The sequence below is a fragment of the Streptomyces sp. NBC_01716 genome, from assembly GCF_036248275.1.
Lineage (GTDB): Bacteria > Actinomycetota > Actinomycetes > Streptomycetales > Streptomycetaceae > Streptomyces.
Map to the genome: position 1 here is coordinate 6,018,326 of NZ_CP109181.1, position 115,343 is coordinate 6,133,668.

A 115,343-nucleotide genomic window follows, 5' to 3' on the forward strand; every position below is an offset into this window, starting at 1 on the left:
CGACCGTCTCGTGATCACGCAACTGATCATCGGGGCGGTCGCGCTGGTCGTCGTCGCCTGGCTGGCGGCGTGCGCGGAGGCGGGGCTCGCCCGTGTCTCCAGCTTCCGGGCCGCCGAGGCGGAGCGCTCCGGGCGGCGCGGCGCCGACCGGCTGGCGCAGATCGCGGCCGACCCGACGCGGTATCTGAACGTGGCGCTGCTGGTGCGCGTCGCGTGCGAGATGGCGGCCGGGGTGCTGGTCACGTACGTCAGCCTGGAGGAGTTCGAGGAGACCTGGGCCGCGCTGCTCGTGGCGATCGGCGTGATGGTCCTCGTGTCGTACGTCGCGGTGGGCGTCTCGCCGCGCACCATCGGCCGCCAGCACCCGCTGAACACCGCGACGGTCGCCGCGTACGTACTGCTGCCGCTGGCCAGGGTCATGGGGCCGATCCCGCAGCTGCTGATCCTCCTCGGCAACGCGCTCACGCCCGGCAAAGGCTTCCGCAAGGGACCGTTCGCGAGCGAGGCGGAGCTGCGCGCGATGGTGGACCTCGCCGAGCAGGAGTCGCTGATCGAGGACGAGGAGCGCCGGATGGTGCACTCGGTCTTCGAGCTGGGGGACACGCTGGTGCGGGAGGTGATGGTGCCGCGTACGGACCTGGTCTGCATCGAGCGCTACAAGACGATCCGCCAGGCGCTGACGCTGGCGCTGCGCTCCGGCTTCTCCCGGATCCCGGTCACGGGGGAGAACGAGGACGACATCGTCGGCATCGTCTATCTCAAGGACCTCGTCAGGAAGACGCACATCAACCGCGACTCCGAGGCCGATCTCGTCTCCACGGCGATGCGCGCGGCGGCGTTCGTGCCGGACACGAAGAACGCGGGCGATCTGCTGCGCGAGATGCAGCAGGAGCGCAACCATGTCGCCGTCGTCATCGACGAGTACGGCGGCACGGCCGGCATCGTGACGATCGAGGACATCCTGGAGGAGATCGTCGGCGAGATCACGGACGAGTACGACCGTGAGCTGCCGCCGGTCGAGGAGACCGGCACCGACTCCTACCGCGTCACGGCCCGGCTGGACATCGGCGATCTCGGGGAGCTGTACGGGCTCGACGAGTTCGACGACGAGGACGTGGAGACGGTCGGCGGTCTGCTCGCGAAGGCGCTCGGCCGGGTGCCGATCGCCGGTGCCAGCGCGCTGGTCGAGCTGCCGGACGGCCGTACGCTGCGGCTGACGGCGGAGTCCCCGGCGGGCCGGCGGAACAAGATCGTGACGGTGCTCGCGGAGCCGGCGGACAAGGCGGCGTCGCGATGAGCTCCTCCGGGGGCGGCTCGCTGTCGCGGGACGGACTCCGGGACGAACTGAGGTCGTTCTGCCTGGAGTTCAACGCGGTGACGGAGGAGTTCCCCTTCAACCCGGAGACATCGGTCTTCAAGGTGGTGGGGAAGGTGTTCGCGCTCACGGCCCTGGACGCCGAGCCGTTGAAGGTCTCGCTCAAGTGCGATCCGGACGAGGCGATCCGGCTGCGGGCGGCCCATCCGGAGATCGTCCCCGGATGGCACCTCAACAAGCGGCACTGGAACACGGTCACGGTCCCCGGGCTGCCCGCGCGGATGGTGCGCGAGCTGATCGAGGACAGTTACGACCTGGTGGTGGCCGGTCTGCCGAAGGCGGAGCGTCTTCGGCTGGACCGGCCGTAACAGGCGTGACGGCGTAACGGGCGTCGCGCGCGGGTCAGTTGCCCGGCCGCAGCCGGCGGCGTACCTGACGCCGGACGGCCGGACCGATCCGCAGCGGCGAGCCGTTCTCCAGATCGGCGAGCCGCCGCTCCATGGCGCCGAGCTTCTTCTGGAGCTCGTTGTTCTTCTTGGTGAGCACCTCGATACGGCGGTCGGTGACGTTGTGGCGCTCGTGCAGCCGGCTGAAGCGGTAGCGCAGCGCCCCGTCGTCGCTGCCGTCCCAGACGCCGAGTGAGGGCGGCAGGTCGAGCGCGCCGAGCCGCAGATCGAAGGCGGCGCCGCCGTCGCCGTGCGTGAACGTGTTCTCCAGACCGTTCTTGTCGAGGAAGGTGACGAAGCGGTCGAAGCGTTCCTTGTGGCCGTTCAGCATCTCGCTGTAGTCGGCCTGTTCGTACAGGTCCCGCGGGTGGACGTCGGCGGGGGTGGCGCTGAGCATCCGGTGCGGGATGCCGAAGTAGCGGCAGAGTTCCAGGGTCCGGGAGTCGTGCACGAGGACGACGCTGGGGGTGCCGGCGAGCAGCGGGGCGATGTTGCCGTGGATACGGGTGCCGTAGACGAAGTCGTACGTCGCCAGTTCATCCATCCATGTGCGGGGATCCAGCGGGACCCTGACCCGGTCCTCCTCGAAGAGGGGGTGGGTCAGCCGCCGGGGGAAGCGGGTCTTGGGGCCGGTGACGGCGGAGGTGTCGCCCCAGAAGAGGATCTCGGCGTCGGCGAGGTTCTGCGCGTAGTACCTCAGATGCGGGAAGCGGCTCAGCGCGTGGCGGGCCATGCCCTCCAGGTCGCCGACGGTTGTCGCGCCGGGGGATATGTTGATCGCTATCCGGGAGTGGGCGTCGATCACGCCCGGGTCCCGCGGAGTCGGGAAGGTGTCGCCGTGCAGGAACATCGACGGGCACCCGATGACCTCGACGTGCTGCTTGAAGCCGAGCCGGTCCAGGTAGGAGGCGGTCAGCTCACCGCGCACCCCGATGGAGGCGGATCTCTCCAGGACGGCCTTGACGAACCTCTTCACCGAGGACTCGATGGGCGTGAGCCGGGTGGTGTCGTAGTCCTCGGACGCCTGGGCGCCGACGCCCACGACGACGACGGGGATGATCAACTGCTCGATGAGGGCGGTGAGTTTGTCCAGCGCGCCCTTGAAGGAGGGCCTGAAGGCGTTGGCGAGCGGCACGACGAAGACGTCGTACTGCTCATTGATCTGCCGCGCCCGCTCCGGCGTCGGGACGGTGCTGAGCCCGTTGGACGTGATCTCGGTCCGCTCGGTGAGCAGGATCTTGTGCGCGGCGTCGCTGAAGAGCAGATTCCCGGAGTTCGTCCCGATCAGGTCCTTCTGGAGGAACTCCTGCTGACTGGCTACGTGGAACGGGCTCTTACCGGAGCGTATGAGTATGCGCTTCATGACCTTCTTCCTCTGCTCGGACTACCTGCTCGGGAGCCCGGCAAAGCGCGCGCTCTCCCCCCGGCGGCACCGCTACTGGTCAACTGAACTGGCCGCATGTAACGGGACGATACCCGAGATCAAAAGCTAGAAGACATGCCTAATTCATGCTTTGTTGGGACGCCGTTCATGTGATCTACAGCTCCCACATCATGCCCCGAACGCGCCGGTTCACGCTCCGTCAGGCGTGCGCTGCGCTCTGTGTGCCGAGCGGTGCTCCACATGGCGATCCGGAGGGGGATCCCTTCTGCCCGCCCGGCCGGACCCGCTCTCTATGCTCGGCGTATGACGACGCAGAGCACCGGCATCGATCCCGAGGATCGCAAGATCATTACGTTGGCCCGCAGCGCCCGCGCGCGGAACGGGGTGCCCGAAGGGGCCGCCGTACGGGACGAGACCGGGCGGACCTATGTCGCAGGGAGCGTCGATCTGGACTCCCTCAAGCTCAGCGCGCTGCGCACCGCCGTCGCCATGGCCGTCGCGAGCGGGGCCACCTCTCTGGAGGCCGCCGCGGTCGTCACGGAGGCTTCAGGGATCGGGGACGAGGACCGGGCCGCCGTACGTGATCTCGGCGGGCCCGGTACGCCGGTGCTCCTCGCCGCTCCCGACGGGACCGTCCGGCTGACCGTCGACGCCGGCTGAGGTGTCCGGAGGACCCGCCTCCGGGCCGACTGGTCGGCGGGGGCGGGGCGATCGGGGAGAATGGGCGCCATGAGCGCTCGTATCCCTTCGTCTCCCGAGACGTCCGCCGAACCGTCCGAAGCCCCCCACCGGGCCGGTTTCGCCTGTTTCGTCGGTCGCCCCAACGCGGGCAAGTCCACCCTCACGAACGCTCTGGTCGGCCAGAAGGTGGCGATCACCTCCAGCCGGCCGCAGACCACGCGCCACACGGTGCGCGGCATCGTGCACCGGCCCGACGCGCAGCTGATCCTGGTCGACACCCCGGGTCTCCACAAGCCGCGCACGCTGCTCGGCGAGCGGCTGAACGATGTCGTACGGACCACCTGGGCGGAGGTCGACGTCATCGGTTTCTGTGTGCCCGCCGACCAGAAGCTCGGGCCCGGCGACCGCTTCATCGCCAAGGAGCTCGCCGGGATCAGGAAGACGCCGAAGGTCGCGCTCGTCACCAAGACCGACCTGGTCGACTCCCGCGTCCTGGCCGAGCAGCTGATCGCGATCGACCAGCTCGGCAAGGAGCTCGGCTTCGAGTGGGCGGAGATCATCCCCGTCTCGGCCGTCGGCGGTGACCAGGTGGAGCTCGTCGCCGACCTGCTGGTCCCGCTGCTGCCGCAGAGCCCGCCGCTCTACCCGGAGGGCGACCTCACCGACGAGCCCGAGATGGTCATGGTGGCCGAGCTGATCCGCGAGGCCGCGCTCGAAGGCGTACGGGACGAGCTGCCGCACTCGATCGCGGTCGTCGTCGAGGAGATGCTGCCGCGCGAGGACCGGCCGGCCGACAAGCCGCTGCTGGACATCCACGCGAACGTCTACATCGAGCGGCCGAGCCAGAAGGGGATCATCATCGGCCCCAAGGGCAAGCGCCTCAAGGAGGTCGGGACCAAGTCCCGCAAGCACATCGAGGCGCTGCTGGGCACGCCGGTCTTCCTCGACCTGCACGTCAAGGTCGCCAAGGACTGGCAGCGCGACCCGAAGCAGCTGCGCAAGCTGGGCTTCTAGGTCCTGTCCACCGGACAGGACCTGGCCGCCGCAGAGGGCGTAGAGGCCCCGCGAGCCTCCGGAATGGGGCTTTCGGGCGATTTTGGACCGGACCCCCGGTGATCCCGCATACTGATACGGGCCCGCGCGGACCACCCGGCTCAGCTACGCTGCGGAGCATCATGCGTTTCGGGCTGCTTCTCCTTAGCTGCCGCGGCGAGGGTCTGTAGTCGTAGGCCGACCCCCTCCCCGCGGAGTCTGGTGATGCGGTTTTCCCGCCCCGTCGGCCGTCCCAGCGGACACACGAGGAGCCCTACGCAATGTCTGAGCGCACTTCCGAGCGCGGGACCGGTCCCGCCGCCGGATCGGCCGTCGGCCGTCCCACCCCCCTCACCAACGCCACGCACACCCAGCGCCCGTCCGGGATGCCGATCCACAAGTACGGCCGCTACGAGGCCGTGGACATCCCCGACCGCACCTGGCCCGACAACCGCGTCACCCAGGCGCCCCGCTGGCTCTCCACCGACCTGCGCGACGGCAACCAGGCCCTGATCGACCCCATGTCGCCCGCGCGCAAGCGCGAGATGTTCGACCTGCTGGTACGCATGGGCTACAAGGAGATCGAGGTCGGCTTCCCGTCCTCCGGCGAGACCGACTTCGCCTTCGTACGGTCGATCATCGAAGAGGGCGCCGTCCCCGAGGACGTGACCATCTCCGTCCTGACGCAGGCCAGGGAAGAGCTGATCGAGCGCACGGTGCAGTCGCTGGTCGGCGCCCACCGCGCCACCGTCCACCTCTACAACGCCACCGCCCCCACCTTCCGCCGCGTCGTCTTCCGGGGCACCCGCGAGCAGGTCAGGCAGATCGCCGTCGACGGTACGCGGCTGGTCTCCGAGTACGCCGAGAAGATCCTGGGCCCGGAGACCGTATTCGGCTACCAGTACAGCCCGGAGATCTTCACCGACACCGAGCTGGACTTCGCCCTGGAGGTCTGCGAGGGCGTCATGGACATCTGGCAGCCCGAGGAGGGCCGCGAGATCATTCTCAATCTGCCGGCCACCGTCGAGCGGTCCACGCCCTCCACGCACGCCGACCGCTTCGAGTGGATGTCGCGGAACCTGTCCCGCCGCGAGTACGTGTGCCTCTCCGTCCACCCGCACAACGACCGAGGCACGGCCGTCGCCGCCGCCGAGCTGGCGCTCATGGCCGGGGCGGACCGGATCGAGGGCTGTCTGTTCGGCCAGGGTGAGCGCACCGGCAACGTCGACCTGGTGACCCTGGGCATGAACCTGTTCTCCCAGGGCATCGACCCGCAGATCGACTTCTCGCAGATCGACGAGATCCGCCGCACCAGCGAGTACTGCAACCAGATGGAGATCCACCCGCGCCACCCCTACGCGGGCGACCTCGTCTACACCGCCTTCTCCGGCTCCCACCAGGACGCCATCAAGAAGGGCTTCGACGCCATGGAGGCCGACGCCGCCGCCCAGGGAAAGACGGTCGACGACATCGAATGGGCCGTGCCGTATCTGCCGATCGACCCCAAGGACGTGGGCCGCTCGTACGAGGCGGTCATCCGGGTCAACTCGCAGTCCGGCAAGGGCGGCATCGCGTACGTCCTGAAGAACGACCACAAGCTGGACCTGCCGCGCCGGATGCAGATCGAGTTCTCGCGGATCATCCAGGCGAAGACCGACAGCGAGGGCGGCGAGGTCACCCCTGGCGCGATCTGGTCGATCTTCCAGGACGAGTACCTGCCCAACGCGGAGGAGCCCGGGGCCCGTTGGGGCCGGATCCAGCTGCGTTCCGGCCAGACCACGACCGAGAAGGACGGCACGGACACCCTCACCGTCGAGGCGGTCGTGGACGGCGTGGAGACCGCGCTGACCGGCACCGGCAACGGACCGATTTCGGCCTTCTTCTCCGCGCTGGCCGCCGTCGGGGTCGACGCCCGGCTGCTGGACTACTCGGAGCACACCATGAGCGAGGGCGCGAGCGCGCAGGCCGCCTCGTACATCGAGTGTGCCATCGACGGAAAGGTGCTGTGGGGTATCGGCATTGACGCCAACACCACGCGCGCCTCGCTGAAGGCAGTCGTCTCCGCGGTCAATCGCGCACCGCGCTGACCTGAGCGTTCACGGGCCCCGTCCACCGATCGCGGTGGGCGGGGTTCGGCCATGTCGTGGCGACCTGACGCCGAGGTAATGACGCCGCATCGTTGCTGTGGTTAACATCACGTCAATGCGGCAAAGTTGCCGAAGCGTTACGGAGGTGCGCGACGTGCTGCCAGGCCAGGGACCGAACGGCAGGAGACTGCGCGTCTGCGGCGTCACGACCGCCTGGAACACCATCGGGGACGGGGAGTTCTTCTGCCCCGACTGCGGGGGCGACCGCAACTACCGCCGACGCACCGGCCGTCGCCGCTTCGCCGTCCTCGGTGTGCCGCTGGTGCCGCGCGGCTCCGCCGGCCCGGTGATCGAATGCGCCGCCTGCCACGGCCACTTCGGCACCGACATCCTCGACCACCCCACCACCGTCCGTTTCTCGGCGATGCTCCGCGACGCGGTGCACACGGTGGCGCTCGCCGTCCTCGCCGCGGGCGGCACCTCCTCCCGTACGGTCCGGGAGACCGCCGTCGGCACGGTCAGGGCCGCCGGGATCGAGGACTGCACCGAGGAGCAGCTCACGGACCTGGTGGACGCGCTGGCCGCCGACACCGGGCGCTTCCTGCTCGACCCGGGCCCCTGCGGTGCGGCGCTCGCCATCGAGCTGCACGAGGCGCTGGAGCCGCTGGCCCCGCACCTCGCCGCCGCCGGCCGGGAGTCGATCCTGCTCCAGGCCGCCCGGATCGCCCTCGCGGACGGGCCGTACAGCGCGGCGGAGCGCGACGTGCTCTCCACCGTCGGCGGGGCGCTCCAGCTGTGCGCGGACGACACGGCCCGGCTGCTCGAATCGGCCCGTACGCCCTCCCCCTGAGGCCGCCTGCTTCCCGGGCGGTACTCCCCGGGGAGTAGCGGCGGGCACCCGTCACCCCCGGCAGTAACCCCCATCTCGCCCTCACGCGCGACGAATCCGCCCCTTCCCGGCCCGAGGCTGAGACCAGACTCTGACCGGCTGTGCAGAAGGGGGCCCGCGATGGGGGCCGAGAACAAACGCAGACGTCTGCTGCCCTGGGCGGTGGTCGGGCTGTGGGTGATCGTGATCGCGGTGGCCGCCATGTTCGCCGGGAAACTTTCCGGCGTGCAGCGCGACGAGGCCGTCGACTACCTCCCGGCGAGCGCCGACTCCACCCATGTGGAGAAGGTCCGGCAGGAGCTGCCCGGCGGGGAGACGACCGATCTGATCGTCGTCTACCACCGCGACGGCGGGCTCACCGCCGCCGACCGGGCGGTCGCCGACGAGCAGTTGGCCCGGGTCGCCTCCGGACACGAGCTCACCGCACCGCCCAAGGGCATCCCGTCCGAGGACGGCACGACGCTGATGTACCCGATCGCGAGCGCCGCTCCGGCGCAGCCGGGCGCGGACAAGGAGGAGGCGCGGAAGGCCTTCGTCGATGAGGTACGGGCCGTCGCCACGACCGGCACCGGCGGGAGCGGCGCGGGCGGCGGCGGCAGCGGAAGCGACGGACTCGACATCGAGGTCGGCGGAGCCGGTGCGCTCCAGATCGACATGGAGTCCGTCTTCGAGTCCATCGACGGCACCCTGATGATCGCGACCGTGCTGGTGGTCGCGTTCCTGCTGATCCTCACCTACCGCAGCCCGTTCCTGTGGATCGTGCCCCTGCTCGTCGTGGGCGTCGCCGCGATCAGCTCGCGGGCCGTCGTCTACGGCCTGGTGCAGGGCTTCGACATCACCGTCACCAGCCAGAGCGCGGCGATCATGACCGTGCTCGTGTTCGGCGCGGGCACCGACTACGCGCTGCTGCTCGTCTCCCGCTACCGCGAGGAACTGCGCCGCGTACCCCACCCGTACGACGCGATGCGCATCGCGCTGCGCAACTGCGGCCCCGCCGTCGTCGCCTCGTCCGGCACCGTGGCGGCCGGTCTCCTCTGTCTCCTGGTCGCCGACCTCAACAGCAGCAGCGGCATGGGACCGATCGCCGCCATCGGCGTCGTGTGCGCGCTCGTCGCGATGCTCACGCTGCTGCCCGCCGTCCTGGTGCTGCTCGGCCGCCGCGTCTTCTGGCCGCTGATCCCCGTTTACGGCAGCGAGGTCAAACAGCGCCGCTCCTTCTTCGCGGCCATGGGCACGTCGGCGTCCCGCAGGCCGGTCGCCGTGCTGGGCAGCGGACTCGTGCTGCTCGGCGCCCTCGCCGTCGGCATCCTGAACCTGCCCGGCACCCTGAAGCAGGACGACAGCTTCATCGACCGGCCCGAGTCCGTCACCGCCATGCAGCGTCTGACCGAGGCGTACCCGGAGCAGAGCGCCCAGCCCATCAGCGTCATGGCGCCGGCCGGCCGGGCCGACGCGGCGCTGGAGAGAGCCCGTACGGTGCCGGGCGTCGCCGACGCCGAACGGGGCCGCAGCGGCGGAGGCTGGACCGAGATCGCCGTCTTCGCGAAGGACGCGCCCGAGTCGGCCGGCGAGACCGCCACCATCGAACGGCTGCGGTCCACCCTCGACGACGGGACCTACGTCGGCGGCCCCAGCGCGCAGCAGCTCGACCTCGCCGACACCAGCGCGAGCGACCGGCTGTATGTCATCCCGCTCGTCATCGTCGCCGTCCTGCTGATCCTCGTCGCCCTGCTGCGCAGCCTCGTGGCCCCTCTGATGCTGGTGGTCGCCGTCGTGGTCGTCTGGGGCGCGGCCATGGGCATCGGCGGGCTGGTCTTCGAGCCGCTGCTGGGCTTCGGCGGGACCGATCCGGGGCTTCCGCTGCTCTCGTTCGTCTTCCTCGTCGCCCTCGGCGTCGACTACGGCATCTTCCTGATGCACCGGATGCGCGAGGAGGCGCTGAAGGGGGCCGAGCCCGAGCAGGCCGCGCTGAGCGCGCTGCGCAGCACGGGCGGTGTGATCGCCTCGGCAGGCGTCGTGCTCGCCGCGACGTTCGCGGTCCTGGCCTCCCTGCCACTGGTGCAACTCGCGGAGATGGGCATCCTCGTCGCCGTGGGCGTCCTGCTGGACACCTTCCTGGTGCGCACGTATCTGGTGACGAGCGCGAGCGTGCTGCTCGGTCGCAAGGTCTGGTGGCCGGGGGCGCTCTCCAAACCGCCGGCCGCGCCGCCGTCCGACGGGGAACGGGCGGACCGCGAGCGGGAGCCGGTCGGCACCGGCGCCTGAGCGGCGGCGGCCGTGAAGTGACCGGTGCGGTACGGCTCCTGGGGGGCCGTACCGCACCGGAGCGCGACGAGAGAGGATGAACCCCGTGTCAGACACCCCCGCCAGAGGACGGCGCACCGAACGCGTCTTCGCCGTGCTCAACCGCGACTCGCTCGACGCACCGCACCGGATGCGCACCGACGTGGTGGTCAGCGCGGTCGTCGGTGCGCTGGGCGCCGTGCTCGCCTCCGTCGTGCCCGACGACGGCCTGGCCCTTGACGCCCTCGGCTGGGCGATCCTCGCCTTCGTCTCCGCTGCCCTGGCATGGCGACGGCGCCACCCGGTGGCCGTCCTGCTGGTGATGGTGGCCGTCGTCGCCCCGTACCACGCGATGGACTACTCGCACGCGGCCACCACACCGGCCATGCTGGTCGCCCTCTACACCGTCTCCGTCACCACCCCGCCGCTGCGTGCCGCGCTGATCGGTGTCGGCATGGTCTGTCTCACGCTCACCGTGATGTTCGCCGTCGATGTCGACCTGGGCCTGAAGATGCTCCGGACGTCGGGCTGGATCATCGCGGTCGTCGTCATCGGCATGGACGTACGCGTCTACCGCAAGTACATCGCGGCGGTCGTGGAACGCGCCGAACGCGCTGAGCGGACCCGGGAGGAGGAGGCCGCCCGCCGTGTCGCCGAGGAGCGCCTGCGGATCGCCAGGGACCTGCACGATCTGCTGGCCCACAGCATCACGCTCATCGGTGTCCAGACGTCGGTGGCCTCGCACGTCCTGTCCGTCGACCCCGGCCGGCTGGACCGGGCCGCCATCGCCCAGGCGCTCGACGGCATCTCCGACACCTGCCGTGACGCGCGCTCCGAACTGCGCACGACGCTGGAGGTGCTGCGCGCGGGCGGCAAGGGCGAGGAGGAGGGCACCTGGGGAGGCGCCCTGCCCGATCTGGCGGCGCTGTCCGGCCTCGTGGAGTCCGCGCGGACCGCGGGTGCGGAGACGGAGCTCACGGTGCGGGTGGACGGCGTACGGGTGCCACCGGTGGCCGGGGCGGCGGCCTACCGGATCGTGCAGGAATCGCTCACCAACGCGGTACGGCACGCGGGCCCCGCCCCACGGGTACGCGTCCGGGTCGAGACGTGCGACGGGGCCCTGCACGTCACCGTGACCGACAACGGGGGCACTCCCGGCGGCAAGGGGGCGCCCGCCGACCCCGGCTACGGCATCGTCGGCATGCGCGAGCGGGCCCGCAGCGTCGGGGGCACGCTCGAAGCGGGGTCGTACGACGGCGGGTTCCGGGTCTCCGCGCTGCTGCCGCTGCGGGGCCGGGGCGAGGACGCCGCAGAGGACGCCGCGGAGAACGCCCCGGCCGAGGGCACGGGCGGTCCGGCGCACTCGGACCTGCCCGCCGGGCGACGGGAGTCGCTCGCGTGAGCATGATCCGTGTACTGCTCGCCGACGACCAGCGCCTCGTGCGGGCCTCCTTCGCGATGCTCGTCGAGTCCGCGCCGGACATGGCGGTCGTGGGCCAGGCCGGCACCGGCAGGGAAGCCGTCGAACTGGCCCGCTCCGCGCGCGCCGACCTCGTCGTCATGGACATCCGGATGCCCGACACCGACGGCATCGAGGCGACCCGGCTGATCGCGTCCGACGACGACCTCGCCGGTGTCAAGGTGCTGGTCCTCACCACGTACGACACCGACGAGCACGTCGTGGAGGCGCTGCGGGCGGGCGCGTCCGGCTTCCTCGTGAAGGACATCAGACCGGCCGAACTCCTCGCCGCCATCAGGACGGTGGCGGCCGGCGACTCCCTGCTCTCCCCGGGCCCGACGGCGCGCCTGATCGCCCGCGTGCTCAGCGCCCGCAGCCGGGTGCCGGAGATGCTGAGCGCCGGCGGCCCCGACTGTCTGTCGGCCCGTGAGCGGCAGGTGCTCGCGCTCGTCGCACGCGGCCTCACCAACACGGAGATCGCGGAGTCGCTCGGCCTCAGCCCGCTGACCGCCAAGACGCATGTGAGCCGCATCATGGGCAAGCTCCGGGCCCGGGACCGGGCGCAACTGGTGATCATCGCCTACGAGTCGGGCCTGGTGACGCCCCGGGACGACCGGACACCCACCGCCGACGGCTGACGGCATCCCGACGGCGCCCAGGCCGCGCCCGCGCGGGGAGAACCGGGGGCGGCCCGAGCCGAACGACAGGCCCTGGACCGGCCCGCCCTCCCCGTGCGGGAGAATGGCGCCATGAGCCTGTTCCGCGACGACGGCATCGTGCTGCGCACCCAGAAGCTGGGTGAGGCGGACCGCATCATCACGTTCCTCACCCGGGGCCACGGCCGCGTCCGGGCCGTCGCGCGCGGAGTCCGCCGTACGAAGTCCAAGTTCGGCGCCAGACTCGAACCCTTCTCCCATGTCGACGTGCAGTTCTTCGCACGCGGCAGCGAACTCGTCGGACGCGGCCTGCCGCTCTGTACGCAGAGCGAGACCATCGCCCCGTACGGCGGCGCCATCGTCACCGACTACCCCCGCTACACGGCCGGTACGGCCATGCTGGAGACCGCCGAGCGGTTCACCGACCACGAGGGCGAACCGGCGGTCCAGCAGTATCTGCTCCTCGTCGGCGGGCTGCGCACGCTCTCGCGAGGGGAGCACGCCCCGCATCTGATCCTTGACGCCTTCCTGCTGCGCTCCCTCGCGGTCAACGGTTACGCGCCGAGCTTCGAGGACTGCGCGAAGTGCGGTCTCGACGGGCCGAACCGGTTCTTCTCGGTCGCGGCCGGCGGCGTCATATGCGCCGAGTGCCGGGTGCCCGGCAGCGTCGTACCCTCGCCGGAGGCGGTCGGTCTGCTCAGCGCGCTGCTGACCGGCGACTGGGGGACGGCGGACGCGTGCGAGGCTCGTCATGTCCGGGAGGGCAGCGGGCTGGTGTCCGCGTATCTGCACTGGCATCTGGAGCGCGGTCTGCGCTCACTCAGATATGTAGAGAAGAATTAGGAGACACGAGCGCATGGCACGACGCGGAATCCTGGGCCGGCCCCGCCGCGAGTACAAGGTCCCCGAGCCGCACCCCTCCGGTGCGGTCCCGCCGAAGATCCCCGGCGAGCTGGTCCCCAAGCATGTCGCGTGCGTGATGGACGGCAACGGCCGCTGGGCCAAGGAGCGCGGTCTGCCGCGCACCGAGGGCCACAAGGTCGGCGAGGGCGTCGTGCTGGACGTGCTCAAGGGCTGTCTGGAGATGGGCGTCAAGAACCTGTCCCTGTACGCCTTCTCCACCGAGAACTGGAAGCGCACGCCCGACGAGGTGCGCTTCCTCATGAACTTCAACCGCGATGTCATCCGGCGCCGCCGCGACGAGATGAACGAACTCGGCATCCGGATCCGCTGGGTCGGCCGGATGCCCAAGATGTGGAAGTCGGTCGTCCAGGAGCTCCAGGTGGCGCAGGAGCAGACCGTCGACAACGACGCCATGACGCTCTACTTCTGTGTCAACTACGGGGGCCGCGCGGAGATCGCGGACGCGGCGCGGGCGCTCGCGGCAGACGTGGCGGCGGGCAAGCTCGACCCGTCCAAGGTCAACGAGAAGACCTTCGCGAAATATCTGTACTACCCGGACATGCCGGACGTGGATCTCTTCCTGCGGCCGAGCGGTGAGCAGCGTACGTCCAACTACCTGATCTGGCAGAGCAGTTACGCCGAGATGGTCTTCCAGGACGTGCTGTGGCCGGACTTCGACCGGCGGGACCTGTGGCGGGCCTGTCTGGAATTCGCCCACCGGGACCGCCGATTCGGCGGGGCGCTGCCCAACGAACAGGACAAGTCCGGCGAGTTGAGCGAGAAGAACCACCCGGGCGAAGGGGCGTAAGAGCCGTACGGGGCGGGGCGGGGCGGGCGGGGCGGCCGGCCCCGCACCGGTCACCCGCCGGAGGCGTCCTGGCGGGGCGCGTCCCGGCCGGGCGCCGCCGCCCCGGGACCGTTCCCCGAGGCGCACTCCGCGCAGGTGCCGAAGACCTCCACCGTGTGGGCCACGGCCACGAAGCCGTGCTCGGCCGCGATCGTCTCGGCCCACTGCTCGACGGCCGGTCCCTCGACCTCGACGGCCTTTCCGCACACCCGGCACACCAGATGATGGTGGTGATCACCGGTCGAGCAGCGCCGGTAGACGGACTCCCCGTCGTTCGTGCGCAACACGTCGACGTCGCCCGCGTCGGCGAGCGACTGGAGCGTGCGGTAGACCGTCGTCAGACCGACCGAGTCACCGCGGTGCTTCAACATGTCGTGAAGCTCCTGCGCGCTGCGGAACTCGTCCACCTCGTCCAGCGCCGCGGCCACCGCGGCACGCTGCCGGGTCGATCGGCCGCGTACGGGGGCAGTGCTCGCCCCACCGCCAGGCGCAGTCGTCACGGATGCCTCCCATACCTCTGCCCGGAATCGCTCCATGGGCCCATTCTGCCAGCTCGTGTCAGGCCGTGGCCTCGTCCGAGGGACCACGCATGGCGGGAACCGGCGGACTCTCCGGCTCCGGCGCCCCCACCTGCCCTCGCGCCCGCCGTCTCGCCAGGGGCGTCGCGAGCACGGTCAGGACGAGGAAGACGCCGATCGCCAGCAGCACGATCGTCGCGCCGGGCGGTACGTCCTGGTAGTACGAGGTGACCGTGCCGGCCAGCGTCACCGCCGTACCGATCACCACCGCGAGCACGAAGGTGACGGCGAACGACCGGGTGATCTGCTGCGCGGCGGCCACCGGCACCACCATGAGCGCGCTGACCAGCAGCAGGCCCACGACCCGCATCGCTACGGTGACGGTCACCGCCGCCGTGACGGCCACGAGCAGGTTCAGGGCCCGCACCGGCAGTCCCGTGACCCGCGCGAACTCCTCGTCCTGGCTGACGGCGAACAACTGCCGCCGCAGCCCCACCGTGACCAGCACCACCAGCGCCGCGAGGACCCAGATCGCGTCCAGATCCGCCTCGGAGACGGTGGAGAGCGAGCCGAAGAGATACGAGCTGAGGTTGGCGTTGGAGCCGGTCGGCGAAAGATTGATCAGCAGGACGCCGCCCGCCATACCGCCGTAGAAGAGCATCGCCAGCGCGATGTCGCCGCGCGTGCGCCCGTACGCCCGGATCAGCTCCATCGCGATGGAACCGACGATCGCCACGGCTGTCGCCATCCACACCGGGCTGGTGGAGAGCAGGAAGCCCAGACCGACGCCGGTCATGGCGACATGGCCGATGCCGTCGCCCATCAGGGCCTGGCGCCGCTGGACGAGATAGATGCCGACGGCGGGCGCGATGACGCCGACCAGTACGGCCGCGATCAGGGCCCGCTGCATGAGGGCGGTCTCAAGGATTTCCATGATCAGGTCAGCAGTCCTGTACGGAGGGGCTCGCCGGCCGCGTGTGGATGACAGCCTTGATTGGTCGGGAGCCCGGGGTCGTCACCGGGCGCCGTGTGCTGCCCCACCGCCTTCGGCGGCGGCCCGTCGTGCGTCACACGGCCGTCGCGCAGCACCACCGCGCGGTCGATCAGCGGCTCCAGCGGGCCCAGTTCGTGCAGGACGAGCAGGACGGTCGTCCCGGCCGCCACCTGCTCACGCAGCGTTGCCGCCAGGATCTCCTGGCTGGCCAGGTCGACGCCCGCCATCGGCTCGTCCATGATCAGCAGTTCGGGTTCGGCGGCGAGGGCGCGCGCGATGAGCACCCGCTGGTGCTGGCCGCCGGAGAGCGCTCCGACCGCGTCCTTCGCCCGGTCGGCGAGACCGACCAGCTCGATGACGCGCTGGACGGCCGCCCGGTCGGCCTTGGTGGGCCAACGGAGCAGCCCGGTACGGGAGAGCCGCCCCGAGGCCACGACCTCGCGGACGGTGGCGGGAACGCCGCTCGCGGCCGTGGTGCGCTGCGGTACGTAGCCGATGCGCGACCAGTCGCCGAAGCGCCGCAGCGGGGTGCCGAAGAGCGTCACCTCGCCGCCGGTGAGCGGGACTTGGCCGATCACGGAGCGTACGGCGGTGGACTTGCCCGAGCCGTTCGCGCCGAGCAGTGCGACGACTTCGCCGCGTCGCAGGGAGAGGTCGATGCCGCGCAGGACCGGGCGGGAGCCGAGGGTGGCGGTCGCGCCGCGCAGCGACAGGACGGTGGGCGCGGGGGCGGGCCCGGCCGCCGGGGCGGTCTTCGGTACGTCCTCCGCCTCCCCTTCGGCGGCGTCCGCCTGCCCGGTCTGCGTCGTTGCCACGTCCCGTACCTCCGTTGCTCCGGTCAGCTGTTTCACTTCGCGCCGAGAGCCTTCTCCAGCGCGGCGAGGTTGGACTTCATGACCTCGACGTAGTCAGCGCCCTTGGACTTCTCCGTGATTCCCTCGATGGGATCCAGGACGTCCGTCCTCAGGCCGCTGTCGGCGGCGACGGTCTTGGCCGTCTTGTCGCTGACCAGCGTTTCGAAGAAGACCGTACCGACCTTGTCCTCGGCCGCGATCGACCGCAGTTCCTTTATCCGCGCCGGGCTGGGCTCGGACTCGGGGGAGAGGCCGGAGATGGACTCCTGTGTGAGGCCGTAGCGCTCGGCGAGATAGCCGAAGGCCGAGTGGGTGGTGATGAAGGTCTTGGTGGAGGTGTCGGCGAGACCCTCCTTGAAGGCGGTGTCGAGGGTGGTGAGCCGCTCGACGAGGGCGGTGGTGTTCTTCCGGTACGCCGCCGCGTTGTCCGGGTCGGCCTTCTCCAGCGAGGCGCCGACCCCCTTGGCGACCTCCGCGTACTTAACCGGGTCGAGCCAGATGTGCGGGTCGGTGCCGGCCTCGCCCTCGTGTTCCTCCCCGGCGTGCTCCTCGCCCGCGTGCTCGTCGCCGTGCTCGTCCCCGTGGTCGTGGCCGACCTCCGAGCCGTGCTTCTCCAGCGTGGTGAGGGAGGCGGCGTCGACGGTGTTCGGCACCCCGGCGGCGGTGATGGCCTCGTCGACGGCGGGCTGGATGCCCTTGAGGAAGAGGATGTAGTCGGCCTCGCCGAGCTGTGCGGCCTGCCGGGTCCCCAGCTCCAGTTCGTGCGGCTCGACGCCGGGCTTGGTGAGCGTGGAGACATCGACGTGGTCCCCGCCTATCTCCTCGGCGAGATACTGCATCGGGTAGAACGACGCGACCACCGCGAGCTTGCCGCCGCTCTTCCCGGCGGCTCCACCGGCGCCGTCGGCCGCGTCGGAGGGGGAGCACGCGGACAGCGCGACCAGGCCGAAGGAGAGCGACCCGGCGAGCGTGGCGGTGGGTATCAGGCGTCGTATGTTCATGACAGTCATTTTCAACAAAAGTGGAAACGATTGTCAACAAGAGGTGGTGAAGGCCACCGCGGGACACCGATTTGATACAGGGGGTGCGCCCGCCGCTAATCTGGGGCATTCGCCGTTCGCCGTCGTAATGAAGAGAGCACCGTGGCCGCCGACAAGATCGACAGCATCGTCAACCTGAGCAAGCGCCGTGGCTTCGTCTACCCGTGCAGCGAGATCTACGGCGGTCAGCGTGCCGCCTGGGACTACGGGCCGCTCGGGGTCGAGCTGAAGGAGAACATCAAACGCCAGTGGTGGCGTTACATGGTCACTTCGCGCGAGGACGTTGTCGGTCTCGACTCCTCGGTGATCCTTGCTCCCGAGGTCTGGGTGGCCTCGGGCCATGTCGCCACGTTCACCGACCCGCTCACCGAGTGCACCTCCTGCCACAAGCGTTACCGCGCGGACCATCTGGAGGAGGCGTACGAGGAGAAGCACGGCAAGCCGCCGGCCAACGGCCTGAACGACATCAACTGCCCCAACTGCGGCAACAAGGGCACCTTCACCGAGCCCAAGTCGTTCTCCGGTCTGCTCTCCACCCACCTCGGCCCCACGCAGGACTCCGGCTCGGTCGCCTATCTGCGCCCCGAGACCGCGCAGGGCATCTTCACCAACTTCGCCCAGGTGCAGCAGACTTCGCGCAAGAAGCCGCCGTTCGGCATCGCGCAGATGGGCAAGTCCTTCCGTAACGAGATCACGCCCGGCAACTTCATCTTCCGCACACGTGAGTTCGAGCAGATGGAGATGGAATTCTTCGTCAAGCCCGGCGAGGACGAGACGTGGCAGGACTACTGGATGGAGCAGCGCTGGAACTGGTACCGGGACCTCGGCCTGCGCGAGGAGAACATGCGCTGGTTCGAGCACCCGAAGGAGAAGCTCTCCCACTACTCCAAGCGCACCGCCGACATCGAGTACCGCTTCAGCTTCGGCGGCTCGGAGTGGGGCGAGCTCGAAGGCGTCGCGAACCGCACGGACTACGACCTCAACGCGCACTCCAAGGCCTCGGGCCACGACCTGTCGTACTTCGACCAGGAGGCCGGTGAGCGCTGGACGCCGTACGTCATCGAGCCCGCCGCCGGTGTCGGCCGCGCGATGCTGGCCTTCCTCCTCGACGCGTACAACGAGGACGAGGCGCCCAACGCGAAGGGTGTGCTGGAGAAGCGCACGGTGATGCGGCTCGACCCGCGTCTGGCGCCGGTGAAGGTCGCGGTGCTGCCGCTGTCGCGCAACCCGCAGCTGTCGCCCAAGGCGAAGGGGCTCTCGGCGGACCTGCGGAAGAACTGGAACATCGAGTTCGACGACGCGGGCGCGATCGGCCGGCGCTACCGCAGGCAGGACGAGATCGGTACGCCGTTCTGCGTCACCGTCGACTTCGACACCCTCGACGACGACGCGGTGACGGTGCGCGAGCGCGACACCATGAAGCAGGAGCGCGTCTCGCTGAGCCAGATCCAGGGTTACCTGGGTGAGCGGCTGCTCGGCTGCTGATTACGGTCGTGGCTCGAAGCCCCCGGTTCCGTGACGGAGCCGGGGGCTTCGTCGCACACTGCTCTGTGGCCGCATTCGTCAACAGGAGGCACCCATGCCGCCCACGACCAGCAGCAAGGTAAGCCGATGGGACCAGCACGGCCGGGAGCATGTCGTCCATGTCCAGAAGGCGGGCATCCAGCGGGCGTTGACCTGCGACACCTGCGGCTGGAAGAAGAACGCGCAGTTCCTGCCGTGGCTCAAGGCGGAGGAACATCTCGGCGAGGCGCACCAGGCGACGGTGGATCCGACGGTGACCGGCACCGGCTGAGTACGGCCGCGAGGTCCCTGCCGGGGGCGGTGCCGGGCGAGTGCCTGGCGCGTGCCGGGCCGGGAAAATGAGGTGACCGGTGCCACCCGCCCGGTGGTAGCGTCTCGGGCATGTTCTTCCAGATCTACGAGTGAGGACGCGGCGGTCACGGTCCGCCTCTCACCAGACGCATCCGCAGATCACTTCGCCTTCACCAATTCGGGAGAACCCGTGGCAAAAAGCCGGAACAACCTTCTCGGCGTGGGCGGACAGCGCAAGAAGCTGTCCCGCGCCGACCAGCAGGGCAACGGCCCCACCAGGAACGCCGACCGCAAGGTCGCCGAGGACAAGAAGCAGGAGCTCGTGCGCAAGATGCGCGAGCGGGCGACCGGTACGCGGTCCGAGGACGGCACCGAGAACGCCGGCGACGCGACCGCCGCCACCGGCTCGACGGACACGGCGGGCGCGGGCGACACGTCCCAGTCCTGACCCGCACAGCATGACGACGGCCCCGATCACTCCGGTGACCGGGGCCGTTCGCCGTGCGCGTCACCTGGTACACGTGGCTGGAGCAGGGCCGCGACATCAAGGTGTCCGCCCAGGTGATCGACGCGCTGGCCCGGCCGCTGCTCCTCGGTCCCAGCGAGCGCGCCCACCTGTTCGCGCCGGCGGGTGCCGTCGACCAGGCCCCCGGGACGCAGTGCCCCACCATCACGCCCGGCGTGCGACAGACGCTGGAGCGGCTGGACCCCTTCCCGTCCTGCGTACAGAACGGGCGCTACGAGGAGTGGCAGTCCTCCCAGGGCAACCGCGCGGAGACCGTCCGGCTGATGACGGCCCGGTTCCGCGCCGACATGGCGGAGCATCTGGGACATGGCGGAGCATCTTGCGGAGCCCGCCTGGAAGACGCCGCTCAGTCACGGGCCTCCGCTGCCCGGCGAGTCCGGGACCGACGCCGGCTCCAGCCGTGCGGCGTTGCGGCGCGCCGTACCCCGCGCCCACTGCCCGCTGGTCACGGCGCCGACCACCAGCACGCCCAGACCGAGCGCGGTGATGATCCACCACGCGGGCCGGCTCGCGGCGACGAAGCCCGCCTCGTCGATCATGCCGCGCTCTGTGGGCGAGGCGGCGCCCGCCGCCAGCACCGCCCCGATGACCGCGACGCCCAGCGTCTGCCCGATCTGTCTGCTCGTCGACGCGACAGCGGCGGCCACCCCGGACTGGGCCAGCGGCATCCCGGCCACCGCCGTGTTGGTGATCGGGGCGTTCACCATGCCGAAGCCGATGCCGAACAGCACGTATCCGGTGAACAGCGACCACAGCCGCGTCTCCGCCTCGAAGGCCGCGAACAGCAGTCCGCTCGCCGCGAGGGCCGTGCCCGCGATCAGCAGCGGGACGCGCGCCCCGTACGAGCCGACGAGCCGGCCCGACAGCGGCGCGCAGACGAAGGCCAGCGCCGCTATCGGCAGGATGTGGAGACCGGCGTCCAGCGCGGAGAGATCCCGGACGTTCTGGAGGTAGAGCGTGTTCATGAACAGGAAGCCGCCGAGGGCGGAGAACGCGCACACGGCGATGACCGTCGCCCCGCTGAACGGCGCGCTGCGGAAGAAGCGCAGATCGATCAGCGGCTCGGCGCGCCTCGGCTCGTACAGCAGCAGCCCGATCAGCGCGCACACCGCGAGGCCGAGGAAGGTCAGGATCAGCGGGGACGTCCAGCCGACCGTCGGTGCCTCGATGATCGAGTACGTCAGCGCGCCGAGGGTGATCATGACCAGCAACTGACCGAACGGGTCGGGGCGGCGCGGCTTGGCGGCGCGCGACTCGGGGACGTACCGCCAGGTCAGCAGGAACGCCGCGAGCCCGATCGGCAGATTGATCAGAAAGATCGCGCGCCAGCTGACCGTCTCCACCAGCAGCCCGCCGATCAGCGGCCCGGCCGCCATCGAGATACCGACGACCCCGCCCCAGATCCCGATCGCGCGGGCCCGTTCCCGGGGGTCGGTGAAGGTGTTGGTGACGATCGACAGCGCGACCGGGTTGAGCATCGAGCCGCCGACCGCCTGGATCGCCCGGAACGCGACCAGCGTCTCCAGGGTCGGCGCGAGCGAGCAGAGCAGTGAGCCGAGCGTGAAGATCACCAGCCCGGTCTTGAAGACCCGCCGTCTGCCGATGCGGTCGGCCGTCGAACCCGCGAGCATCAGCAGGGAGGCGATGACCAGGGTGTACGCGTCGAGGGTCCACTGGAGGCCGGCGACCGTGGTGTGCAGTTCCCGCTGCATCGAGGGCAGTGCGACGTTGAGCACGGTGTTGTCGAGGCTGACGATCAGCAGACTCATGCAGCAGGTCCCCAGGATCACCTTGCGGCGGCGGGGACCGAACTCCGCCACGGAATCGTGGGACTGCTTCGACCAGGACGTGGGACGGGATACCGGCATGGTCTGATGGTAAGTCCGGCGCCCGGCGGCCCCTCGGCCACCATGCGCGACAATGGACGGATGACCGCTCCGCTCGCCCCGTCCCCCGCACCTCCCCGCGCGCCCGCCACCGGCCCGCTTCCCGCGGGTCCGCTCGCCGTCGGCCCGTACACGGTGCGCCCGCCCGTGGTGCTCGCACCGATGGCCGGGATCACCAACGCGCCGTTCCGGACGCTGTGCCGGGAGTTCTCGGGCGGCAAGGGGCTGTTCGTCAGCGAGATGATCACCACGCGGGCCCTGGTCGAGCGCAACGAGAAGACCATGCAGCTCATCCGCTTCGACGCGACGGAGACGCCGCGCTCGATCCAGCTGTACGGGGTCGACCCGGTCACCGTGGGCAAGGCCGTCCGCATGATCGCGGACGAGGGCCTGGCCGACCACATCGACCTCAACTTCGGCTGTCCCGTCCCCAAGGTCACCCGCAAGGGCGGCGGTTCGGCCCTCCCGTACAAGCGGCCCCTGCTGCGCGCGATCCTGCATGAGGCGGTGTCCAATGCAGGCGACCTGCCGGTCACCATGAAGATGCGCAAGGGCATCGACGACGGCCACCTCACCTACCTGGACGCGGGCCGTATCGCCGTGGAGGAGGGTGTGACGGCGATCGCCCTGCACGGCAGGACGGCCGCCCAGCACTACGGCGGCAGCGCCGACTGGGACGCCATCGCCCGCCTCAAGGAGCATGTCCCCGAGATCCCCGTCCTCGGCAACGGCGACATCTGGTCGGCGGACGACGCCCTGCGGATGGTTCGCGAGACCGGCTGCGACGGTGTGGTCGTGGGCCGCGGCTGTCTCGGCCGGCCGTGGATCTTCGGCGATCTGGTGGCGGCCTTCGAAGGTACGGGGGAGGTCGCCAGGCCCGCGCTCCGTGAGGTGGCCGGCGTCATGCGGCGGCACGCGGAGCTACTGGGGGAGTGGATCGGGGACGAGGCGCGCGGGGTGATCGACTTCCGTAAGCACGTGGCCTGGTATCTGAAGGGCTTCTCGGTCGGCTCCGAGCTGCGCAAGAAGCTGGCCGTCACCTCGTCCCTCGCCGAACTGGACGCGCTGCTGGGCGAGTTGAACCTGGACCAGCCGTGGCCGGACGGCGCCGACGGGCCGCGCGGGCGGACGTCGGGCAACAACCGGGTGGTCCTGCCCGACGGTTGGCTGAAGGACCCGTACGACCGCGCGGGCATCGGCGCGGAAGCGGAGCTGGACACCTCCGGCGGCTGATCCTGATCAGCGCCCGGCGACCCCCGGGGCCGCGTGCCGCTCCAAGGGCGCCGCGGCGGCCGAGTTGTACGGACCAAGCCGTACCCGGATCCCTACCGGGCCGCGGCCGAGCGTTTCGGTGTCGCGACGGGCGCGTGTGTGGCCGTGGAGGACTCGCCGGACGGCACGGCATCCGCCGAGGCCGCCGGGTGCCCCGTTCTTGTCGTCCCCTCGCTCCTGCCGGTGGCGCCGGGGGAGGGCCGGTATTTCGCGAGCAGCCTGGAGGACGTGGATCCGGCGGTGCTGGAGCGCGTGATTCTCGCCACGTCTGATAGATCCTTCGCTCAGACGAGCGGTTGAGGCGCGACTGCACTTCCGGAAGGGGTGGCACTGCGTGCCACCCCTTCCGCGTTCGAGAGGTGAACTCAGAAGTCACAATCCCGGCTCAGATGAGCGCGTTCTCCCATGCAAAGGTCATGGCCGGTTCGAGGCGTGAAGGGGGGAGGGGGCGGCGATCCCCCGTTATCCGCATTGGATCCAGTGGCGGACGGGTGGTTGCGGCCGTATGACGGACAAGTGGACATGTCCAGGCACCTTCGATCTGGGTATGTTCCTCGCCGTCAGGGCAGCCAGCGCCTCCCAGAGGAGTCGAGATCCGTGTCGAGAAGCAAAGACACCCACGCAGCGACAGACACCGCCCCGCAGGACCAGAAGTTCGTCTACGACTTCACCGAGGGCAACAAGGATCTCAAGGGCCTGCTCGGCGGCAAGGGCGCCAACCTCGCCGAGATGACCAACCTCGGCCTGCCCGTCCCTCCGGGCTTCACGATCACCAGCGAGGCGTGCAAGGTCTACCTCGGCACCGGCGCCGAGCCGCCCGCCCTGCGCGCGGAGGTCAGCCGGCACCTCGACGCCCTCGAAGGCAGGATGGGCAAGAAGCTCGGCCAGTCCGACGACCCGCTGCTCGTCTCCGTACGGTCCGGCGCCAAGTTCTCCATGCCCGGGATGATGGACACCGTCCTCAACATCGGCCTCTCGGACAAGTCCGTCGCCGGTCTCGCCAAACAGTCCGGCGACGAGCGCTTCGCCTGGGACTCCTACCGGCGGCTCATCCAGATGTTCGGCAAGACCGTCCTCGGTGTCGACGGCGACCACTTCGAGGAGGCGCTGGAGGAGGCCAAGCGGGCGAAGAAGGCCGCCACCGACATCGACCTCGACGCCGGCGATCTGAAGAAGCTGGTCAAGCAGTTCAAGAAGATCGTCGCGCGCGACGCGGGCCGCGACTTCCCGCAGGACCCGCGTGAGCAGATGGATCTCGCCATCTGCTCCGTCTTCGAGTCCTGGAACACCGACCGCGCCAAGCTCTACCGCCGCCAGGAGCGCATCCCCGGCGACCTCGGCACCGCCGTCAACATCTGCTCCATGGTCTTCGGCAACCTCGGCCCGGACTCCGGCACCGGTGTCGCCTTCACCCGCGACCCGGCCTCCGGCCACCAGGGGGTGTACGGCGACTACCTCCAGAACGCGCAGGGTGAGGACGTCGTCGCCGGTATCCGCAACACCGTGCCGCTCGCCGATCTGGAGTCCATCGACAAGAAGTCGTACGACCGGCTGCTGCAGATCATGGAGATCCTGGAGACGCACTACCGGGACCTCTGCGACATCGAATTCACCATCGAGCGCGGTGAGTTGTGGATGCTCCAGACCCGCGTCGGCAAGCGCACCGCCGGCGCCGCCTTCCGGATCGCGACCCAGCTCGTCGACCAGGGGCTGATCAACCAGGCGGAGGCGCTCCAGCGGGTCAACGGGGCGCAGCTGGCGCAGCTGATGTTCCCGCGCTTCGACGACGGGGCGAAAGCCGAGCTGCTGGGGCGCGGGATCGCCGCGTCACCCGGTGCCGCCGTCGGCAAGGCCGTCTTCGACTCGTACACCGCGGTCAAGTGGTCGCGCTCCGGCGAAAAGGTCATTCTCATCCGCCGTGAGACCAACCCCGACGACCTGGACGGCATGATCGCCGCCGAGGGCATCCTGACCTCGCGGGGCGGCAAGACCTCGCACGCCGCCGTGGTCGCCCGCGGTATGGGCAAGACCTGTGTCTGCGGCGCGGAGGAGCTGGAGGTCGACACCAAGCGGCGCCGGATGACCGCCGGCAGGACCGTCATCGAGGAGGGCGACGTCGTCTCCGTCGACGGCTCGACCGGCAAGGTCTACCTCGGCGAGGTGCCGGTCGTCCCCTCGCCGGTGGTCGAGTACTTCGAGGGCCGGATGCACGCGGGCGCCGACGACGCCGACGAACTGGTCGAGGCCGTGCACCGGATGATGGCGTACGCCGACCGCCGCCGGCGGCTGCGGGTGCGCGCCAACGCCGACAACACCGAGGACGCGCTGCGGGCCCGCCGCTTCGGCGCGCAGGGCATCGGACTGTGCCGCACGGAGCACATGTTCCTCGGTGAACGCCGGTCCATGGTCGAGAAGTTGATCCTCGCGGACACCGACGACGAGCGCGAGCAGGCCCTCAAGAACCTGCTGCCGCTCCAGCGGAAGGACTTCGTCGAGCTGTTCGAGGCGATGGACGGACTGCCCGTCACCGTACGGCTGCTGGACCCGCCGCTGCATGAGTTCCTGCCCGACATCACGGAGTTGTCGGTACGGGTCGCACTCGCCGAGGCCCGTAAGGACCACAACGAGAACGACCTGCGGCTGCTCCAGGCCGTGCACAAACTGCACGAGCAGAACCCGATGCTCGGACTGCGCGGCGTACGGCTCGGCCTGGTCATCCCCGGACTGTTCGCGATGCAGGTGCGGGCCATCGCCGAGGCAGTGGCCGAGCGCAAGCGCGCCAAGGGCGACCCGCGCGCCGAGATCATGATCCCGCTCGTCGGCACGGTGCAGGAGCTGGAGATCGTCCGCGACGAGGCAGAGCAGGTCATCGCCGAGGTACGGCGCACCAGCGGCGCCGATCTCAGGCTGGCGCTCGGCACGATGATCGAACTGCCGCGTGCCGCGCTGACGGCGGGTCAGATCGCGGAGGCCGCCGAGTTCTTCTCCTTCGGTACGAACGACCTCACCCAGACCGTGTGGGGCTTCTCCCGTGACGACGTCGAGGCGAGCTTCTTCACCGCCTACCTGGAGAAGGGCATCTTCGGGGTCTCCCCGTTCGAGACCATCGACAGGGACGGCGTCGGCGCGCTCGTGCGCGACGCGAGCGAGGCCGGCCGCAGGACGCGGCCCGATCTGAAGCTGGGGATCTGCGGTGAGCACGGGGGCGACCCCGAGTCGGTGCACTTCTTCCACGAGGTGGGCCTGGACTACGTGTCCTGCTCGCCGTTCCGGATCCCCGTGGCGCGTCTGGAGGCCGGGCGGGCGGCGGCGATGTCGGACGGCTCCGGCCACTCACGCTGAGCCCGCGCGGCGTATTCGCCGCCGGACGACGCGCGCGGGTATCACGCCGCGCCGAATGGAAATCGCTTTCCCCCGCTCTTCCCGAAAGGGACAGGGCGGGTACGGAAACACATCGGGGTGCGGCCGGTGGATCCCCATCCACCGGCCGCACCCCATTTTCCGGGCCGGGCGCGGAGCCGTAACCCTCACCGACCGCCGCCGAGCGCGCAAAGCCCCCCACGGCCTTCACAGCGCCTTTTCGGTGGTTCGGGTTTCGCGCCCGACCCGGTACAGCCTTTCGTTTCGCACCCGGACCACGCGATGCGTTTCAACTGTGGCTGAAACTCCGTGGTGACGGCCTGTGATGGCGTGCATACTCATCGCTGGTGTCGATTGCGGATGCAACAAGTGGGGGATGGGTGCTGCGAATTCATTTCACGGGGAGAGACCTCGGCGGGGTCAGGATGGCCGCCGGTCCCGATCCGTTGTGGGAAACGATTCTCAGCTTTCACCGATTGCGGGACCGGCGGGGCGCACTCGTTTTCGGGGAATGGCGCGCGGAAGCACGGGCGAAGTTGAAGGGTGAAACACGTCTGCTCAACGCGCTCGTGCCCCGCCGGGGCTATTTCCCGGATTTCCTGACGCCACCGGAGAGCCGATTCGGGCTCGTGGACGGGCTGGAGGCGCTGCGCGCGACCCCCGGGGAGCGGGTCCGTACGGAACTGGCCCTGCTGCCTGCCGGACCGGCCGCCCGCCCCGGCAGGACCGCCGCCCTCGCCGACGGCGGCCCGGCGGAGCTGGGCCGGCTCGCCGGGACGCTGCGCGCGTATCACCAGGCGGCGGTGGAGCCGTACTGGCCGCACATCAGGGCACGCGCCGAGGCGGACCGTGTCGTCCGGGGCCGGGCGCTGCTCGACGGGGGTACGGACGAACTGCTCGCCACGCTCCCGCCGATGCTCCGCTGGCGTGCCCCGGTCCTGGAGGCCGACTACCCGGTGGACCGCGAACTGCGGCTGGACGGGCGGGGGTTGCTGCTCCAGCCCTCGTACTTCTGCCGGGTGACACCGGTCGTCTACCGCGACCCGGCGCTGCCGCCGGTGCTCGTCTACCCCGTCACGTACGCGGACACCCCGGTCGCATCCGGCCACGGCGGGCGGGGCGCCGGAGCGTCACTCGGCCGGCTCGTCGGCCGTACGCGCTCGGCCGTTCTGGGCGCGATCGAGCACGGCACGACCACCAGCGAACTCGCCCGCAGGGCAGACGTGTCACTCGCCTCGGCGAGCCAGCACGCGTGCGTCCTGCGCGAGGCGGGCCTCGTGGTGACCCTGCGGCACGGCAACGCCGTCCTGCACACGCTCACACCGCTGGGCGCCGCCCTGTTGCGTGGCGGCGCCCAGAAGCTGCCCGGCCGGTCCAGGAAGTCGGACGGCGGGGCGGACGTGACGGACGGGTCGGACTACGTGCGGAACGGCCCCGTCACCTCGTAGGTGATGCCGCCCGACGAACTGCCGCTCGTACCGCGCTGGCTGGAGAAGTACAGCCGCGACCCGTCCGGCGAGAAGGCCGGACCGGTGATCTCCGAGCCCGACTGCCCGCCGACGCGCAGGAACGGCGCGACGACGTCATCGGGGGTGATCACGCAGATCTCCAGGTTCCCGCCGTCCTCGGCGACGAACAGATCGCCGGACGACGAACCGGTGACGTTGTCGACGCCGGTCAGCGGGGCACCGCCGCCGCTGACGAGCGAGTCGTCGTACGCCAACTCATAGGTACCCGCGGCCGGATCGACCCGCCAGACGCGGTTGTCGCCCTTCGTGGTGAACCACACCGAGCCATTCGCGTAGTAGCAGCCCTCGCCGCCGTTGAACCGCTTGGCGCCCGAGACCTGGGACCGGGTCGCGGTCGGCGAGCCGTCCGGGTCCGGCACCGTCGCCCAGGTGAAGGAGCCCGAGGTGGCGGTGCCGGCCCGCAGCACCTCAAGGGTGCCCGAGGAGAGATCGCCCCAACTGGCGGGCGTGAAGCGGTAGAAGCACCCGTTCGTCTCGTCCTCGGTCAGATAGATCACCCGGCGCTCCGGGTCGGCCGCCGCGGCCTCGTGCTTGAACCGGCCCATCGCGTCGTGCCGTACCGCCGCTTTCACGCCCCACGGGTCGGTCTCGTACACATACCCGCGGTCCACCTCCTCGCAGGAGAGCCAGGTGTTCCACGGGGTGCTGCCGCCCGCGCAGTTCTGCCGGGTGCCGGAGAGGATCCGGTACGCGCCGGTGATCGCGCCCGCCGCGGAGAAACGGACCGCGCCCGCGCCGCCGGACGGGTTGATCTCCGAGTTGGAGACATAGATCCAGCCGCTGCCGTCGGCGTAACAGGCGCCGCCGTCAGGGGCGTTGTGCCAGATGTACGACGTACCGGGCACCGTCTGCCCGGACCGCGCGACGACTCTGCTGCTGAACCCGGCGGGCAGCCGGATGTTGTTGCCGTCGGCCGCCGCGAGCGCGCCGTACGGTCCCGCGCCGGGCTGCGCGGGGTCGGCGTAGGCCGCGCCGCGCCAGAGTGTGCCGCCGAGTGCGGCCGCGGAGGTTCCGATGACCGCTCCACGCAGAAAATTGCGACGTTCCACTGGGCCGCTCCATGGTGGTGGGGTGGGCGTGAGGTGACGTGCGCACGACAGCGTAGAGCGACCGGATGGCCACCGTCTGAACTTCCAGGCGCGACTTCCAGGCGCGTCGGCGGCGCGCCGGGGTCAACACCCGGTGCGGAGACTTTCTCTCCGGGACGCCGTTTCAAGGAGATCGCGGACACCGCGAAGACCACGGGGGTCAGGCCGCCGCACCGCCGTCGATGACAAGGTCCGTCCCCACGACGGACGCCGCGTCCGGCGAGGCGAGATACAGCACGGCCGCCGCCACCTCCTTCGTCGCCGACACCCGCCCGAGCGGCGACTGCTCCCTCATCCGGGCGGCCCGGTCGGCCGGGGTCTCGCCGGGGTGCAGCGACATCGTGGTGTCCGAGGCGCCGGGGCTGACGGCGTTGATCCTGACGCCGTCCCGGATGTGGTCCAGGGCGGCGGCGCGGGTCAGCGTGGAGACGGCCGCCTTGGAGGCGAGATAGCCCGCCATGTGCGGGATGCGCTTGTGCGCGCCGAGGTTGGAGGAGATGTTGACGACGGCGCCGCCGCCGTCTGCCCGCATCTGGGCGATCTCGGCCTGGAGGCAGTGCAGGACGCCGGTGACGTTGATGTCGAGCATCGCCTGCCAGTCCTCGGCCGGGAGGTCGGCGACGGGCGTGCCGCCCCGGAAGATCCCCGCGTTGTTGACGGCGACGTCGAGCCGGCCGAAGTGGTCGACCGCCGTCCGCACGAGGGCCCGTACGTCCCGCGCGCGCGAGACGTCGGCGGTGACGACGAGCGCGTCGCCGCCCGCCGCCGTGATCAGGGTCCTGGTCTCCTCCAGCGGCACGGCGCCACGCCCGGCGAGGACGAGCCCGGCGCCTTCGGCCGCGAACGCCACGGCGACGGCGCGGCCTATGCCGGAACCGGCGCCGGTGACGAGGACGGTCTTGTCGGTGAAGCGAGCGGACATGGGTGACTCCCTTTTCGGATCTTCCCGGAGACGGACGGCGGTCGCTGTTTTCTAGACCGATCATTCTGTTATAAGGGCAGGTGGAAGCCCGCCCAAGTGGGCGATGTGTCCGGGTGGGATGTGCCGGTCCTCGTCAGTCCAGCAGGGCCAGCGCCTGCTCGGCCGCGTCACGGACCCGCGCGGGGTCCCCGGAGGTCTTGCCGACCACCCGCAGGCCCTGCATCAGTACGAGCAGCATCCGCGCCAGCGCGCGCGGATCGCGGTCCGCCGGCAGCTCGTGCTGGTTCCGGGCCCGGACGAGGGCCGCGTGCATCAGGGTCTCGATGTGCCGCCAGCTCAACTCGACCCGGCGGGCCGCCTCGCGGTCGTGCGGCCCGAGCTCGGCCGCCGTGTTGGTCACGAAGCAGCCCTTCTCGCGCCCCGGCTCGGTGCCTGCCTCGGCGGCGAACCCCCGCACCATCGCCCGTACCGCGGGCAGCGCGGGACCCGGCTTCGACAGGGCGTCGAGCAGCGACGGGTCGCGCGACTCGCTGTACCGGTCCAGCGCCTTCAGATACAGCTCGTGCTTGTTGCCGAACGTCGCGTAGATGCTGGCGCGCCCGATGCCCAGGTGCTCGACGAGGTCCGCCATGGACGTCGCCTCGTAGCCGCGCCGCCAGAACAGCTCAAGGGCCAACTGGAGTGCGGCGTCCGGATCGAATTCCTTGGTCCTGGCCACGCGCGAGACTCTAGTCTCATCTAGAACGATCGGTCAAGATCGTCTTGATTCAATTTGATTCAATGGCCGACGCGTGAGGCATAGACCGTCACCGCCACCGAGTCGTCGTCCAGGCACCGGCCCGTCTCCAGGTCGAAACACTGCTTGAGGAGTGGCGACGCCACATAGGCGCGGCCGTCCCTGGTGCCGGTCAGCCCACGCGAGAGCACCTGGGCGCCGGAGTACGGGTCGCGGTTGTCGATCGCGTACGTACGGCCCGCGCGGTCCACGAAGAGCGCGGCCTGCCGGCCGTCCGGCAGCAGCGCGGCCACCCCACGGCCCGCGATCAGCGCGGACCGCTCACAGACCGGCAACCAGTCCTCGCCGACGAGGAGTTGAAGAGTGGGCGCGTTCATCGGGCGGAGACCCCTTCCAGCGTCAGAAACGTCAGATCCGGCTTCATCTGGTCGCGCTCGGGCACGAACCGCACCGTCGGATCCGGCGCGTCCGGCGCGTTGACGAAGGAGACGAAGCGCCGCAGCCGCTCCGGGTCCCCCAGCGTCTCGGCCCACTCGTCCCGGTAGCCGGTGACATGGTCGGCCATCAGCCGCTCCAGCTCGTCGCAGAGCCCCAGCGAGTCGTGCACGACCACGTCCCGCACATGGTCGAGGCCGCCCTCGATCCGGCCGAGCCACGCCGAGGTGCGCTCAAGACGGTCGGCGGTGCGGATGTAGAACATCAGAAAGCGGTCGATCAGCCGCACCAGCGACTCGTCGTCCAGATCCCGCGCCAGCAGATCCGCGTGGCGCGGCTCGGCGCCGCCGTTGCCGCCGACGTACAGATTCCAGCCCTCCGCAGTCGCGATGATCCCGAAGTCCTTGCCGCGCGCCTCCGCGCACTCCCGGGCGCAGCCCGAGACCGCCGACTTGAGCTTGTGCGGTGCGCGCAGCCCCCGGTAGCGCAGCTCCAGATCGATGGCCATCCGGACCGAGTCCTGCACCCCGTAACGGCACCAGGTCTGGCCGACGCACGACTTCACCGTGCGCAGCGCCTTTCCGTACGCGTGCCCCGACTCGAAGCCCGCGGCCACCAACCGCTCCCAGATCCGTGGCAGTTGATCGACCCGCGCACCGAACAGATCGATGCGCTGGCCGCCCGTGATCTTCGTGTAGAGCCCGAAGTCCCGTGCCACCTCACCGATCACGATCAGTTTCGCCGGGGTGATCTCACCGCCCGGGATACGCGGCACGATCGAGTACGAGCCGTTGCGCTGCAAGTTGGCGAGGAAGTGGTCGTTCGTGTCCTGGAGCGCGGCCTGTTCGCCGTCCAGGACATGGCCGCTCAGCCCGAGCGTCGGCGCGAGCGAGGCGATGATCGAGCCGACGGCCGGCTTGCAGATCTCACAGCCGTCACCGCCGCGCGCGCTCTCGCGGCCGTGCGAGTCGAGCAGCGACGCGTACGAGGTCACGCGCAGGGTCCGCACGATCTCGTACAACTCGCCGCGGGTGTGCGGGAAGCAGCCGCAGAGTCCGCCGTCGCCCGCCGTGGGCAGCAGCCGGCCGATCACCTTCACACAACTGCCGCAGCCCGTACCGGCCTTGGTGCACTGCTTCACCTCAGGCAGCGTCGCGCACGCGGTGATCGCGCCCTTGGTCACATTGTGGCAGCTGCAGATCACGGCACTGTCGGGCAGCGACGCCGGACCGAGCGCGGCCGGCGTGCCGGCCCCCGGCGGCAGGACGAGCTGTTCCGGCGGTACCGGCGGCACGGAACCGGTCAGCGGGCGCAGCATCCCGTAGGCGTCCGCGTCACCGACGAGCACGCCACCGAGCAGCGCCCCGTCCGCGCCGACGACGACCTTCTTGTAGACGCCCGAGCGGGAGTCCGCGTAGACGACATCGAGGCAGCCGGGGGAGGCGCCGTGCGCGTCGCCGAACGAGGCGACGTCCACCCCGAGCAGCTTGAGCTTCGTGGAGAGGTCGGCCCCGGTGAACTCGGCCGCGTCCTCGGTGACTTCGGCGATCGCGTCCGCCGCTGTCCGCGCCATCTCGTAGCCGGGTGCCACCAGCCCGTACACCCGCCCGTCGGATGTGAGCGCGCACTCGCCGATCGCGAAGATCCGGGGGTCCGACGTACGGCACCGCTCGTCGACCGCGATGCCGCCGCGCTCGCCGACCCGCAGCCCCGCGTCGCGCGCGAGCGCGTCCCGGGGCCGTACACCCGCCGAGAAGACGACGAGATCGGCCGCCAGGACCGAACCGTCCGACAGGACCATGCCGTTGACGGCACCCGCCGCGTCCGTCGTCACCTCCTGTGTGCCGACGCCCGTATGGACGGTCAGCCCCATGCCCTCGATCGTGCGCAGCAGCGCGGCGCCGCCGCCGTCGTCCACCTGGACCGGCATCAGCCGGGGCGCGAACTCCACGATGTGGGTGTCGAGTTGAAGCCCCTGCAACGCACCTGCCGCCTCCAGACCCAGCAGCCCGCCGCCCACCACGGCGCCGGTGCGGGCGGTCTTCGCGTACTCCTCGATCGCCAGCAGGTCCTCGATCGTGCGGTAGACGAAACAGCCGGTCGCGTCCCTGCCCGGCACGGGCGGGACGAACGGGAACGAGCCGGTCGCCAGCACGAGCGTGTCGTACGTGAACGTGAGCCCGGTGCGCGAGGTGACCGTGCGCGTGGCGCGGTCGACGGACTCCGCCGGGTCGTCCAGATACAGCTCGATGCCGTGCCGGGCCATGAAGTCCGGCTCCACCAGGGAGAGTTCGTCCGGAGTCCGGCCGGAGAAGTACGAGGTCAGCCGGACCCGGTCGTAGGCGGGGCGCGGCTCCTCGCAGAGCACCACGATCCGTGCCCGACCGGTCGTGCCGCGCTCGGCGAGGGCTTCGAGGAACCGCTGGCCGACCATGCCGTGGCCGACGACCACGATGGTGGGCAGGGACGTTGTGTCGGGCATCTCAGGAGCCTCCGTCGGGAGTGAGCAGGTGGAGCAGCGGGGTGGTGGGCGGCAGCGGTTCGTCGTCCTCCCAGGTGCGGGCGAGCGCGCCGATCGTCGTGAGGTCGCCGAGGAGCACACCGCCGACGAGCCGGTCGCCACGGACGACGACCTTGCGGTAGGCGCCCCGCGTCGCGTCGGTCAACTGGACGACGTCGTCACCGGGCAGGGGTGTCGTCTCGCCGAACGCGGCCAGGTCGAGCGGGAGCGGGGCCTCGGGCGTGTGCCCGCCGAGGGGCGAGAGGGTGAGGCGGGTGAGGGAGCGGGTGCCGGTGTAGCGGGTCGCGGGTCCTTCGGGAGCGGTGTCCTCGGTGAGCAACCGGGCCAGCGCGTCGGCCTGTTCGAGCGCCGCGCCGGCGAGACCGTAGAGCCGGCCCCGGTGTTCGGCGCAGTCGCCGATCGCGTGGACGCGGGGGTCCGACGTCCGCAGTTCGTCGTCGACGACGATGCCGCGCCGGACATCGAGCCCGGCGGCGCGCGCGAGGCCCGTGCGGGGGCGTACGCCGCAGGCCAGGACGGTGAGTTCGGCGTCGAGACGGAAACCGTCGGCGAGCTCGACGGCAGCCACTCGGCCGGCCCCTGAGTCCGTTTCGGTGAGTACGAGGCCGCGTACCCGGCACTCAGTATGGACCTCCACCCCCCACGACTCCAGCCGGCGCCGCAGCAACAGCGAGCCCGCACGGTCGAGTTGACGCTCCATCAGATACTCGCCCTGCTGCGCGAGCACCACCTGCGCGCCCCGCTCGGCCAGGGCGCGGGCGGCCGAGACTCCCAGGAGCCCGCCACCGACGACGACGGCCCTGGTCCCCGGCCGTACGGCCGCCGACAGCGCCAGACAGTCGTCCATGGTCCGGAAGGCGTGCACCCCCTCCGGCAGACCGTGGTGGTCCGGCCCCCAGAGCCCGCGCAGCGGCGGCAGGACGGGGTTCGACCCGGTCGCGAGGACGAGCCGGCCGTAGGGGACGACGCTGCCGTCGTCGCACCGCACCACCCGCTCGGCACGGTCGATCCGCACCGCCCGGACACCGCGCCGCTCGGTCCCGGTCACCCGTGGCAGGCCGATCACCTCGGGGCCGTACCGCCCGGCGAGCACGTCGGCCAGCAGCACGCGGTTGTACGGTGCGTGCGTCTCCTCGCCGAGCAGGGTGACCCGGGTGGCCCCGGTCGCGGCGGAAGGCGAGGCGGCGATGCGTTGGGCCAGCCGTACCCCGGCCGTGCCCCCGCCGATCACCACGATCTCCGTCGCCCCGCCGTCAGCAGCCATGTCCGCAGACTGCGCGGCCGGTGTTACCCGGCGGCACCACCACTGTTTCCCGCTCGGAACGCTGCCCTCAGCACGGGCCGGCACGGCGTGTGAGGCCGCACATGCCCCCGGCCCACGCACCGGCGGACGTGGCGTCCACCACCTCCGCCGATATCAGTATGAGGGAGAACGACCTCGTCCCATAGGCTCGCGATCATGCCCGACATATCGCTGACCACGCTTGTCGTCCTCTGCCTCGCGGCAGCCGCCGCGGGCTGGATCGACGCCGTGGTCGGCGGCGGCGGACTCCTGCTCCTGCCCGCGCTGCTGCTCGGTCTGCCGCACGTACCCGCCGCGCACATCCTCGGCACGAACAAGGCGGTGGCCATCGTCGGCACCGGCGGCGCCGCCGTCACCTATGTGCGCAAGGCGCCGGTGGACGTGAAGAGCGCCGTGCGGATCGGGCTGATGGCTCTCGCCGGGTCGATGGCGGGGGCGTTCTTCGCCGCCGGGATCAGCAGCGACGTGCTCCGCCCGGTGATCATGGTGGTGCTGCTCGGTGTCGCCGCCTTCGTGATGCTGCGGCCCTCGTTCGGCAGGGCGCGGGCGGGCGAGCCCGCCACCCGGGGACGGCACCTCACCGCGATCGTCCTCGTCGGCGGCGGGATCGGCTTCTACGACGGGCTGTTCGGTCCCGGCACGGGCACCTTCCTCGTACTGGCGCTGACCGCCGTGCTGCACCTCGATCTGGTCACGGCGTCCGCCACCGCCAAGATCGTCAACGTCTGCACCAACGGCGGGGCGCTCGCGATGTTCGCCTACCAGGGCACCGTGCTGTGGCAACTGGCCGCGCTGATGGCGGTGTTCAACCTGGCGGGCGGCATGTTCGGCGCGCGCATGGCGCTCAGGAAGGGCAGCGAGTTCGTCCGCGGGGTGCTGCTCGTCGTGGTGTTCTCACTGGTCGCGAAGCTCGCCTTCGACCAGTGGACCGCCTGACGGTCGAACCGCCCGCCGACGCGTCAGCCGGGTCCCCGGACACCGATGAGATGCGCGTACGTCACGACGTTGCCCCGGTAGCCGGTCTTCTCGGAGAACCCGCCGCCGCAGGTGATCACCCGCAGTTCGGCCCGATCGGCCTTCCCGTAGACCTTCCGGTCGGGGAAGTCCTCGTTGTCGTACACCTCGACCGCGTCGACCGTGAAGACGCCGGTCCGCCCGTCCGCTCGGGTGACCTCGATCCGCCCTCCCTTCTTCAGGGTGCCCAGGCTGTAGAAGACGGCCGGGCCGCGCGCGTTGTCCACATGGCCCGCGACGATCGCCGTGCCCTTCGCGCCAGGCGCGGTGCCCTGCCCGTACCAGCCCGCGACATCGCCGTTCTCGGCCGGCGGCACGTCCAGGCTGCCGTCCTTCGCCAGACCCAGCCGGGTGACGGGGGCGTCGACGCCGATCTCGGGGATCCGGAGCCGTACGGGTGAGGAGGCCGGCATCGGGTCGGCGGCGGCGTCCGTATGGAAGCCGGGCCCGGCGGCGAACGCCTGGGCGGCCGACGGGATCGGCGGGGTGATGTCCCGCGAGCCGTTCTGTACGAGCCACACTCCGGCGCACGCGGCGCCGGCTATCAGCCAGGCCCTGCCCTTGACGCTCATCGGCCGGCCTTCGCGCACATGGTTCCTCCGGAAGTTGTTCCCCCGCCCCCGGCAGCGATGAGCATGACGGAGGCGGGGGCCACGGCGGTCACGGGTGCGGTGGAGGCCGCGGCCCGCCCACGTCCTAGCTGTCCTGCGCGCCGCTCGCCCGGCGGCGCAGGAGCCAGGTCCCGCCGACGGCGGCCGCGGCCAGCAAGGCCGCCCCCGCCGCGATCTGGGTGGTGTCGGGCCCGACGCTGCCGCCGACCCCTGTCCGTACGTGGCCGGACGGCTGGTGCTGACGGTGGTGCTCGACCGTCAGGTCGCCGCGGGCCTCCCGGCCGTTCTCGCAGCGTACGAAGATGTTGTACGTCCCGGCGCGGGTGTTCTCGGGCACCCGGAACTGGCCGACGACGATGTCCTTGTAGTCGCCCGGCCGCAGCCGGAACTCGCCCGCGCCCAGCGAATTCGCGTCGCCCGTGCCGTGGCCGTTCTTGCCGCAGGCGGTGGTGTTGACGGTGACCGTCGCGCCGGGCGCGGACGTCGACGGATACAGGTCCAGCTCACCCCGGTCGCCGGCGGACGCGGCGGTGGAGGCCGCGAGGGACACTCCGAGCGAGGCGGCCGCCAGCGCGGTACCGGTCAGCAGGCGGGCGGTGGTGCGCATGGTGTCCTCCGGGGCGGCGCGGTTCTCGTCTCTTCCGAGATAAGGCGCAGCCCGGCGCGCACGCCTGCTGATGGAGGATCAGATTGACTCCGTCCGTGCGGCGTGTCCCGCTTGCCGGTCGGAGTTCTCGCAGGTCGGAGCCGCGATACCGGGAGCGGGACACGCCGGGCCACCCGTCGTGCCGAATGGGTGAGGGTCCCCGGAAGCCGGCCAGGAAGCCGGCCCGGGGGCGGGACGGCGGCGGTTCAGATCGCGTCCCACTCCACCGATTCGTACGCCGCCCTCACCGTTCCCATCAGCTCCGGGTCGACCGTGAACGCCACGTCGTCGATCCGGTCGACGGGCGCGATGCCCTGCGAGTTCGTGACGAACGCCGACGCGTACGAGGGCAGGTCGGCCAGCGTCACCGGCCTCCGTACGGAGGGCAGCCGCGGCACAAGCAGCGCCATGGTGATCCCCAGCAGCGAAGGCGCCTCGGGCCACACCACGGACGTACCGTCCCAGAACGCGATGTTGGTGATCGCCCCCTCCGTCACCACCCCGCCGGGCGCGGTCAGCAGCGCCTCGTCGAAGCCCGCGCGCTCGGCCGCCCGCAGATAGTGCGTCTGCCCGAAGCCGCCCAGATGCTTGATGTGCGGCACCTCGCGGGTGAACGGCACCGACATCAGGCCGTGCGGGCGGCCGGACTTGGTCTGCGGCGGCCGTACGGTGACCATCACCCGCGCCTCCTTGTCGCCCTCCGGCCAGTGCACATGGACGCGGGCCGAGGCGTCGGAGATGTCGCCGAGCGCGTGCCGGAGCAGTTCCCGTACGCGCTGACCGTCCAGACCCGCGCCGAACAGTTCACGGGTGGCCGCATCGAGCCTGGCGAGATGGAGATCCCGGCCACGGACCCGGCCGCCCCTGATCTGCATCGCGGTGAAGTGCCCTCAGGGTCTGTCGTTCAGATCTTGCCGGGCTCGCCGTTGATCTCGACAACCTCGAAATGCCAGGGGATCTGCCATGGGCCCCACGGTATGACCGCTCACTCCTCGATCAGCCTGCGGGGTCCGGGGCCGCGCGAGGCCGGTTCGCCGACGGTGGCTTCCTCGGCGTTTCCAGGCGAGATGGTTCATGCGGGCCGGCGTAGCTTGACCTGAACCATGGTTTAAGTATCAGGCTCGACGTATGGACATCACCACGCACGACACCGACACCCGGGCGACCCCGAAATCCTCCGCCGCCCCGGAGGCCCCGCCGGCTCGGGACTCCCGGGCGCCCCTCAAACTCGCCGTCATCCTGGGCAGCAACCGGCACGGGCGGTTCGGCCCCGTCATCTCCGACTGGTTCGTCTCCCGGGCCGCCGCCCGCGCCGACTTTACCGTCGAGCTGATCGACCTCGCCGATACGGATCTGCCGACCGCCCTCTCCTTCGAACCGTCCGCGCCGGTCCGCGACCAACTCGCCGGGATCACCCACCGACTGGCCGAGGCCGACGCCTTCGTCGTGGTCACCCCCGAGTACAACCACTCCTACCCCGCGTCCCTCAAAGCCCTGATCGACTGGCACTTCCACGAGTGGCAGGCCAAACCCGTCGGCTTCGTCTCCTACGGCGGGATCTCCGGCGGCCTGCGCGCCGTCGAGCATCTGCGCACGGTCTTCGCCGAACTGCACGCCGTGTCCGTACGCGACACCGTCTCCTTCCACAACGCCGGTGCGCTCTTCGACAAGGAGGGCAGGCACCGGGACCCGAAGGGCGCCGAGGCGGCGGCCGGCGCCATGCTCGACCAGATCGCCTGGTGGGGCCTGGCCCTGCGGGACGCCAAGTCGAGCCGTAGTTACGCCGGTTGACGGGGGCGGGCCATATCGTGGGCGGCGGCGGCCCGACCGAAGGAGTGGCGCACATGACCGGTGCCGAGTTTCTGACCGTACTGACCACCACCGACAGCGCCGCGAAGGCGGAGACGCTGGCCCGGGGCGCGGTGGAGGCGCGGCTCGCCGCCTGCGCGCAGATCTCGGCGCCGGTCACCTCCGTCTACCGCTGGCAGGGCGCGATCGAGACGACGGAGGAGTGGCAGGTGCTCCTCAAGACGACCGCCGCCTGTTACGAGGCACTTGAGGCGCATCTGACAGCGGCGCACGACTACGACGTGCCGGAGATCCTGGCGGTGCCGGTGGTACGGGGCAATGCCCCGTACCTGGCCTGGCTGACGGCCGAAACGGCGCCCGACGGCACCGCCTGATCCGGCCTGATCCAAACGACAGGCCCTAACTCCGGCCCGTGAGTTCGCGGGCGCGGCGGACCGTCGCCGCGTCGACCATCGCGCCCGCGCTGTCGCGGAACGCGCCACTGCCCTCGGTCAGCCGGCGTTCGAACAGGTCCAACAGGGTGTGCGCGTCGGCCAGTTCGGCGGGGTCGACACCGAACACCTTGTTGGCGACGGCGACCTGAGCCGGATGGATACAGGCCCGCCCCTGGAAGCCGAGCCCGCGCAGCCGCACGCTCGACGCGCGGAACGCCTCGGGGTCCGAGGTGTGCACCGACACGGGCGCGACGGCCGAGGCGAGAGCGTGCGCGGCCGTGTGCGCGACCGTCAGGCCACGGGCCCAGTCGAGCAGGTGGTCCCCGGGAGCGGGGTCGGGCGCCATCCGCAGGTCCGCCCGGAGGTCGACCTCGCCGAGTTGGAGATGCCGCACTCCGGCGCGGCCCGCGGTGTCGCCGAGCGAGAGCAGCCCGGTGGCGCTCTCGACCAGCAGCCCGAGCGCGACGACCGCACCCCCGTCCGCGCCCCCGGCGACCAGCGCGAGCAGTGCGTCCAGGTCGGCCCCGGCGGTGGCCTTCGGCATCCACAGCCCGTCGACCCGCCCCGTGGCCAGCAGCGCGCGGGCGTCGTCCCTGCCCCGGGCGCCCTCGTTGATCCGTATCCACAGCTCGGGGCCTTCGGCGGGGCGCTCATCGGCGAAAGCGACGGCGGCGGCGCGCGCTTCGTCCTTCCTCACCGGAGCGACGGCGTCCTCCAGATCGAGGATCAGCGCGTCCGCCCCCGAGCGTGGCGCGGCGCGCAGGAAGCGCGGCTGGTCGGCGGGTACATACAGATGGGAACGGGGCGGCCGGACAGGTACGGGCGTTGACATGGAGACTCCTTACACATCATGAATCGGATGATGCATTTTCCGTTACAGTGATGTAGTTTGCGTCTCACCATACTTCAGGTCTGGGTATCGCGTACGGAAGTGGGCGAGGTGCCCGGACCCGTGACCCGGACTCGTAACTACGGGAGGACCGCGGCGTGTTCGAAGCCGACAGCGTGACGATTACCGTGCTGGTCGAGAACCAGGTGGACATGCTGCTGCCCGACCAGGCCAGCCCCGCCGGCGGTACCGCCGGCGGGAGCGGGGGCGCGGACGACCACTGCGTCTCCCGGTACGGCCTGATCGAGCACTTCGACCCCAAACGCGTGCCCCCGCAGGCCGAGAACGGCATCAGCTTCCTGGTCGAGGCGGTACGGGGCCGCCACAGCGTGCGCGTCCTGTTCGACGTGGGCCTGACCGGCACCGTGCTCGAACACAACACGCGCGTCCTCGGCGTCGACCCCGCCTCCATCGACCATGTCGTCATCAGCCATGGCCACCCGGACCACTTCGGCGGGTCTCGCCCGACGGCAGGCTCCGCCGCGACGAGGTCATGGACGAGATGGGGCTCGTGATCGACGTACGCGGCGCCGGCCTCGTCGTCCTCACCGGCTGCGCGCACGCCGGAGTGGTCAACACCATCGAGCAGGCGCGCGCGGTGTGCGGGCCCAAGCCGGTCCGCGCCGTCATGGGCGGCTTCCACCTCGGCTTCCCCACCACCCCGGCGGAGAACGTCGACCTGACCGCCGCCGCCTTCGCCGAGCTGGAGGTCGCGACCGTCATGCCGATGCACTGCTCCGGACTGCGCACCCACACCCGGCTGTCGACCGGCATGTCCGCCAACTATGTGCAGCCCGCGGTCGGCACCGTGCTGCGCTTCGGCCGCTGATGACCGGCGACCTGCGGGGCATCCGGGTGATCGCGGTCGAACAGGCCGTCGCCGCACCCCTGTGCACCCGTCATCTGGCCGATCTCGGAGCCGAGGTCGTCAAGATCGAGCGGCCCGGCGGCGGGGACTTCGCCCGCGGTTACGACGAGAGCGTGCACGGTCTGTCCAGCCACTTCGTCTGGCTCAACCGGGGCAAGCGCAGCGTCGTACTCGACCTGAAGACCGAGCCGGGGCGGCGGGCGCTGCGCCAACTGCTCGCCGGGGCCGACGTCCTGGTCTGCAATCTGGCGCCCGGCGCCCTCGACCGGATCATCACCGACGAGGCCCTCGCGGAACTCAACCCGCGCCTGGTGCGCTGCTATCTGTCCGGATACGGCCCGGCCGGGCCGTACGCCTACCGCAAGGCGTACGACGCGCTGGTGCAGGGCGAGGCCGGCACGATCTCCGCGACGGGCACACCCGAGACCCCGGCCAAACCCGGCGTCTCCCTCGCCGACCTGGCCGGCGGGTCCTACGCGCTCGGCGCCGTCACCTCGGCCCTGTACGCGCGTGAACGGACCGGTCTGGGACAGCGGATCGACATCGCCCTTTTCGACGTGCTGCTGGAGTGGATGAGCCCGCTGCTGCTCGCCGAACTGCACTCCGGGTCGGCGCCCCCGCCGGCCGGGCTGCGGCACGCCAGCATCGCCCCGTACGGGCCGTACACGACGGCCGACGGGCAGGACGTGCTGATCGCGGTGCAGAACGAAGGGCAGTGGCAGCGCCTCTGCCGCACGGTGCTCGACGATTCGGCGCTGCTGGACGACCCGGACTTCGGCTCGAACAGCGCGCGCGTACGGCACCGTGAACGCACCGAACGGGCCGTCCAGGCACGGCTGATCACCCTGTCCACCGCCGAGGTCACCGCGCGCCTCGAAGCCGCGGACGTGCCGCACGCGCGACTGAACCAGATCGCCGACGTACTGGCCCATCCACAGGCCGAGGCCACCGGACGCTGGTCGGAGGCGACGCTGCCGGATGGAGAGGCGGTCCGGGTGGTCACCTCGCCGCTGCACCGCGCGGCGGAGCCGCCGGGCGGCCGAAGGGTGCCGGGGCTGGGGGAGCACACCGCCGAGGTACTGGCCGAACTCGGCCTGTCCGAGGCGGACATGGCGGAGCAGCGCGAGCCGGCCGGCTGAGGCGTACGAGTCCTCGACCGCCGGACGGCCGCACCGCACGCGGCCCGTCCGGCGGTCGAGTGGTCCTGTCGTCAGTCGTTGTCGACGTCGAACGGGTCGGCGACCGGCCGGCCCGTCAGATGCCTGCCCAACGCCAGGAAGCTGCGCGAGAGATGCCACTCCGTGGCCTTCGCCAGCGCGTCGCCGTCGCCGAGACGGGCGGCGGCCAGCATCGAACGGTGCTCGTTGGACGTCTCGTCGGCCCGGTCGTGGAGCACCTGGAGCACGTCCCAGGGGAACTTCTGCCAGAGCTGGTCGATCTCCGCCGCCAGCCCCTCGTTGCCGCACTTGGCGTAGAAGAGGAAGTGGAACTGGTAGTTGGACGCGTTCAGCCGCGCCCTGTCGCCCTCCTCCGCCGCCTGCTCCATGTCGGTGACCAGCCGCTCGGCCAGGTCGATGTCCAGCGGTGAGAGCCGCCGGGCGGCCCGCTGCATGGCGTACGGCTCCACGAGCCGCCGCAGCAGGTAGACGGTCTTGACCTGTTCGTAGTCGGCGTCCGCGACCCTGACGCCTTTGTGCGGCTCGCCGACGAGCACGCCCTCGGCCTCCAGCAGGCGCAGCGCCTCGCGGACCGGCGTGATGCTGGTGTCGAACATCGCGGCGAGCACGTCCTGTTGGATACGGCTGCCCCGGGGCAGCTCGCCCTCGCTGATCATCCGCCGCAGCTCGGTCGCGATACGGTCCCGCTTCGTCGGCGCCTTCGCCGTTGACTTCGTCGATGACTTGGCCGGTTTCGGCACGGTCCTGGCGACGCGCTCGGGTCCGACGCCGTCAGCCGTGGTGGTCTTGGTTCGTCGGGACTGCGGCGGCATGTCGTGGTCCTTCTGTCGTGGCGCTCGGTGAGCGGTGGGGGCGCGGGCGAGGGAGTGGGCGGCGGGTCCGACGAGTGTCGCATCGAACGCGACGGACGGTGCGGCGCGGGCGATTGAGGACGTACGCACCGGTGGTCCGGGTCAGTCGGCGGGTGCCGTGCGCAGCCCGTCGTGGAAGGCGGCCGGCACGGTGGCGAAGGCCTCGGGCTTGTCCAGACAGGCGACATGGCCCGCGCCCGGCACGACGGCGCCGGCGCCACCGAGCCGTTCGGCCAGGGCGTCGGCCGACGCCGCGGAGACCCGGTGGTCGCGCGCGCCGCGAAGTATCCGACAAGGCACGGTGAGCGGACCCGCCCGCGTGTGCGCGGGGCGGCGGGCGGCCTCGGCGCCGCCCGCCGGGGGAAAACCGACCAGGGTCAGTGAACGGACCCGGTCCGGGTGCCGTTGCGCCAGGGCGAGCGCGACGAGCGCACCGAGCCCGGACCCGACGACATCCACGGACCCGGCCCCATCCGCGTACGCGGACGCCCCTTCCACCGCCCCGTCCACGGTGAACGGCTCACTCGCGCGCGCCCCGTGGCCCGGCTGGTCGAGCGCCTTCAAGTGCCGCCCGCCCGCGCCGAGATGACCCAGCGCGGGCCCCCAGGTCGCGGCGGAGCCGCCCCAGGTGTGCAGCAGGAGAAGAGGGGTTGCCCTCGTCGTCATAGGCACCTCATCGCAGGATGATGCATTTTCCAGGTTCTGAAGTATAGCTATTGCATGTCAGGCATCCTAGTCCCGGAATCCCCGGTATGACCACGATCAAATCGGTGCGCCAAGCCGTACCGGCCGACGGCGACGCAGCCGCCACCGATGCCGATTCCGGTGCCACGGTGCTGCTCGACGGGCTGACCATGCGATTCGGTGAGCGCACGGTTTCCAAGGACATCAACCTGACCATCGGCGCCGGCGAGGTGCTCTCCATCGTCGGATCGTCCGGCTGCGGCAAGACCACCCTGCTCCGCGCGGTGGCCGGCCTCATCCCGCCGGCCGAGGGCTGTCCACCGCCTACCGCCCCTTCCACCCGCACGACCGCGCCGAACCGCTGGAGCCGGGCGAGGTGTACGCGCTCGACATCGAGATCCTGCCGACCTGTCTGGTCGTCCCGGCCGGCTACCGCATCGCGCTCCAGGTGCGGGGCAGGGACTACGTCCACCCGGGCCCCGGCGCGCGGCTGTCCAACCTGAAGAACGACCTCACCGGCTGCGGACCGTTCCCGCACAACGACGACCGTGACCGGGTGGCGGGGACGTACGACGGGCGGACCACGGTCCACACGGGCGGGGAGAACGCGTCGTATCTGCTGCTGCCGGTGATCCCGCGGGGCGTCGCGGAGGGGATCTCGGGGGCGTGAACGTCAGGCGTCCGCGCGCTCCAGACGCACCGCGCACACCTTGAACTCCGGCATCCGGGACGTCGGATCGAGCGCCGGGTTGGTCAGGTTGTTCGCCCGGCCTTCGCCCGGCCAGTGGAACGGCATGAACACCGTGTCCGCGCGGATCGCCGTCGTGATCCGCGCGGGCGCGACCGCCCGGCCACGCCGTGAGACCACGGCGAGCCGCTCGCCGTCGGCCACCCCGAGCCGCTCCGCGAGCCGTGGGTGCAGCTCCACGAACGGACCCGGCGCCGCGGCGTTCAGCTCCGCCACGCGCCGGGTCTGGGCGCCCGACTGGTACTGCGAGACGACCCGCCCCGTCGTGAGCAGCACCGGATACTCCGCGTCCGTCTCCTCGGCGGCCGGGCGGTGCACCACGGGTACGAAACGGGCCCGCCCGTCGTCCGTCGCGAACCGGTCGAGGAAGAGCCGCGGTGTCCCGGCGTGGCTCTCCTCGGGGCACGGCCAGAACACCCCGTCCTCCGCCGCGATCCGCCGGTAGGTGATCCCCGAGTAGTCGGCCGGGCCGCCCGCCGACGCCCGGCGCAGCTCGTCGAAGACCTCCTCCGGATCCGCCGGAAACCCCTTCTCGTGGCCGAGCAGCCCCGCGAGTCCGTGCAGCACCTGGAGATCGCTGCGTATGCCGGCCGGCGGGGTGATCGCCCGGCGCCGCAGCAGGACCCGCCCCTCCAGGTTCGTCGTGGTCCCGGTCTCCTCCGCCCACTGCGTCACCGGCAGGACGACATCGGCGAGCGCCGCCGTCTCCGAGAGCACCACGTCCGCCACGGCCAGGAAGTCCAACGACCGCAGCCGCGCCTCGACATGGGAGGCGCGGGGCGCCGACACGACCGGATTCGACCCCATCAGCAGCAGTGACCTCACCTCGCCGCCGAGTGCGTCGAGCAGTTCGTACGCGCTGCGCCCCGGCCCCGGCAGCGAGTCGGGATCCACGCCCCACACGCGGGCGACATGCTCCCGCGCGGCAGGGTCGGTCAGCTTCCGGTAGCCGGGCAACTGGTCGGCTTTCTGACCGTGTTCACGCCCGCCCTGCCCGTTGCCCTGGCCGGTGAGACAGCCGTAGCCGGACAGTGGCCGGCCCGCGCGCCCCGTCGCGAGGCAGAGGTTGATCCAGGCGCCCACGGTGTCGGTGCCCTTGGACTGCTGCTCGGGACCGCGCGCCGTGAGGACCATGCCCGTCGGCGCGTCGCAGAACAGGCCGACGGCCTCGCGGAGTTGGGGAACCGGGACGCCCGTGACCCGTTCGACGTGCTCCGGCCAGTGCGCCATCGCCGCGGCCCTGGCCTCCGGCCAGCCGGTCGTACGCTCCCGGACGAACGCCTCGTCCGTCCGGCCCTGCGCCACCACGAGGTGCAACAGGCCCAGCGCCAGGGCCAGATCGGTGCCCGGCCTGGGTGCCAGATGGAGATCCGCCTGCTCGGCGGTCCTGGTCCTGCGCGGGTCGACCACGATCAACGTGCCGCCGTTCTCGCGCAGTTCGGTCAGATACCGCAGAGCGGGCGGCATGGTCTCGGCGAGATTCGAACCGACGAGGATCACACACCCCGTACGCGGGATGTCCTCCAGCGGGAACGGCAGCCCCCGGTCGAGCCCGAACGCCCTCTGATGCGCGGCGGCGGCCGACGACATACAGAAACGCCCGTTGTAGTCGATCTGCGAGGTGCCGAGCACGACGCGGGCGAACTTGCCGAGCGCGTACGCCTTCTCGTTCGTCAGCCCGCCCCCGCCGAAGACGCCCACCGCGTCCGGCCCGTGGCCCGCCCGCGTCCGCGCGAGCCCGTCGGCGACGGCACCGAGCGCCTCGTCCCAGGTGGCGGGTTCGAGCGAGCCACCGCCGGGCCGCCGTACGAGCGGTTCGGTGAGCCGTACCCGGGACGACAGCACGGCCGGCGCCGTCCGCCCCTTGCCGCACAGCGCGCCACGGTTGACGGGGAAGCCGGCGCGCTCGACCACCTCGACACCCGGGTCCTCGTCCCCCGTACGCCGCAGGCTCATCCCGCACTGCAACGCGCAGTACGGGCAGTGGGTCGGGACGGCCGCATCGGTCATGCCGCCAGCGTGCGACCCGGGTGTTACGGCCCCGGCCGTACGCGGTTACGCCCCCGACACGCGCACCTCCCGCCCCCGTACCCGGCGCTGTGAGGGCCGCCCGCGCGGGCCGCGGTCACGGCCGGCCGCCGTCCGCCAGCGCCTCGCTGACACCCGTCTCGACCGGGCCGAGGAAGTGCGGATCGGGCCGCGTCAGCGCGTCCAGCGCCGCCTTCCCCGCCGCCGCCAACTCCCGGACCCCGCCGTAGTACCAGGTCACGTTGTGCCGCTCGGCCACGCCGACACCGTACGAATCGACGCCCGCCGCCCGGCAGAGCGCGACCGCGCGCCGTACATGGAAGCCCTGCGTCACCAGCACCGCCCGCTCAACCCCGAAGATCTTCTTCGCCCGGACGCAGGAGTCCCAGGTGTCGAAACCCGCGTAGTCGCTGACTATCCGGCCGTCCGGGACCCCACGTGCCGTCAGATACGTCCGCATGGCGTCCGGCTCGTCGTACTCCTCCCGGCTGTTGTCGCCGGTGACCAGCACCACCTTCACCTTGCCGCTCTCGTACAGCTCGACCGCCGTGTCGAGCCGGTGCGCCAGATACGGCGCCGGGGCGTCGCCGCGCAGCCCCGCCCCGAACACGACTGCGACATCGTGCGCCGGTACGTCGGCGACGGTACGGACATGGGCGTCGGCCGTCGCGTACATCCAGGTGGAGGGCGCCAGCGCGATGACACACCCGAGCATGACGGCCTGCACCGTGAGCCGCCGCGCGCGCCGCGTCCTCGGCAGCCGCACGGCGGGCAGCCGCACCTTGCTCAGCCGCACCCTGCGCAGGCGCACCTCGCGCAGGCGCGTCAACGGCTCCCACCGCGGTCGTGGCATCTTCGGCATGAACATGAGCCCCTGTCGTCCGTCCCTACGTACTCCGTCACGCACTCCGTACGACGTCCGGCGCCCCCGAAGAGTTCGCGGCGCTCCCCTCCCGCCTGTGAGCACCCCGAAAACCTCCACGACATCCGCCGCAACCACCCGGCAACGTCCGCCCCGCAGGATCGGCCCATGGACGAGCCGCCCGCCCCCGCGCCCACCCTTGTCGTCGTCGCCCACGGCAGCCGCGACCCGCGTGCCCTGCGCACCGTCAGGGCCCTGCTGCGACAGGTCGAGGAGCTCCGCCCCGGTATCGCCGTCCGGCTCGGGCACATCGAGATCGAGCGGCCGTCCCTCGCCGACACGCTCGCCTCCTTGGGAAGCGGCAGGGCCGTCCTCGTACCGCTGCTGCTCGGACCCGGCCACCACGTCACGTACGACCTGCCGCGCGCGGCAGCCGCCGCGCCCCGGCTCCGGACCACGATCGCCGCACCGCTCGGCCCCCACCCGCTGCTGGTCGAGGCATTGCACGCGCGCCTCGTGGAGGCCGGCTGGCGCGACGAACCGCACCGCGCGGACGACTCCGCCGTCGTGCTCGCCGCCGCCGGATCGCGCGACCCGCGCTCGGCCGTCGCCGCCCGCCGCACGGCGGCGCTGCTGAGCGCGCGGCTCGGCGGGGTGCCGGTCGTCCCCGCGTACGCGTCGGCCGCCACGCCCACCGTCCCCGACGCGATCAGGGACCTGACGGCGCGTGGGCGGAGCCGTATCGCGCTCGCGTCGTACTTCACCGCCCCCGGCCACTTCGCCACCCGCGCCGCCGCCCACGCGCCCTGGATCGCCGCCGCCCCGCTCGGCGCCCTCCCTGACCTGGCGCGCCTCCTGCTCCACCGCTACGAGGAGGCGCGGGCCCATCCAGGGCCTGTCTTTGGGGTCCTGACTCCCGAGCCGGTTACCTTCGGTGCATGGAAGGCATCACCGCACCTCACGACGACAGCGACTACGACCCGGCGGACACCGAGCGTTTCTCGGCCGAACCCGACAAGCGCCCCGGCCGCACCGCCTTCCAGCGCGACCGTGCGCGCGTCCTGCACTCCTCGGCCCTTCGCAGGCTCGCCGGCAAGACCCAGGTCGTGACGCCCGGCTCACAGAGCCAGGAGTGGGACGCCAGCCCGCGCACCCGGCTGACCCACTCCCTGGAGTGCGCCCAGGTCGGCCGCGAACTCGGCGCCGCGCTCGGCTGCGACCCGGACCTCGTGGAGACGGCGTGTCTCTCGCACGACATGGGCCATCCGCCGTTCGGCCACAACGGTGAACAGGTGCTCAACGACTTCGCCAAGGACTGCGGCGGCTTCGAGGGCAACGCCCAGTCGCTGCGGCTGCTCACCCGCATCGAGCCGAAGCGTTTCGTGCGCGCCGACTCCGTGTCCGCGGCGATCACCCCGGGGCTCACCGCGCCGCGCGCCGAGGCGGCCGTCGAGGCGGCGGCCGAGGCCGACGGCGGCGCCCGTCTCGTCAGCGTCGGCCTCAACCTCACCCGCGCGGTCCTCGACGCCGCGACGAAGTACCCCTGGCCGCAGGGCGCCCACCCCACCGACCCCGGCTCGGTGAAGTTCGGTGTGTACGAGGACGACCTGCCGGTCTTCGAATGGGCCAGACGCGGCGCCCCGCCGAACCGCACCTGCTTCGAGGCACAGGTGATGGACTGGTCCGACGACGTCGCCTACTCGGTGCACGACTTCGAGGACGGCCTGCACGCCGACCATGTGGACCCGAGGATGCTGCTCTCCGAGCCCGAGCGCGAGGAGATCTGGGCGGTCGCGATCGGCCGCTACGTACCCGGCGGCACCGACCCTCGGCAGCTGGCCGACGCACTGGACCGGCTCATGGTCCAGGAGTGGTGGCCGCACGGCTACGACGGAACGGCCGTCGCCCAGGCCAGGCTCAAGGACGCCACCAGCCAGCTCATCGGCCGGTTCTGTCTCGCGGCCGAGAGCGCCACCCGGGCGGAGTACGGCACCGGGCCGCTCACCCGCTACGGTGCCTCGCTGGTCGTCCCGCGCGAGGCGCGCGACGAGTGCGCCGTACTGAAAGCCGTCGCCCACCGCTATGTGATGCAGCGCGCCGACCAGGAATCGCTCCGCGCGGACCAGCGCGTCGTCCTCGCCGAACTCGCCCGGACGCTGACGGCAAGTGCGCCCGACGGTCTCGACCCGCAGTTCCGCGCGCTCTTCGACGCGGCGCCCGACGACCGCGCCCGCAAGCGGGTGATCGTCGACCAGATCGCCTCTCTCACGGATGCGGCGGCGCGCACCCTCCACACGGCGCTCACCGGACGCACCTGAGGGACCCGTCCGATCGCGGTGGTTCGCGACATGGGCGCCCCGCGTCCCGCACCCGTCATTTTCAGCCAATGGCCGAAGTGTGCCGAGCCGCCACGCACTGGGATGACGCGTGTAGCAAGGTAGCCACATCAAGCCGGAACCATGCCCGTGGAGCCTCCCCTCTTTCGCCATCACGCTCCGTGCGGGACGCTCACAGATGGCGGCAGCGTAACGAGGAGGCATCAAGTGGTCGACGCACATCGGACTTTCGTCATCGTCGGCGGTGGGCTGGCCGGGGCGAAGGCCGCGGAAACCCTCCGTTCCGAAGGATTCACCGGCCGAGTGATCATCATCGGGGACGAGGGAGACCACCCCTACGAACGCCCCCCGCTGTCGAAGGGCTTCCTGACCGGCAAGGAGGAGCGCGACAGCGTCTTCGTCCACGAACCCGCCTGGTACGCCCGGCACCGCGTGGAGCTCCACCTCGGCCAGACAGTGACCGAGATCGACCGTGACACCCGCTGCGTCCACCTCGGCGACGGCACCTCCGTGCGCTACGACAAGCTGCTCCTCACCACCGGCTCCGAACCCCGCCGCCTCGACATTCCCGGCACCGGCCTCGCGGGCGTCCACCATCTGCGCCGGCTCGCGCACGCCGACCGGCTGCGCCAGGTCCTCACCACCCTCGGCCGCGACAACGGCCATCTGGTCATCGCCGGCGCCGGCTGGATCGGTCTGGAGGTCGCCTCCGCCGCCCGCGGGTACGGCACCGAGGTCACCGTCGTCGAGCCGCACCCCACGCCGCTGCACCAGGTCATCGGCCCGGAGATCGGACAGCTCTTCACCGAACTGCACAGCGAGCACGGCGTACGGTTCCACTTCGGCGCCCGGCTCACCGAGATCGTCGGCCAGGACGGCATGGTCCTCTCCGTCCGTACGCACGACGGCGAGGAGCACATGGCGCACGCCGTGCTCGCCGCGATCGGCGCCGCGCCCCGTACGGGTCTCGCCGAGGCGGCCGGTCTCGACCTCGTGGGCCGCGAGCACGGCGGCGGCATCGCCGTCGACCTGGGCCTGCGCACCTCCGACCCGGACATCTACGCCGCGGGCGACGTGGCCTCCTTCCCGTTCTCGCTGCCCGGCACCGAGCTGCCGACCGACAGGCTGCGTGTCGAACACTGGGCCAACGCGCTCAACGGCGGCCCGGCCGCGGCCCGCTCGATGCTCGGCCGGGACGAGACGTACGACCGGCTGCCGTACTTCTTCTCCGACCAGTACGACCTGGGCCTGGAGTACTCGGGCTGGGCGCCGCCCGGCAGTTACGACCAGGTGGTGGTGCGCGGCGACGCGGGAAAGCGGGAGTTCATCGCCTTCTGGCTCAAGGACCGCCGGGTGCTCGCGGGGATGAACGTCAACGTGTGGGACGTCACCGGCGACATCCAGCGGATCATCCGCTCCGGTGCCCGGCAGGATCCCGACGCCCTCGCAGACCCGGCGGTGCCGCTGGAAAGCTTCGCGGCTGAGCCGCCGGCGGACCGGGCGTAAAGGACTGTCGGTGCGTCCCCGTAGAATTCTCATGTGGCAGGCAGGATCAATGACGACGACGTGAAGGTGGTTCGGGACGCGGTCCCGATCGACACCGTCGTGTCCGAGTATCTGCAACTGCGCCCGGCCGGCGGAGGCAATCTCAAAGGTCTCTGCCCCTTCCACGACGAGAAGTCCCCGTCCTTCCAGGTCAGTCCGAGCAAGGGTCTCTTCCACTGCTTCGGCTGCCAGGAGGGCGGGGACACCATCGCCTTCGTGATGAAGATCGACCATCTCTCCTTCTCCGAGACGGTCGAGCGCCTCGCCGGCAAGGCGGGCATCACGCTGCGGTACGAGGAGGGTGGGTACAACCCCACCCACCAGCGGGGCGAGCGCATCAGGCTGGTGGAGGCGCACAAGGCGGCCGCCGGGTTCTACGTGGAACAGCTCGCCGGTGAAGAGGCCGCGATCGGCCGGAAGTTCCTTGCCGAGCGGGGCTTCGACCAGGCGGCGGCCGAGCATTTCGGGATCGGCTACAGCCCGGTCGGCTGGGACCATCTGACCCGTTTCCTGCGCGGCAAGGGCTTCACCGACAAGGAACTGCTGCTCGCCGGGCTCTCACAGGACGGCCGCCGGGGTCCGATCGACCGGTTCCGGGGCCGGCTGATGTGGCCGATCCGCGACATCTCGGGCGAGGTCGTCGGCTTTGGCGCGCGCAAGCTGCGCGACGACGACAACGGGCCGAAGTATCTGAACACCCCCGACACCGCGATCTACAAGAAATCGCAGGTGCTGTACGGGGTGGACCTGGCCAAGAAGGACATCGCCAAGGCCAGCCGGGCGGTGGTGGTCGAGGGCTACACGGACGTGATGGCCTGCCATCTGGCGGGGATCACCACCGCCATCGCCACCTGCGGCACGGCCTTCGGCACCGACCACATCAAGATCCTGCGCCGGCTGCTGATGGACAACGGCAGCGCGCGGGTGATCTTCACCTTCGACGGTGACGCGGCGGGCCAGAAGGCCGCGCTGCGTGCCTTCGAGGACGACCAGAAGTTCGCCGCCGAGACGTACATCGCGATCGCGCCCGACGGCATGGACCCGTGCGAACTGCGCCTCAGCAAGGGCGACGCGGCGGTCCAGGACCTGGTGGAACCGCGCACGCCGCTCTTCGAGTTCGCGATCCGCCAGATCGTGGCGCGGTACGACCTGGAGACCCCGGCGGGCCGCGCGTCCGCGCTGGACGAGGCGGGCCCGATCGTGGCCCGGATCAAGAACGGCGCGTCGCAGCACGAGGTCGCCGTCCAGCTCGCCGGGATCCTCGGCATCCTCGACACCCAGTTCGTGGTCAAGCGCGTGGCGCAGATGGCCCGTTGGGCGCGGGACCGGGGCGGACGCGGTCCGGCGGGACCGGCGTCCGACCGTGGCGGTCGCGGCGGTCCGCCTTCCGCGTACGACTCCGGCCGGCCCCCGGCCGCCTCCGGGCCCGCGCTCAACCTCCGCAGCCCCGCCCACCGCACCGAGCGCGAGCTGCTCAAACTCGCCCTCCAGCGCCCCGAGTTGGTCTCCCCGGCCTTCGACGCGTACGGCGTGGACGAGTTCACCGCCCCGCCGTACGCGGCGGTCCGCCGGGCGGTCGAGGACGCGGGCGGCGCCGAGCAGGGCATCGAATCGGCGCCGGAGTATCTGGCCAGGGTCCGCGAGGCCGCGCCGAACGACGCGGTGCGCGCCCTGGTCACGGAGCTGGCGGTGGAGGTCTTCCACGGCAAGTCGATCGACGAGGCGTACGCGGGGGAGCAGCTCGTACGGGTCCGGCTGCGCGCTGTCGACCTCCGCATCCACGATGTGACGGGCAGCCTGGCCCGCCTGGGCACCGGCGCGGACGCCGAGCGCCACCAAGCGGTGCAGAACGAGCTGTGGGTGCTCCAGCAGTACCGCCAGTCGCTGCGCAACAGCGGCGCGGCTGCGCTCTGACTTCCGCGTTTCAAACATCCTTCGGTAACTGCCCGGTTACGCACGGGACTCAGAAAGTCCCCGCACACCTCTCGTGGCGGCCATGTGCCTTGAGCCACACTGGGCAGCGGTGCCTGTGTTCTCGGAGCTGCCGCACGCCCCCGATCCGGCAGCGATCACCCTGGAGGCCGCCCCCGTGCAGACCCAGACCCTGACCGAGGCCGACCTGGTGTCGGCGGTTCCGTCGCAGAGCCGCGCCGCGCACCACCCCGAGGCAACACCGGAGTCGGCCCCCGAGGCGGTTCCGGAGACCGTCACGGAGGACCCGGTGGACATCCCCGAGATCCCCGAACGTGTCGGTCCGCGTGGCAAGGCGGACAACGGCGGGCCCTCGTCCGACCTCTTCCGGCAGTATCTGCGGGAGATCGGGCGGATCAGACTGCTCACCGCCGTCGAGGAGGTGGACCTCGCGCGCCGCGTCGAGGCCGGTCTCTTCGCCGAGGAGAAGCTCGGCTCCACGCCCGACCTGGACTCCCAGCTCGCCGTCGACCTCGACCGGCTCGTCGTGCGCGGCCGGATGGCCAAACGCCGGCTCATCGAGGCGAATCTGCGGCTCGTCGTGTCCGTCGCCAAACGCTACGTCGGCCGTGGGCTGACCATGCTCGACCTCGTCCAGGAGGGGAACCTCGGCCTGATCCGGGCCGTGGAGAAGTTCGACTACGCGCGCGGCTACAAGTTCTCGACGTACGCGACGTGGTGGATCCGCCAGGCCATGTCCCGCGCGCTGGCCGACCAGGCCCGTACGATCCGGGTCCCCGTCCATGTGGTCGAGCTGATCAACCGCGTCGTCCGCGTCCAGCGCCGGATGCTCCAGGAACGCGGATACGAGCCGACCCACGCAGAGGTCGCGGGACAGCTGGAGCTGACCGCCGAGCGGGTCGGCGAGGTCCTGCGGCTCGCCCAGGAACCCGTCTCGCTGCACGCGCCGGTGGGGGAGGAGGACGACGTCGCCTTCGGTGACCTGATCGAGGACGGCGACGCGGCCTCACCCGTGGAGTCGGCGGCGTTCCTGCTGCTCCGCGAGCATCTGGAGGCGGTCCTGTCCACGCTCGGCGAGCGCGAACGCAAGGTGGTCCAGCTCCGTTACGGCCTCGCGGACGGCCGCCCGCGCACACTGGAGGAGATAGGCCGGATCTTCGGGGTCACGCGCGAGCGGATCCGGCAGATCGAGTCCAAGACCCTGAGCAAACTCCGCGACCACGCGTTCGCGGACCAGCTGCGCGGCTACTTGGACTGAGGACCTAGCCGGACGGGCCGGTGCATACGACCCATCCGGCGACCACGCCCTAGGTCCGGGCCCGCGAAGATCCACCGGACAGGACCTAGGGCGTGTTTGAGAAGTCCCGTCTGGCCCACGACGCCTGGCACGCACGCTCGCCGCGTTGTCGGAGTCATCCAAGTACGTCCGGTCCATCTACGGGGCTGATCCTCCGCCTTGCGATCGCACGCACCAGACGCCGTGGGCCCCGCCCAGTGGGCGGACGACGCTACTTCTCAAACACGCCCTAGTCCACCTCGGCGACCGCCTGCGCGAACTGCGCCGCGTACAGCCGCGCGTACGCACCCTCCGCCGCCAACAGCCCCTCGTGCGTGCCCTGTTCGACGATCGAGCCGTTCTCCATCACCAGGATCACGTCCGCGTCCCTGATCGTGGAGAGCCGGTGCGCGATCACGAAACTCGTCCGCCCGTGCGCCAGTTGGGCCATCGCCTTCTGGATCAGCACCTCCGTACGGGTGTCCACCGAGCTGGTCGCCTCGTCCAGCACCAGGATCACCGGGTCGGACAGGAACGCCCGCGCGATGGTGATGAGCTGCTTCTCGCCCGCGCTGACGCCCGCCCCCTCGTCGTCGATCACGGTCTCGTACCCGTCGGGCAGCGTCCGGATGAAACGGTCCGCGTGCGCGGCCCGTGCCGCCTCCTCGATCTGCGCCCGCGTGACGTCGTGCGAGGCGCCGTACGCGATGTTCTCCGCGATCGTGCCGCCGAACAGCCAGGTGTCCTGGAGGACCATGCCTATTCGGGAACGCAGGTCCTCACGCGACATGGTGGAGATGTCGATGTCGTCCAGACTGATCCGGCCGGACGTCACCTCGTAGAACCGCATCAGCAGATTGACCAGCGTCGTCTTGCCCGCGCCCGTCGGACCGACGATCGCGACCGTCTGACCCGGCTCGACGGACAGCGACAGGTCCTCGATGAGCGGCTTCTCCGGCTCGTAGCGGAACGCCACACCGTCCAGCGTCACCCCTCCCCGCAGCTCGTGCGGGCGCTCGGCCGATGGCGCGTCCTTCTCCTGCTCGTCCGCGTCCAGCAGCTCGAATATCCGCTCCGCGGACGCGACCCCGGACTGGACGAGGTTGGCCATCGAAGCCACCTGCGTCAGCGGCATCGAGAACTGCCGTGAGTACTGGATGAACGCCTGCACATCGCCGATGGACAGCGTCCCCGAAGCGACACGCAGCCCGCCGACGACCGCCACCAGCACATAGTTGAGGTTGGAGATGAAGAACATCAGCGGCTGCATGATCCCGCTGTTGTACTGCGCCTTGAAGCCCGCCTCGTACAGCGCGTCGTTCTGCTCCTTGAACGCCCGCGCCGACTCCTCCTGCCGCCCGAAGACCTTCACCAGGGCGTGCCCCGTGTACATCTCCTCGATATGGGCGTTCAGCGAGCCCGTGGACTTCCACTGCGAGACGAAGTGCGGCTGCGAGCGCTTGCCGACCTTCGTCGCCACGAACACCGACAGCGGCACGGTCACCACCGCGACCAGCGCCAGCAGCGGCGAGATCCACAGCATCATGCCCAGCACACCGAGGATCGTCAGCAGCGAGTTGACGAGCTGGCCCATCGTCTGCTGGAGCGTCTGCGAGATGTTGTCGACGTCGTTCGTCGCCCGGCTCAGCACCTCACCGCGCTGCTGACGGTCGAAGTACGACAGCGGCAGCCGCGACAGCTTTGCCTGTACGTCCTCACGCATCCGGTAGATGGTGAGGTTGATGACCCGGATGGACAGCCGCGTCGAGACCAGCATCAGCAGCCCGGCCGCGACGTACACCGCCAGCACGATCAGCAGGACCTGGCCGATCGCGCCGAAGTCGATGCCCTGCCCCGGCGTGAAGTCCACCCCGGAGAGCAGGTCGGCGAGCCCGCCGTCGCCCTCGTCCCGCAGCCGCGCGACCGTCTCGTCCTTGCTGACACCCCCCGGCGTCTGACGCCCGACGACCCCCGCGAAGATCAGGTCGGTCGCCGAGCCGAGGATCTTCGGGCCCACCACCGAGGCCGCCACACTCAGCACGCCCGCGGCGAGCATCCACCACAGGGTGACCTTTTCGCGCGCCAACTGCCGCAGCAGCCGCTTGCTCGACCCCTTGAAATCCATCGACCGCTGCGAAGGAGCCCCCGCGCCGGCCGCCATCATGCGTCCACCAGGACCGCTCATCAGGCCGCCTCCGCCTCGGTCAGCTGGGAGAGCACGATCTCCCGGTACGTCTCGTTCTCCGCCATCAGCTCGTGATGATGCCCCTCACCGACCACCCGGCCCTCGTCCATGACGATGATCCGGTCGGCGTCGCGGATGGTGGACACCCGCTGGGCGACGATCACCACCGTGGCCTCGGCGGTCTCACGCGCCAGGGCGGCACGCAGCGCCGCGTCCGTCGCGTAGTCCAGCGCGGAGAACGAGTCGTCGAAGAGATAGATCTCCGGCCGCTGCACCAGCGTCCGCGCGATGGCGAGGCGCTGGCGCTGACCGCCGGACACGTTCGTACCGCCCTGCGAGACAGGCGCGTTCAGCCCGCCCTCCAGATCGGTGACGAACTCCTTGGCCTGCGCGACATCGAGCGCGTGCCACAGCTCCTCGTCGGTCGCGTCCGGATTGCCGTACCGCAGATTCGTCGCCACCGTCCCCGAGAAGAGATACGGCTTCTGCGGCACCAGACTGACCGTCCTGGCCAGCAGGGCGGGATCGAGTCCGCGTACGTCCTCCCCGTCCACCAGCACCTCGCCGGAGGTCGCGTCGACCAGCCGGGGCACCAGCCCGAGCAGGGTGGACTTTCCGCTGCCGGTCGAGCCGATCACGGCGGTCGTCTCGCCCGGTCTCGCGGTCAGTGACACCTCACGCAGCACCGGCTCCTCGGCGCCCGGGTAGCGGAACTCCGCGCCCCGCACCTCCAGATGACCGTGCCGGCGCAGTGTCCGCACGGGGTCCTTCGGCGGGACGACGCTCGACCTGGTGTCCAGCACCTCCTCGATGCGCTCGGCACACACCTCGGCGCGCGGCACCATCATGAACATGAAGGTGGCCATCATCACGGCCATCACGATCTGCATGAGATACGCGAGGAACGCGGTCAGCGCGCCGATCTGCATCCCGCCGCTGTCGATGCGGTGCGCGCCGAACCAGACGACGGCGACCGACGACACGTTCACGACGGTCATCACCACCGGGAACATCAGCGCCATCAGCCGGCCGGTCGCCAACGACATCTCGGTGAGGTCGGTGTTGGCGCCCTTGAACCGCTCCTTCTCGTACTCGTCGCGTACGAAGGCCCGGATGACGCGGTTGCCGGTTATCTGCTCACGCAGCACCCGGTTCACCGTGTCCAGCCGCTCCTGCATGGAGCGGAACAGCGGGCGCATCCGCTTGACGATCAGGCTCACCGAGATACCGAGCACCGGCACGACGGCGAGCAGCACCGCCGACAGGGGCACGTCCTGACCGAGCGCCATGACGATGCCGCCGACGCACATGATCGGGGCCGACACCATCAGCGTGAACGACATCAGGACCAGCATCTGCACCTGCTGGACGTCGTTGGTCGTACGCGTGATCAGCGACGGCGCGCCGAACTGGCCGACCTCGCGGGCGGAGAAGCTCTGCACCCGGTCGAATATCGCGGCCCGCACGTCACGGCCGAGGGCCGACGCGGTGCGCGATCCGTAGTAGACAGCGCCTATCTGGCCGAGGACCTGGACGACGCTGACGGCGATCATGAGACCGCCGAACTCCATGATGTAACCCGTGTCCCCCTTCACGACACCGTTGTCGATGATGTCGGCGTTGAGGGTGGGCAGATAGAGGGAGGCACAGGTCTGAAGGAACTGGAAAGCCACCAGCAGACCGATGGCCGTTCTGTAGGGGGCCAGATGCGTTCTGAGTAGTCGTAGAAGCACGTGCTGTCTCTCGGGCTCGGCAAGATCGGGGGTCGGACCCATCCTGCGACATGCCGCCCGCCGGATCCCAAGGGTTTTCCACAAAGGACCGGTCAAGAACGACTGTCATACCGGAACCCCTGGCTCCCTCCGGCCTGCGCCCCCGGCCGCCCCTGGCGCTCCGCCCCTGCCGCCCCGCCCTACGCCCCCGGCGCCGCCGCGAACGCGCCCGGGTGGATCTGCTCCCGCGCCGCCGTGTACTGCTGCCGCACCGCCGCGCCGACCGCCGCCTCTTCCCCCGGCTCGAAGATCTGGGCCGCCGCACCGCGCCACTCGGGCGGGCTGTGCGGGGACAGCGTGTTCTTCGATACCCCCAGCGCCCAGGCGGCCTGCCGGGCCGCCCCCAGCGCCGCGTAGTCGGCCGGCTCCGGCACGACGACCTGCGCCCCGAAGATCCCCGGCGCGCACACCTGCACGGCCGGCAGCCCGGCCGCCGCCCCCAGCAGAAAGACCCGCCGCACCTCGACGCCGCGCCCGCGCACCACGTCCATCGCGTCGGCCAGCGAGCAGAGCATCCCCTCGAACGCGGCCCGCGCCAGATGCTCCGGCTTCATCGACTCCCGCCGCAGACCGGTCAACGTCCCCGCTGTATGCGGCAGTTGGGGTGTCTTCTCGCCCTCCAGATAGGGCAGGAACACCAGACCGGACGCGCCCGGCGTGGACTTGAGCGCCAGCGCCGACAGTTCGTCCAGGTCCTCGGTCCCCAGCAGCTCCGCCGTACCGCGCAGGGCCCGTACGGCGTTGAGCGTATGGACGACCGGCAGATGCATCCCCGTGGCGTCGGCGAACGACGTGATCATCCCGGAGGGATCCGCCAGCGCCTCGTGGTGCACGGTCATCACCGACCCGGAGGCGCCCAGCGACACGACCGCGTCGCCGATCCCGACGCCGAGCCCGAAGGCGGCGGCCATGGTCTCGCCCGTACCCGCGGAGATCAGCAGCCCTTCGGGCGTGGTCCCGGCGGCCTCGGCCGGGCCGAGCACCTCCGGCAGCGCCGCCTGGTGGCCCAGCGCGAGCTCCATCAGATCCGGCCGGTAGGCACCGGTGCGGGCGGACCAGAAACCGGAGCCGGACGCCGCCCCCCGGTCCGTCGTCCGCCGGGCGGGCCGGCCGAGCAGCTGCCACACCAGCCAGTCGTGCGGCTGGAGGATCATCACCGTACGCCGCGCCGCCTCCGGTTCGTTCCGCGCCAGCCAGCGCAGCTTCGCCAGCGGTTGACCCGCCTGCGGCACCGACCCGACGGCCTCGGCCCAGGCCTGCCGCCCGCCGAGCGCGTCGATCAGATCGGCGGCGGCGACCTGCGCGCGCTTGTCGTTGCCGAGCAGGGCGGGGCGCACGAGATTGCCGGCCTGGTCCAGCGGCACGAGCCCGTGCTGCTGCGCGGAGACGCCGATGGCCTCCACACCCTCCAGCAGCCCCCCGCCCGCGGCCTCGCCGAGCGACAGCAGCCAGACCTGCGGATCGACCTCGGTCGCCTTCGCCTCGACGGGATGCATCGCGTATCCCTGCCGCAGCACGGCACCCGTGTCCGCGTCACACACGATGATGCGCGTGGAACCCGACGAACTGTCCAACCCGGCGACTATTCCCATGGCACGATTCTGCCGCACGCGCGAGGCCGCGGAGGCGTCCGGGACCGCCCGGGGTGCGGGAGGACCGGCGCGGCGGGTCAGGTGTTGGTGGTTCCCCAGTCGTCCTCGCCGTTGTGGTTGCGCGAGCGCAGGGACCGGACCCGGTCGGCGACGGACTCCGGGACCCTGTCCCCGACCTTGTCGCTCACCGAGTGGTACGCCTTGCCCGCGTACTCACGGCCGGACATGGCGGCCGTCTCGGCGGCGTTGCGCACGGCCGGGTTCTGCGAGATCCGGGTGGCGGACTCTTTGAGCTGCTCGTAGCGCTCACGTCCGGCCCTCGTTCCGAGTACGTAACCGACAGCCAGTCCCGCGATGAACATGAGGCGCCGCATGGCCTGCCACCCTTCGTTAGTTCGTTGGCATCGGACCTTGAGCCGTGACGTCCGCCTACCCCCGAGGCCCGAGATCACCCAGTGTGACCCGGCGGGATACCGATTGGCGGAGCACCCCCCTGCTTGCGCTAATGTATGTGTCGCAGCGGACGTCCGCCGCCCGGCGGAGTCCGGAGCGGGTACGTTCGGTGCGAACGCAGCAATCCCCTGTAGCTCAATTGGCAGAGCAGCCGGCTGTTAACCGGCAGGTTACTGGTTCGAGTCCAGTCGGGGGAGCGCGGTCTCCTGTAGCTCAATTGGCAGAGCATTCGGCTGTTAACCGGAGGGTTGCTGGTTCGAGTCCAGCCGGGAGAGCAAACGGAAAGAGGACCCCTCGGGGTCCTCTTTCTTGTGCCTGCGGGGGCGGGCCGGCCAACTTCCGGGTGATCTTCGGGCGCTTCCTGGAACCGGCCGGGGCACGGTGAAGTCTTCAAGGTCAGGCGTTGCTGACCATCCGAAGCAGGAGATCGTATGAGCGGCTATGCTGCGGCAGACGGCGCGCACAAATGTGCGCGACGCGCCGTTAGGGGCGGTAGCTCAGCCGGTTAGAGCAGCGGACTCATAATCCGTCGGCCGTGGGTTCGAGTCCCACTCGCCCCACCGCGACTCGCCGCAAGTTCACCCCTTTGACCTGCAATAACAGGTCGGCCCCCTCTACGGAGGGGGCCTTTTTCGTGCCTCCATGATCATCTGCTCGCCCCATGCTCGCCCGAAGTGCTGAAGCCGCGTTCTATGCCCGCCTGGCGCATGCGAGTGGATCGAACACCCGGATGCTTTCAGGCCGACCGCGGATGCCGCTCACGGCGCCGCGCTGGCAGGACGAGGGCAGGAGCCGGCGGTTGCCCGTTGCGTGGGGCAGGGTGACAGGGCGTCATTCAAGTGCCACGCAGACGAAAACCGCTGAGCCATCCTGTGGCGCCCCCTAGGCTCCGACCCAGGGTGGTCTGACGTGAACCGCCGTTTCCGCCGCTCCCCCCGCGCCCACGCCGCACAGGGGGCGATGCTCCCGGACAAGGACCGAGACTGGGTCCGGTGAGACCACCGCAGTGCCTGTCTATCCAGACGTTCAGTAAAAAACGTGGCCCCCGCTGTGGAGGCGAACTTGACCAAGGCCGGCAGCGACTACATCGAAGCCCAGGTCCCGGGAGATTGCCCGGTCGACCCGGCGCCCCTTTCCCGGCAGCAGCCGGTCGTCGGCCTCCTGAACTGCGCGGATCAGGCCGCGCAGTCCGCCCGCCAGAGGTGACTGGGCCAGCAGGTCGACGCCGGCCGGAGAGCGTCCACGTCACGCCTTCGGGTTCCGGGCTCCTTGGGACGGCTGTGGCTTCGAGCTGGAGCGCTGTGGCACGTACCTCTCGGAGCTGACCGATCGTCAACTCCCCAAACACCGCAAAAGGCGTTCCTGTCGGGATGAGGGAAAAGAAATCTTCGTTTGTATTGTTTCGGGTTATTTGATCTGTGTTGTCTCAGTATTCCATCGGTGTCAATGAATTATTTGCCTTGCGAGGCGTTTGAGGTGCTATTTCGGATTGGATGGTCGATTTATCATCCGTGCTGCGTGGTCACGGTCCGTATTTGACGACTGGTTCGATTCGATTGGGGAGGAACTCGGTGCCTTGACAGGGCGAATGGTTGATCACCTAGGGTCCACCAGTCTGTGTACATCTTGTGACCCTGGGGCGGGGAAAATGAGTAGGGCAGTGGGCTGTTGTCGTGGCCTCAGAAGCCGTGCCACGTGGCGGCGGGTGGCCTCGGTCGTGGTGGCCTCGGCGCTTCTGGGCGGGGCGACCGTGGTGGCGCTGCCGACTGCCGTCCAGGCCGCTTCCGCCGTGGCTCCGGCGCTGAGCGCGTCCGCACGGGCTGCCGCTTCCGGTGAGCCGGTCGAGGACGTGGGGCAGCGCACCGCGTATTCGACGACGGTGGCGAATCCGGACGGTACGTTCACGCTGACCCAGTCGACGACTCCCCAGCGTGTGAAGCAGGCTGACGGTTCGTGGGCCGTGATCGATGTGGACTTGGTGTGGCGCGCGGACGGCAGTGTGGGTCCGAAGGCGGCTGCGGTGGGTCTGTCGTTCTCCGGTGGAGGCGAGGGCGGGGACATGATCCGGCTGGGGGACGGGCGCCGTTCGTTCGCGTTGGACTGGCCGGGGGCCTTGCCAGTACCGACGCTGGACGGTGCGACTGCCACGTACGCGGAGGTCCTGCCGGGGGTGGACCTGCGGCTGACGGCGACGTCCGAGGGGTACCGGCAGGTCCTGGCGGTCAAGACCGCCCAGGCAGCGGCCAGTTCGGAGCTTGAGCAGATCACTTTCGCCGCGTCCGGCCAGGGTCTTGAGGTGATCGCCGGTGCGGGTGGCGGTCTACGGGCCGTAGATGAGGATGGCAACGCCGTTTTCAACGGGCCGGCCGGTCTGATGTGGGACTCCGCCGGGAGCGACGAGTCCTCCCCGGCGGCGCGCTCCCTGACGTCAACCGGCTCTCCAGCCGCGGACGGTGGCGCCGATCCCTCCGTTCCGGGCGAGGGGGACGCGACGGCTGAACTTCCGGTGAAGGTCGCCGACGGCGCCGTACAGGTGCGGCCCGACCTCGGTCTGCTCCGGGGAGGTGACACGGTCTACCCCGTCTACATCGACCCTCCGGTCGGTCTTGGCGCCTCCGAGCGCACCAAGATCTCCTCCGACGGCGACAAGTTCTGGCAGTTCACCGAGGACAAGGGTGTCGGCCTTTGTGGGAACGCGGATGGTTACTACTGCGGGTCCGGCTACATCGACCGGATGTACTTCGAGTTCGTGCCGACGAAGCTGAGCGGGAAGCATGTACTCGACGCGACGTTCCGCGCGCATGAGACGTGGTCGTTCAACTGCGACGCCAAGTGGCTGAACCTCGCCCGCACCAACAACATTTCGGAGGGCACCAGATGGCCGGGCCCGTCGGTCATCGACCACATGGGCGATCGGCTCGTGTCGGCCGGCCGGGGCGACAACTGCAGCCCCTCGCAGCCGGACGAGTGGATCGAGTTCAATGACGATCCGGCCCAGTTGAACGAGAACCTGACCCCGACGGTGCGGGCGTTCGCCGACGGGAAGTTCTCCCGGCTGACGCTGATGCTGTGGGCGAAGGACGAGCAGGACCCGCGGGCGTGGAAGCGGTTCGACAAGAACGCCGAGCTCCAGGTCACGTACGTCGCGCAGCCGGGCGTACCCACAAGTGTCGGTCTGATCCCGGGAGACGGGACAACCGCGTACTGCCGGACCGATCCCGACGCGCCGTTGATCGTGTCGCGTCTGGATCCGATGGTGCAGGCCAGGGTGCAGACGAAGGTCCAGCCCAAGGTGGGCGAGGAGAAGGGTTCCTTGCAGGCGGGGTTTCGCGCGGCTCGGAAGCTGGCCGACGGGACGTGGGAGGAGATCTGGAGCGACACCGCGCCCACGAGCGGGTTCGATCCGGACGGCACGCTGGAGAAGACGCGTACCACCAACCGTACGGACGGCACGGAGTACCGCTACCGGGCGCGTACGCAGTCGCGTTGGTCGTACGGAGGCAAGACGGGCGAGCTGGCCTCGGCCTTCTCCCCTTGGTGCTACTTCAAGATCGATTCGACGGCGCCGAAGGCTCCTGTCGTCAAGTCCGTCTCCCCTTACACCGCGTGCACGGCGGATCTGTGTGAGGGCAAGGGCGGTCCGGGCGTGCCGGGCACGTTCACCTTCGAACACCATGCCTCCGATGCGGACATCACGGGTTTCCGGTGGCGTCTGCTGAGTGCTTCGGGGTCCGAGACGAAGGAAGTCACCGGCTCCACCTACACGGAGAAGATGGTCGTGCCGAAGCTCGGGGGCACCCAGGTGCTTTCGGTGGAGGCCAAGGATGTGCGTAACCGATTCGGTCCGCCGACGGAGTTCACGTTCAAGGTGGCACTGGCGGAAGGCGAGGTGGGCCGCTGGCGCTTCGATGACGGTGTCGCGGGTTCCGGGGTGACGGTCGCCAAGGACACTGCGACTGTCGGTACCCGTCACGACGCCACCCTGCGGACGGCGGGGGCGGGCTGGTCGACGATGGCACGGCGCGGAGAGGCCGATCAGTCTCTGTGGCTGGACAGCGCCGATCCCGCCAACCAGCAGGCGTACGCCTCCACGAGCACGGCTGCCGTCAACACCGCGGATTCCCTGACGTTCTCCACCTGGGCCTATCTGACCGACGCGTCGACCAGCCGCATGGTGATGACGGCACCGGGTTCCCAGGCACAGGCGTTCGCCCTGTACTACTCGTCCTCGTCGAAGGGCTGGGTGTTCAGCCACACCGTTGCCGACTCGGCAACACCGGTGATCATCACGTCGAAGGCTGACACCATCAATCCGCCTCTTAGGGTCTGGACACATCTCGCCGGGGTCTTCGACACCCAGGCGGACGCCGACCCCGCGAACGACACCCTGCAGTTGTACGTCAACGGACGGCCGCAGGGCACCGCAGTGAAGCTGGCTGCGGCGGCCACAGCTGCGGGCGCCGTCTACAAGCCCTGGAACGCCCTTGGAGGCTTGCAGTTCGGGCGTTCCGTCATCCGTGGCGAGAGCGGCTTCTTCTTCCGGGGGCGTATCGACGAGTCGGCGGTGTGGCAGCGGGCCCTCACTTCGGAGGAAGTGCTGGAGGAGACGCGCGTCAAGGAAGGCAATCTACCGGCCAATGAACTGGTGGCGCAGTGGGATGCGACCACCGCTACGGGGACGACGATCGGCGAGCTGTCTCCTTACCCGCATCCGGCGATGCAGTTGTCGGCGACGGGCGCGGTTCTCGACGGTGACGACAATGCCCTGACCCTGGACGGCACTTCCGGTTACGCCTCGGTACAAGGGCCGGTGGTGGACGAGTCGGGTTCCTTCACCGTCTCGGCGCGGGTGCAGCTGGCCGGGCAGAAGCTGGCGACCAAACCGGTCGGGTACAAGGCGCAGGTGGCCGGGCAGCGCAGTGGCGGTCAGTCGTCGTGGGCGCTGTGGGTCATCAAGCCTTCGGACGACACGTATCAGTGGCAGTTCACCCGAACCGCTACCGATTCCTCGGGCAAGGTGACGAAGGACACCGCCATCACCCCGGCCACGGATGTCGCCGAGGTCGACACGTGGGTGGATGTGACGGGGGTCTTCGACGCCCAGGAGTCTTACGAGATCGCCGATCCGGGGAACCCCGCCCAGAGGCTGGAGCGGTTGGGGACGCTGCACCTATACGTCGGTTCGTCCGCCATCGTTAGTCGCACCAGCCCGGGATTTGATGCCGCCCAGCAGGGCAGCGGTGAACTTGCCGCAGGCCGGGGCACTCAGGGTGGCACCACGGGTTACTACCTTCCCGGTGGGCTCGAACAACTGCGGATCTGGACCGGCGCCATGACCAGGGAGCAGGTAAGTGGCCAGGTCTTGGGCACCACAGGCGACGACACAGCGATGCCCGCGCCGTGAAAGCGCAGGAAGGGTGGTGGCACTTGGCCACCACTCCTTCTGCGAACCTCGCCGCCCCGGCGGCGAGGGCCCAGTTCCCCCGCGTTTTCCTCCTGGACCCTTTGTTCGAGTTTTGCTCCCTGCCGTAACGCGGGAGCGGAGTGCGCATGCCGTGGCTGGGGTGCGTTAAGGAGAGCTCTCAATGAAATCGTTCAGATGGGCCACGAAGTTCGCTGGCCGCAACTGGCGTAGCAGAGGCCAGTGGTCTCGGCGTTTGGCCGTCGTGACCGGGTTCATCCTGCTCCCTGGTCTCCTCGCACCAGTCGCGTTCGCCGGCCCGCTCGGCAAGCCCGATCCGCTGGGCGTCGCGAAGCTCGCGGAGCCTCGGTCGGCGGAGGTCTCCGCGTTCACGGCCAAGACGAACAAGGGCACGGCCGCCGCTCGGAAGAAGGCCGAGCAGGCCGATCGGAGCGCGATCACCAGGGCGAAGAACCAGCAGGCCACATCGGTGACTTGGCCGACTCGTGGTTCTGCCGTGCTGACGCTGCCCAATGGGGAGGCACGGGCGGCTGTGGCCGATCCGGGTTCGCTGCCTCTTACTCTGGCCGCGCCTTCCGCGGCGAAGGGCACCGGACAACGCACTGACATAGCCGGCACGGTGACGGCTGAGGTGCTGGACCAGGAGGCGGCGCGGCGTCTGGGCGTCAGGGGTGTCGTCCTCAACCTCACTGGTCCGAAGGGCGGGGGGCGCGCGCGTCTGGGCGTTGATTACTCGGCTTTCGCCTCCGCATACGGCGGTGACTGGGCCGGGCGTCTGCGGATGGTCCGCCTGCCCGACTGCGCGCTCAAGGACCCGGCCAAGGCCGCGTGCCGTACGCGGACGACTCTGGTGTCCGACAACGACCGGGCCGGACAGACGCTGGGAACCCAGCTCACCTTCCCCTCCGCGCCCGCCCGGTCCAATCCGCCCACGATGATGCTGGCGCTGGCGGCCGGCACCGAGTCGGGTGCGGGTGACTTCAAGGCCACCCCCTTGTCCTCCTCGTCCACGTGGGAGGCGGGAGGTTCTTCGGGCACCTTCGCCTGGTCCTATCCGTTGCGGACGCCGCCCGCCGCGGCCGGGCCGGAACCCGATCTTTCGATTTCCTATGATTCTGGCAGCGTGGACGGCCGGACGGCCTCGACGAACAATCAGGGGACGGCCGTTGGTGAGGGTTTCGACCTCACCTCGTCGTACGTCGAGCGCAAGTACGGCTCTTGTGACGACGACGGCCAGGATGACAAGTTCGATCTGTGCTGGAAGTACGACAACGCTTCCCTCGTCCTCAACGGCAAGTCCAGTGAACTGGTCAAGGACGACACCACTGGTGTCTGGCGGCTGAAGAACGACGACGCCTCCACTGTCACGCATTCCACCGGTGCGGACAACGGTGACGACAACGGCGAGTTCTGGACCGTCATCACCGGCGAGGGCACCAAGTATGTCTTCGGCCTGAACAAGCTCGCCGGTGCGCCCGCCGATGAGCGCACGCAGTCGGTGTGGACGGTCCCGGTCTTCGGCGACGACTCCGGCGAGCCCGGCTACGCGGATGGCACCAGCCTGTCCGGCCGGGACAAGACGCAGGCGTGGCGGTGGAACCTCGACTACGTCGAGGACCTCCACGAGAACGCCATGTCCTACTGGTACGCCGCCGAGACGAACAACTACGACACTCTCGGCGACGACAGCACCGGCACCGGCTACACCCGTGGCGGCTATCTGAAGGAGATCCGCTACGGTCAGCGCGCCGGTGCCCTGTTCAGCGGCAGCCCGGCAGCCTCGGACAAGGTCACCTTCAACTACTCCGAGCGCTGCACCGCGAGTGGCACCGGTTGCGACGAGCTGACCGAAGACAGCCGTGACAACTGGCCCGACGTTCCTTTCGACGTCGTGTGCAAGACCGGCGACAAATGCACCGGCAGCGTCGGCCCCGCGTTCTTCACCCGTAAGCGGATGACCGCTGTCACGACGTACGCCTGGGACGCGGCTGCCGCTACGCCCGGCTTCACGCCGGTCGACGCCTGGTCGCTGAAGCAGCAGTATCTGGATCCGGGGGACACCGGGGACTCGACGGATCAGTCGTTGTGGCTGGACGAGATTCGGCACACCGGCAAGCACGGTGCGGATCTGTCTCTGTCTCCGGTCAGTTTCGATCACGAGATGCGTGCCAACCGGGTCGACGGCGGCAGCGACGACATCTTGCCGCTGAACAAGCCGCGTTTGAAGCAGATCATTTCCGAGACGGGTGCGCAGTCGATCGTCACGTACGCGGACGAGGACTGTGTCGCCGGTCAGACCAGGCCGAAGGCCGATCAGAACACCCGTAACTGCTTCCCGGTCTACTGGTCCCCGAACGGAGCCAAGGACCCGCAGCTGGACTGGTTCCAGAAGTACCCGGTCACCTCGGTGTCCACCACGGACCCCTTGGGCGGCTCGGAAGCCGTGGTCCACACCTATCAGTACGCCGGGGGAGGCGCCTGGCACTACAACGACGACCCGCTGGTCAAGGAGAAGGAACGTACTTGGTCGATCTGGCGCGGGTTCGAGAAGGTCACCCATCTGACCGGGCGGTCCGACCGGACCCAGTCCAAGACGGTCAGTGTGTACTTGCGGGGCATGGACGGCGACAGGCTCCTGGGCCCGGACGGTAAGACCCCCGACCCCGACGAGCGGCGCACGGCGAAAGTGACCGGCATCAAGGCCGGCGAGATCATCGACTCCGACCCGTACGCGGGCTTCACCCGGGAAACCGTCACCTACAACGGAGCCCAGGAAGTCGGCGGCCAGATCAACGACCCCTGGTCGAAGAAGACGGCCACCCAGCACAAGTCCTACGCGGACACCGAGGCGTACTTCGTCCGCACCGCCGCCACCCACGCCCGTACCAACGTCACCACCAGCGGCACGGCCAAGGACCGGATACGCACCACCGCCACCACCTTCGACAGCTACGGCATGCCCGCGACGGTCGAGGACCGCGGCGATGACGCCGTAACAGGTGACGAGACCTGCACCCGCACCACCTACGCACGCAACGACGCCGTGGGGATCAACTCCCTCGTCTCCCGCGGCCGGGTGATCGCCAAGCTGTGCCCGGTCCTGAACGCGGACCTCGACCTGCCGACCGACTCGACCCGGCCGGGCGATGTCATCTCCGACACCGCGACGGCTTACGACGCCACGTCCTACACCACCACCCAGACTCCCACCAAGGGCGAAGCCCGGTGGACAGGCCGGGCCAAGAGCTACGCCGCCGACGGCACACCCTCCTGGCAGCGAACCGCGGTGACCAGCTACGACACCCTCGGCCGTCCTCTCACGGTCAAAGACGTCAACGACGCGACGGTCGCCACCACCGCCTACGTGCCGGCAGCGGCAGGCCCGCTGACCAAGACGACGGTCGCGAACGCGAAGACACAGACCACCACCTCCCTGCTGGATCCGGCGACCGGCGCGGCCACCCGCGTCACCGACCCCAACAACAAGGTCACCGACAACGAGTACGACAGCCTCGGCCGCATCATCAAGGTCTGGCCCCCTACGGCGTCCAAGGCACTCGGCAACCCTCCGACCTATGTCTATGGATACACCGTCACCGCCAACGCTCTTCCCTGGACGTCGACCGGCGTGATACGCGGCGACGGCTCGGGCATCTACAACACCACTTACGAGATCTTCGACTCGCTCCTGCGCCCCCGTCAGGTCCAGTCGCCCTCCCCAGTCGGGGGGCGGACCATCGCCCAGACTCTCTACGACGAGCGCGGCCTGGCCGTTTCCGCACAGGCCGACATCTGGGACGAGAAGGCCGCACCCTCAGGCGCCGTGGTGGAGACAGACTCCGGCCAGGCACCCATCCAGACCGACACGACCTACGACGGCGCCGGCCGCCCGGTCCGAGCGGTGACGAAGAACTTCAACGTCACCCGCTGGAGCACCGATACGGCCTACACAGGGGACACCGTCACCACGACCGCCCCCAAGGGCGGACAGGCCACCGCTGTGGTCACCGACGCCCTCGGCCGCACCACAGAGAACCGGGAGTACGCCGGCACCCAGCCCACCGGCAGCGCGTTCACCGCCACCCAGTTCACGTACACCCCGGCCGGACAGCAGAAAACCGTCACCGGCCCGGACAACGCCGCCTGGAGCTACGGCTACGACCTGTTCGGCCGCCAGACCAGCAACAGCGACCCGGACAAGGGCAAGAGCACCACGGACTACAACCAACTCGACCAGGCCATCACCACCACCGACGTCGGCCGGAACAAGACCCTCATCTCCGAATACGACGTCCTCGGCCGCAAGACCGGCCTGTGGGACGGCACCAAGACCGACGCCACCAAACTCGCCGCCTGGACCTTCGACACCCTCGCCAAGGGCAAGCCCGACACCTCGGTCCGCTACGAGAACGGCGTCGGCACCCCCACCAGCAAGGCGTACACCCAGAAGGTCACCAAGTACGACGCCGCCTACCGCGCCCAGCAGAACGAACTCACCCTCCCGGCAACCGACCCCCTCGTCGCCGCCGGAGTGCCACAGACACTGAAGAGCGCCAGCAACTACAACACCATCGACGGCACCCTGACAGGCGAGGACTACCCCGCCGTCGCAGGTTTGCCGAGCGAGTTCACCACGAACACCTACAACGGCTACGGGCAGCAACTGACCGCCGACGGCAGGGACAGTTACCTACTCGATGCCACGTACGCACCCGTCGGAGATCTGCGCCAGCTCGTCCTCGGCACGGAATCGGCCGGCACGGCGCCCAAGGCCTCCCTCAACTACGACTACGAGCCGGGCACCCGCCGCCTCACCCGCTCCTACGTCACCGACGACGTCCACGGCTACATGCCGCAGGAACTCAAGTTCACCCAGGACGACGCGGGCAACGTCACCTCGATCTTCGACGCCACCACCCAGGGCGGCACCGCCAAAGCCGACCACCAGTGCTTCACCTACGACGGCCACCGTCGCCTCGTCGAGGCCTGGACACCCAAAACTGCGGACTGTGCCACCTCCGGCCGTACCACGGGCAACATCGACGGCGCCGCTCCGTACTGGACGAGCTACACGTACAACACCGCCGGCCAGCGGCAGACCGAAACCCAGCACGCCGCAGCGGGCAACAACACCACCAACTACACCTACGGCACACCCGCGCCGGCCGATCAGCCCCACGCGCTCACCGGCACCACCGGCGCGAAGGCGGGCGACTATGAGTACGACTCGGCGGGCAACACCATCAGCCGTCCCGGAGTCCAGGCCAGGCAGACCCTGACCTGGAACAGCGAAGGCGAGCTCGTCTCCGCCACGGAGCCGGCGGCCGGGACCAAGCCCGCGACCGGCACCAGCTACCTCTACGACGCCGGCGGCGAACTGCTCATCAGCCGTAACACCACCGGTGACGGCGACACGGTCCTCTACCTCGGCAATACCGAGGTCCGCCTCACCACCAAGGGCACGACCAAAACCCTGACGGGCACCCGCTACTACCAGGCCGCGGGCCAGACCATCGCCGTCCGCACGGCCACCACGGGCGTCACTACCACCAAGCTCAGCTTCCTCGCCGCCGACCACCACGGCACCTCCAGCCTCGCCATCGACTCCACCACCTACGCCTTCACCAAGCGCCACACCACCCCCTTCGGCGCCCCCCGCGGCACCACACCCACCAACTGGCCCGACGACAAGGGCTTCCTCGGCAAACCGGCCGACACCACCACCGGCCTCACCCACATCGGCGCCCGCGAATACGACCCGGGCCTCGGCCAGTTCATCAGCGTCGACCCCCTGCTCTCCCTCGACCAGCACCAGTCCCTCAACGGCTACTCCTACGCCAACAACCACCCCCCGACCAGCAGCGACCCCACCGGCCTGCGAGACCCGGGCGGCGGCCAGTGCGGCATCATCTCCGCATGCACCGGCGGAGGCCCGATGTGGGATGACGACCACAACCCCATCCTCGGCACCATAAGCGGAGGGGGCGGCGGTGGTGGCGGTGGCAATGCCGGCGGTGGCGGCGGTGGCGGTGGCGGCACTTCCGCCACAGGGACCTATCCGCCGTGCGGGGCAGCTTGCGGGACCGCACAAGGGCCGTTGATCGGTCCTCAGCCCATTCTGATGCCGTTTATTCCGCCTCTCGTGGCTTCCCCGGAATATACGCGGGAAAGTACATGCGGCATGTATCCGATTGAGCTGATGTGCAATCCCGAAGACGGAGTGCTAGGCGGCGGGGATGATGGCTTTCGTGAGCTGGGCGCGAAGTGGGCTGCCGGCTTGCTCGATCGGTCGGGGGTGTACGGCCAGGACAGTGAGATCGCGCTGCAGGTCATGATGACCGACCTGACGGCGGCGCAGCGTAAGGAAATTCTGAAAAACTATCGCAGCGGGAAGATCAGTGGAAGGCTGAGTAATTCCATTTCTGATGATGGTGATGGTGGCGCCTCGCAGTTCAAGTCTGATGTGAAGTCTCTGGTGACGGGCGACCACAACCTTGCGACCGCCGCTCTCGGTTCCTATACGGCTAAATACGAGGTCTTGCGTGCCAACGGGCGTGGACTGCAGTACCGGATGACCATAAAAAACTCGATGACGGCATCCTCGCTCGCGCACATTGCGACCGGGTATGGCACACCGTCCGAGCGCTTCATTCAGCGATGGATAGACAATGATGGAATCATCGCTGCCCGAGGTGCTGGCCGAGTGCATGACATGGAGATTACATTCCGTGGCGTCATCTACTTCGGATCCCCGCTTGCCCGGTGATGGATCTCGTTGAGGTGGGCGGCGGGAGATCCACTCCCGGCTCGGGTCCGTCCGGGGTGATATTCTCCGACAGCATGATTGGTGGAGGGTGAACGTGTGCGTACGAGCTGTTGCAAGGGCCTGCGCGGCTGCTGTGATTGCCGCGACCGTGGTTGGTGGATGCGCGGTCGGCTCCGAATGTCGCGCGGGAGGGGAGCGTCCACGCGATCTCACTAGAAATGACCTGATTGGCACGTATCGCCATTCCGATCTGTCGATTGTGCTGAGCGGTGATGGGAAATTCACCACTCAAGGATGGCCGACGGATGTGGACGGCCCCCCTCGAAAAGTCGGCAGCGGGACGTGGGAGCTGACGGCGGAAGGCGATTCGGGCTTCCCTGTCAGCCTGTCATTCCACGAGATCAGTGGATTCTGGGACAGTGACACCGAGGGAGGATATTACGGTGCAGGTCTCTATGTAGAAGGGGATCGTGAAGATCCTCGACTGTACGAGTTCTTGGGAGACCCGGACGCCTGTGATGTTCAGACTTTCGGTCGAACTTCGTCCTCTTGATCAGAAACCAAAAGGGTTTCACTTGAGCGAGTATGTTGGCAGGAAGTGCAGTTCAACGCGGTCGGCGTGCTCCAGGGTGGACACCAGCACGGAGTTGTATGGCGCGAACGCCATACGGAGGCCGGCGACTCCTTTCCGTAGGTGACGATCGCCGCGACAGCGGGAGGTTGGTGCCGGACCGGGGTTGAGCCGGTCCGGCACCGGCACCATCAGGTCCGGTCAGACGGGAGTGGCTCTCTTCCGCTGGTTGTCCTGGGCGGTGCTCAGCGCGTCCAGGAATTCGACGGCGAAACCGACGGGTACGCAGGCGATGTAGACGCGGCCGGCGCCGTCCGTCCCGAGTTCGACCTCGTACTCCCCGCCGGTCATCTCGTCGTCGTAGTTGTAGGTGCCGGGCCCCTCATCCCCCAGCGGGCCGTCGGCGCCGTCGAACCAGGCGATCCCGAAGAGGGCATCGACGGCCTCAGCGATCACGGGGTTGGGCGACGAGTCCAGTTCGACGGTGGCCTTGATGTCGTCGTCGACACAGATCCGGCCCGTGCCGAGTTCGTTGGGGCGGTCAATGCTGAGAGTTACGGGACAGCAGTACGTGGGTGTCTTGGAGGCGCCCAGTCCGGGCAGGGCTACGGTGAGCGCGTTGACAGCGCATTCCTGAGTTTTGTCCCAGGCTTCCTTCCAGCGGACGAGCTCTTTCTCGACTTCGAGTTTCACAGGGCATGTCTCCTTCGTTCGTCGGATCGAGCAGCACTGGCCTCGCGGTTGCGACTGCCAGGGTGAGGCTGCGCGTGCATCCTCAGGCGGACACGCGCGGTCGAGGACCTGTCACAGGATCTGCGGGAAGGGAACGAAGCCAGGGACGCGCTGGCTGTCCAGGTGCAGCGTCTCGGCGCCAAGCCGGTGGCCGGCCCTCCGGGGTCGCGCGGGCTGCCGGGGGAGGGCATCGTCGGGCCGGCGGGTCCTCGGGGTGAGCAAGGCCCCGTTGGGCCAACGGGCCCTGAGGGCATGCCCGGTGACGACGGGACGAGCCCGGAGAGCCGGGGACCCCGGGCCAGGACGGGGCGTCAGTCGTTGGCGAGCCGGGTCCTGCCGGTCCGCAGGGAGTACCGGGCCCGGCCGGGCCTTCGGGGGCGGACGGCGCCAACGGGACCGACGGCAAGGACGGGGCGAACGGCGCCGACGGCCAGACCTGCCCCACCGGGTACAGCCTCCAACCCCCGCCGTCCGACCCGGACGCGCTCGTCTGCCGACGCGACAGCGCACCACCGGAGCCGGACCCGGGCACCCCGCAAGCGCTCGGCCTCGACCCCACCCGACGCCAATACCCCTGAACGACCGCGCCCCGCTCTCCTCCGGGAGGGCGGGGCGTTTCGTCGTGCTCGGCAGTACCGTGGATCCCTCACTCTCTGGCGGGGGTAGCTGTGACTTCAATGTACGAATCAGGCATGGGCGACCGCCTTGCGGAACTGCGGCTACGACGGAAGCTGACCCAAGAGCAACTGGCCGAGCGTGCCGGCCTCTCGGTCGACGTAGTTCGGAAACTGGAGCAGGGCCGCCGGAACTCGGCGCGGCTCTCCACCATCAACGCCCTCGCGAGCGCCCTGGACACCGAACCGAGCTACCTCGTCGGGCAGCCCACGACGTTCGAGGTCCACGATGAGGAGGACGGGCTTCCGTCCGTCCTGGCACTGCGGGAAGCCGTCTCACCGGTCGCTGATTTCCTCGGAGGCGACGCCGACCCCGAGGACCCGCCCACCATCGACGACCTTCGCGCCTCTCTGCGCTCAACGGAGAACATCCGCAAAGAGGGCCGCATGGGCGAGATCGGCACCCTGCTCCCGCAGCTCATCCGCGACGCCCGCGCAGCTGTCCACGCCTCGACCGGCAGCGACCGGGCAGCGGCAAACTCCGTCCTTGCCGTGGCCTACCAGGTTGCCGCGACGACGCTCACCGGACTCGGCAAGGAAGATGCCGCGTTCACGGCGATGGAGCGTTCCCTTGCCGCGATCCGCGAGGGCGACGACCCGGGCCTTGAGACGATGGCCGCGTCCACTCTGTCCTGGGTGTTCACCCGGCAGGGTCGGCTCGCCGACGCCGAGCGCGTGGCCCTAGCCCGCGCGGAGAAGATCGAGCCCGGCTTCCGGTCCTCACCGCAGGACCTCGCCCTGTGGGGAATCCTCCTGCTGCGCGCGGCAACGGCCGCTGTACGGCAGGAGAAGCACGAGGCGGTCGCCGACCTGATGCGGCTGGCGAAGGGCGCGGCCGAGAGCATGGGCGAGGACCGCCTCGTCTACGCCACCCCGTTTGGGCCGACGAACACTGGTATCGCCAACGTCAACTTCCTGGTGGAGATGGAGAAGGCCGACGAGGCGATCGTTGCCGCGCGCACCATCCCCAACCTCGCTTCCCTACCACCGACTTGGCGCGCCCGCTTCCAGGTGGATCGGGCGCTCGCCTACAACGACCTCGGCAAGGACCGTTCAGCGGGCCGGGCGTTGCTGCTGGCCGAGGCTGACGCCCCGGAGTGGATGCGGTACCACTCCACCTCGCGGCGTCTGGTGGAAGAGTTGAGGGGGCGCGCCTCCCGCGCGGACACCGAGGTGCTGGGGCTGGCCGCCCGACTCGGACTTGCCGGGTAGGGCGCGGTGTCCTACCAGGTCCGTAAAGTGGTACTGCTCGCCCCTGGGGTGTGATCGCGCGGATACCTAGCGTGGTCGGCACATTGCGGCGCCGGACAACTCCGCCAGAGACTTCCGGCGCCGCTCCCATCCCCCAGGGAGCCGACCGTGACACACCGACCGCCCGCTGAAGGCGCCACAGCCAGTCCGCTGCACGACATGGCGGGCGATCCGGCAATGCGTGGGGCGGTCCCGCTCGATCCGGATCCCGAGCAGCGCAGAACGAGTAAAGAGTTCATGGCGCACGTCAAGGACTGCGCCCACTGCCGCACTCAGGGAGTGGACTGCGCGGACGCCGCCAAGATCCGCGCCGCGTGGCGTGAGGCAAAGAGCGCGGCCCGCGCGAGGCGGTCCGCGTCATGATCTGCGCCCGATGCGACAAGCCCATTGCCTGCGGCCAGGGTGAGCGCCGCGACGTGGAGCAGGGATCCGTCGGCGGCGGCCCGATCTGGCTCCACAAGGAGCTTTGCCAGAAGAAGCTGACCGGCCGCACCTACCTCTGACCGCGCCCTGAGACTCCCTCGTCCCGCTGTCGCTGGGGAACTCCAGCGGGACGAGGGGAAAAACCCCCGCCCCGGGCACCTTCCAGGCAGTCGGCACCCGGGGCGGGGCGGCAAGTACATGCAGTGCACCACCCAACCAGGGAGGACCACCGTCATGACTACCGCACAGCCCCGTTCCGCCGTCGACGCAGCAACCTTGCTCGACCAAGAGATGCGCGGCATCCTCGTCGCGAACATGCTCGACAAGTTCCCCGAGATGAGCGCCGAGTTCGCTCACCGCGGCACCGGACAGATGCTCGCTTTCCTGGCGGCCGGCGTCCGCAGCGCCCAGCCCGTCAGCCCGTCGCCGCTCGTTGACGACTTCTGGCACGCCTTCCTTCTGCACACGAAGGCGTACCGCGAGTTCTGCCAGAACACGCTGGGCCGGTTCGTCGACCACCAGCCCGGATTCCTCGACAAGGACGAGCACGGCGGCGGCAAGGCCCTGCGCGCCCGGACTGTCGAGGCGATCACCGAGGCCGGATTCCTGGTCGACATGGAGTTCTGGCCGGAGCTGGACATCGCCGACTGCTCGCAGTGTCACGCGAGCTGCCACAACAGCCCGAAGCACAACATGCGCTGATCACTGCGCCGCTCCTCGCCCTGTGCCACGCTGTGGCCAGGCCGAGGAGCGGCCCCATGCCGACCATCAGGAGACCACCCGGTGACCCGAACCGAATGGGCGGACCTGCCCAGCGCCGTCCGGCACGCCATCGAGGCGCGCACCGGCCCGGTCGCCGACGCGGCCACGGCAGACAAGGGCGTCATGTCGCCGTTCGCCTCCGTGCTCCACACCGCCCGCGGACCAGTTTTCGCCAAGGGCACCCCGGATGCCGGGCAGAGCTGGATGTACCGCGCCGAGGCCGAGGTCACCCGCACGGCGCCCCTCGCTCCCGCGTTGCTGTGGCAGGTCGACGCCGGCGGCTGGATCGTGGCCGGGTATGAGTTCATCAGCGGGCGGCATCCGGATCTCTCGCCCGGCTCTGCCGACATCCCTGCCCTTGTCGACGCGCTGAGAGTGATGTCCGGTGCACCGTGGCCTGAGGCGGTTCGGAAGAAGCCGCTGCCGGCCCGGTGGGGGAACCTGTTGCCCGAGGGCTACGCAGACGACCTTGCGGGCCGGTCCCTCGCTCACACGGACATGTCCCCGCTCAACATGCTGGCCACGCCGCAGGGCATCAGGCTCGTTGACTGGGCGCTCGCCTGTCCGGCCCCGGCGTGGGCGGACACCGCGTTCACGGTCCCTCGTCTCATCCTCGCTGGGCACACTCCAGGCCAGGCCGAGGAGATCGCACGACAGGTGCCCGCGTTCGCGAACGCGCCAGAGACGGCGGTGTCGGTATTCGTTCGCACTCTCCGTGCCGTGTGGGAAGCGCGGGAGGCGGCAGACCCTCTGCCGCACCGTGCGCCCTTGAGCGCTGCGGTTCGTTCCTGGGCAGAGTCCCGAATGGCCCGCCCAGGACGTTAGGCTCCCGGCCGCCAGCCCCGACGTAGCCAGAGCCCCGGACACCGATGGTGGCCGGGGCTTCTTTCTGCCCACCATTGCCGTGCGCGGGGGAGTGCGGGACAAAGTACGAAGTGCCTGTTCAGGGCCGGTGCAGCGCAGGGGATTTGCGTGAGCGGTGCGTGAGCAGACGTCCCGGAGAGCCTGAGACCATCCGGAGTGAGCGAGAGTTCTGCTCCCCGTGACCTGGGCTTTCTGGAGTCAGCGAGAGTAGCTGGAGTGGGTGAGAGCGAAAACTGCGGACTCATAATCCGTCGGCCGTGGGTTCGAGTCCCACCCGCCCCACCGTGACACGCCGCAAGTTCACTCAATTGACCAGCGGCAACAGGTGAGCCCCCTCTGCGGGCCTGGGCGGACGCGAGTGTTCTCAAGCCGCGTGGGCGAGGAGGCGGGCTCTCCGTTCCTGTTGGGTCCGGTCAGGAAGAGGCTTCCGTCAGGGTCTGCAACTCGGCGTCCGACAGGTGCAGGTCGTGCGCGGCGAAGAGTGCCGGGAGCTGATCGACGGTGCGCGCGGAGGCGATCGGTGCGGTCACCGTCGGCTGCTGCGCGAGCCAGGCCAGCGCCACCGTGGCCATCTCCACCTCCCGCGCTGTCGCGACCCGCTCCAACGCGTCGAGCACCTGCACGCCGCGATCGGTGTCCGCGTAGCCACCGGCGAGTCCGGGGAGGTTGCGCACGTTCTCGACGCTCTTCCCAGGACGGTACTTACCCGTGAGGAAGCCGGCGGCGAGTGCGAAGTACGGAACGCAGGCCAGGCCTTCACGCTCCACGATCTCCCGCCGCGCACCCTCGTAGGTGTCGCGCGAGACGAGGTTGTACGCCGGCTGCAGCGCCACGTAGCGCGCCAGACCCTCACGGTCGGAGAAGGCCAGTGAGGCGGAAAGCCGTTCGGGACTGATGTTGGAGGTCGCGATGGCGCGCACCTTGCCGGCCTTCGCGAGGTCGTCGAGCGCGGCGATTATCTCGTCCACGGGGATGGACTCGTCCCGGTCGTAATGGGTGTAGTAGAGGTCGATATGGTCGGTACGCAGTCGCCGCAGGGACTCGTCGGCAGCGGCCCTGATAGTGGCGGGCGTAAGGCCCATGTACTCCGGGTGGTCGCCGACCTTGGTCGCGACGACCACGTCGTCGCGGTTACGACGGGTGGCGAGCCAGTCGCCGATGATGGTCTCGGACTGGCCCGGCTCGTTGCCCTGTTCGGGAAAGTAGTTCATGTACGAGTCGGAAGTATCGATGAAGTTGCCGCCCGCGGCGAGGTAGGCGTCGAGCACCGCGAACGACTGTGCTTTGTCGGCGGTCCAGCCGAACACGTTGCCACCCAGACAGAGGGGGGAAACGAGGAGGTCGGACGAGCCGAGGGCGCGAAGTTCCGTCATGTCGAGGTCAACGCGGCCTCCGCGCCTGATGTTCCGTGTATCGCCCCCCGCCGGGCGTTTCGAGCACAGGTCCAACACCGTTGCCGGATAGAGGAATTGGCCGTTCCTCACTCGTCGGGTGTGGTCACAGCCAGTCGTGTTCGCGGGCGTAACGCGCCGCTTCGTGCCGGGTCTGGGTCTGGGTCTTCCGCATCGCGTTGGACAGGTAGTTGCGGACGGTGCCCTCGGCGAGGTGGAGTTGACCGGCGATGTCCACGGCGGAGTAGCCGTCGGCCGTGGCGCGCAGGACGTCGATCTCGCGGTCGGTGAGGGGGCAGTCGTCGATGAGGGCGAGCGCGGAGACGTCCGGGTCGATCCAGCGCCGTCCCTCGTGCAGGGTCGCGATGACGGACGCGATGTGCGCCGGTTCGGCGGACTTGCTGACGAATCCCTGGACACCGAGCTTCAGCGCCCGGCGCAGTACCCCGGGCCGGGCGTGCCTGGTCAGCATGAGGATCACCTGGTCAGGCAGGACCTTGCGGATCGCCGCGACGGCGCTGAGCCCGTCGACGCCGGGCATCTCCAGGTCGATGACGAGCACGTCCGGCTGGTACCGCAGGGTGGCGCGGATCGCGTCCTCGCCGTCCTCGGCTTCGGCGCGTACGGAGATGTCGCCCTCAAGCGGCAGCAGCGCCGCGAGCGCCTTGCGCAGAAGTGCCTCGTCGTCGGCGATGACGATGGTGGTCATCGGGCCTCCTGTGCGTCGGGACCGGGCGACGGGAAGTCGGCGGCGGTCACGAAATACCCGTTCTTCTGGTCCACCGTGAGCTTTCCCCCGTTGTCGGCCACGCGTTGTTCGAGAACGGCGAGACCGCTGAGCTCCGGGAGCGGCTTGTCCGGTACGCCGTCGTTGACGATGGTGATGCCTGACTCGGACAACGTGATCCGGACTTCCCGGGACTCGGCGTGCCGCAGGATGTTGGTCGTTGTCTCGCGCAGGACCTGGCCGAGCAGCTCGCCCGCGCGGCTGTCCGCGTCCGCGTCGCGGCGGATGTGTACCTCGATGCCGGCGGCCTCGAACAGATTCTTCGCGTTCTCCAGTTCGGCGGGGAGGTTGAGCCGACGGTGCGCGTAGACGAGTTCCTTGGTCTGGCTGATGGTGTCGCTGACGAGCGAGTGGATCTCGTGCAGCTCCTGCTCCGCCCGGCCGGGGTCGCGGTGCACCAGCTTCTGTGCGAGGGCGACCTTGAGCTTCACCACGTGCAGGGTGTGACCCTGGATGTCGTGCAGGTCGCTGGCGAACCGCATACGCTCACGCACCACGGCCAGCTCCGCCTCGTGCCGACGCGACTCCTCCAGGTCGTGGACGACGTCGTAGAACTGCTTGTTGGGGAACATCAGGCCCGTCACGATGGCCATGAGGCCCGCGGGGACGATGACATACGTGATCAGCACCTGACGCGGGTCGTCATCCGTCATCAGGAACCGTGCCGCGCCCACGACGGCGACATAGGCGACCAGGGTGACGGCGGCCGCGCCACGATGGCGCCGCAGCTGCGGCACGACCAACGGGCCCACGATGGACAGGCCGAAGATCGCCTTCCCACTTCCGGCCTCCAGCACACCGAAGAGCCAGACGCCCGCGGTGACGACCAGGCACGGCACGGCGACCCGGGCCAGATTGCCTGCCGTCCAGGATACGAAGGCCACCAGCGCCGCGACCACACCCAGGCCCAGGACCACCGCTTCCGACCAGGAATCGGCGTCCAGCGCCACCAGGAACACCCCACCGACAGTGACCACCGGGAGCAGCGTGATCAGGTTGAGCCGGCGCAGCCGTCCCTGTGTCGTCGCCTCGGTAATTTCAGACATCGTCCAGCCAGTATCCGTGGGGAGCTTTCGGTACACCAGTGACACCGCGTCATGCATGCCTGCCGCGAATGTCATGGCGCGGACGTGATGCGAGGCCACTACCGGGAGCGCGTCGCGGTCGGTGGAATCGAGGCATGTCCACTACAGCAGTCATCGAGGTCACGAACCTCAACGTCCGTTACGGCGATTTCCATGCCGTGAAGGACCTGTCGTTCCAAGTGGGGCGTGGCGAGTTCTACGCGCTGCTCGGCACCAACGGCGCAGGCAAGACCTCGACCCTTGAGGTCATCGAGGGACACCGGCCGGCCCAGTCGGGCACCGTCCGCGTCTTGGGGCAGAGCCCGCGCGACCGCGCTGCCGTGCGCTCGCGGATGGGCATCATGCTGCAGGAGAGCGGCTTCTCCCCGGATCTCACGGTGAAGGAGTCGGTCCGGCTGATCGGCACGCTGACCCGGCGGCACGACGACGCCGACCGCGTTCTGGGCATCGTGGGTCTGACCGGCAAGGCCGGCACCAAGGTGTCGCAACTCTCCGGCGGCGAGAAACGCCGCCTGGACTTCGCCACCGCCGTGTACGGCGGGCCCGAGCTGGTCATCTTGGACGAGCCGACGACCGGTCTGGACATCCAGTCCCGCGACGCGCTCTGGGCCGCCGTGGACAGGCTGCGCGACGAGGGATCCACGGTCGTGCTCACCACTCACTACCTGGAGGAGGCGCAGCAACGGGCCGATCGCATCGGGCTCATGCACCAGGGGACCTTCCACCGTGAGGGGACCGTCGTCGAGCTGACGCACACCCTGCCGTCGGTGATCACCTTCGCCCTCCCGGCCGGTGCTCCCGAGCCGCCAATGGGAGCTGTGCAGGTGGACGGGGCCTTCCGCGTGGAGACCTTCAGCCTGCAGGAGGACCTCTACCGCCTGCTGGGCTGGGCTCACGACGCCGGGGTGGACTTCCGGGAACTGGAGTCCGGTCCGACCCGCCTCGACGACGTCTTCCGCGCCATCACCGGCGGCTGAACCCACCAACGCTCTGCCCCGAAGGGACCCAACCCCATGTTCGCGATCGCTCGCAGTGAGCTGATCCAGATCTTCCGGAACCGGCTGGTTCTGGTCACCGGTCTTATCGTGCCTGTCGCCATCAGCGCGTACTTCGTCTACCAGTACGAGATCTTCGAGGAAATGGCCGGCCTCGGCTACATCGCGGCGATCGTGATGTTCACCGTGATGGCCTTCGGGCTCTACACCACGGCCGTGACCACGCTGGCCTCGCGTCGGCAGAACCTCTTCCTCAAACGGCTGCGCTCCACCGCCGCGGGCGACGTCGACATCCTCACCGGGCTGCTCCTGCCGGTCACCGTCATCGCGCTGGTCCAGGTGGTCGCGATCCTGACCGTGCTGGGCATGGTCGCCACCGAACCGTCCCAGATCCCGCTCCTCGCGGCCGCCGTCCTGGCCACGCTGGCCATGATGGTCGGCCTGGCACTCGCCACGGCGGGGCTCACGAACTCGCCGGAGCACGCTCAGGTGACCACGCTGCCCGTCAGCCTCTCGGTGATCGCGGTCGCCAGCTGGGTAGGCCTCACCGGCACTGAGGACCTCGCCCTGCTCAAGCGGCTGCTTCCCGGCGGCGCGGCCACCGAACTGGTCGTCGACGCCTGGGACGGCAACGTACCCGTCGCGGACTCCCTGATCCTGCTGGTCCCCACACTGGGCTGGGTCGTCGTGGCCGTCGGGCTGGCCTCCCGCCTCTTCCGCTGGGAACCACGCCGATGAGCCCGGCCGGGCGCCGCCGGCCCGCGGCGCCCGGCGACGACTGGGGCCTTCACCTCTTTAGTGACAGCGTTCATCCCGAGACGAATCCGGAAGAACTGATCACCATGAAGACCACATGTGTCCAGCGCTATGACGAGCCGCCCGCCCCAGATCGCCTGGCGGCCGATATGCCACCGGTGATCTCGGCTGTGCGGACCGCGTCCATGAACGCAGAGCAGGGAGATTCCCTGCGCTTCGCCGTGCTGGGGCCGGTCAGGGCGTGGCACGGCGAACGTGAGCTGGACCTGGGCTCGCCGCAGCAGCGAGTGGTGCTGGCAGCGCTGCTGCTGCGGCGCGGGCGCCCCGTCACCGTCGCCGAGCTCATCGACGCCATATGGGGCGCGGAGCAGCCGTCCGCGGCCCTGTCCGTGCTGCGTACCTATGCGTCCCGGCTGCGCAAGGTGCTCGAACCCGGACGCGACGCCGGAGAGTCTCCGCAGGTGGTGGTCTCGGCGGCGGACGGATACCTGGCCCGAGTCCCGGAACGCGCCCTGGACCTGGGTGTGTTCGAGCAGCGTGTCGCCGAGGCGAAGAAGCTGCGCGCCGCGGGCGAGGTCTCGGCCGCCGCGGAGCTGCTGCACGCCGCGCTCGACGGGTGGGAGGGGACGCCGCTGGCCGGGCTGCCCGGCCCGCTGGCCGAGGCCGAGCGCTCCCGGCTGACCGAGGTGCGGCTGGACGCGCTGGAGGCCCGGCTGGACGTCGATGTCCAACTCGGGCGCCACAGCGAGGTGATCGCCGAGCTGACCGCGCTGACCGGCGAGTACCCGTTGCGCGAACAGCTGTGCCGGCTGTTGATGCTGGCGCTGTACCGGTCGGGGCGGCAGGCCGAGGCGCTGGCGGCGTACCGCAAGACGCGCGGCACCCTGGTGGCCGAACTCGGCATCGAGCCCGGCGCGGCGCTGCAGGAGTTGCACAACCGCATCCTGGCAGCCGACGCGGCGCTCGACCTGTCCGCCTCGGGGCCCGCGGAGTCCCAGGAGTCCCGGTGCGAGCGCACAGACCCGATCGCGACCCCGACAGCGAGGCAAGCGGCCCGCCCCGCGCAGCTGCCCGCCGACCTGGCCACCTTTACCGGCCGGGAAGCCGAGCTGGCGCAGCTCAAGGGCTTGCTGCCCGACGACGGAGAGCAGCCGGCCACACTGCTGATCAGCGCGATCGGCGGCATGGCGGGCATCGGCAAGACCACCCTGGCCGTGCACTGGGCGCACCGGATCGCCCACCGCTTCCCCGACGGCCAGCTGTACATCAACCTGCGCGGCCTCCATCCGACCGGCTCAGCCATGCCGCCGGCGGAGGCCATCCGCATCTTCCTCGACGCGCTCGGCGTACCCGCGCAGAGCCTTCCCGCCTCCCTCGACGCACAAGCGGCGCTGTACCGCAGCCTGCTCGCCGGCCGCCGGATGCTGATCCTCCTCGACAACGCCCGCAACACCGAGCAGATCCGCCCTCTGCTGCCGGGCTCCTCCGGCTGCCTGGTCATCGTCACCAGCCGCAGCCAGCTGACGGGCCTGGTCGCCAACGACGGGGCACACCCGCTGACGCTCGACCCGCTGACGCCCGCCGAGGCGCACGACCTCCTCGCGCGCCGCATCGGCGCCGCACGGCTGGCGGCGGAGCCCCGGGCGGCGGACGAGCTGATCACGCGCTGCGCCCGGCTGCCGCTCGCCCTCGCCATCGTCGCGGCCCGCGCGGTCACCTACCCGGGGTTCAAGCTCGACGCCATCGCCCAGGAACTGCGCGACAACCAGGGCAGCCTGGACTCGTTCACCGGGGACGACCTCACCACGGACATACGCGCCGTATTCTCGTCGTCCTACGAAGCACTGTCCGCACCGGCCGCCCAGCTGTTCAACTTACTGGGACTGCACTGCGGCCCCGACCTCTCCGCGCCCGCCGCGGCGGCCCTCGCCGGGCTCTCCCCGCGGAAGACCCAACGTCTGCTCGTGGAGCTCACCGGCGCCCACCTGCTCACCGCACGCGCGCCGGGTCGCTACGTCCTGCACGACCTGCTGCGCGTCTACGCCGCCGAGCGCGTCGTCGCCGAGGAGACGCCGCAGGAGCGGGACCGGGCATTGGAGCGGCTGTGGTCCTGGTACCTGCACACCGCGGACGCCGCCTACGCCCACCTCAGCCCGGGGCGGCGCCGGGTCCCCCTCGAACCACTGCCCCCCGGCTGCCACCCCTTGACCTTCACCGCGTACGAACAGGCGCTGGAGTGGTGCGAGATCGAACGCTCCAACCTTGTCGCCGCCGTGTACCAGGCCGCCGAGTCCGGCCGGGCGGGCATCGCCTGGCGGCTGGCCGCCTGCCTGTGGGGGTTCTTCTACCTCCGCCGGCATCTGCACGACTGGCTCGACGTCACCCGGATCGCCCTCGACGCCGCCCGCGCCGCGGGCGACCGCACGGGCGAGGGATGGAGCCTGGGCGACGTGGCTGCCGCGCTGACGGCGATGCACCGGTTCGACGAGGCGGTGGACCACCTCCGGCAGGCGATGGCCCACTGCCGTGAGCTCGGGGACTCCCACGGCAGGTGCCAGGCCGTGGCCAACGTGGGCAACACCTACCTGGAGGCGGGCAGCCTTGACAAGGCTGTCGAGTACACCCGCCGCGCGCTGGCCCTCTTCCGGGCCTGCGGCGACGTCTGGGGCGAGGGCGTCGTCCTGGCCAACCTGGGCGACGCCTACCGGCGCCTCGACCGGTTCGACGAGGCCACCGACTGCCTGGAGCAGGCATTGACCGTCGTGCGCGCCGTCGGCAACCGCTGCGTCGAAGGCTGCACCCTCGATGCCCTCGGCACCGTCAAGCACCGGCTCCACCGCAGCGATGACGCGATCGGTCACTACCGCCAAGCGCTCATCGCACACCGCGATGTCGGCAACCGCTGGGGCGAGGGCTACACCCTCTACCACCTCGGTGACGTCCAGCTGGCCGCGGGCGACCCGGCGGCGGCGCACACCACCTGGCGACTGGCGCTCACCGCCTTCGAGGAGTTCGACCACCCGGAAGCCGAGGAGATCCGGCTGCGCCTCCGCCGCCTGGACGAACGTACGCAGGACCCAACCGCCCGGCCGTGACGCGTCAGGGATGCCGACACTCGCCGCACCCCCCCCCCGGATATTTCGGGCATCGACAGGAATCGCCCACGTCAACGGGATAGATGAGCTGTCAACGTTTTCGTTACACTCCATCAATGAATGCAACGCCTCGCTGGCTGACCTCGGAGCAGAAGGTCGCCTGGGACAGTTTCATCCGCATGCAGGAGACGCTCATCGGACGACTCTCCCGCCTGGTCCAGGCCGACTCGCACATGTCCGCCGCCGACTACATCGTGTTGGTGAGTCTCACCGAAAGGGGCGGCGGGCGGATGCGCTTCCTGGATCTGGCCAAGCTGGTGGAGTGGGAGAAGAGCCGCATGTCCCACCAGGTCCGGCGGATGGCGACGCGCGGACTGGTGGCCAGGGAGGAATGTCCCGATGACGGACGCGGAGCGTTCATCGTCGCCACCCCGGCCGGCTACAAGGCGATCGAAGACGCCGCGCCCCTGCACGTCGAACACGTCCGCCGACTGTTCATCGACGCCCTCACCCAGGAAGAACTCGACACGCTCGCCCGGATCTCGGACCGCGTCCTCGCGCATATGAAGAAGCAGCCCGACTGACTGAGGAGGGCGCAAGGCTGGTTGATGCATCAACCGACACCGTAGGGCAATATCGCCGACTCGTCAATCGGCGGCTTCACGGAGGCGCCACAGCGGGAATAGCCGCGTTCGGCATCACGTTCGTCGCGAGAGTTGATACATCAACCATACAGGGATGGATGTTATGCAGTTCGGGATCTTCACCGTCGGTGACGTGACACAGGACCCCATCACCGGGCGGACACCGACCGAGCACGAGCGGATCAAGGCCATGGTCGCCATCGCGCTGAAGGCCGAGGAGGTCGGGCTCGATGTGTTCGCGACCGGCGAGCATCACAACCTGCCGTTCGTGCCCTCCTCTCCCACCACGATGCTCGGCCACATCGCGGCGCGCACCGAACGCATCATCCTGTCCACGTCCACCACGCTGATCACCACCAACGACCCGGTGAAGATCGCGGAGGACTACGCGATGCTCCAGCATCTGGCCGACGGCCGGGTGGACTTGATGATGGGGCGCGGCAACACCGGCCCCGTGTATCCCTGGTTCGGCAAGGACATCCGTGAGGGCATCAACCTCGCCATCGAGAACTACGCGCTCCTCCACCGCCTGTGGCGCGAGGACGTCGTGAACTGGCAGGGCAAGTTCCGTACGCCACTGCAGTCCTTCACGTCCACGCCCCGGCCGCTGGACGGCGTACCGCCCTTCGTGTGGCACGGCTCCATCCGCTCGCCCGAGATCGCCGAGCAGGCCGCCTACTACGGCGACGGCTTCTTCGCCAACCACATCTTCTGGCCCAAGGAACACTTCCAGAAGCTCGTCAGTCTCTACCGTGAGCGGTACGCGCACTACGGCCACGGCACCCCCGAACAGGCCATCGTCGGGCTTGGCGGACACATCTACATGCGGGCCAACTCCCAGGACGCGGTACGCGAGTTCCGCCCCTACTTCGACCGCTCACCGATCATGGGCGGCGGGCCGTCGCTGGAGCAGTACATGGACGAGACACCGCTGACGGTCGGCAGTCCCCAGCAGGTGATCGAGAAGACGCTGACCTTCCGTGAGCACTTCGGCGACTACCAGCGCCAACTGTTCAACGTGGACGGCGCGGGCGTGCCGCTGAAGGCCGTACTGGAGCAACTCGACATGCTCGGCGAAGAGGTTCTGCCCGTCCTGCGCGAGGAGTTCGCCAAGAACCGGCCGGCCGACGTACCCGACGCTCCCACCCACACCTCACTGGTCGCCGCCCGCGAGGATCGCGGACAGGCCGAACTCGAAGCGCTCGTCGAATGATTCCGCGTCGAGATGACCGAGGACGCGATGGAGGGCCGGGTAGGCCGTCTCGGAGACCGCGTTCGCCAGGCGGCCGTTCGGCGACTGATCGGCCGCCGCTTGTTCCTCCTGGGTGAGCCCGAGGACGAAGTAGATGATCGTCCATGTGGTCCAGGCGGTCTCACGCTCGTCCAGGCCGCCGTCCAGCAGCGCGCCCACCAACGTATCGGCGAAGCGCAGGGTATGTGGTTCGGCGGCGTAGGTGCCGACGACGAGCGTGGCACCGTCGCGGCGGGCGAGCAGGGCGCGACGGTAGCGGCGGGCCAGTTCGCGGGCGCGCTCGTCCCAGGAAGCCGGAAGGTCGTCGAGTGAGGCTTCGCCGACGACGGCGTCCGCCATCAGCTCCAGCATCCGGGCCTTGGTCTTCACATGCCACAGCACCGTGTTCATCCGTACGCCGAGCCGGTCGGCGACCGCCCTGGTGGACAGGGCGGCCAGGCCCTTCTCGTCCAGCAGTTCCAGCCCGGTACGGATCACCGTTCCGGGATCCAGCCGCGGGGCGCGGTCCTCACGCACTTGCCTATTGGTCACCGACCTAGTCTACTGTGCACCACGTTATTGGTCACTGACCTAGGATGGTTCATGGAACAGCGGGTTGTCATCGCCGGAGGGGGCCCGGTCGGGCTCTGGCTCGCCGCCGAACTGCGGCTGGGCGGGGTTTCCGTCACCGTCATCGAGGAGCGTATGGAGATCGATGAGCGCTCCAAGGCCCTCACCATCCACCCGCGCACCCTTGAGATCCTGGCCTCGCGCGGCGTGCACAAGCCCTTCCTCGCCGAGGGCTTGCCGATCCCGGGCGGCCACTTCGCCATGCTCGACGACCGGCTCGACTTCCGTGCGCTGGAGACCCCGTTCCCGTACACCCTCGCCCTGCCCCAGGCTCGCACCGAGGAACTGCTGGAGGAGCACGCGCTCGCGCTCGGCGCCACGATCGTGCGCGGTCACCGCGTCACCGGGTTCACCGAGCACGCGGAGTCGGTGACCGTTCAGGTGGAGAGGCTGTACGGGCCGGACAGGTTGGGCCGCCATGACGGGTCTGACGGGTCGTACGAACTCCAGGCGGCGTTCATCATCGGCTGCGACGGCTCCCGCAGCACCGTGCGCACCGCCGCCGGCATCGACTTCGCCGGTACGCCCTCCACCGTCTTGGGCTGGCTGGGCGACGTCACCCTCGACAACCCGCCGCGGCCCGGGTTCAGCACCTTCGGGCTCCGGGGTGGAGTGATGGTCGCGCCGCTGCCCGGTGGGCGGTACCGCGTGGCCGGTGTCAGCCCCGACAACCTCACGACGCAATGGCCCGGCGACCTCACCCTGGAAGAGCTTCGGGCCAAGACCCTCGCCATCAGTGGCGAGGACTTCGGGGTGCGCGACCCGGTCTGGCTCTCCCGGTTCGGCAATGCCACCCGGCTGGCCGCCCAGTACCGGCGAGGCCGGATCCTGCTCGCCGGTGACGCCGCCCACCAGCACTTCCCGGCGGGTGGCGTCGGGATGAACGTCGGCATCCAGGACGCGCACAACCTGGGCTGGAAACTCGCCGGCACCCTCCGTGGTTGGGCCACTGATCACCTGCTTGACACCTACCACACCGAGCGCCACCCCATAGGTGCCCAGTTGATGGAACACAGCCGCGCCCAGACCGCCCTGATGACCTGCTTCACACCCGAAGGCCTTGACCTGCGCTCCCTGTTCAGCGGGATGATCGCCACTCAGCCGGCACTCAACAAGGCCCTGTCCGAACGTCTCACCGCGCTTGCCGTCAGCTACCCCACACCGGACCCAACAGCTCACCCGCTCACCGGCACCCGCGCGCCCGACCTGGCCTTCGCCGGCTCCGAGAACCACCTGTTCTCCCGCCTGCGTCCGGACAGTTACCTCCTGCTCGACCTGACGGCGGGCGGCGTCCTGGCAGACCGGACGCGGCCGGGGCTCGCGGTGCACACCGCGACCCTCGACCGGCCCCCGGCCGCCTGGGCCACCGTGCGCGCCACCCTCATCCGCCCCGACGGGCACGTCGCCTGGGCCGGCATCGATGAGGACGACACCGCACTGTCCGCCGCCGTGGACCGGGCGCTCGCCACTGTCCACCGCACCGCGGCCCGCTGACATCCCGCCGATCGGGGCCGCCGGCGTCAGAGCGCTCCCTGCCGCGGCGTACCGGCCGGGTGGGGTCGCAGGACCTGCCCGTCCAGCTCGCCGACGATCTTTCCCTCGATCTCCCTCAGGAGTTGGCCTACCGCGGGCCCTTTGAGGTGCGCGTCCAGCGCCTTGGCGCTGGACCACTTCTCGATCTCGACGAGGCGGTCGTCGCCCTCGTGCAGCGCGTAGAGCAGACAGCCCTCATCTTCGACGTGAGCGCGGGTGATCGCCCGTTCGAGGGCGGCGATCACTTCTGATCTGTGTTCCGGGACAGGAATGATGGTGACGACAACCACAACCGCGCTCATGGTCTCTCCGTTGCGTGCTTGGTGGTCCGATGGGCTCGCTGTAAGGGATCCGCCGTCCCCGCCGTGCGGCGATATCAGCTCAGCATCGGATTCCCGCTGGCGGTCCGGTCGTCCGGCACGTACGGCTGAAGGATGTCCCAGTGCTCGGCTATGCGGCCGTTCTCGAAACGGAAGACGTCTGCCACAGCGGCGTCGCCTTCGGGAAGGAAGCCGCTGACCTTGGCCAGCGCGATGACGTGGTCGCCGTCCTCGAACGTTCGCAGCATGGTGTAGCTGAAGTCGTCGGGGAGAGTTGGCAGAGCCGACGCCAGGCGGCGCTGCCGTCCACGAAGCTGGGGTGAAGTGGGTTCGGGTGGGCCGACTTTGGTGCGCAACGGCCCGGGATGTCGACCTGCCGGGTCTACACCATCGCGTTGCCGTTGGCGGATTCTTCAGGGGCGACGATGTCCTGGACGACGTCCCAGTGCTCCACGATGCGTCCGTTGTCGAGCCGGTAGATGTCGACGATGGCCACGGGGTTCGGAGCCCAGCCGTGGACGATGCTGTGGGTGAAGACCAGATCGCCCTGGGCGGCGATCCGCTGTGGCTCCCAGGAGAAGCCCTCCAGGTGCGGAACGGTGTTGCGCAGGGTGTCGAGCCCGTTGGGCATCTGCGGGCTGTGCTGGATGTAGGGCTCGGCCCAGTACCGGTCTATCGCGGTGAGGTCCTTGTCGGCGAACAACTCACGCATCGCGGTGAGCACGATGTCGATGTTGCGTTCCGTCTGATCGCCCTGGGCAGCGGCATGCTGAGCCATGGTCAGGCCTCCTTGATCGTTCCGGTGAAGTGGTGGAGCTTGCCGTCGACGGTCACGTTGGAGTGCAACGTCCCGTTCTCGAAGTCCTCCAGGTGGGTCACCGTGGCCCCGCTCGCCTCGGTCCAGGAGTTCAGATAGACGCCTTCACGGATCTCGTGCAGGTTCAGGGCCACCGTTTCGGCGTGACCGTCGGCGGCGAGCCCCGCGCCGTGCTCCACGACGAAGCTGCCCTGGGTCAGCGAATCGAAGGTGAACCGCACCTTCAGATCGCCGAGGTCGAAGTGGTAGCTGTGGCCCGTTAGTTGTTTGGTCATGGCATGTCCTTCAGATCGTCGATCACAACCTCGATGTCGAGTTGAAGCTTCAACTCAGAATGTGTGTTTGCGCAAGCCTTCTGAGATGTGGAACACACTCGGGCGCCGGAGCGCGGCGGCGGCGCCGGCGGCGGGCGATCGGTACCGCCGTGTGTTCCGCGTCTCAGTGCTTGCATCAGCGCGACTCTGAGTTGATACTTCAAATCAGAGTCGAGGTTGGACGTCTTCCAGGACATCGTCGCCCCTGAAGAATCCGCCAACGGCAACGCGATGGTGCAGACCCGGCAGGTCGACATCCCGTGCCGCCGGCGGAAAGATAAACACCGTGACGACGCGACGTGACGACGACCTCGACCGAGCAACGCTGTGGCATGACCTGGTGCTTGCGGCCCATCTCCTCGAAGTCGCGCTGGAACGGCAATCCCAGCGCGACGGGAATATCTCGCACGGTCATTTCAAACTGCTGGTTCTTCTCAGCGCCGCGGAGAATCAGACGATGGGCCTCAAAGCGCTCGCCGGCGAGTTGCGCTTCTCGCCCAGCCGCGTCAGCCACACGCTCACAGTCCTGGAACGCCAGGGTCTGGTCATCCGCGGACGTGTACCGGAGGGACGACGTGCCTACGAGGCCACCCTGACCTCACAAGGTCGGCTGCTCGTTGTACGGGTGCTACGCGCGCAGCGCGCAGAAATTCGAGACGTCCTTTTCGACAACCTGGGCGCTTCCGACACCGCCGCCCTCGGCAGGATCGGCGCGCGTGTTGTTGAAGTGCTCGACCAGGCAGACGCCTGACGGAGTTTTTTCCGCGTACAAGCTTTCACTGAGACGTTCCGGCGTGCATGTCCCCGTGTGCACGACCCCGACCGTCGAATCCGCAGAGACGGAGAATTGACAAGTGGTCGAATTATCCATCGCACAACTCCATCCCTCGCTGGACGATCCCGTCCTGCTCTCCATGAATCTGCTGAACGACATCGCCTCGGACCACCCGCAGGCGGTGTCCTTCGCCGCCGGCCGGCCCTACGAGGAGTTCTTCAGGGTCGAGCAACTCTCCGGCTATCTGGCCACCTTCGTCACACACCTCACCGAGGTGGTGGGGCTGACGGACGAGGAAGCCCGCAGAACCCTGTTCCAGTACGGACGGACGAAGGGCGTCATCCACGACCTGGTCGCCCGCTACCTTGAGATCGATGAGGGCATCACCGTCGACCCCGAAGCGGTCGTGGTGACCGTCGGCAGCCAGGAGGCGATGTTCCTGACGCTACGGGCCCTGCGCGCCTCCCCGCAGGACGTCGTCCTCGCCGTCACGCCCACCTACTTCGGACTGACGGGCGCCGCACGCCTGTTGGACATGCCCGTGCTGGGTGTCGGGGACGGAGACGGCGGCCTCGACCTCGCCGACCTCAAGCGTCAGGTGGCGGCGGCCCGCGCCCGCGGACAACGGCCGCGCGCCCTCTACCTCGTGCCCGACTTCGCCAACCCCACCGGGGTGAGCCTGGGCCTGGCCACCCGGACCGCCCTGCTCGACCTGGCGGCCGATCTCGATCTGCTGATCATCGAGGACAACCCTTACGGCCTCTTCCAAGCCGACCCCGCCACCCGGCCGCCGACCCTCAAGGCGCTCGACACACGGCACCAGGTCGTACACGTCGGCTCCTTCGCCAAGACCGGCCTGCCCGGCGCCCGCGTCGGCTTCGTCGTGGCCGACCAGCCCGTCATCAGGGACGGCCGCCCGGCGGGCACGCTCGCGGACCAGCTGTCGCTGATCAAGAGCAACGTCACTCTCAACACCTCACCCGTCGCCCAGGCTGTCATCGGCGGCAAGCTTCTGCGCCACGGGTGCAGCATGCTCGCCGCGAACAAGCGTGAGATCGAGGTCTACCGCGCCAACCTGCGGCACGTACTGGCCGGCCTCGCCGCGCGCTTCGCCGCCGGCGGCCCGGTGACGTGGAACACCCCGGCCGGCGGGTTCTTTGTCGTCCTGACGGTGCCGTTCGCCGTGGACGACCGTTCGCTGCGCCGATCGGCGCGCGACCACGGGGTCATCTGGACCCCCATGCACCATTTCCACACCGGCATGGCTTCCTCACACCAGATTCGACTGTCCTTCAGCCTGCTCGACGACGCGTCGATCGACGAGGGACTCGACCGGCTGACCGCGTTCGTGACAGCCGAGGCCCAGGGCCTGTCCGGTCATTCCGCCTGATCCCAGCCTTTCTCCCGCGCCCGATCCGGCCGGAAAGCTGCCGTCGCGCGGGTGATTTGGCGACTATTCGTCCCGAAAAGGATGCAAATGATCAGACATATTGTGCTGTTCAAATTCAAGCCAGGCTTCGACTGGCAGGATCCCGCGGCCCTAGCGGCCGAGCGGTCCTCGCGGCTCGTCGGCGAGCGGGTGCCCGGTCTCCTGCACTGGCAGGTGGGCCGCAACACCTCCGACCGTCCGATCGCCTACGACTTCGCCGCGATTGGTCTGCTGCCCGACCAGGACACCCTGCGCGGCTACCAGGACCACCCCTTCCACCAGGAATCCGCGGCGCTGTGGCGTGCCATCAGCACCTGGGTCGTCGCCGACATCGAGGAGTGACGCATGACCGTCGAGCTGGGCTGGATCGACATCCGGCCCGCACCGGCAGAGCCCCTGGCCATCGGAACGCTCGGCCCCGAGGGCACGAGCAGCGAGCAGGCCGCCTTGCTGCTGCGGAGCCGCTTACCCGGCGGGCCGCCGATCGTGCTCAGGACGACCTACGAACAGGCCCTTGAGGACCTGAAGGCCGGCACCGTCAGCCATGTGGTCGTCGCCAACGCCTACCGGGACATCCACCACTTCTACATGGCCGAAGACATCGCGCTGGCCGGCGTCTTCGTCATGGACACCCCGCTGTACGGCATCGCCCGGCGCGCCGACAGCGGTCCGCTGCCCAACCGCCCGAGCGTGGTGACGCACCCATCGCCGCGACCGTTGGTCGACCAACTACTGCCCGCCCCCTACCAGTTGCCCGAAGTGGCCACCGCGGACTCCACCAGCCAGGCGGCCCAAGCCGTGGCCGAGCGCCGCTACGACCTCGCGCTCACCACCGAACCGGCTGCCACCCGGCACGGACTGCGCTTCATCTCCCCGCTGCGCCCGATCCGCATGGTCTGGTCGGTCTTCGTCCGCTGATCGTCGGATCCGCCGTCAGATCCGCTCCTCCCGGGGCTAGTTGACGTGTCAATGGCCCACGCTTAATGTGGGTGACGCGTCAACCAAATGGTTTGGGGTCACCAGGCGGTCGCCAGCCCGTGGTCGGCTGACTGTCGGCATCGAGATTTCGGTGCGCTGCCCGGGGCCCGTGGACGCGAAGTTCCAGCAAGGGAATCCCATGAGCACTCAGAACAAGGCCGGACTCAACGCGCTGCTGACGCCCGAGGAGAGCATTGTCGTCCTGATCGACCACCAGGCGTTCCAGGTCGCCAACCTGCACAGCCACGAACCGACGATGGTCATCAACAACGCCGTCGGGCTCGCCAAGGCCGCCAAGGCGTTCGACGTCCCGACCATTCTGACGACCGTTCTGGAGGAGCGCGGTGGCCTTCTTCTCCAGGGTCTGCAGGATGTGTTCCCGGAGCAGAAGCCGATCAACAGGACCTTCGTCAACACCTGGCAGGACGAGCGCGTCGTGGATGCCGTCAAGGCGACAGGACGCAAGAAGCTGATCATCGCCGGGCTCTGGACGGAGGTCTGTGTGGCCATGCCGGCGATACAGGCGGCGGGCGAGGGCTTCGACGTCTTCGTCGTCACCGACGCGTCGGGCGGTGCCTCGAAGGAGGCCCACGACATGGCGGTGCGGCGCATGATCCAGGCGGGCGTGACCCCGATCACCTGGCTTGCCGTGATGTCCGAGTGGCAGCGCGACTGGGCCCGTGAGAAGACCGTACCGGGCATCGTCGAGGTCATGGCGCAGCACGGCGGTGCCAGCGGTGTGGCCTACGCCTGGGAGACGCAGCTCCTGGCCACGCCCACCGGAACCGAGGCCTGACATCGCGACCGCGCCGGCTCCCATCCGTATCGGGTACTGCCTGTCGCTGACCGGTTCCCTCGCGGACAACAGCCGGTCGGCCCGTCTCGCCCATGAGATCTGGCGCGCGGACGTCAACGCTCGCGGTGGACTGCTGGGCCGTCCTGTCGAGTTCGTCCGCTACGACGACCAAGGGGACGCCGACCTTGTCCCCGGGATCTACGAGCGGCTGATCGACGAGGACAAGGTGGATCTCGTCATCGGTGGTTACGGCACCAACACCCTGCTGCCGGCGATGCCGTTGGTGATGGAGCGGGAGCGCTTCTTCGTCGGGCTCATGGGTCTCGGCGTCAACAACGCGTTCCTCTATCCGAACTACTTCGCCATGATCCCCACCGGGCCGGATCCGAATGCCGCACTCACCGAAGGGTTCTTCGAACTCGCGGCGGAGCAGAATCCCCGGCCGGAAACCGTGGCGCTCGTCTCCGCCGACGCCGAGTTCTCGCGCAATCCCATTCTCGGCGCCAAGGCCAATGCGGAGAAGTACGGCATCAAGGTGGTCCACGAGGCCACCTACCCGCTGTCGACCCAGAATTTCGCGCCCGTTGTCGACGCGGTCGCCGAAAGCGGCAGCGATCTGTTGTTCCTCTGTTCCTACCTGGCCGACTCGGTCGGCCTGGCACGAACCATCCGGTCGCACCACTACCGGCCGAAGATGGTCGGCGGTGCCATGATCGGCCCGCAGAACACCGCGGTGAGGACGAAGCTCGGCCCGTCGCTCAACGGTTTCGTGAACTACGAGTACTGGGCGCCGGTGCCCAAAATGATGTTCCCGGGCGTTCGGGAGCTGCTGAGCACCTACCAGGAACGGGCCGGCGAAGCCGGGGTCGACCTCCTGGGGCACTACATGGTGCCACTCGCCTACGCCCAGATGCAGGTGGTCGCCCAGGCCGTCGAAGCGACCGGCGGTTTCGACGACGCGAGCCTCTCGGCGTACGCACGGGAGAAGACCTTCCCGACCGTCATGGGCGATGTCAGGTTCGGGGTCAAGGGCGAGTGGTCGGAGCCGCGCGTCCTGCAGGTCCAGTTCCAGGGAATCACCGGCCACGACGTCGGTCAATTCCGGAACGGGTCACGGCAGATCGTCGTGTCACCGCCGGAATCGTCCTCCGGAGAGCTCATCTTCCCCTACGCGGAAGCTCTCACCGACGAGTGACGGAGGGCAACCGCAGTCGTACGACAACGGGTCGCCGGACATTCCGGCGACCCGTTGTCGATTCGCCCAGGCCTTGAGGGTCCCGCCTGTGGCGTGATCAAGTTGATGCGTCAACCGGATTGGGTTAGTGTGCAACGAGACTCACGCGGAGGACTGCGGAGGACTTGAGGGAGGACACATGGCAGTGGAAGTGAGCGACGCTCCCGGAGCCAAGCGGTACGAGGCCCGGGTCGACGGAAAGGCCGAGGTCGCGGGCGTCGCGGAGTACATCCGCACCACGGAACTGATCGCGTTCGTACACACCGAGGTCTCGCCGGAGCACGAGGGCAGGGGAGTCGGGTCAGCACTGGCCCGCACCGCCCTCGACGAGGCGCGGGCCGCGAACCTGCGGGTGCTGGCCACCTGCCCGTTCTTCGCCGGGTGGATCGCACGGCACCCCGACTACCAGGACCTGCTGTACCAGTCCCGCAGCAAAGTCAGCGACTGAACAGCCGGGTATGGCAGTGACGGAGGCCGGTATGAGCGGCGGAACCGAGAAGAAGGCGTACGAGGGCCGGTCGATCACCGTGACCTTCGAGGCCAGGCGGTGCTTGCACGCTGCCGAGTGCGTGAACGGCCTGCCGGAGGTCTTCGATCCGGGCGAGCGCCCGTGGATCCGGCCCGACGGTGCCGAGGCTGAGCGCCTGGCCGAAGTGGTGCGTCGCTGTCCATCGGGTGCGCTGCGGTACGAACTCGTGGACGGCGAGGCGGAGACCCCGGACCGGCCCACGCGGATCACACGCAACTCCGGCGGACAGCTGGTCGTCCGCGGCGAGTTGAGCGTGGGGACGCCGGAGGGCCCGCGGGCCGAGACCAGGGCCCTCCTGTGCGGGTGCGGACAGAGCCGTCTTCAGCCGTACTGCGACCACGCGGGGCCCTGCGGTCGGACAGCGCAGGGCTGACCCGCCCTCTCACACGTACATGCCCAACAGGAGCCAGGAGTTGAGCAGATGTCCCTCACAGTGCAGTTCTCCGAGTACGGCACCACCGACGTGCTGTGGGTCGTCGATGTTCCGCCGCCCACCGCGGGCCCTGGTCAGGTACGGCTCGCGGTGCGGGCCGCGGGTGTCAACCCGATCGACTGGAAGATCCTGCACGGCTACATGAGCCAGGTGATGCCACTCGACCTCCCCGGTGGTCTCGGGTCCGACGTGGCCGGTGTGGTGGACCAGGTGGGGGAAGGCGTGACGGCCTTCAGTGTGGGGGACGAGGTGCTGGGAGCCTCCATCACCCCGTCCTACGCCCAGTTCGCGCTTGCCGACCCGGCGGCGCTGGTCGCCAAGCCGGCCTCGGTCCCGTGGGAGGTGGCCGGAACCCTGGCCGGCACGGGCATCACCGCCTGGGAGGTGCTGAACAAGCTCAAGGTGGCCCAGGGGGAGACGCTCCTGGTCCACGCCGCCGCCGGTGGTGTCGGCACGTTCGCCGTACAGCTCGCCGTCGACCGGGGCGTGCGCGTCATCGGCACCGCGAGCGAGGGCAACCACGAGCAGCTCCGCTCCCTCGGCGCGGAACCGGTCACCTACGGCAAGGGGCTGGTCGAGCGCGTACGGGGCATCTCCCCGCAGGGAGTCGACGCGGTCCTCGACGCCTCCGGGCGCGGTGAGATCCCGGACTCCATCGAACTCGCCGGCGGCCCGGCGCGCGTCCTCTCCCTCGTGGCCTTCGACGCGGCCGGGAGCGGTATCCAGATCCACATGGGCGAGCCGGGAGCGGGCGGGCGCCAAGCGCTCGGGGACGTCCTCGCCCTCATCGAGGCGGGGCGGCTGCGGGTGCCGATCCAGCGGACGTACCCACTCGGCGAGGTGGCGGCCGCACTGGAGGTCAGCCGGTCGGGGCACCTGGGCGGAAAGCTCGTACTTCTCCCCGCGTAGGGACGCGACGTCCCGCGAACAACGACAGCGTCTTGCCGGTCATCGTCGGGCCGGACGGGTGTGCCGGCGAGACGCCCACAGCGACCAGAAAGCGACAAGTAAATGGGATACATCACCGCAGGAAATGAGAACAGCACGCCGGTCGAGCTCTACTACGAGGATCAGGGCGAGGGCCAGCCGGTCGTCCTGATCCACGGATATCCACTGAACGGTCACAGCTGGGAGCGCCAGACGAGATATCTCCTGGCCGCCGGATACCGCGTCATCACCTACGACCGCCGGGGCTTCGGCAAGTCGTCGAAGGTGAACTCCGGGTACGACTACGACACCTTCGCCGCGGACCTGAACACCGTGCTGGAGACGCTCGACCTTCACGACGCCGTCCTGGTGGGCTTCTCGATGGGTACGGGCGAGCTCGCCCGTTACGTCTCACGATTCGGGCATGAAAGGGTCGCCAAGCTCGCGTTCCTGGCCTCGCTGGAGCCCTTCCTCGTCGCCCGGGACGACAACCCCGAGGGTGTGCCGCAGGAGGTCTTCGACGGAATCGAGGCGGCGGCGAAAGGCGATCGGTACGCCTGGTACACGCAGTTCTTCTCGGACTTCTACGATCTTGACGAGAACCTTGGCAGCCGGATCAGCCAGGAGGCCGTCACCGCGAGCTGGAACGTGGCTACGTCGAGTGCCCCTGTGGCGGCCTACGCGGTCGTCTCCGCGTGGATCGAAGACTTCCGTACCGACGTCGAAGCGGTCCGCGACAGCGGCAAGCCGGCCCTGATCCTGCACGGCACGGCCGACAAGATCCTGCCCATCGACGCCACCGCCCGCCGTTTTCGGCAGGAATTGCCCAAGGCGCAGTATGTGGAGATTGAGGGCGCCCCGCACGGGTTGCTCTGGACGCATGCGGACGAGGTCAATTCAGCCCTGCGTTCCTTCCTTGGCTAGGGTTTGTCGTTTGGATCAGGCCTGATCCGAACGAGGGGCCCTGGATCCGCGACGACGGCTACCCCCGCTCTCAATGGGAGCGGGGGTAGCCGGGCGAAATGGTGACAGGCGTGCTACTGGGCTCTGAACACCAGCCTTGCGACAGAAGGACCTGCCTCATGAAGACTCCGGTGCCCGACTACCTGGACGAAGTGCTCGACAGCCTGCGTGACGACACCAGCGGTGCCAACGCCGACTACATCCCCGAGCTCGCCGAAGCTGATCCGGAACGTTTCGGCATGGCGCTGACCACGACGCTCGGTCGCACTTACGCCGCCGGCGACGCCGACACCGAGTTCTCCATCCAGTCGATCTCCAAGCCGTTCGCCTACGCGGCCGCCATCATCGATCGTGGGCTCGACCGCGTACTGGACGCCGTCGGGGTCGAGCCGTCCGGCGAGGCCTTCAACGAGCTCTCCCTCGAAGGGGGAACCCACCGGCCCAAGAATCCCATGATCAACGCCGGAGCCATCACCACGCATTCGCTCCTGGTCGGCGCGGAGGCCGGCCAGGACGAGCGCGTCGACCGTGCCGTGACGTTCTTCTCCCGCCTCGCGGGCCGGGATCTGCGGGTCGACGAGCGTGTGTGCGCGTCAGAGCTCGGCTCCGCGCACCGCAACCTCGCCCTCGCCTACATGTTGCGCACCTACGGCATTCTCGACGGGGACGTGCCCTCCGTCGTCGAGGGATATACGCGCCAGTGCTCGATCCTGGTCAGCGTCCGGGACCTCTCCGTGATGGCCGCGACGCTCGCCACCGGAGGTATCCAGCCCGTCACCGGCGAACGGGTGATGGACCCCGCCGTCGCCCGGCAGGTCATGGCCGTGATGGCCGCGGCCGGGATGTACGACGCGGCAGGCGACTGGCTCACCCGCGTGGGCATCCCCGCCAAGAGCGGCGTCGCCGGGGGCATCGTCGGCGTCCTGCCCGACAGGGTGGGCATCGGAACTTTCTCCCCGCGCCTGGACTCCTACGGCAACAGCCAGAGAGGGCGTCGCGCCTTCGAGCGGCTCTCCAAGGACATGGGGATGCACCTGTTCTCCTCCGAGCAAGGCCGGCTCGATGCCGTCGACGTGAGCGAGTCACAGGGCACGGTCACCTTCGCCCTGCGGGGCAACGTCCAACTCACCGCCGCTTCGGAGCTCTTGGACCTGATGGCCGACTCGGACGGCACGGCCGACGTGGTTCTGGACGTCACCAGGGTGCATTCGTTCTCCGATCTCGGCCGTCGTATGTCGCTCGAAGGTCTGCGCCGACTGCGGCTGGACGGACGCGAGGTCGCCGTCCGGGACCCCTCGGGCGTGCTGCCGAACCCCGATCTGGGAGACGGCAGTTACCCCGACGCCCTCTGACCGGCCCCAGCGGGAAGGCGCGGTCAGCGGCCGTATCGGCAACAGTCCGGCCGGCATCGTTCCTGTCTTCACCATGTCTGAGGAGATCGTTCCATGGCGATTGATTGGCCGGCCTTCCTGCTGGCATCCCTGACCATCTCGGTGATCCCGGGGGCCAATCAGTTGCTGGGCCTACGGAACGCGTACCGGCAGGGCCCTCGTACAGCGCTCGTCGCCGTAGGCGGCAGGCTGGCCGCGTTCGCCGTGATGATAGTGCTGGTAAGCGCCGGCCTTGGCACGCTGCTTCTGCAGTCCGAACGGTTGTTCACCGCCATCAAGTGGACCGGGGTCGTCTACCTGCTGTATCTCGGGGTGCGGATCCTGCGGTCGTCGCGGCGCGTGGCACCGGGAGCCGCCGACGACGCGAGTACGCACGCGGACTCAGAGGCACGCGGCGTGTGGGCGCTGAGCCGTGAGGAGTTCGTCGTGGCCGGCACCAATCCCAAGGCCGTGCTGCTGTTCGCTGCGCTGCTGCCCCAGTTCGTGTCCGGTCCGGGACCGCTCACCGCGGGTCTCCTGACGGTCGGTGTGGCCTACCTGGCGGTGGAGTTCGCCGTCGCGGTCGGCTACGCGGTGGTGGGCGCGCAACTACGGCGTGCCTTCGTGTCGGCACGAGTCGACCGCGTCATCCAGCGCACGACCGGTGTGTGTCTGATCGGGTTCGCCGCGTACTTCGCGACCAGCTGACAGCCCGCCTGAGCGCGCCGGTACGGCTGTTCAGCTCTACGACTGCGACGGCACCGGGGCCAGCGCTGGTCCAGCCCCGGGGACGGCACCCTCCGGGCGTTCGGCAAGTGTCTGGACATACAGGCGGCCGGCACACCCGACGGGCCGGATCTCGTTCGGGCATGTGGTGAACCGCTAGCCGCACGCATCCGTCGTGTGTGCGCAGTCGATTCCCCAGTCGAAGGGCATGTTCCATGCGCGTGAGATCATTTCGAAAATTCCGACCACTTCTCTTTGCTCTCCTGCTGGTCGTCGCTGTCTCGGCCGTGACATCGGCGGCCTTCCAGGGCTCGCCCGGCGACCGCCAGGACCGGGTGTCCGAAGCGGCGGCGGACGCCGAACGCACCGTTACTCTGCGGAACGAGACCGACAGCCGTATCTGGGTCGGCGCCGCGGTCAACGCCGACGGCTCTCCCACGCCGACAGGACTTCCGACACTGGATCCCGGCGAGTCCGCCACCATCACCATGCCCGAACACTCGGGCCCCGGGCACTGGCGCGGCAAGTTCTTCGCCCGCCAGGGCTGCACCGGAGAGTCGGGCAGCACCTTCCACTGCGCCGTGGCCGACTGCGGACCGTTCGCCGACCGCTGCTCGACCGGTGAACAGCCCGCCAGTCTGGCCGAGTTCAACTTCGATTCGGCCGACGCCTTGGCACCCTGGTACAACGTCAGCTACGTCAACGCCGTCTCGGTACCGATCACCATCACCCCGGACGGAGTGCCGCCGCCCGAGAACGGCGGACCGTGCGCCTCGGTGGGCTGCCCCACCGATCTGCTCTCCGTCTGCCCGCCCGAGAACCTGACCAAGGACCGGGCAACGGGCAGGCCACTGGTGTGCGTCAACCCGAACCGCGACGCGAAGACCGCCTACAGCAACGCGGTCGCCAAGAAGGTCCCCTCCGCCTACTCATGGTCCAAGCACGACACCGAACCGGGCAACCAGGTCGTACGCCAGTGCAGCGAGTGCAGCGGACTGACCGTCACCTTCCACGGCACCGGTCCCGCCGACAGGCCCACCCACCCCAAGACCAGGCCCGTGCCCAAGTCCAAGCCCAAGGCCAACGGCGCGGACGCAGCCGGCAAGGGTGTGGCGCTCAACCCCGGTGACGGGGTCACCCAGGCACTGGCCGACTCCGGCGCGACCTGGTACCACAACTGGACCTCCTCCACCGGCGACGTCGCCAAGCCGGAGGGCGTCGAGTACGTCCCGTCGATCTGGGGCCCCGGCTCCGTCAACGAGACAGAACTGGGCAACGCCGCCCGGGAGGGGAAGAACCTCCTCGGCTTCAACGAACCCGACAGGGCCGACCAGGCCAACATGACTCCCGAGCAAGCACTCGACCTCTGGCCCCAGTTGGAGAAGACCGGCCTGAACCTGGGTGCCCCTGCGGTCTCCACCGACGCCGACAAGCCCGGCGGCTGGCTGGACCGCTTCATGAAGGGAGCCGAGGAGCGGGGCCTGCGCGTCGACTTCATCCCGGTGCACTGGTACGGCTCCGACTTCAGCTCCCGGGCCACCTACCAACTGGCCGACTATCTGGAGCGCGTTCACAAGCGCTACAACAAGCCGGTCTGGCTGACCGAGTACGCCCTCATCGACTTCACCCAGGGCGCTCCTCGATACCCCAGCGAGCAGGAACAGACCGCCTTCATCAAGATATCGACGGACGCGCTCGGACGGCTGGACTACGTCGATCGCTTCGCGTGGTTCGCCCTCACCACCCAGACGAGCCCGACCGGCCTCTACAACGGCCCCGCGTCGAACGGGAGCGGCAACACCTTCCGCGACGCGGGCTGACCCTCGTCGGCCTGCGGGCGCGTTGGGTGCGTCGTTCGCGCCCTCCGGCATGCTGCCGGAGCCCGAAAAGAGGGCTCCGGCAGCATGGACGGCTCCGAGGTCCGGCCCGATGACGTCCTGGGCGACAAGGGCTATGGCTCCAGAGCGATCCGGGGCTGTGCTCCGGCGTCGCGACCTGATTGGCGAGAGAGTAGCCAGAAAACACGCCCTAACCGCTCCACCAGGCCGTCGCGTTTCACGTAGTACTGCTGGGCCTCTACGTCGTACACGGCGTGGGTGGCGCCAGGTGGGGGCGCGGGCGCGTTCTCCGGGACGGGCCGGCTCGACTGAGTATTCCGCACGTAAAACTGTTGGCTGTTCACTGTCGGGTTCAGCGTTGCCGAGCACATACGTGTCCGCTCGACGGACACAGCGTCGTTGCCGAAGCTTCGGTTCACTGTGGACGTGGCCGAGCGCGAGTACTCCGACAGCGTCCCGCAGAAGTCACGCGTGGCCGGGCCGACGCAGGACCCATGCGAGGTAGTCAGCCGGTCGTCATGCTCGTCGGCATCCACCTCGGGTGGCGTATCGAGCCTCCGCCCTCCACAAGCTTCGGCCTGGAACCACAGCCAATCTTTGTATAGTCGGTGTGTGGACACAGCCTACGAAGTCCCCCTGCGTTTCGCCGTGTTGGGGCCGCTCCGGGCATGGCGTGGGGGCGAGGAGCTGTCGCTCGGTTCGCCTCAGCAGCGGGTGGTACTGGCGGCGCTGTTGTTACGACGTGGCCGCCTGGTCACCACCGCCGAGATCGTCCACGCCGTCTGGGGCGAGGATCCGCCGGCGGCGGCCGTACCTGTTCTGCGAACCTACGTGTCCCGGCTGCGCAAGATCCTGGAACCCGATCGAGTTTCCGAGTCCCGGGCTGTGATCGTCTCGGCCACTGACGGATATCTGGCCCGCATCCCTGAAGAGGCCCTGGATCTCGGCGTGTTCGAGCGGCGAGTCGTCCGGGCCACGAAGTTGCGCGCTGCGGGTGAGTTGTCCGCCGCGTCAACGCTGTTGCACGCCGCACTCGACGGGTGGCACGAAACTCCCCTGGCCGGGCTGGCGGGCCCGCTCGCCGAGGCCGAACGCTCCAGGCTGAGCGAAGTCCGACTGAGCACCCTTGAGGCCCGCTTTGACATCGATGTCCAGCTCGGGCGACACGAGTCGATTGTTCGCGAGCTTTACGCTCTGACCGGCCAGCATCCGCTGCGGGAGCGACTGTCCCAGCTGCTTATGCTCGCTTTGTACCGATCGGGGCGTCAGGCGGATGCGCTGGCGTGTTATCGAAAGACGCGAAGCACCCTGGTCGCTGAGTTGGGCATCGAACCCGGCGCCGCACTGAGGGAACTGCACCACAGCATTCTGACGGCCGACGCGTCACTTGAGTACACTCCGCCCCCGCGACAAGAGGTCGATCAAGTACCCGCCCCCGGCGCGCGGATCTGCCGCCCTGCCCAACTGCCCGCCGACTTGGCTACTTTCACCGGTCGGCACACCGAACTCGACCAGGCACGTGCGCTGTTGCCGAAGGACGGCGGCCACTCGGAGGCAATGACCATCAGCGTCGTGACCGGCATGGCAGGAATCGGCAAAACAACTCTGGCCGTCCATCTGGCTCATGAGATCGCCGACGGTTTTCCCGACGGACAGCTCTTCATCAACCTGCGCGGTTTCGACGCGACCGGTTCGATCGTGACGCCGGAGGACGCCATCCGGATTTTTCTCGACGCGCTCGGCGTCCCCGCACAGCGCATCCCCGCGCAACCCGAGGCCCAGGCCTCGCTGTACCGCACTCTGCTGGCGGACCGGCGAATGCTGATCCTTCTCGACAACGCCCGCGACGTCGAACACGTCCGGCCACTGCTGCCCGGCTCTCCCAGCTGCCTCGTCATCGTCACCAGCCGCAACCAACTCACCAGCCTGATAGTCAATGAGGGAGCGCAGCCGCTCACTCTGCATCAGCTGACCCCCGCAGCCGCACGCGACTTCCTGAGGCTCCGACTCGGCGACGAGCGAGTGAGCGCACAGCCACTCGCGGTGGACGAAATCGTCACACTCGCCGCTCGGCTACCTCTGGCACTCTCCGTTGTCGCCGCCCGCGCGGCGATCAATCCCGGCTTCCCACTCAGCGCCATCGCCGACGAGCTGCGCGACAGCCAGGGAAGTCTCGACGCCTTCGTCAGCGGTGATCTCAGCACCGATGTACGAGCCATTTTCTCCTGGTCCTACGACGCCCTGTCCGTCCCGGCCTCGCGACTGTTCCGTCTCCTGGGCCTCCACACCGGCCCGGACATCTCCGCACCCGCCGCAGCCGCCCTGGCGGGCCTCACCCTGCGGGAGACCCGCGGTTTGCTCGCCGAACTCTCCCACGCGCACCTGCTCATCGAGCACCTGCCCGGCCGCTACACCGTGCACGACCTACTGCGCGTCTACTCCCGCGAACGAGTCGACACCGACGAGTCACAGGAGGAGCGCGACCGGGCGGTGGAGCGGCTCCTCAGCTGGTACCTGCACACCGTGGACGCGGCATATCCCCTCCTCGCCCCGCACCGCCGACGCATTCTCCTGGAACCGGCGCCTGCCGACTGCCGCCCCCTGGCGTTCACGGCTCACGACCAGGCTCTGCACTGGTGCGAGACCGAGCGCGCCAGCCTCGTCGCCGCTGTGCACCAGGCCGCCGCGTCCGGCAGATCGGACATCGCCTGGAAACTCGCCGCCAGTCTGTGGGGATTCTTCTATCTCCGCGGCCATCTCCACGACTGGCTCGACACCTCCCGGACAGCTCTCGTGGCCGCCCGCGCGGCCCGCGACCGCAGAGGCGAGGCCCAGTCCCTCGGGGACGTGGCCGGCGCGCTGGCGCAGTTTCGCCGTTTCGACGAAAGCATCGTGTACTACCGGCAGGAGATGGTCCTCCGCCGCGAACTGGGGGACAGGTACGGCAGGATGCACGCCGTCGCGAACCTGGGCAACATCTACCTGAACAGTGGCAGACCCGACAAGGCCGTCGAGTACAGCCGGCGAGCGCTCGTCATGTCCCAACTCGTCGGCTACTCCTGGGGGCAGGCGATCGCCTTGGCCAATCTGGGCGATGCCTACCAGCAACTCGGCCGGTTCGACGAGGCAAAGGACTGCCTGGAGCAGTCGCTGACCGTCCTGCGGACCATCGACAATCGCTGGGTCGAGGGTGTGGTGCTCGACATCCTCGGTACGATCGATCACCAGCTCCGTCGCTACGACGATGCCGTCGAGCATTACGGCCGGGCGCTCGACGCACATCGGGACGTCGCCAACGAGACGGGCGAGGGCTACACCCTGAGCAATCTCGGCGATGTCCAACTGGCCACGGGCGAGCCCGAGGCGGCTCGCACCAGCTGGCTGAAGGCATTGGCCATCTGGGAGAACTTCGATCACCCGGACGCCGAGGCCATGAGGGACAGGCTCTGCCGCCTGAACGACCGCACTCGCGCCGCGTGACCGCATGAGACGGGGCTCGGTGAACCTCGTACCTCCCGTGTGCGTTGTGCTCCCCGGGTAGGCACGGTCCGTACATTCCACAGCCTCCCCGACGATTCTCCTGGATGCGCACGGGAAGGGAACACGATGACGGTCGACACCGCTGACGTCGAACATGAGGCTCAATCACCCTCGGAGGGCACCTCCGAGAAACCGCCTCCCTCCGCGCCCCGGTTCATCCTCTATCTGGAGGGGCCTGAGTACGCCAAGACCCTGCGCCAGTTGACCCTGTGGACCCACCATGTGCTGCTGCCGGTCTACGGCAGGGAGGTCACCTCCGGCGCCCCCTGGTGCTCCCGTTGGTGGGAGCACCAGGAAGCGGTGGCCCAGCTCCATGGCCTGTGGCTCGCCTGGGCGGATTTGACCGGCGCCGGCTCCGGGATGTCCGGACCCGCCAACTGGCACCGGGACTACCTGGGGCCGGTCATGCAGTCGCTGCGAGATCCGTCGGGTCCCTTCGCCGGCTGCAAACCCGGCAACCACCGGTCGAAGGAGAAGCCCCCCGTCGACGCCGTCGACCCGTTCGGCCCCGACCGGGGCAGGGGCCCGAACTAGGCCCTGTACACAGGGAGGAGCGTCAGCTCTTCACGAACCGCCACTGGTGGTCGTCGCGGTCGTCGCAGGGGTAGATCGTGAGACTGGCGTTCGCGGGCTTCTCCTTCTCCGTCCGCGATATGTCGAGACACATGTCGCCGCTCATCTGGTTGCGGATCCAGTACGTGCCGTTGGGGCGCTTGTGGAACCACCAGAGCATGTTGTCCGCAAGGGTCGCCTTGCACCTGAACTCGTTCACCCGCATCGAGACCGGGGCGGGGTCGTCGTCGTACAGGTCCAGACAGCGGCCGTCCTTGACGTTGCGGATCAGGTACAGGTCGGCGCCGCCGGTGCCGCGGCCCTTGTGGGTCCGCTTCAGGGTCCATTGCTGGTTGTCGGCGCTCGTCGGGTCGCACGGGCGAGCGTCCTGGACCCTGCCGTGCTGCTTGCCCTCGCCCCGGCCGGGAAGATCGACGCAGGTGCCGAACTTCTCATTCTTGATCAGGACCGGACCGGTGGGGAACTTGGGGCCGGTCGCCCTGGGCTTCGTCGGCGTCGGCTCGGGCTCCGGCTCCGCGGGCTTCGGCTTCGGTTTCGGCTTGAGAGGGGCGGGCTTTGTCTTGGAGGACGACGGCGACGGCGACGGCGACTTCGTGACCGAAGGCGACGCCGAAACCGAAGGCACCGGGCTGCTGGGTCGCGAGTAGCCCGGTGGCCGGAACGTCATCGGGGAGTTACTCGCCTCCTGGCCCGAACCGGCCGCCTGATTCTTCCCCTCGGCCCCTCCCGATCCCGCGCCACTGCCCAGCGCCACCAGCGAGCCGACGACCAGTACGGCGACGGCGGCGGCCACTCCGCCGATGAACAGGGGCCGCTGGAACAGCCCCGGCCGCTCGTACTCCTCGTCCGACTGGGACTGCGCACTTGACCGGGCGGTCTTCTTGTCCGGCACCGCGCGAAGAGCGGGAGAAGGCGTGGGTCGCGGCCTCGCGGGCGGCTCCGGCAGCGCGTTCGTCCTCGCCTCGCGACCGGTGTCCGGGGACCCGGCCTCGGTGTCGGCCCGCGGCCTGCCGGACCCGAACGGCTCGACAGGCTCCCGTTGCTGCCGGGCACGCTCGCCGGGGCCGCCGGCCGCGATCGGCCCCTCCTCGTCCTCCTCCTCGTCCGCATCCTTCTCACGCTGCTCCAGCAGCTTGCTGGACCCGTCCGGCGCGACCTCCACGATCGCCGTATAACCCGCCGACGGGTCGGAGATGGCTCCCGTCACCGGAGCGTTCAGGCCGCGCGCGTATCCGTGCAGCATGTCGAGGATCGCGACATCGAGCGGCTCGCCCGGCATCACGGCCACCGGATCGCCGTCGATGGCGGCGGAACCGTCGCCGAAGATGACTACCGAGAAGTGGGCGGGCGGCTCGGGCCCCGGGCCGCCGGCTTCGTCACCTCTGTTCATGTCCATACCTTCCTTACGGTGTCGGCGCGCGGCCTCGCACGGGCACGGCCCACGCGCCACGGCAGCTCTGCGCACACCGCAACGGACACCGGAGGGAAACAGTTCAACTCCGCCGGATCTGAACCGACTACGGTCTCTCACCGTTGTTGCTCAAGATGCCCTGTCATGACCACTTTGCCGCAAGTCGGTTAGGAGCACAGCATGTCCGATACGGACAGAGTTGACGACCCTGATCAGAAAGAGGAAGAAAAGGGGTGGAGCAGCCGACTGGGGAGAGCGGTAACCAAACTCAAGCCCCTGGGGCGGATGGCCCGGCGAGCCGCAGCTTCGGACAATGCCATGGTTCTTGCGGCCTGGCTGATAGTCGGGGCAGCTGTCTTGGCTGGGCTCGGGTTCCCGAGCGGTGTCGTGGCAGGGGTCGCCCTGACTGGATTGGGTGTCGGAGCGATCGCGATCAAGTCTCGGAGGTCGGAGAAGAGGAGGGCGCGCGAGCAGGAACAGGGACGCGAGCAGGAACAGGGACAGGAACAAGCCCCTTCAACACAGCCGCAGAAGAATGCCTCCGAAACTCAACTCACCGAAGCAGTCAAGGAGGCGGTATCGGAGGCGCTCACCAAGGCCCTGGCAACGGGCCCCAGTGACCCAGTGAGCCTCACACATTCGGATCGGAACCAGCGACCGGTGACGCGATCGACAGACTACGGAGACTGGTCGAGGCCGACCTCGCCGACTGAACGAGCGGGCCTGTCGCCGTCCCCGGTCAGCGTGCCTGAGAACCACGAAACCGCGGGCAGTTCAACCGCAAGCAGTGCAAATGAAGCGATGGCGAATTTCCTGAGGGAACAACCAACACCGCAACCTGACGCGCGGTCAAGTACCCCAGGGCGCGGGGCATACGCGGACGGGCCCTTGCCCAACTTTTCCAAGCCCCTGCCCCAGCGCCAACCCAGGGCGCGGTGAGGTTACTCCGGCCGGAGCGCGGCCAGTTGCTGCTCGAAGGGGACAACGCTCTCGGTGTTCTCGGCGGTGGCCGGACGGCCGCCCATGAGCGCGGCAAGCTCGTGGCCCGCGCGGGTGATGCGGTCGGCGAGGCCGTCGGCGCCATCGCCGGCAGCGCCCCAGTCCTCGGAGGCCGCATACACGGCGGTGGGTACGACGGTCGCGTGCAGATACGAGAAGAGCGGCCGGAGCGCGTGTTCCAGGGCGAGCGAGTGCCGGGCCGTGCCGCCGGTGGCGGCGATCAGCACGGGCTTCCCTGTCAGCGCGGTGTTGTCGAGCACGTCGAAGAAGGACTTGAACAGCCCGCTGTAGGAGGCGGAGAAGATCGGTGAGACAGCGATGACACCGTCCGCTTCCTCGACCGTCTCCAACACGTCGTTCAGGTCCGAGCCCGGGAACCCTGTCGCCATGACGTGAGCGATATCGGTCGCCAGGTCGCGCAGTTCGACCACGTGGATGTCCACCGCGTGCCCATCGGCGGCCAGTTGCCGCCGCGTGGCGTCAGCGAGGCGGTCGGCCAGCAGCCGAGTGGACGAGGGCAGGCTCAGGCCCGCTGAGATGACGACGAGCTTCATCGGAGAGTCACTTCCTGGGAATTGATCGGGGCATTCTTGGCAGCGAGCGGGGACCGGTGGGTCGGAGCCTCCGACGCGTCCGCCGGGCGCCCCTTGGCGAACTCCTCACGCAGCACGGGTACGACCTCATCGCCGCCGCGATCTTCGCCGGGTTGTGGTGCTCGTCGCCGACGGCGGTGATCCCGAACCGCATGGTCGTTCACCTTCATATAGTGGATGCGTCAACATTGTGCCGCAACGGGATTCGTCGCGTAGCTATTTCCGCCGCCCGGCGGGTGCGTCGGCGCCTCGCGGTCGTCGCCATGGGGCTCGGTTGACTAATCAACAACCCTGGTGGTTGTCTTGCCGCGGAAGCCTCCTCCTCGTGCAGAGGGACGACGGCGCAGCGACCTTCCCGAGGAGGGGCGATGGAGTCCCGCGTGACCGAGACGACTGCGGAGAGGACCGGGACGACTGATGCCGTTCAGCCCGTCTGCGTACGAGCCGCGGCCGTGGTCGCCACCGGTTCCGGATCGGACTACCGAGTGGACATACGCGCGGGCCGCCACCCGCTGGCCGCCGACGAGCCGGAGTCCGTCGGCGGGGCCGATACGGCGCCCACTCCCGTCGGCCTGCTGTTGTCGGCGGTGGGCTCCTGCACGGCGATCACCCTGCGCATGTACGCCCAGCGCAAGCAGTGGCCCCTGCCCGAAGTCCGGGTGCACCTGGCATACGAGAAAGGGCCGGACCGGGCGGTCCGCATCGCCCGGCGCATCGAGCTGACGGGTGACCTCGACGACGATCAGCGTGCGCGGCCACTGGAGATCGCCGACAGGACCCCCGTCACGAGGGCGGTACGGGGTGAAGTGCCCATCGTGCCCGCGCCCGAGCGCCCGGGACGGCGCGACTCCGTACCGCGGCCCGCCGCGACAGAAGGGACGCGGTCGTCATGAGTGACCTCGACCTCCGGCCCAGCCTCCGTGCGCGCGGAGGCCGGGCCGATGTGTCAGGACCGCCCGTCAGGGAGCCACTGAACCCCCGCGAGGCAAACCTGGGCGCCACGGTCGTGCGCAGACTGCTGCCGAATCCGGGACGGCGCATGGTGGGCGCCTGGTGCTTCGTCGACCACTACGGGCCGGACGACATCGCCGACGAGCCCGGCATGCGGGTACCGCCCCACCCGCACATGGGCCTGCGGACGGTGAGCTGGCCGCACGACGGCGTGCGCCTCGACCCCGGCTCCAGGAGGAGATCGCCGAGGGGTGTGCGGCCTGGATGCCGGGTGACCGTTTCGGGACGGTCCACGGCTACGACGGCTCGCCGTTGCCCGCCCCCGCGCTGCCGGCGACCCCGCTCAAGCCGCGCGGCCGTACTCGCTGACCGCCCTGGAGCGAATCCTTTTCCAGCTGCTCCAGAAGGCGCTTCGAGAGTTCGCTGAACGTGTTCAGCTCCTGTGGTGTGAAGGGGGTGATGAACAGGCGGCGCACGGCTCCGGTGTGGAGTGGGGCCGCTGCCACGATCGCTTCCCGGCCGGCCGGGGTGGCGACCACGAACGCGCCGCGGCCGTCCTCGGGGCACGGCTCACGAGTCACCAGCCCACGTTTCGTCATCCGGGCGATGTGGTGGGACATGCGGCTCTTCTCCCATTCCACCGCTCTGGCCAGGTCCAGGAAGCGGAGCCGGCCCTCGGGTACCTCGGTGAGATTGACGAGGACCGCGTAGTCGGCGGCGGACAGGTTGAACTCGGTCTGCAGATCGCGGGAGAGCCGGCCGATGAGCCTGGTCTGCAACCGGACGAAGTTGTGCCAGGCGTGCTGCTCCGCCGGGGTGAGCCGGCTTGGTTCCTCAGTCATGCCTGTAAGGGTAGAGGGGTTTGTTGATGTGTCACCCAGTCATGTAGATTGAGCATCGATAACGGTTGATGCATCATCTAATCTCTGGGCCGGTCATCTCGGGTCGTCTCCGGCCGGCCCTCGGCCACGGTGCGGGGTGAGCTGCTCGCGTCCACCGAGAAGGAGCTGAAACGCCTTGCCGCGAAAGGGGATTGACGCGATGTCGGACGCAACACCCTCTCCCGGGGCGGACGGGTGGACGAACCCTCTGCGCACCGCTTCCGACCGCCGGCTGCCGCGTATCGCGGGCCCGTCGGGTCTGGTCATCTTCGGTGTCACCGGTGACCTGTCCCGCAAGAAGCTGATGCCGGCCGTGTACGACCTCGCCAACCGCGGGCTGCTGCCACCGGGCTTCTCGCTCATCGGCTTCGCCCGGCGGGACTGGGAGGACGAGGACTTCGCACGGATAGTCCACGACTCGGTGCGCGAGCACGCCCGTACGGAGTTCCGGGAGGAAGTCTGGCAGCAGCTTGCCGAGGGCATCCGTTTCGTCCTGGGCGACTTCGGTGACGACGAGGCGTTCAAGAAGCTCCGGGAGACCGTCGACGACCTCGACGAGTCCCGGGGCACCAGCGGCAACTTCGCCTTCTACCTGTCCGTGCCGCCGAGATTCTTCCCCAAGGTCGTCCGGCAGCTGAAGAAGCACGGACTGGCCGACGCGCCTGAGGGCTCCTGGCGGCGGGCGGTGATCGAGAAGCCCTTCGGGCGCGACCTGAGGAGTGCCCGTGAGCTGAACGCGCTCGTGCACGACGTGTTCGAGCCGGACCAGGTGTTCCGCATCGACCACTATCTGGGCAAGGAGACCGTCCAGAACATCCTGGCGCTGCGCTTCGCCAACCAGATGTACGAGCCGATCTGGAACCGCTCGTACGTCGACCACGTGCAGATCACGATGGCGGAGGACATCGGCATCGGCGGCCGGGCCGGCTACTACGACGGCATCGGCTCGGCTCGCGACGTCATCCAGAACCACCTCCTCCAACTCCTCGCCCTGACAGCCATGGAGGAGCCCATCGCTTTCGACGCCGATTCGCTGCTCACCGAGAAGCTCAAGGTCCTGAAGTCGGTGCGGCTGCCGGAGGAACTGGGCGAGCACACCGTGTTCGGCCAGTACACGGCCGGCTGGCAGGGTGGCGAGAAGGTCGTCGGCTATCTCCAGGAAGACGGCATCGATCCCGCGTCGCGGACCGACACGTACGCGGCCGTCAAGCTGGAGGTGGACAACCGCCGTTGGGCGGGCGTCCCGTTCTACCTGCGCACCGGCAAGCGGCTGGGCCGCCGGGTCACGGAGATCGCGGTGGTCTTCCAGCGTGCCCCGCACTCGCCGTTCGACTCGACCGCCACCGCGGAACTCGGCACGAACGTCCTGGTCATCCGAGTGCAGCCCGACGAGGGCATGACCACCCGATTCGGTTCGAAGGTGCCCGGCACCTCGATGGAGATCCGGGACGTGACCATGGACTTCGCCTACGGCGAGTCCTTCACCGAGGAGAGCCCCGAGGCGTACGAGCGCCTGATCCTCGACGTCCTGCTCGGCGACGCCAACCTCTTCCCGCGCACCGAGGAGGTCGAGGAGTCCTGGCGGATCCTCGACCCGATCGAGGAGTACTGGGAGACGCACGGCAGGCCCGCGCAGTACCCGTCGGGCGGCTGGGGCCCCACAAAGGCCGAGGAGATGCTCGCACGAGACGGACGGAAGTGGCGCAGGCCGTGATCACCGACCTCACGTACACGACGGCCGCCCGGATCAACAAGGCGTTGACCGAGGGCAGGGCCAACGGCAGCGCCGCTGTCGGCATGGTGCTCACTTTCGTTATCGTCACCGACGAGGAGAACGCACACGACGCGGTGAAGGCCGCGACCGAGGCCTCGCGTGAACATCCCTCCCGGATCCTGGCCGTCATCAAGCGGCCGACCCGTGGCCTCCGGCAGCGCAGCGATCCCCGCGTCGACGCCGAGGTCCGTATCGGCGGCGACGCCGGCAGCGGTGAGACCGTGCTGCTCCGGTTGTACGACGAGGCGGTCGACCACGCCGACTCGGTGATCCTGCCGCTGCTGCTGCCGGACGCCCCCGTCGTCGTCTGGTGGCCGACCGACGCGCCGGCGGCGCCCGCCGAAGACCCGCTGGGCGCGCTCGCCCAGCGCCGGATCACGGACATGTACGCAGCAGAGGAGCCGCTGCGGGAACTGGCCGAACGTGCGGCCTCCTACGCCCCCGGCGACACTGATCTGGCCTGGACGCGCCTCACCCCGTGGCGTTCCATGCTGGCCGCGGCCCTCGACCAGGTCCGCACCACCGTCACTTCGGCGGTGGTGGAGAGCGAACCGGGCAACCCCAGCGCCGAGTTGCTGGCCCGCTGGCTCACCGACCGCCTCCGTGTACCGGTCGAGCAGCGGGACACCGACGGCCCCGTGGTGACAGGCGTCCGGCTGTACACAGGGTCGGGCGAGATCCACATCGATCGCCCGGTCGGCGCGGTGGCGACCCTGTCCATCACCGGCCAGCCCACCCGCACCCTCGCCCTGCGCGTGCGGAGCACGGCCGAGCTGATCGCCGAGGAACTGCGCCGTCTCGACCCGGACGACGCGTACGCGGCGGCGCTGCCCACAGCGCCCTTCTGACCGAACCCAGCACAGGAGCAAGTGACATGACGGCGATGGAACTCGGACTGGTCGGCCTGGGCAAGATGGGCGGCAACATGCGCGAGCGGATACGCCGTGCGGGCCACATCGTCATCGGCTACGACAGCAACCCCGAGGTCTCCGACGTGAACAGCCTCGGTGAACTCGTCGTCAAGCTCGACGGGCCGCGCGTGATCTGGGTGATGGTCCCCGCGGGT

General features: G+C 69.4%; 96 protein-coding genes, 3 tRNA genes and 8 pseudogenes (2 of these 107 running past the window's edge). 70 read left to right on the forward strand and 37 right to left on the reverse strand.

The window, feature by feature from the left end; genetic code table 11:
* The 3 genes in view from ybeY to OIE74_RS26515 are tightly spaced (each overlapping or abutting the next) and all read left to right on the forward strand, a layout consistent with a single transcriptional unit that may run on beyond the window.
* Window positions 1–14: the end of an rRNA maturation RNase YbeY gene (gene ybeY, locus OIE74_RS26505; protein WP_329387869.1), read on the forward strand. 484 nt of this gene lie to the left of the window's left edge; 14 of the gene's 498 nt are visible here — the last part of the coding sequence; its start codon lies beyond the left edge, outside the window; it ends in the stop codon at window positions 12–14.
* On the forward strand, window positions 11–1,297 hold the full coding sequence (locus OIE74_RS26510) for a hemolysin family protein (protein WP_329387871.1): 1,287 nt from the start codon (window positions 11–13) through the stop codon (window positions 1,295–1,297). Before ybeY ends, OIE74_RS26510 begins: the two co-directional genes overlap by 4 nt.
* Complete coding sequence (locus tag OIE74_RS26515; protein ID WP_329387872.1) at window positions 1,294–1,683, forward strand: MmcQ/YjbR family DNA-binding protein; 390 nt, start codon at window positions 1,294–1,296, stop codon at window positions 1,681–1,683. The genes OIE74_RS26510 and OIE74_RS26515 overlap by 4 nt, the downstream gene beginning before the upstream one ends.
* A 34-nt stretch (window positions 1,684–1,717) precedes the next feature.
* Here the strand turns inward: OIE74_RS26515 and OIE74_RS26520 are convergent, their stop codons facing one another.
* Complete coding sequence (locus OIE74_RS26520; RefSeq protein ID WP_329387874.1) at window positions 1,718–3,124, reverse strand: polysaccharide pyruvyl transferase family protein; 1,407 nt, start codon at window positions 3,122–3,124, stop codon at window positions 1,718–1,720.
* A 324-nt stretch (window positions 3,125–3,448) separates the two neighbouring features.
* Between OIE74_RS26520 and OIE74_RS26525 the strand changes: the two genes are divergently transcribed.
* From OIE74_RS26525 to OIE74_RS26565, 9 genes are all read left to right on the forward strand, one after another.
* Window positions 3,449–3,805: a cytidine deaminase gene (locus OIE74_RS26525; protein WP_329387876.1), complete on the forward strand. Its 357-nt coding sequence runs from the start codon at window positions 3,449–3,451 to the stop codon at window positions 3,803–3,805.
* A gap of 60 nt (window positions 3,806–3,865) precedes the next feature.
* Entirely contained in the window at window positions 3,866–4,840 is a 975-nt protein-coding gene (gene era / locus OIE74_RS26530; RefSeq protein WP_329387880.1) for a GTPase Era, read from the forward strand.
* 299 nt (window positions 4,841–5,139) lie between these two features.
* Entirely contained in the window at window positions 5,140–6,945 is a 1,806-nt protein-coding gene (gene leuA / locus OIE74_RS26535) for a 2-isopropylmalate synthase (RefSeq protein WP_329387883.1), read from the forward strand.
* A 154-nt stretch (window positions 6,946–7,099) separates the two neighbouring features.
* Window positions 7,100–7,795 (forward strand): tellurite resistance TerB family protein, encoded by a 696-nt coding sequence (locus OIE74_RS26540; RefSeq protein WP_329387885.1) that lies wholly within the window; start codon window positions 7,100–7,102, stop codon window positions 7,793–7,795.
* 159 nt (window positions 7,796–7,954) lie between these two features.
* Window positions 7,955–10,099 (forward strand): MMPL family transporter, encoded by a 2,145-nt coding sequence (locus OIE74_RS26545; RefSeq protein ID WP_329387889.1) that lies wholly within the window; start codon window positions 7,955–7,957, stop codon window positions 10,097–10,099.
* Between the two features lie 76 nt (window positions 10,100–10,175).
* Window positions 10,176–11,519 (forward strand): sensor histidine kinase, encoded by a 1,344-nt coding sequence (locus OIE74_RS26550; protein WP_329387891.1) that lies wholly within the window; start codon window positions 10,176–10,178, stop codon window positions 11,517–11,519.
* A 2-nt stretch (window positions 11,520–11,521) separates the two neighbouring features.
* Window positions 11,522–12,214: a response regulator transcription factor gene (locus OIE74_RS26555; protein ID WP_329392451.1), complete on the forward strand. Its 693-nt coding sequence runs from the start codon at window positions 11,522–11,524 to the stop codon at window positions 12,212–12,214.
* 111 nt (window positions 12,215–12,325) lie between these two features.
* Window positions 12,326–13,075 carry a DNA repair protein RecO gene (gene recO, locus OIE74_RS26560; RefSeq protein WP_329387894.1) on the forward strand — a complete coding sequence of 250 codons (750 nt, stop codon included), beginning with the start codon at window positions 12,326–12,328 and terminating at the stop codon, window positions 13,073–13,075.
* Window positions 13,076–13,088: 13 nt separating this feature from the next.
* A complete protein-coding gene (locus OIE74_RS26565; RefSeq protein ID WP_329387897.1) occupies window positions 13,089–13,943 on the forward strand; it encodes an isoprenyl transferase in 855 nt (284 codons plus the stop codon).
* A gap of 50 nt (window positions 13,944–13,993) precedes the next feature.
* Here OIE74_RS26565 and OIE74_RS26570 read toward each other — a convergent pair whose 3' ends face one another.
* The 4 genes from OIE74_RS26570 to OIE74_RS26585 form a co-directional block, all read right to left on the reverse strand.
* Window positions 13,994–14,482 carry a Fur family transcriptional regulator gene (locus tag OIE74_RS26570; protein ID WP_329387899.1) on the reverse strand — a complete coding sequence of 163 codons (489 nt, stop codon included), beginning with the start codon at window positions 14,480–14,482 and terminating at the stop codon, window positions 13,994–13,996.
* 58 nt (window positions 14,483–14,540) lie between these two features.
* Window positions 14,541–15,434, reverse strand: coding sequence for a metal ABC transporter permease (locus tag OIE74_RS26575; protein ID WP_329387902.1), 894 nt, complete (start codon window positions 15,432–15,434; stop codon window positions 14,541–14,543).
* A 2-nt stretch (window positions 15,435–15,436) separates the two neighbouring features.
* Window positions 15,437–16,207, reverse strand: coding sequence for a metal ABC transporter ATP-binding protein (locus OIE74_RS26580; protein WP_329392452.1), 771 nt, complete (start codon window positions 16,205–16,207; stop codon window positions 15,437–15,439).
* A 134-nt stretch (window positions 16,208–16,341) separates the two neighbouring features.
* Complete coding sequence (locus OIE74_RS26585; protein ID WP_329387904.1) at window positions 16,342–17,349, reverse strand: metal ABC transporter substrate-binding protein; 1,008 nt, start codon at window positions 17,347–17,349, stop codon at window positions 16,342–16,344.
* Between the two features lie 141 nt (window positions 17,350–17,490).
* On the opposite strand from OIE74_RS26585, the gene OIE74_RS26590 reads away from it, so the two are divergent.
* From OIE74_RS26590 to OIE74_RS26605, 4 genes and pseudogenes are all read left to right on the forward strand, one after another.
* Window positions 17,491–18,873, forward strand: coding sequence for a glycine--tRNA ligase (locus tag OIE74_RS26590; RefSeq protein WP_329387906.1), 1,383 nt, complete (start codon window positions 17,491–17,493; stop codon window positions 18,871–18,873).
* Window positions 18,874–18,967: 94 nt separating this feature from the next.
* Window positions 18,968–19,183: a hypothetical protein gene (locus OIE74_RS26595; RefSeq protein WP_329387909.1), complete on the forward strand. Its 216-nt coding sequence runs from the start codon at window positions 18,968–18,970 to the stop codon at window positions 19,181–19,183.
* Window positions 19,184–19,393: 210 nt separating this feature from the next.
* The gene (locus tag OIE74_RS26600) at window positions 19,394–19,651 is read left to right on the forward strand and encodes a DUF6243 family protein (RefSeq protein ID WP_329387912.1); all 258 of its coding nucleotides are present in this window, start codon (window positions 19,394–19,396) and stop codon (window positions 19,649–19,651) included.
* 50 nt (window positions 19,652–19,701) lie between these two features.
* Window positions 19,702–20,068 (forward strand): annotated as a pseudogene (locus OIE74_RS26605) (helix-turn-helix domain-containing protein); the annotation flags it as partial.
* An 11-nt stretch (window positions 20,069–20,079) separates the two neighbouring features.
* On the opposite strand, the gene OIE74_RS26610 reads toward OIE74_RS26605, so the two are convergent.
* Window positions 20,080–21,597, reverse strand: coding sequence for an MFS transporter (locus tag OIE74_RS26610; protein WP_329387915.1), 1,518 nt, complete (start codon window positions 21,595–21,597; stop codon window positions 20,080–20,082).
* 42 nt (window positions 21,598–21,639) lie between these two features.
* Here OIE74_RS26610 and dusB point away from each other — a divergent pair, with 42 nt between their 5' ends.
* The 4 genes from dusB to OIE74_RS26630 all read left to right on the forward strand — a co-directional run bounded on the left by dusB (window position 21,640) and on the right by OIE74_RS26630 (window position 27,695).
* A complete protein-coding gene (gene dusB / locus OIE74_RS26615) occupies window positions 21,640–22,848 on the forward strand; it encodes a tRNA dihydrouridine synthase DusB (protein ID WP_443076237.1) in 1,209 nt (402 codons plus the stop codon).
* A gap of 33 nt (window positions 22,849–22,881) precedes the next feature.
* Window positions 22,882–23,187 carry an HAD family hydrolase gene (locus OIE74_RS26620; protein ID WP_329387921.1) on the forward strand — a complete coding sequence of 102 codons (306 nt, stop codon included), beginning with the start codon at window positions 22,882–22,884 and terminating at the stop codon, window positions 23,185–23,187.
* A gap of 297 nt (window positions 23,188–23,484) precedes the next feature.
* The gene (ppdK, locus tag OIE74_RS26625; RefSeq protein ID WP_329387923.1) at window positions 23,485–26,229 is read left to right on the forward strand and encodes a pyruvate, phosphate dikinase; all 2,745 of its coding nucleotides are present in this window, start codon (window positions 23,485–23,487) and stop codon (window positions 26,227–26,229) included.
* Window positions 26,230–26,627: 398 nt separating this feature from the next.
* Window positions 26,628–27,695, forward strand: a complete 1,068-nt coding sequence (locus OIE74_RS26630; protein ID WP_329387925.1) for an ArsR/SmtB family transcription factor — start codon at window positions 26,628–26,630, stop codon at window positions 27,693–27,695.
* Here OIE74_RS26630 and OIE74_RS26635 read toward each other — a convergent pair.
* From OIE74_RS26635 to OIE74_RS26660, 6 genes are all read right to left on the reverse strand, one after another.
* Entirely contained in the window at window positions 27,665–28,825 is a 1,161-nt protein-coding gene (locus OIE74_RS26635) for an alkaline phosphatase PhoX (protein ID WP_329387927.1), read from the reverse strand. The genes OIE74_RS26630 and OIE74_RS26635 overlap by 31 nt on opposite strands.
* Before the next feature lie 199 nt (window positions 28,826–29,024).
* The gene (locus OIE74_RS26640; RefSeq protein ID WP_329387929.1) at window positions 29,025–29,786 is read right to left on the reverse strand and encodes an SDR family NAD(P)-dependent oxidoreductase; all 762 of its coding nucleotides are present in this window, start codon (window positions 29,784–29,786) and stop codon (window positions 29,025–29,027) included.
* A gap of 133 nt (window positions 29,787–29,919) precedes the next feature.
* On the reverse strand, window positions 29,920–30,504 hold the full coding sequence (locus OIE74_RS26645; protein WP_329387931.1) for a TetR/AcrR family transcriptional regulator: 585 nt from the start codon (window positions 30,502–30,504) through the stop codon (window positions 29,920–29,922).
* 59 nt (window positions 30,505–30,563) lie between these two features.
* On the reverse strand, window positions 30,564–30,899 hold the full coding sequence (gene nirD, locus OIE74_RS26650; RefSeq protein WP_329387932.1) for a nitrite reductase small subunit NirD: 336 nt from the start codon (window positions 30,897–30,899) through the stop codon (window positions 30,564–30,566).
* On the reverse strand, window positions 30,896–33,439 hold the full coding sequence (gene nirB / locus OIE74_RS26655; RefSeq protein ID WP_329387933.1) for a nitrite reductase large subunit NirB: 2,544 nt from the start codon (window positions 33,437–33,439) through the stop codon (window positions 30,896–30,898). The genes nirD and nirB overlap by 4 nt, the downstream gene beginning before the upstream one ends.
* Before the next feature lies 1 nt (window position 33,440).
* Window positions 33,441–34,742 carry an NAD(P)/FAD-dependent oxidoreductase gene (locus OIE74_RS26660; RefSeq protein WP_329387934.1) on the reverse strand — a complete coding sequence of 434 codons (1,302 nt, stop codon included), beginning with the start codon at window positions 34,740–34,742 and terminating at the stop codon, window positions 33,441–33,443.
* 195 nt (window positions 34,743–34,937) lie between these two features.
* Here OIE74_RS26660 and OIE74_RS26665 point away from each other — a divergent pair, with 195 nt between their 5' ends.
* A complete protein-coding gene (locus OIE74_RS26665; RefSeq protein WP_329387936.1) occupies window positions 34,938–35,717 on the forward strand; it encodes a sulfite exporter TauE/SafE family protein in 780 nt (259 codons plus the stop codon).
* 23 nt (window positions 35,718–35,740) lie between these two features.
* On the opposite strand, the gene OIE74_RS26670 is transcribed toward OIE74_RS26665, so the two are convergent.
* The 3 genes and pseudogenes from OIE74_RS26670 to OIE74_RS26680 all read right to left on the reverse strand — a co-directional run.
* Complete coding sequence (locus OIE74_RS26670; RefSeq protein ID WP_329387937.1) at window positions 35,741–36,367, reverse strand: class F sortase; 627 nt, start codon at window positions 36,365–36,367, stop codon at window positions 35,741–35,743.
* Window positions 36,368–36,491: 124 nt separating this feature from the next.
* Window positions 36,492–37,013, reverse strand: coding sequence for a hypothetical protein (locus OIE74_RS26675; RefSeq protein ID WP_329387939.1), 522 nt, complete (start codon window positions 37,011–37,013; stop codon window positions 36,492–36,494).
* Between the two features lie 245 nt (window positions 37,014–37,258).
* A pseudogene (locus OIE74_RS26680) lies at window positions 37,259–37,942 on the reverse strand (aminotransferase class IV); the annotation flags it as partial.
* Window positions 37,943–38,180: 238 nt separating this feature from the next.
* Between OIE74_RS26680 and OIE74_RS26685 the strand changes: the two are divergent.
* Together OIE74_RS26685 and cutA are read left to right on the forward strand one after the other, a co-directional pair.
* On the forward strand, window positions 38,181–38,843 hold the full coding sequence (locus OIE74_RS26685) for an NADPH-dependent FMN reductase (protein ID WP_329387941.1): 663 nt from the start codon (window positions 38,181–38,183) through the stop codon (window positions 38,841–38,843).
* Window positions 38,844–38,896: 53 nt separating this feature from the next.
* Window positions 38,897–39,235: a divalent-cation tolerance protein CutA gene (gene cutA, locus OIE74_RS26690; protein ID WP_329387943.1), complete on the forward strand. Its 339-nt coding sequence runs from the start codon at window positions 38,897–38,899 to the stop codon at window positions 39,233–39,235.
* 25 nt (window positions 39,236–39,260) lie between these two features.
* Here cutA and OIE74_RS26695 read toward each other — a convergent pair whose 3' ends face one another.
* Complete coding sequence (locus OIE74_RS26695) at window positions 39,261–40,127, reverse strand: HpcH/HpaI aldolase/citrate lyase family protein (protein ID WP_329387945.1); 867 nt, start codon at window positions 40,125–40,127, stop codon at window positions 39,261–39,263.
* Window positions 40,128–40,282: 155 nt separating this feature from the next.
* Between OIE74_RS26695 and OIE74_RS26700 the strand changes: the two genes are divergently transcribed.
* From OIE74_RS26700 to OIE74_RS26710, 3 genes are read left to right on the forward strand one after another with little or no spacing between them, the layout of a single operon-like run.
* Window positions 40,283–40,699, forward strand: a complete 417-nt coding sequence (locus OIE74_RS26700; RefSeq protein ID WP_329387947.1) for an MBL fold metallo-hydrolase — start codon at window positions 40,283–40,285, stop codon at window positions 40,697–40,699.
* Window positions 40,678–41,013 (forward strand): hypothetical protein, encoded by a 336-nt coding sequence (locus OIE74_RS26705; protein ID WP_329387949.1) that lies wholly within the window; start codon window positions 40,678–40,680, stop codon window positions 41,011–41,013. Before OIE74_RS26700 ends, OIE74_RS26705 begins: the two co-directional genes overlap by 22 nt.
* Window positions 41,013–42,191, forward strand: coding sequence for a CaiB/BaiF CoA transferase family protein (locus OIE74_RS26710; RefSeq protein WP_329387951.1), 1,179 nt, complete (start codon window positions 41,013–41,015; stop codon window positions 42,189–42,191). Before OIE74_RS26705 ends, OIE74_RS26710 begins: the two co-directional genes overlap by 1 nt.
* A 71-nt stretch (window positions 42,192–42,262) precedes the next feature.
* Here the strand turns inward: OIE74_RS26710 and OIE74_RS26715 are convergent, their stop codons facing one another.
* On the reverse strand, window positions 42,263–43,042 hold the full coding sequence (locus OIE74_RS26715; RefSeq protein WP_329387953.1) for a GntR family transcriptional regulator: 780 nt from the start codon (window positions 43,040–43,042) through the stop codon (window positions 42,263–42,265).
* Between the two features lie 141 nt (window positions 43,043–43,183).
* Window positions 43,184–43,747, reverse strand: a complete 564-nt coding sequence (locus tag OIE74_RS26720) for an alpha/beta fold hydrolase (protein WP_329387955.1) — start codon at window positions 43,745–43,747, stop codon at window positions 43,184–43,186.
* Window positions 43,748–43,935: 188 nt separating this feature from the next.
* On the opposite strand from OIE74_RS26720, the pseudogene OIE74_RS38670 reads away from it, so the two are divergent.
* Window positions 43,936–44,067, forward strand: a pseudogene (locus OIE74_RS38670) (ATP-binding cassette domain-containing protein); the annotation flags it as partial.
* Window positions 44,022–44,435, forward strand: coding sequence for a CocE/NonD family hydrolase C-terminal non-catalytic domain-containing protein (locus OIE74_RS26725; RefSeq protein WP_443076381.1), 414 nt, complete (start codon window positions 44,022–44,024; stop codon window positions 44,433–44,435). The pseudogene OIE74_RS38670 and the gene OIE74_RS26725, both read left to right, overlap by 46 nt.
* Window positions 44,436–44,438: 3 nt before the next feature.
* On the opposite strand, the gene OIE74_RS26730 is transcribed toward OIE74_RS26725, so the two are convergent.
* Window positions 44,439–46,523, reverse strand: coding sequence for a molybdopterin oxidoreductase family protein (locus tag OIE74_RS26730; protein WP_329387957.1), 2,085 nt, complete (start codon window positions 46,521–46,523; stop codon window positions 44,439–44,441).
* 115 nt (window positions 46,524–46,638) lie between these two features.
* Entirely contained in the window at window positions 46,639–47,394 is a 756-nt protein-coding gene (locus OIE74_RS26735; protein ID WP_329387958.1) for a SanA/YdcF family protein, read from the reverse strand.
* Between the two features lie 177 nt (window positions 47,395–47,571).
* Between OIE74_RS26735 and OIE74_RS26740 the strand changes: the two are divergent.
* The 5 genes and pseudogenes from OIE74_RS26740 to OIE74_RS26760 all read left to right on the forward strand — a co-directional run.
* Window positions 47,572–48,297: pseudogene (locus tag OIE74_RS26740) on the forward strand (sirohydrochlorin chelatase); the annotation flags it as partial.
* A 44-nt stretch (window positions 48,298–48,341) separates the two neighbouring features.
* A complete protein-coding gene (locus OIE74_RS26745) occupies window positions 48,342–49,721 on the forward strand; it encodes a deoxyguanosinetriphosphate triphosphohydrolase (protein ID WP_329387960.1) in 1,380 nt (459 codons plus the stop codon).
* A gap of 225 nt (window positions 49,722–49,946) precedes the next feature.
* Window positions 49,947–51,245 carry an NAD(P)/FAD-dependent oxidoreductase gene (locus tag OIE74_RS26750; RefSeq protein ID WP_329387962.1) on the forward strand — a complete coding sequence of 433 codons (1,299 nt, stop codon included), beginning with the start codon at window positions 49,947–49,949 and terminating at the stop codon, window positions 51,243–51,245.
* Between the two features lie 33 nt (window positions 51,246–51,278).
* Complete coding sequence (gene dnaG / locus OIE74_RS26755; RefSeq protein WP_329387965.1) at window positions 51,279–53,198, forward strand: DNA primase; 1,920 nt, start codon at window positions 51,279–51,281, stop codon at window positions 53,196–53,198.
* A gap of 82 nt (window positions 53,199–53,280) precedes the next feature.
* Window positions 53,281–54,474, forward strand: a complete 1,194-nt coding sequence (locus tag OIE74_RS26760) for a sigma-70 family RNA polymerase sigma factor (protein ID WP_329387967.1) — start codon at window positions 53,281–53,283, stop codon at window positions 54,472–54,474.
* 268 nt (window positions 54,475–54,742) lie between these two features.
* Here the strand turns inward: OIE74_RS26760 and OIE74_RS26765 are convergent, their stop codons facing one another.
* From OIE74_RS26765 to OIE74_RS26780, 4 genes are all read right to left on the reverse strand, one after another.
* Window positions 54,743–56,677 carry an ABC transporter ATP-binding protein gene (locus OIE74_RS26765; protein WP_329387969.1) on the reverse strand — a complete coding sequence of 645 codons (1,935 nt, stop codon included), beginning with the start codon at window positions 56,675–56,677 and terminating at the stop codon, window positions 54,743–54,745.
* The gene (locus tag OIE74_RS26770) at window positions 56,677–58,410 is read right to left on the reverse strand and encodes an ABC transporter ATP-binding protein (protein WP_329387972.1); all 1,734 of its coding nucleotides are present in this window, start codon (window positions 58,408–58,410) and stop codon (window positions 56,677–56,679) included. Before OIE74_RS26770 ends, OIE74_RS26765 begins: the two co-directional genes overlap by 1 nt.
* Window positions 58,411–58,589: 179 nt before the next feature.
* Window positions 58,590–60,041 carry an FGGY family carbohydrate kinase gene (locus tag OIE74_RS26775; RefSeq protein WP_329387974.1) on the reverse strand — a complete coding sequence of 484 codons (1,452 nt, stop codon included), beginning with the start codon at window positions 60,039–60,041 and terminating at the stop codon, window positions 58,590–58,592.
* A 77-nt stretch (window positions 60,042–60,118) separates the two neighbouring features.
* Complete coding sequence (locus tag OIE74_RS26780) at window positions 60,119–60,415, reverse strand: YtxH domain-containing protein (RefSeq protein WP_329387976.1); 297 nt, start codon at window positions 60,413–60,415, stop codon at window positions 60,119–60,121.
* 203 nt (window positions 60,416–60,618) lie between these two features.
* On the opposite strand from OIE74_RS26780, the gene OIE74_RS26785 reads away from it, so the two are divergent.
* From OIE74_RS26785 to OIE74_RS26810, 6 genes are all read left to right on the forward strand, one after another.
* Window positions 60,619–60,691: transfer RNA gene (locus OIE74_RS26785), tRNA-Asn, on the forward strand.
* A 5-nt stretch (window positions 60,692–60,696) separates the two neighbouring features.
* Window positions 60,697–60,769, forward strand: a tRNA-Asn gene (locus OIE74_RS26790).
* A 211-nt stretch (window positions 60,770–60,980) separates the two neighbouring features.
* Window positions 60,981–61,054, forward strand: a tRNA-Ile gene (locus tag OIE74_RS26795).
* Between the two features lie 478 nt (window positions 61,055–61,532).
* The gene (locus OIE74_RS26800) at window positions 61,533–61,700 is read left to right on the forward strand and encodes a hypothetical protein (RefSeq protein ID WP_329387978.1); all 168 of its coding nucleotides are present in this window, start codon (window positions 61,533–61,535) and stop codon (window positions 61,698–61,700) included.
* A gap of 442 nt (window positions 61,701–62,142) precedes the next feature.
* On the forward strand, window positions 62,143–65,898 hold the full coding sequence (locus OIE74_RS26805; RefSeq protein WP_443076239.1) for a LamG domain-containing protein: 3,756 nt from the start codon (window positions 62,143–62,145) through the stop codon (window positions 65,896–65,898).
* Window positions 65,899–66,079: 181 nt separating this feature from the next.
* Complete coding sequence (locus OIE74_RS26810) at window positions 66,080–72,682, forward strand: RHS repeat-associated core domain-containing protein (protein ID WP_329387983.1); 6,603 nt, start codon at window positions 66,080–66,082, stop codon at window positions 72,680–72,682.
* A gap of 772 nt (window positions 72,683–73,454) precedes the next feature.
* Here OIE74_RS26810 and OIE74_RS26815 read toward each other — a convergent pair.
* The gene (locus OIE74_RS26815) at window positions 73,455–73,946 is read right to left on the reverse strand and encodes a hypothetical protein (RefSeq protein WP_329387985.1); all 492 of its coding nucleotides are present in this window, start codon (window positions 73,944–73,946) and stop codon (window positions 73,455–73,457) included.
* Window positions 73,947–74,677: 731 nt separating this feature from the next.
* Here OIE74_RS26815 and OIE74_RS26820 point away from each other — a divergent pair.
* From OIE74_RS26820 to OIE74_RS26835, 4 genes are all read left to right on the forward strand, one after another.
* Complete coding sequence (locus OIE74_RS26820) at window positions 74,678–75,871, forward strand: helix-turn-helix domain-containing protein (RefSeq protein WP_329387987.1); 1,194 nt, start codon at window positions 74,678–74,680, stop codon at window positions 75,869–75,871.
* 398 nt (window positions 75,872–76,269) lie between these two features.
* Window positions 76,270–76,413, forward strand: a complete 144-nt coding sequence (locus tag OIE74_RS26825; RefSeq protein WP_329387989.1) for a hypothetical protein — start codon at window positions 76,270–76,272, stop codon at window positions 76,411–76,413.
* Between the two features lie 154 nt (window positions 76,414–76,567).
* Entirely contained in the window at window positions 76,568–77,035 is a 468-nt protein-coding gene (locus OIE74_RS26830; RefSeq protein WP_329387991.1) for a glycine-rich domain-containing protein, read from the forward strand.
* Window positions 77,036–77,116: 81 nt separating this feature from the next.
* Window positions 77,117–77,920: an aminoglycoside phosphotransferase gene (locus OIE74_RS26835; RefSeq protein WP_329387993.1), complete on the forward strand. Its 804-nt coding sequence runs from the start codon at window positions 77,117–77,119 to the stop codon at window positions 77,918–77,920.
* Window positions 77,921–78,372: 452 nt separating this feature from the next.
* Here OIE74_RS26835 and OIE74_RS26840 read toward each other — a convergent pair whose 3' ends face one another.
* From OIE74_RS26840 to OIE74_RS26850, 3 genes are all read right to left on the reverse strand, one after another.
* A complete protein-coding gene (locus tag OIE74_RS26840; RefSeq protein ID WP_329387995.1) occupies window positions 78,373–79,332 on the reverse strand; it encodes an aldo/keto reductase in 960 nt (319 codons plus the stop codon).
* 124 nt (window positions 79,333–79,456) lie between these two features.
* Complete coding sequence (locus OIE74_RS26845) at window positions 79,457–80,059, reverse strand: response regulator transcription factor (protein ID WP_329387997.1); 603 nt, start codon at window positions 80,057–80,059, stop codon at window positions 79,457–79,459.
* Window positions 80,056–81,183, reverse strand: coding sequence for a sensor histidine kinase (locus tag OIE74_RS26850; protein WP_329387998.1), 1,128 nt, complete (start codon window positions 81,181–81,183; stop codon window positions 80,056–80,058). The genes OIE74_RS26845 and OIE74_RS26850 overlap by 4 nt, the downstream gene beginning before the upstream one ends.
* Before the next feature lie 134 nt (window positions 81,184–81,317).
* On the opposite strand from OIE74_RS26850, the gene OIE74_RS26855 reads away from it, so the two are divergent.
* The 5 genes from OIE74_RS26855 (at window position 81,318) to OIE74_RS26875 (ending at window position 87,925) form a co-directional block, all read left to right on the forward strand.
* Window positions 81,318–82,199: an ABC transporter ATP-binding protein gene (locus OIE74_RS26855; protein ID WP_329388000.1), complete on the forward strand. Its 882-nt coding sequence runs from the start codon at window positions 81,318–81,320 to the stop codon at window positions 82,197–82,199.
* 36 nt (window positions 82,200–82,235) lie between these two features.
* The gene (locus OIE74_RS26860) at window positions 82,236–82,955 is read left to right on the forward strand and encodes an ABC transporter permease (protein WP_329388002.1); all 720 of its coding nucleotides are present in this window, start codon (window positions 82,236–82,238) and stop codon (window positions 82,953–82,955) included.
* 203 nt (window positions 82,956–83,158) lie between these two features.
* Window positions 83,159–86,068 (forward strand): AfsR/SARP family transcriptional regulator, encoded by a 2,910-nt coding sequence (locus tag OIE74_RS26865; protein ID WP_329388004.1) that lies wholly within the window; start codon window positions 83,159–83,161, stop codon window positions 86,066–86,068.
* A 116-nt stretch (window positions 86,069–86,184) separates the two neighbouring features.
* Complete coding sequence (locus OIE74_RS26870) at window positions 86,185–86,652, forward strand: MarR family winged helix-turn-helix transcriptional regulator (RefSeq protein ID WP_329388007.1); 468 nt, start codon at window positions 86,185–86,187, stop codon at window positions 86,650–86,652.
* A 163-nt stretch (window positions 86,653–86,815) separates the two neighbouring features.
* Window positions 86,816–87,925: an LLM class flavin-dependent oxidoreductase gene (locus OIE74_RS26875; RefSeq protein ID WP_329392454.1), complete on the forward strand. Its 1,110-nt coding sequence runs from the start codon at window positions 86,816–86,818 to the stop codon at window positions 87,923–87,925.
* On the opposite strand, the gene OIE74_RS26880 is transcribed toward OIE74_RS26875, so the two are convergent.
* Complete coding sequence (locus OIE74_RS26880; RefSeq protein WP_329388009.1) at window positions 87,866–88,495, reverse strand: TetR/AcrR family transcriptional regulator C-terminal domain-containing protein; 630 nt, start codon at window positions 88,493–88,495, stop codon at window positions 87,866–87,868. The two genes, OIE74_RS26875 and OIE74_RS26880, sit on opposite strands and share 60 nt — an antisense overlap.
* A gap of 51 nt (window positions 88,496–88,546) precedes the next feature.
* On the opposite strand from OIE74_RS26880, the gene OIE74_RS26885 reads away from it, so the two are divergent.
* On the forward strand, window positions 88,547–90,067 hold the full coding sequence (locus tag OIE74_RS26885) for an FAD-dependent monooxygenase (protein WP_329388011.1): 1,521 nt from the start codon (window positions 88,547–88,549) through the stop codon (window positions 90,065–90,067).
* Window positions 90,068–90,093: 26 nt separating this feature from the next.
* Here the strand turns inward: OIE74_RS26885 and OIE74_RS26890 are convergent, their stop codons facing one another.
* From OIE74_RS26890 to OIE74_RS26905, 4 genes are all read right to left on the reverse strand, one after another.
* Entirely contained in the window at window positions 90,094–90,408 is a 315-nt protein-coding gene (locus OIE74_RS26890; RefSeq protein WP_329388013.1) for a putative quinol monooxygenase, read from the reverse strand.
* Window positions 90,409–90,482: 74 nt separating this feature from the next.
* The gene (locus tag OIE74_RS26895; RefSeq protein ID WP_329388015.1) at window positions 90,483–90,782 is read right to left on the reverse strand and encodes a nuclear transport factor 2 family protein; all 300 of its coding nucleotides are present in this window, start codon (window positions 90,780–90,782) and stop codon (window positions 90,483–90,485) included.
* A 26-nt stretch (window positions 90,783–90,808) separates the two neighbouring features.
* Window positions 90,809–91,204 (reverse strand): nuclear transport factor 2 family protein, encoded by a 396-nt coding sequence (locus OIE74_RS26900; protein WP_329388017.1) that lies wholly within the window; start codon window positions 91,202–91,204, stop codon window positions 90,809–90,811.
* Between the two features lie 2 nt (window positions 91,205–91,206).
* Window positions 91,207–91,518, reverse strand: a complete 312-nt coding sequence (locus OIE74_RS26905) for a MoaF-related domain-containing protein (protein ID WP_329388019.1) — start codon at window positions 91,516–91,518, stop codon at window positions 91,207–91,209.
* A gap of 325 nt (window positions 91,519–91,843) precedes the next feature.
* Here OIE74_RS26905 and OIE74_RS26910 point away from each other — a divergent pair, with 325 nt between their 5' ends.
* From OIE74_RS26910 to OIE74_RS26985, 16 genes and pseudogenes are all read left to right on the forward strand, one after another.
* Window positions 91,844–92,308: a MarR family winged helix-turn-helix transcriptional regulator gene (locus OIE74_RS26910; RefSeq protein ID WP_329388020.1), complete on the forward strand. Its 465-nt coding sequence runs from the start codon at window positions 91,844–91,846 to the stop codon at window positions 92,306–92,308.
* Window positions 92,309–92,411: 103 nt separating this feature from the next.
* Window positions 92,412–93,722 carry a PLP-dependent aminotransferase family protein gene (locus tag OIE74_RS26915; protein WP_329388022.1) on the forward strand — a complete coding sequence of 437 codons (1,311 nt, stop codon included), beginning with the start codon at window positions 92,412–92,414 and terminating at the stop codon, window positions 93,720–93,722.
* Between the two features lie 87 nt (window positions 93,723–93,809).
* Complete coding sequence (locus OIE74_RS26920; RefSeq protein WP_329388024.1) at window positions 93,810–94,103, forward strand: Dabb family protein; 294 nt, start codon at window positions 93,810–93,812, stop codon at window positions 94,101–94,103.
* A gap of 3 nt (window positions 94,104–94,106) precedes the next feature.
* Complete coding sequence (locus tag OIE74_RS26925) at window positions 94,107–94,679, forward strand: hypothetical protein (protein WP_329388026.1); 573 nt, start codon at window positions 94,107–94,109, stop codon at window positions 94,677–94,679.
* A 199-nt stretch (window positions 94,680–94,878) separates the two neighbouring features.
* The gene (locus OIE74_RS26930; RefSeq protein WP_329388028.1) at window positions 94,879–95,535 is read left to right on the forward strand and encodes a hydrolase; all 657 of its coding nucleotides are present in this window, start codon (window positions 94,879–94,881) and stop codon (window positions 95,533–95,535) included.
* Window positions 95,477–96,730 (forward strand): amino acid ABC transporter substrate-binding protein, encoded by a 1,254-nt coding sequence (locus OIE74_RS26935; RefSeq protein WP_329388030.1) that lies wholly within the window; start codon window positions 95,477–95,479, stop codon window positions 96,728–96,730. Before OIE74_RS26930 ends, OIE74_RS26935 begins: the two co-directional genes overlap by 59 nt.
* Window positions 96,731–96,908: 178 nt before the next feature.
* Window positions 96,909–97,217, forward strand: coding sequence for a GNAT family N-acetyltransferase (locus OIE74_RS26940; RefSeq protein ID WP_329388032.1), 309 nt, complete (start codon window positions 96,909–96,911; stop codon window positions 97,215–97,217).
* 31 nt (window positions 97,218–97,248) lie between these two features.
* The gene (locus OIE74_RS26945; RefSeq protein ID WP_329388034.1) at window positions 97,249–97,671 is read left to right on the forward strand and encodes a (4Fe-4S)-binding protein; all 423 of its coding nucleotides are present in this window, start codon (window positions 97,249–97,251) and stop codon (window positions 97,669–97,671) included.
* 48 nt (window positions 97,672–97,719) lie between these two features.
* Window positions 97,720–98,640 (forward strand): NADP-dependent oxidoreductase, encoded by a 921-nt coding sequence (locus tag OIE74_RS26950; RefSeq protein ID WP_329388036.1) that lies wholly within the window; start codon window positions 97,720–97,722, stop codon window positions 98,638–98,640.
* Window positions 98,641–98,742: 102 nt separating this feature from the next.
* The gene (locus tag OIE74_RS26955; RefSeq protein ID WP_329388038.1) at window positions 98,743–99,582 is read left to right on the forward strand and encodes an alpha/beta fold hydrolase; all 840 of its coding nucleotides are present in this window, start codon (window positions 98,743–98,745) and stop codon (window positions 99,580–99,582) included.
* A gap of 158 nt (window positions 99,583–99,740) precedes the next feature.
* Entirely contained in the window at window positions 99,741–100,973 is a 1,233-nt protein-coding gene (locus OIE74_RS26960) for a glutaminase (RefSeq protein WP_329388040.1), read from the forward strand.
* A gap of 93 nt (window positions 100,974–101,066) precedes the next feature.
* Complete coding sequence (locus OIE74_RS26965; protein WP_329388042.1) at window positions 101,067–101,699, forward strand: LysE family translocator; 633 nt, start codon at window positions 101,067–101,069, stop codon at window positions 101,697–101,699.
* 19 nt (window positions 101,700–101,718) lie between these two features.
* A pseudogene (locus OIE74_RS26970) lies at window positions 101,719–101,843 on the forward strand (ricin-type beta-trefoil lectin domain protein); the annotation flags it as partial.
* A 161-nt stretch (window positions 101,844–102,004) separates the two neighbouring features.
* Entirely contained in the window at window positions 102,005–103,537 is a 1,533-nt protein-coding gene (locus OIE74_RS26975) for a glycosyl hydrolase (protein ID WP_329388044.1), read from the forward strand.
* Window positions 103,538–103,981: 444 nt separating this feature from the next.
* Entirely contained in the window at window positions 103,982–107,035 is a 3,054-nt protein-coding gene (locus tag OIE74_RS26980) for an AfsR/SARP family transcriptional regulator (protein WP_329388046.1), read from the forward strand.
* Between the two features lie 126 nt (window positions 107,036–107,161).
* A complete protein-coding gene (locus OIE74_RS26985) occupies window positions 107,162–107,629 on the forward strand; it encodes a DUF4913 domain-containing protein (protein ID WP_329388048.1) in 468 nt (155 codons plus the stop codon).
* Window positions 107,630–107,651: 22 nt separating this feature from the next.
* On the opposite strand, the gene OIE74_RS26990 is transcribed toward OIE74_RS26985, so the two are convergent.
* The 3 genes and pseudogenes from OIE74_RS26990 to OIE74_RS27000 all read right to left on the reverse strand — a co-directional run.
* Window positions 107,652–109,058, reverse strand: a complete 1,407-nt coding sequence (locus OIE74_RS26990; protein WP_329388050.1) for an RICIN domain-containing protein — start codon at window positions 109,056–109,058, stop codon at window positions 107,652–107,654.
* Between the two features lie 962 nt (window positions 109,059–110,020).
* Window positions 110,021–110,632 (reverse strand): FMN reductase, encoded by a 612-nt coding sequence (locus OIE74_RS26995; RefSeq protein WP_329388053.1) that lies wholly within the window; start codon window positions 110,630–110,632, stop codon window positions 110,021–110,023.
* Window positions 110,629–110,766 (reverse strand): annotated as a pseudogene (locus OIE74_RS27000) (5,10-methylene tetrahydromethanopterin reductase); the annotation flags it as partial. The pseudogene OIE74_RS27000 and the gene OIE74_RS26995, both read right to left, overlap by 4 nt.
* 285 nt (window positions 110,767–111,051) lie before the next feature.
* Here OIE74_RS27000 and OIE74_RS27005 point away from each other — a divergent pair.
* The gene (locus tag OIE74_RS27005; RefSeq protein ID WP_329388056.1) at window positions 111,052–111,564 is read left to right on the forward strand and encodes an OsmC family protein; all 513 of its coding nucleotides are present in this window, start codon (window positions 111,052–111,054) and stop codon (window positions 111,562–111,564) included.
* A pseudogene (locus OIE74_RS27010) lies at window positions 111,561–111,833 on the forward strand (pirin family protein); the annotation flags it as partial. The gene OIE74_RS27005 and the pseudogene OIE74_RS27010, both read left to right, overlap by 4 nt.
* Before the next feature lie 175 nt (window positions 111,834–112,008).
* On the opposite strand, the pseudogene OIE74_RS27015 reads toward OIE74_RS27010, so the two are convergent.
* Window positions 112,009–112,464 (reverse strand): annotated as a pseudogene (locus OIE74_RS27015) (MarR family winged helix-turn-helix transcriptional regulator); the annotation flags it as partial.
* 199 nt (window positions 112,465–112,663) lie between these two features.
* On the opposite strand from OIE74_RS27015, the gene zwf reads away from it, so the two are divergent.
* The 3 genes in view from zwf to gnd are tightly spaced (at most 35 nt apart) and all read left to right on the forward strand, a layout consistent with a single transcriptional unit that may run on beyond the window.
* Window positions 112,664–114,217 carry a glucose-6-phosphate dehydrogenase gene (gene zwf / locus OIE74_RS27020; RefSeq protein WP_329388058.1) on the forward strand — a complete coding sequence of 518 codons (1,554 nt, stop codon included), beginning with the start codon at window positions 112,664–112,666 and terminating at the stop codon, window positions 114,215–114,217.
* Complete coding sequence (gene opcA, locus OIE74_RS27025) at window positions 114,214–115,125, forward strand: glucose-6-phosphate dehydrogenase assembly protein OpcA (RefSeq protein WP_329388060.1); 912 nt, start codon at window positions 114,214–114,216, stop codon at window positions 115,123–115,125. Before zwf ends, opcA begins: the two co-directional genes overlap by 4 nt.
* Before the next feature lie 35 nt (window positions 115,126–115,160).
* A protein-coding gene (gene gnd, locus OIE74_RS27030; RefSeq protein WP_329392455.1) for a phosphogluconate dehydrogenase (NAD(+)-dependent, decarboxylating) crosses the window boundary here: on the forward strand, window positions 115,161–115,343 show its 5' end (the start). 705 nt of this gene lie beyond the right edge of the window; only the first 183 of its 888 coding nucleotides appear in the window; it begins with the start codon at window positions 115,161–115,163; its stop codon lies off the right edge, out of view.

Excerpts from the sequence above, each read along its gene's own strand:
- OIE74_RS26940 (WP_329388032.1), top strand. The coding sequence starts at position 96,909 with ATGGCAGTGGAAGTGAGCGACGCTCCCGGAGCCAAGCGGTACGAGGCC.
- OIE74_RS26805 (WP_443076239.1), top strand. The coding sequence starts at position 62,143 with ATGAGTAGGGCAGTGGGCTGTTGTCGTGGCCTCAGAAGCCGTGCCACG.
- OIE74_RS26550 (WP_329387891.1), top strand. The coding sequence starts at position 10,176 with ATGAACCCCGTGTCAGACACCCCCGCCAGAGGACGGCGCACCGAACGC.
- OIE74_RS26810 (WP_329387983.1), top strand. The coding sequence starts at position 66,080 with ATGAAATCGTTCAGATGGGCCACGAAGTTCGCTGGCCGCAACTGGCGT.
- OIE74_RS26675 (WP_329387939.1), bottom strand. The coding sequence starts at position 37,013 with ATGCGCACCACCGCCCGCCTGCTGACCGGTACCGCGCTGGCGGCCGCC.
- OIE74_RS26775 (WP_329387974.1), bottom strand. The coding sequence starts at position 60,041 with ATGGGAATAGTCGCCGGGTTGGACAGTTCGTCGGGTTCCACGCGCATC.
- cutA (WP_329387943.1), top strand. The coding sequence starts at position 38,897 with ATGACCGGTGCCGAGTTTCTGACCGTACTGACCACCACCGACAGCGCC.
- OIE74_RS26640 (WP_329387929.1), bottom strand. The coding sequence starts at position 29,786 with ATGTCCGCTCGCTTCACCGACAAGACCGTCCTCGTCACCGGCGCCGGT.
- nirD (WP_329387932.1), bottom strand. The coding sequence starts at position 30,899 with ATGAACGCGCCCACTCTTCAACTCCTCGTCGGCGAGGACTGGTTGCCG.
- OIE74_RS26950 (WP_329388036.1), top strand. The coding sequence starts at position 97,720 with ATGTCCCTCACAGTGCAGTTCTCCGAGTACGGCACCACCGACGTGCTG.
- OIE74_RS26830 (WP_329387991.1), top strand. The coding sequence starts at position 76,568 with ATGACTACCGCACAGCCCCGTTCCGCCGTCGACGCAGCAACCTTGCTC.
- OIE74_RS26875 (WP_329392454.1), top strand. The coding sequence starts at position 86,816 with ATGCAGTTCGGGATCTTCACCGTCGGTGACGTGACACAGGACCCCATC.
- OIE74_RS26760 (WP_329387967.1), top strand. The coding sequence starts at position 53,281 with ATGTGCCTTGAGCCACACTGGGCAGCGGTGCCTGTGTTCTCGGAGCTG.
- OIE74_RS26525 (WP_329387876.1), top strand. The coding sequence starts at position 3,449 with ATGACGACGCAGAGCACCGGCATCGATCCCGAGGATCGCAAGATCATT.
- OIE74_RS26735 (WP_329387958.1), bottom strand. The coding sequence starts at position 47,394 with ATGCCACGACCGCGGTGGGAGCCGTTGACGCGCCTGCGCGAGGTGCGC.
- OIE74_RS26920 (WP_329388024.1), top strand. The coding sequence starts at position 93,810 with ATGATCAGACATATTGTGCTGTTCAAATTCAAGCCAGGCTTCGACTGG.
- OIE74_RS26695 (WP_329387945.1), bottom strand. The coding sequence starts at position 40,127 with ATGTCAACGCCCGTACCTGTCCGGCCGCCCCGTTCCCATCTGTATGTA.
- nirB (WP_329387933.1), bottom strand. The coding sequence starts at position 33,439 with ATGCCCGACACAACGTCCCTGCCCACCATCGTGGTCGTCGGCCACGGC.
- OIE74_RS26885 (WP_329388011.1), top strand. The coding sequence starts at position 88,547 with ATGGAACAGCGGGTTGTCATCGCCGGAGGGGGCCCGGTCGGGCTCTGG.
- zwf (WP_329388058.1), top strand. The coding sequence starts at position 112,664 with ATGTCGGACGCAACACCCTCTCCCGGGGCGGACGGGTGGACGAACCCT.
- OIE74_RS26825 (WP_329387989.1), top strand. The coding sequence starts at position 76,270 with ATGATCTGCGCCCGATGCGACAAGCCCATTGCCTGCGGCCAGGGTGAG.
- OIE74_RS26585 (WP_329387904.1), bottom strand. The coding sequence starts at position 17,349 with ATGAACATACGACGCCTGATACCCACCGCCACGCTCGCCGGGTCGCTC.
- leuA (WP_329387883.1), top strand. The coding sequence starts at position 5,140 with ATGTCTGAGCGCACTTCCGAGCGCGGGACCGGTCCCGCCGCCGGATCG.
- OIE74_RS26565 (WP_329387897.1), top strand. The coding sequence starts at position 13,089 with ATGGCACGACGCGGAATCCTGGGCCGGCCCCGCCGCGAGTACAAGGTC.
- OIE74_RS26845 (WP_329387997.1), bottom strand. The coding sequence starts at position 80,059 with ATGACCACCATCGTCATCGCCGACGACGAGGCACTTCTGCGCAAGGCG.
- OIE74_RS26900 (WP_329388017.1), bottom strand. The coding sequence starts at position 91,204 with ATGGCTCAGCATGCCGCTGCCCAGGGCGATCAGACGGAACGCAACATC.
- OIE74_RS26905 (WP_329388019.1), bottom strand. The coding sequence starts at position 91,518 with ATGACCAAACAACTAACGGGCCACAGCTACCACTTCGACCTCGGCGAT.
- OIE74_RS26925 (WP_329388026.1), top strand. The coding sequence starts at position 94,107 with ATGACCGTCGAGCTGGGCTGGATCGACATCCGGCCCGCACCGGCAGAG.
- OIE74_RS26930 (WP_329388028.1), top strand. The coding sequence starts at position 94,879 with ATGAGCACTCAGAACAAGGCCGGACTCAACGCGCTGCTGACGCCCGAG.
- OIE74_RS26865 (WP_329388004.1), top strand. The coding sequence starts at position 83,159 with ATGAACGCAGAGCAGGGAGATTCCCTGCGCTTCGCCGTGCTGGGGCCG.
- OIE74_RS26850 (WP_329387998.1), bottom strand. The coding sequence starts at position 81,183 with ATGTCTGAAATTACCGAGGCGACGACACAGGGACGGCTGCGCCGGCTC.
- OIE74_RS26960 (WP_329388040.1), top strand. The coding sequence starts at position 99,741 with ATGAAGACTCCGGTGCCCGACTACCTGGACGAAGTGCTCGACAGCCTG.
- OIE74_RS26610 (WP_329387915.1), bottom strand. The coding sequence starts at position 21,597 with ATGCCGGTATCCCGTCCCACGTCCTGGTCGAAGCAGTCCCACGATTCC.
- OIE74_RS26660 (WP_329387934.1), bottom strand. The coding sequence starts at position 34,742 with ATGGCTGCTGACGGCGGGGCGACGGAGATCGTGGTGATCGGCGGGGGC.
- OIE74_RS26890 (WP_329388013.1), bottom strand. The coding sequence starts at position 90,408 with ATGAGCGCGGTTGTGGTTGTCGTCACCATCATTCCTGTCCCGGAACAC.
- OIE74_RS26870 (WP_329388007.1), top strand. The coding sequence starts at position 86,185 with ATGAATGCAACGCCTCGCTGGCTGACCTCGGAGCAGAAGGTCGCCTGG.
- OIE74_RS26995 (WP_329388053.1), bottom strand. The coding sequence starts at position 110,632 with ATGAAGCTCGTCGTCATCTCAGCGGGCCTGAGCCTGCCCTCGTCCACT.
- OIE74_RS26985 (WP_329388048.1), top strand. The coding sequence starts at position 107,162 with ATGACGGTCGACACCGCTGACGTCGAACATGAGGCTCAATCACCCTCG.
- OIE74_RS26710 (WP_329387951.1), top strand. The coding sequence starts at position 41,013 with ATGACCGGCGACCTGCGGGGCATCCGGGTGATCGCGGTCGAACAGGCC.
- OIE74_RS26780 (WP_329387976.1), bottom strand. The coding sequence starts at position 60,415 with ATGCGGCGCCTCATGTTCATCGCGGGACTGGCTGTCGGTTACGTACTC.
- OIE74_RS26765 (WP_329387969.1), bottom strand. The coding sequence starts at position 56,677 with ATGAGCGGTCCTGGTGGACGCATGATGGCGGCCGGCGCGGGGGCTCCT.
- OIE74_RS26855 (WP_329388000.1), top strand. The coding sequence starts at position 81,318 with ATGTCCACTACAGCAGTCATCGAGGTCACGAACCTCAACGTCCGTTAC.
- OIE74_RS26685 (WP_329387941.1), top strand. The coding sequence starts at position 38,181 with ATGGACATCACCACGCACGACACCGACACCCGGGCGACCCCGAAATCC.
- dusB (WP_443076237.1), top strand. The coding sequence starts at position 21,640 with ATGCGCGACAATGGACGGATGACCGCTCCGCTCGCCCCGTCCCCCGCA.
- OIE74_RS26705 (WP_329387949.1), top strand. The coding sequence starts at position 40,678 with ATGGACGAGATGGGGCTCGTGATCGACGTACGCGGCGCCGGCCTCGTC.
- OIE74_RS26965 (WP_329388042.1), top strand. The coding sequence starts at position 101,067 with ATGGCGATTGATTGGCCGGCCTTCCTGCTGGCATCCCTGACCATCTCG.
- OIE74_RS26955 (WP_329388038.1), top strand. The coding sequence starts at position 98,743 with ATGGGATACATCACCGCAGGAAATGAGAACAGCACGCCGGTCGAGCTC.
- OIE74_RS26745 (WP_329387960.1), top strand. The coding sequence starts at position 48,342 with ATGGAAGGCATCACCGCACCTCACGACGACAGCGACTACGACCCGGCG.
- OIE74_RS26575 (WP_329387902.1), bottom strand. The coding sequence starts at position 15,434 with ATGGAAATCCTTGAGACCGCCCTCATGCAGCGGGCCCTGATCGCGGCC.
- OIE74_RS26515 (WP_329387872.1), top strand. The coding sequence starts at position 1,294 with ATGAGCTCCTCCGGGGGCGGCTCGCTGTCGCGGGACGGACTCCGGGAC.
- OIE74_RS26820 (WP_329387987.1), top strand. The coding sequence starts at position 74,678 with ATGGGCGACCGCCTTGCGGAACTGCGGCTACGACGGAAGCTGACCCAA.
- OIE74_RS26555 (WP_329392451.1), top strand. The coding sequence starts at position 11,522 with ATGATCCGTGTACTGCTCGCCGACGACCAGCGCCTCGTGCGGGCCTCC.
- OIE74_RS26990 (WP_329388050.1), bottom strand. The coding sequence starts at position 109,058 with ATGAACAGAGGTGACGAAGCCGGCGGCCCGGGGCCCGAGCCGCCCGCC.
- OIE74_RS26715 (WP_329387953.1), bottom strand. The coding sequence starts at position 43,042 with ATGCCGCCGCAGTCCCGACGAACCAAGACCACCACGGCTGACGGCGTC.
- OIE74_RS26860 (WP_329388002.1), top strand. The coding sequence starts at position 82,236 with ATGTTCGCGATCGCTCGCAGTGAGCTGATCCAGATCTTCCGGAACCGG.
- OIE74_RS26670 (WP_329387937.1), bottom strand. The coding sequence starts at position 36,367 with ATGAGCGTCAAGGGCAGGGCCTGGCTGATAGCCGGCGCCGCGTGCGCC.
- OIE74_RS26730 (WP_329387957.1), bottom strand. The coding sequence starts at position 46,523 with ATGACCGATGCGGCCGTCCCGACCCACTGCCCGTACTGCGCGTTGCAG.
- OIE74_RS26720 (WP_329387955.1), bottom strand. The coding sequence starts at position 43,747 with ATGACGACGAGGGCAACCCCTCTTCTCCTGCTGCACACCTGGGGCGGC.
- OIE74_RS26520 (WP_329387874.1), bottom strand. The coding sequence starts at position 3,124 with ATGAAGCGCATACTCATACGCTCCGGTAAGAGCCCGTTCCACGTAGCC.
- OIE74_RS26545 (WP_329387889.1), top strand. The coding sequence starts at position 7,955 with ATGGGGGCCGAGAACAAACGCAGACGTCTGCTGCCCTGGGCGGTGGTC.
- OIE74_RS26595 (WP_329387909.1), top strand. The coding sequence starts at position 18,968 with ATGCCGCCCACGACCAGCAGCAAGGTAAGCCGATGGGACCAGCACGGC.
- era (WP_329387880.1), top strand. The coding sequence starts at position 3,866 with ATGGGCGCCATGAGCGCTCGTATCCCTTCGTCTCCCGAGACGTCCGCC.
- OIE74_RS26840 (WP_329387995.1), bottom strand. The coding sequence starts at position 79,332 with ATGACGGAACTTCGCGCCCTCGGCTCGTCCGACCTCCTCGTTTCCCCC.
- OIE74_RS26665 (WP_329387936.1), top strand. The coding sequence starts at position 34,938 with ATGCCCGACATATCGCTGACCACGCTTGTCGTCCTCTGCCTCGCGGCA.
- recO (WP_329387894.1), top strand. The coding sequence starts at position 12,326 with ATGAGCCTGTTCCGCGACGACGGCATCGTGCTGCGCACCCAGAAGCTG.
- OIE74_RS26945 (WP_329388034.1), top strand. The coding sequence starts at position 97,249 with ATGAGCGGCGGAACCGAGAAGAAGGCGTACGAGGGCCGGTCGATCACC.